Annotated in this window: 105 protein-coding genes, 4 tRNA genes, 1 pseudogene and 2 other annotated features (2 of these 112 only partly in view); of the genes and pseudogenes, 55 read left to right on the forward strand and 55 right to left on the reverse strand. The window is 39.8% G+C overall.

Translation table 11 applies throughout. From position 1 onward, the window contains the following. Window positions 1–815, reverse strand: the 5' portion of a protein-coding gene (locus PRK60_RS08810; protein WP_273645999.1) for an MFS transporter. It extends 361 nt beyond the left edge of the window; only the first 815 of its 1176 coding nucleotides appear in the window; the start codon lies at window positions 813–815; the stop codon falls past the left edge of the window. A 97-nt stretch (window positions 816–912) separates the two neighbouring features. Next, a complete protein-coding gene (locus PRK60_RS08815; protein WP_102167939.1) occupies window positions 913–1533 on the reverse strand; it encodes an LVIS_2131 family protein in 621 nt (206 codons plus the stop codon). Window positions 1534–1758: 225 nt separating this feature from the next. Between PRK60_RS08815 and PRK60_RS08820 the strand changes: the two genes are divergently transcribed. Continuing rightward, window positions 1759–1959: an LBP_cg2779 family protein gene (locus tag PRK60_RS08820; RefSeq protein ID WP_003716400.1), complete on the forward strand. Its 201-nt coding sequence runs from the start codon at window positions 1759–1761 to the stop codon at window positions 1957–1959. Between the two features lie 97 nt (window positions 1960–2056). Here the strand turns inward: PRK60_RS08820 and PRK60_RS08825 are convergent, their stop codons facing one another. Next, complete coding sequence (locus PRK60_RS08825; RefSeq protein ID WP_102167940.1) at window positions 2057–2992, reverse strand: LacI family DNA-binding transcriptional regulator; 936 nt, start codon at window positions 2990–2992, stop codon at window positions 2057–2059. Between the two features lie 337 nt (window positions 2993–3329). Between PRK60_RS08825 and PRK60_RS08830 the strand changes: the two genes are divergently transcribed. Continuing rightward, on the forward strand, window positions 3330–5294 hold the full coding sequence (locus tag PRK60_RS08830) for a LysM peptidoglycan-binding domain-containing protein (RefSeq protein ID WP_102167941.1): 1965 nt from the start codon (window positions 3330–3332) through the stop codon (window positions 5292–5294). A gap of 135 nt (window positions 5295–5429) precedes the next feature. After that, the gene (locus tag PRK60_RS08835) at window positions 5430–5741 is read left to right on the forward strand and encodes an ArsR/SmtB family transcription factor (RefSeq protein ID WP_040530638.1); all 312 of its coding nucleotides are present in this window, start codon (window positions 5430–5432) and stop codon (window positions 5739–5741) included. A gap of 104 nt (window positions 5742–5845) precedes the next feature. On the opposite strand, the gene PRK60_RS08840 is transcribed toward PRK60_RS08835, so the two are convergent. The 6 genes from PRK60_RS08840 to PRK60_RS08865 form a co-directional block, all read right to left on the reverse strand. After that, window positions 5846–6001, reverse strand: a complete 156-nt coding sequence (locus PRK60_RS08840) for a hypothetical protein (RefSeq protein ID WP_273646000.1) — start codon at window positions 5999–6001, stop codon at window positions 5846–5848. A 264-nt stretch (window positions 6002–6265) separates the two neighbouring features. Continuing rightward, window positions 6266–8245 (reverse strand): ABC transporter ATP-binding protein/permease, encoded by a 1980-nt coding sequence (locus PRK60_RS08845; RefSeq protein WP_273646001.1) that lies wholly within the window; start codon window positions 8243–8245, stop codon window positions 6266–6268. A 122-nt stretch (window positions 8246–8367) separates the two neighbouring features. Continuing rightward, complete coding sequence (locus PRK60_RS08850; protein ID WP_102167944.1) at window positions 8368–9054, reverse strand: ABC transporter ATP-binding protein; 687 nt, start codon at window positions 9052–9054, stop codon at window positions 8368–8370. A 13-nt stretch (window positions 9055–9067) separates the two neighbouring features. Next, window positions 9068–10132 (reverse strand): ABC transporter permease, encoded by a 1065-nt coding sequence (locus PRK60_RS08855; protein ID WP_102167945.1) that lies wholly within the window; start codon window positions 10130–10132, stop codon window positions 9068–9070. A 5-nt stretch (window positions 10133–10137) separates the two neighbouring features. Beyond that, window positions 10138–10656 (reverse strand): TetR/AcrR family transcriptional regulator, encoded by a 519-nt coding sequence (locus tag PRK60_RS08860; protein WP_102167946.1) that lies wholly within the window; start codon window positions 10654–10656, stop codon window positions 10138–10140. A gap of 134 nt (window positions 10657–10790) precedes the next feature. Continuing rightward, on the reverse strand, window positions 10791–11804 hold the full coding sequence (locus PRK60_RS08865; protein WP_003716391.1) for a zinc-dependent alcohol dehydrogenase family protein: 1014 nt from the start codon (window positions 11802–11804) through the stop codon (window positions 10791–10793). 360 nt (window positions 11805–12164) lie between these two features. On the opposite strand from PRK60_RS08865, the gene PRK60_RS08870 reads away from it, so the two are divergent. From PRK60_RS08870 to thrS, 3 genes are all read left to right on the forward strand, one after another. Beyond that, entirely contained in the window at window positions 12165–13769 is a 1605-nt protein-coding gene (locus PRK60_RS08870) for an Nramp family divalent metal transporter (protein WP_178695904.1), read from the forward strand. A gap of 261 nt (window positions 13770–14030) precedes the next feature. Next, window positions 14031–14612 (forward strand): hypothetical protein, encoded by a 582-nt coding sequence (locus tag PRK60_RS08875; RefSeq protein WP_102167949.1) that lies wholly within the window; start codon window positions 14031–14033, stop codon window positions 14610–14612. 337 nt (window positions 14613–14949) lie between these two features. Beyond that, on the forward strand, window positions 14950–16755 hold the full coding sequence (gene thrS, locus PRK60_RS08880; RefSeq protein WP_273646002.1) for a threonine--tRNA ligase: 1806 nt from the start codon (window positions 14950–14952) through the stop codon (window positions 16753–16755). Between the two features lie 84 nt (window positions 16756–16839). Here thrS and PRK60_RS08885 read toward each other — a convergent pair whose 3' ends face one another. From PRK60_RS08885 to PRK60_RS08900, 4 genes are all read right to left on the reverse strand, one after another. Beyond that, window positions 16840–17550 (reverse strand): MIP/aquaporin family protein, encoded by a 711-nt coding sequence (locus tag PRK60_RS08885; RefSeq protein WP_102167951.1) that lies wholly within the window; start codon window positions 17548–17550, stop codon window positions 16840–16842. 79 nt (window positions 17551–17629) lie between these two features. Continuing rightward, entirely contained in the window at window positions 17630–17938 is a 309-nt protein-coding gene (locus tag PRK60_RS08890; protein WP_273646003.1) for an MGMT family protein, read from the reverse strand. Beyond that, complete coding sequence (locus tag PRK60_RS08895; RefSeq protein WP_273646004.1) at window positions 17939–19192, reverse strand: MFS transporter; 1254 nt, start codon at window positions 19190–19192, stop codon at window positions 17939–17941. Next, on the reverse strand, window positions 19193–20494 hold the full coding sequence (locus PRK60_RS08900; RefSeq protein ID WP_148444422.1) for an alkaline phosphatase family protein: 1302 nt from the start codon (window positions 20492–20494) through the stop codon (window positions 19193–19195). A 207-nt stretch (window positions 20495–20701) separates the two neighbouring features. Between PRK60_RS08900 and PRK60_RS08905 the strand changes: the two genes are divergently transcribed. Continuing rightward, entirely contained in the window at window positions 20702–22060 is a 1359-nt protein-coding gene (locus PRK60_RS08905; RefSeq protein ID WP_273646006.1) for an APC family permease, read from the forward strand. 98 nt (window positions 22061–22158) lie between these two features. Here the strand turns inward: PRK60_RS08905 and phoU are convergent, their stop codons facing one another. The 5 genes from phoU to PRK60_RS08930 are packed head-to-tail and all read right to left on the reverse strand — an operon-like array spanning window position 22159 to window position 26294. Continuing rightward, window positions 22159–22857, reverse strand: a complete 699-nt coding sequence (gene phoU, locus PRK60_RS08910; protein WP_273646007.1) for a phosphate signaling complex protein PhoU — start codon at window positions 22855–22857, stop codon at window positions 22159–22161. Between the two features lie 14 nt (window positions 22858–22871). After that, on the reverse strand, window positions 22872–23627 hold the full coding sequence (pstB, locus tag PRK60_RS08915; protein ID WP_102167955.1) for a phosphate ABC transporter ATP-binding protein PstB: 756 nt from the start codon (window positions 23625–23627) through the stop codon (window positions 22872–22874). Window positions 23628–23637: 10 nt separating this feature from the next. After that, the gene (gene pstA, locus PRK60_RS08920; protein ID WP_273646008.1) at window positions 23638–24519 is read right to left on the reverse strand and encodes a phosphate ABC transporter permease PstA; all 882 of its coding nucleotides are present in this window, start codon (window positions 24517–24519) and stop codon (window positions 23638–23640) included. Then, entirely contained in the window at window positions 24519–25418 is a 900-nt protein-coding gene (gene pstC, locus PRK60_RS08925) for a phosphate ABC transporter permease subunit PstC (RefSeq protein WP_148444423.1), read from the reverse strand. Before pstC ends, pstA begins: the two co-directional genes overlap by 1 nt. 3 nt (window positions 25419–25421) lie before the next feature. Next, window positions 25422–26294 (reverse strand): phosphate ABC transporter substrate-binding protein, encoded by an 873-nt coding sequence (locus PRK60_RS08930; protein ID WP_102167959.1) that lies wholly within the window; start codon window positions 26292–26294, stop codon window positions 25422–25424. Window positions 26295–26407: 113 nt separating this feature from the next. On the opposite strand from PRK60_RS08930, the gene PRK60_RS08935 reads away from it, so the two are divergent. Both PRK60_RS08935 and PRK60_RS08940 read left to right on the forward strand, forming a co-directional pair. Beyond that, window positions 26408–27121 carry a winged helix-turn-helix transcriptional regulator gene (locus PRK60_RS08935; protein ID WP_102167961.1) on the forward strand — a complete coding sequence of 238 codons (714 nt, stop codon included), beginning with the start codon at window positions 26408–26410 and terminating at the stop codon, window positions 27119–27121. 82 nt (window positions 27122–27203) lie between these two features. Next, complete coding sequence (locus PRK60_RS08940) at window positions 27204–28634, forward strand: C69 family dipeptidase (RefSeq protein WP_148444424.1); 1431 nt, start codon at window positions 27204–27206, stop codon at window positions 28632–28634. 56 nt (window positions 28635–28690) lie between these two features. Here the strand turns inward: PRK60_RS08940 and PRK60_RS08945 are convergent, their stop codons facing one another. Next, the gene (locus tag PRK60_RS08945) at window positions 28691–29641 is read right to left on the reverse strand and encodes a ketopantoate reductase family protein (protein ID WP_102167962.1); all 951 of its coding nucleotides are present in this window, start codon (window positions 29639–29641) and stop codon (window positions 28691–28693) included. Between the two features lie 107 nt (window positions 29642–29748). Further along, window positions 29749–29986: a binding site (T-box leader), on the reverse strand. A 543-nt stretch (window positions 29987–30529) separates the two neighbouring features. Here PRK60_RS08945 and PRK60_RS08950 point away from each other — a divergent pair. Further along, a pseudogene (locus PRK60_RS08950) lies at window positions 30530–31666 on the forward strand (5-methyltetrahydropteroyltriglutamate--homocysteine S-methyltransferase). A gap of 262 nt (window positions 31667–31928) precedes the next feature. Here the strand turns inward: PRK60_RS08950 and PRK60_RS08955 are convergent. Next, window positions 31929–33257: an enolase C-terminal domain-like protein gene (locus PRK60_RS08955; protein ID WP_102167965.1), complete on the reverse strand. Its 1329-nt coding sequence runs from the start codon at window positions 33255–33257 to the stop codon at window positions 31929–31931. 185 nt (window positions 33258–33442) lie between these two features. Here PRK60_RS08955 and PRK60_RS08960 point away from each other — a divergent pair, with 185 nt between their 5' ends. Then, window positions 33443–34348 (forward strand): LysR family transcriptional regulator, encoded by a 906-nt coding sequence (locus tag PRK60_RS08960; protein WP_273646009.1) that lies wholly within the window; start codon window positions 33443–33445, stop codon window positions 34346–34348. 64 nt (window positions 34349–34412) lie between these two features. Here PRK60_RS08960 and PRK60_RS08965 read toward each other — a convergent pair whose 3' ends face one another. Both PRK60_RS08965 and PRK60_RS08970 read right to left on the reverse strand, forming a co-directional pair. Beyond that, the gene (locus PRK60_RS08965; RefSeq protein ID WP_273646010.1) at window positions 34413–35561 is read right to left on the reverse strand and encodes a lactonase family protein; all 1149 of its coding nucleotides are present in this window, start codon (window positions 35559–35561) and stop codon (window positions 34413–34415) included. Between the two features lie 20 nt (window positions 35562–35581). Beyond that, the gene (locus tag PRK60_RS08970) at window positions 35582–36805 is read right to left on the reverse strand and encodes a mandelate racemase/muconate lactonizing enzyme family protein (RefSeq protein ID WP_273646011.1); all 1224 of its coding nucleotides are present in this window, start codon (window positions 36803–36805) and stop codon (window positions 35582–35584) included. A gap of 228 nt (window positions 36806–37033) precedes the next feature. Here PRK60_RS08970 and PRK60_RS08975 point away from each other — a divergent pair, with 228 nt between their 5' ends. Further along, window positions 37034–38020 (forward strand): hydroxyacid dehydrogenase, encoded by a 987-nt coding sequence (locus PRK60_RS08975; RefSeq protein ID WP_102167970.1) that lies wholly within the window; start codon window positions 37034–37036, stop codon window positions 38018–38020. Window positions 38021–38025: 5 nt separating this feature from the next. Continuing rightward, window positions 38026–39423: an SLC13 family permease gene (locus PRK60_RS08980; RefSeq protein ID WP_102167971.1), complete on the forward strand. Its 1398-nt coding sequence runs from the start codon at window positions 38026–38028 to the stop codon at window positions 39421–39423. Between the two features lie 112 nt (window positions 39424–39535). Here the strand turns inward: PRK60_RS08980 and PRK60_RS08985 are convergent, their stop codons facing one another. Continuing rightward, window positions 39536–39772, reverse strand: coding sequence for a cytochrome b5 domain-containing protein (locus PRK60_RS08985; RefSeq protein ID WP_003716370.1), 237 nt, complete (start codon window positions 39770–39772; stop codon window positions 39536–39538). 171 nt (window positions 39773–39943) lie between these two features. Between PRK60_RS08985 and PRK60_RS08990 the strand changes: the two genes are divergently transcribed. Further along, complete coding sequence (locus PRK60_RS08990) at window positions 39944–40459, forward strand: hypothetical protein (RefSeq protein ID WP_102167972.1); 516 nt, start codon at window positions 39944–39946, stop codon at window positions 40457–40459. Window positions 40460–40549: 90 nt separating this feature from the next. Here the strand turns inward: PRK60_RS08990 and PRK60_RS08995 are convergent, their stop codons facing one another. Together PRK60_RS08995 and PRK60_RS09000 are read right to left on the reverse strand one after the other, a co-directional pair. Beyond that, on the reverse strand, window positions 40550–41206 hold the full coding sequence (locus PRK60_RS08995) for an SDR family oxidoreductase (protein WP_102167973.1): 657 nt from the start codon (window positions 41204–41206) through the stop codon (window positions 40550–40552). Window positions 41207–41357: 151 nt separating this feature from the next. Beyond that, window positions 41358–41666, reverse strand: a complete 309-nt coding sequence (locus PRK60_RS09000; RefSeq protein ID WP_102167974.1) for a winged helix-turn-helix transcriptional regulator — start codon at window positions 41664–41666, stop codon at window positions 41358–41360. 113 nt (window positions 41667–41779) lie between these two features. Here PRK60_RS09000 and PRK60_RS09005 point away from each other — a divergent pair, with 113 nt between their 5' ends. Both PRK60_RS09005 and PRK60_RS09010 read left to right on the forward strand, forming a co-directional pair. After that, complete coding sequence (locus tag PRK60_RS09005; RefSeq protein WP_102167975.1) at window positions 41780–42382, forward strand: nitroreductase family protein; 603 nt, start codon at window positions 41780–41782, stop codon at window positions 42380–42382. 64 nt (window positions 42383–42446) lie between these two features. After that, window positions 42447–42878 (forward strand): winged helix-turn-helix transcriptional regulator, encoded by a 432-nt coding sequence (locus PRK60_RS09010; protein WP_102167976.1) that lies wholly within the window; start codon window positions 42447–42449, stop codon window positions 42876–42878. 55 nt (window positions 42879–42933) lie between these two features. On the opposite strand, the gene PRK60_RS09015 is transcribed toward PRK60_RS09010, so the two are convergent. The 5 genes from PRK60_RS09015 to PRK60_RS09035 form a co-directional block, all read right to left on the reverse strand. Then, on the reverse strand, window positions 42934–43632 hold the full coding sequence (locus PRK60_RS09015; protein ID WP_273646012.1) for a dihydrofolate reductase family protein: 699 nt from the start codon (window positions 43630–43632) through the stop codon (window positions 42934–42936). A gap of 88 nt (window positions 43633–43720) precedes the next feature. Further along, window positions 43721–44245, reverse strand: coding sequence for a DUF3278 domain-containing protein (locus PRK60_RS09020; RefSeq protein ID WP_273646013.1), 525 nt, complete (start codon window positions 44243–44245; stop codon window positions 43721–43723). Then, a complete protein-coding gene (locus PRK60_RS09025) occupies window positions 44242–44436 on the reverse strand; it encodes a helix-turn-helix transcriptional regulator (RefSeq protein ID WP_102167979.1) in 195 nt (64 codons plus the stop codon). The genes PRK60_RS09020 and PRK60_RS09025 overlap by 4 nt, the downstream gene beginning before the upstream one ends. Before the next feature lie 173 nt (window positions 44437–44609). Further along, window positions 44610–45752, reverse strand: a complete 1143-nt coding sequence (locus PRK60_RS09030) for an MFS transporter (RefSeq protein WP_273646449.1) — start codon at window positions 45750–45752, stop codon at window positions 44610–44612. A 403-nt stretch (window positions 45753–46155) separates the two neighbouring features. Further along, on the reverse strand, window positions 46156–47478 hold the full coding sequence (locus PRK60_RS09035) for a C1 family peptidase (protein WP_273646014.1): 1323 nt from the start codon (window positions 47476–47478) through the stop codon (window positions 46156–46158). A 160-nt stretch (window positions 47479–47638) separates the two neighbouring features. Between PRK60_RS09035 and PRK60_RS09040 the strand changes: the two genes are divergently transcribed. The 11 genes from PRK60_RS09040 to asnS all read left to right on the forward strand — a co-directional run bounded on the left by PRK60_RS09040 (window position 47639) and on the right by asnS (window position 59302). After that, the gene (locus PRK60_RS09040) at window positions 47639–48319 is read left to right on the forward strand and encodes an NAD(P)H-binding protein (protein ID WP_273646015.1); all 681 of its coding nucleotides are present in this window, start codon (window positions 47639–47641) and stop codon (window positions 48317–48319) included. 248 nt (window positions 48320–48567) lie between these two features. Further along, entirely contained in the window at window positions 48568–50322 is a 1755-nt protein-coding gene (locus tag PRK60_RS09045; RefSeq protein ID WP_216972127.1) for a glycoside hydrolase family 2 protein, read from the forward strand. A 9-nt stretch (window positions 50323–50331) separates the two neighbouring features. After that, window positions 50332–51687 (forward strand): MFS transporter, encoded by a 1356-nt coding sequence (locus PRK60_RS09050; protein ID WP_273646016.1) that lies wholly within the window; start codon window positions 50332–50334, stop codon window positions 51685–51687. Window positions 51688–51716: 29 nt separating this feature from the next. Continuing rightward, window positions 51717–52337: a sugar O-acetyltransferase gene (locus PRK60_RS09055; RefSeq protein WP_102167984.1), complete on the forward strand. Its 621-nt coding sequence runs from the start codon at window positions 51717–51719 to the stop codon at window positions 52335–52337. Between the two features lie 97 nt (window positions 52338–52434). Then, window positions 52435–53616, forward strand: a complete 1182-nt coding sequence (locus PRK60_RS09060; RefSeq protein ID WP_102167985.1) for a thiolase family protein — start codon at window positions 52435–52437, stop codon at window positions 53614–53616. A 146-nt stretch (window positions 53617–53762) separates the two neighbouring features. Continuing rightward, window positions 53763–54263, forward strand: a complete 501-nt coding sequence (locus tag PRK60_RS09065; RefSeq protein ID WP_180959970.1) for a DUF2975 domain-containing protein — start codon at window positions 53763–53765, stop codon at window positions 54261–54263. Window positions 54264–54277: 14 nt separating this feature from the next. After that, window positions 54278–54481: a helix-turn-helix domain-containing protein gene (locus tag PRK60_RS09070; protein WP_102167987.1), complete on the forward strand. Its 204-nt coding sequence runs from the start codon at window positions 54278–54280 to the stop codon at window positions 54479–54481. A 206-nt stretch (window positions 54482–54687) separates the two neighbouring features. Further along, entirely contained in the window at window positions 54688–56061 is a 1374-nt protein-coding gene (locus PRK60_RS09075) for a PTS transporter subunit IIC (RefSeq protein ID WP_392391058.1), read from the forward strand. A 6-nt stretch (window positions 56062–56067) separates the two neighbouring features. Then, the gene (locus tag PRK60_RS09080; RefSeq protein ID WP_102167989.1) at window positions 56068–56574 is read left to right on the forward strand and encodes a DUF1440 domain-containing protein; all 507 of its coding nucleotides are present in this window, start codon (window positions 56068–56070) and stop codon (window positions 56572–56574) included. Window positions 56575–56643: 69 nt separating this feature from the next. Continuing rightward, window positions 56644–56899: a binding site (T-box leader), on the forward strand. A gap of 64 nt (window positions 56900–56963) precedes the next feature. After that, the gene (gene asnA, locus PRK60_RS09085) at window positions 56964–57974 is read left to right on the forward strand and encodes an aspartate--ammonia ligase (RefSeq protein ID WP_102167990.1); all 1011 of its coding nucleotides are present in this window, start codon (window positions 56964–56966) and stop codon (window positions 57972–57974) included. 29 nt (window positions 57975–58003) lie between these two features. Beyond that, a complete protein-coding gene (asnS, locus tag PRK60_RS09090; protein ID WP_273646018.1) occupies window positions 58004–59302 on the forward strand; it encodes an asparagine--tRNA ligase in 1299 nt (432 codons plus the stop codon). A gap of 401 nt (window positions 59303–59703) precedes the next feature. Here asnS and PRK60_RS09095 read toward each other — a convergent pair whose 3' ends face one another. Next, complete coding sequence (locus tag PRK60_RS09095; protein ID WP_244973962.1) at window positions 59704–60333, reverse strand: EAL domain-containing protein; 630 nt, start codon at window positions 60331–60333, stop codon at window positions 59704–59706. A gap of 99 nt (window positions 60334–60432) precedes the next feature. Further along, entirely contained in the window at window positions 60433–61575 is a 1143-nt protein-coding gene (locus PRK60_RS09100) for a GGDEF domain-containing protein (RefSeq protein ID WP_273646019.1), read from the reverse strand. A gap of 258 nt (window positions 61576–61833) precedes the next feature. On the opposite strand from PRK60_RS09100, the gene PRK60_RS09105 reads away from it, so the two are divergent. Genes PRK60_RS09105 through PRK60_RS09115 form a run of 3 tightly spaced genes read left to right on the forward strand, consistent with a single transcriptional unit; the run spans window position 61834 to window position 64518 of the window. Continuing rightward, on the forward strand, window positions 61834–62337 hold the full coding sequence (locus PRK60_RS09105) for an ABC transporter permease (RefSeq protein WP_102167993.1): 504 nt from the start codon (window positions 61834–61836) through the stop codon (window positions 62335–62337). Further along, complete coding sequence (locus PRK60_RS09110) at window positions 62337–63659, forward strand: glycosyltransferase family 2 protein (RefSeq protein ID WP_273646020.1); 1323 nt, start codon at window positions 62337–62339, stop codon at window positions 63657–63659. The genes PRK60_RS09105 and PRK60_RS09110 overlap by 1 nt, the downstream gene beginning before the upstream one ends. Continuing rightward, complete coding sequence (locus PRK60_RS09115; RefSeq protein ID WP_273646021.1) at window positions 63652–64518, forward strand: NmrA family NAD(P)-binding protein; 867 nt, start codon at window positions 63652–63654, stop codon at window positions 64516–64518. The genes PRK60_RS09110 and PRK60_RS09115 overlap by 8 nt, the downstream gene beginning before the upstream one ends. A 48-nt stretch (window positions 64519–64566) precedes the next feature. On the opposite strand, the gene rbsK is transcribed toward PRK60_RS09115, so the two are convergent. Further along, on the reverse strand, window positions 64567–65487 hold the full coding sequence (gene rbsK / locus PRK60_RS09120; RefSeq protein ID WP_102167995.1) for a ribokinase: 921 nt from the start codon (window positions 65485–65487) through the stop codon (window positions 64567–64569). A gap of 152 nt (window positions 65488–65639) precedes the next feature. On the opposite strand from rbsK, the gene PRK60_RS09125 reads away from it, so the two are divergent. Continuing rightward, window positions 65640–66845 (forward strand): chloride channel protein, encoded by a 1206-nt coding sequence (locus PRK60_RS09125; protein ID WP_273646022.1) that lies wholly within the window; start codon window positions 65640–65642, stop codon window positions 66843–66845. Window positions 66846–66947: 102 nt separating this feature from the next. Here PRK60_RS09125 and PRK60_RS09130 read toward each other — a convergent pair whose 3' ends face one another. Together PRK60_RS09130 and PRK60_RS09135 are read right to left on the reverse strand one after the other, a co-directional pair. Beyond that, a complete protein-coding gene (locus PRK60_RS09130) occupies window positions 66948–67868 on the reverse strand; it encodes an L-lactate dehydrogenase (RefSeq protein ID WP_273646023.1) in 921 nt (306 codons plus the stop codon). Window positions 67869–67980: 112 nt separating this feature from the next. Beyond that, window positions 67981–68829 (reverse strand): DUF3737 family protein, encoded by an 849-nt coding sequence (locus tag PRK60_RS09135; protein ID WP_273646024.1) that lies wholly within the window; start codon window positions 68827–68829, stop codon window positions 67981–67983. A gap of 266 nt (window positions 68830–69095) precedes the next feature. On the opposite strand from PRK60_RS09135, the gene PRK60_RS09140 reads away from it, so the two are divergent. Both PRK60_RS09140 and PRK60_RS09145 read left to right on the forward strand, forming a co-directional pair. Then, a complete protein-coding gene (locus tag PRK60_RS09140) occupies window positions 69096–70256 on the forward strand; it encodes a MalY/PatB family protein (protein ID WP_273646025.1) in 1161 nt (386 codons plus the stop codon). Window positions 70257–70311: 55 nt separating this feature from the next. Further along, the gene (locus tag PRK60_RS09145; protein ID WP_273646026.1) at window positions 70312–71334 is read left to right on the forward strand and encodes a cation diffusion facilitator family transporter; all 1023 of its coding nucleotides are present in this window, start codon (window positions 70312–70314) and stop codon (window positions 71332–71334) included. A gap of 69 nt (window positions 71335–71403) precedes the next feature. On the opposite strand, the gene PRK60_RS09150 is transcribed toward PRK60_RS09145, so the two are convergent. From PRK60_RS09150 to PRK60_RS09160, 3 genes are all read right to left on the reverse strand, one after another. After that, window positions 71404–73353: a mucin-binding protein gene (locus tag PRK60_RS09150; RefSeq protein WP_273646027.1), complete on the reverse strand. Its 1950-nt coding sequence runs from the start codon at window positions 73351–73353 to the stop codon at window positions 71404–71406. A 130-nt stretch (window positions 73354–73483) separates the two neighbouring features. Then, window positions 73484–73555 (reverse strand) — tRNA-Gln (locus PRK60_RS09155). A gap of 6 nt (window positions 73556–73561) precedes the next feature. Continuing rightward, a tRNA-Glu gene (locus tag PRK60_RS09160) sits at window positions 73562–73633 on the reverse strand. A gap of 178 nt (window positions 73634–73811) precedes the next feature. Between PRK60_RS09160 and PRK60_RS09165 the strand changes: the two genes are divergently transcribed. Then, complete coding sequence (locus PRK60_RS09165) at window positions 73812–74369, forward strand: PepSY domain-containing protein (protein WP_178696181.1); 558 nt, start codon at window positions 73812–73814, stop codon at window positions 74367–74369. Between the two features lie 76 nt (window positions 74370–74445). On the opposite strand, the gene tpx is transcribed toward PRK60_RS09165, so the two are convergent. The 13 genes from tpx to rpmH all read right to left on the reverse strand — a co-directional run bounded on the left by tpx (window position 74446) and on the right by rpmH (window position 89491). Further along, complete coding sequence (tpx, locus tag PRK60_RS09170; RefSeq protein ID WP_102168003.1) at window positions 74446–74940, reverse strand: thiol peroxidase; 495 nt, start codon at window positions 74938–74940, stop codon at window positions 74446–74448. A gap of 69 nt (window positions 74941–75009) precedes the next feature. Continuing rightward, window positions 75010–76371, reverse strand: coding sequence for a branched-chain amino acid transport system II carrier protein (gene brnQ / locus PRK60_RS09175; protein ID WP_273646028.1), 1362 nt, complete (start codon window positions 76369–76371; stop codon window positions 75010–75012). A 362-nt stretch (window positions 76372–76733) separates the two neighbouring features. Next, window positions 76734–77738 (reverse strand): DUF1002 domain-containing protein, encoded by a 1005-nt coding sequence (locus PRK60_RS09180; RefSeq protein ID WP_102168005.1) that lies wholly within the window; start codon window positions 77736–77738, stop codon window positions 76734–76736. A gap of 212 nt (window positions 77739–77950) precedes the next feature. After that, the gene (lepB, locus tag PRK60_RS09185) at window positions 77951–78556 is read right to left on the reverse strand and encodes a signal peptidase I (protein ID WP_102168006.1); all 606 of its coding nucleotides are present in this window, start codon (window positions 78554–78556) and stop codon (window positions 77951–77953) included. Window positions 78557–78631: 75 nt separating this feature from the next. Next, entirely contained in the window at window positions 78632–80170 is a 1539-nt protein-coding gene (gene murE / locus PRK60_RS09190; protein ID WP_273646029.1) for a UDP-N-acetylmuramyl-tripeptide synthetase, read from the reverse strand. Further along, complete coding sequence (asnB, locus tag PRK60_RS09195) at window positions 80171–82078, reverse strand: asparagine synthase (glutamine-hydrolyzing) (RefSeq protein WP_191912487.1); 1908 nt, start codon at window positions 82076–82078, stop codon at window positions 80171–80173. Between the two features lie 17 nt (window positions 82079–82095). Next, window positions 82096–83337 carry a carboxylate--amine ligase gene (locus PRK60_RS09200; protein WP_273646030.1) on the reverse strand — a complete coding sequence of 414 codons (1242 nt, stop codon included), beginning with the start codon at window positions 83335–83337 and terminating at the stop codon, window positions 82096–82098. A gap of 149 nt (window positions 83338–83486) precedes the next feature. Continuing rightward, window positions 83487–85385 (reverse strand): tRNA uridine-5-carboxymethylaminomethyl(34) synthesis enzyme MnmG, encoded by a 1899-nt coding sequence (mnmG, locus tag PRK60_RS09205; RefSeq protein WP_102168010.1) that lies wholly within the window; start codon window positions 85383–85385, stop codon window positions 83487–83489. Window positions 85386–85395: 10 nt separating this feature from the next. Next, on the reverse strand, window positions 85396–86784 hold the full coding sequence (gene mnmE, locus PRK60_RS09210) for a tRNA uridine-5-carboxymethylaminomethyl(34) synthesis GTPase MnmE (RefSeq protein ID WP_273646031.1): 1389 nt from the start codon (window positions 86782–86784) through the stop codon (window positions 85396–85398). A gap of 187 nt (window positions 86785–86971) precedes the next feature. Continuing rightward, entirely contained in the window at window positions 86972–87751 is a 780-nt protein-coding gene (jag, locus tag PRK60_RS09215; RefSeq protein ID WP_102168012.1) for an RNA-binding cell elongation regulator Jag/EloR, read from the reverse strand. Window positions 87752–88035: 284 nt separating this feature from the next. Next, complete coding sequence (locus PRK60_RS09220) at window positions 88036–88866, reverse strand: YidC/Oxa1 family membrane protein insertase (RefSeq protein ID WP_003716312.1); 831 nt, start codon at window positions 88864–88866, stop codon at window positions 88036–88038. 3 nt (window positions 88867–88869) lie between these two features. After that, window positions 88870–89226, reverse strand: coding sequence for a ribonuclease P protein component (gene rnpA, locus PRK60_RS09225; RefSeq protein ID WP_098044945.1), 357 nt, complete (start codon window positions 89224–89226; stop codon window positions 88870–88872). Between the two features lie 130 nt (window positions 89227–89356). Continuing rightward, the gene (rpmH, locus tag PRK60_RS09230) at window positions 89357–89491 is read right to left on the reverse strand and encodes a 50S ribosomal protein L34 (RefSeq protein WP_003665227.1); all 135 of its coding nucleotides are present in this window, start codon (window positions 89489–89491) and stop codon (window positions 89357–89359) included. A gap of 495 nt (window positions 89492–89986) precedes the next feature. Between rpmH and dnaA the strand changes: the two genes are divergently transcribed. From dnaA to PRK60_RS09300, 14 genes are all read left to right on the forward strand, one after another. Continuing rightward, window positions 89987–91306 (forward strand): chromosomal replication initiator protein DnaA, encoded by a 1320-nt coding sequence (dnaA, locus tag PRK60_RS09235; protein ID WP_102168014.1) that lies wholly within the window; start codon window positions 89987–89989, stop codon window positions 91304–91306. Between the two features lie 173 nt (window positions 91307–91479). Beyond that, window positions 91480–92619 carry a DNA polymerase III subunit beta gene (gene dnaN / locus PRK60_RS09240; protein ID WP_102168015.1) on the forward strand — a complete coding sequence of 380 codons (1140 nt, stop codon included), beginning with the start codon at window positions 91480–91482 and terminating at the stop codon, window positions 92617–92619. A gap of 211 nt (window positions 92620–92830) precedes the next feature. Then, window positions 92831–93052, forward strand: coding sequence for a S4 domain-containing protein YaaA (gene yaaA / locus PRK60_RS09245; protein ID WP_273646032.1), 222 nt, complete (start codon window positions 92831–92833; stop codon window positions 93050–93052). An 8-nt stretch (window positions 93053–93060) separates the two neighbouring features. Beyond that, a complete protein-coding gene (recF, locus tag PRK60_RS09250) occupies window positions 93061–94185 on the forward strand; it encodes a DNA replication/repair protein RecF (protein WP_102168017.1) in 1125 nt (374 codons plus the stop codon). Next, window positions 94182–96128 (forward strand): DNA topoisomerase (ATP-hydrolyzing) subunit B, encoded by a 1947-nt coding sequence (gene gyrB / locus PRK60_RS09255; protein WP_191912479.1) that lies wholly within the window; start codon window positions 94182–94184, stop codon window positions 96126–96128. The genes recF and gyrB overlap by 4 nt, the downstream gene beginning before the upstream one ends. Window positions 96129–96216: 88 nt before the next feature. Next, window positions 96217–98736, forward strand: a complete 2520-nt coding sequence (gene gyrA, locus PRK60_RS09260) for a DNA gyrase subunit A (protein ID WP_102168019.1) — start codon at window positions 96217–96219, stop codon at window positions 98734–98736. 198 nt (window positions 98737–98934) lie between these two features. Further along, window positions 98935–99231 carry a 30S ribosomal protein S6 gene (gene rpsF, locus PRK60_RS09265; protein ID WP_003716304.1) on the forward strand — a complete coding sequence of 99 codons (297 nt, stop codon included), beginning with the start codon at window positions 98935–98937 and terminating at the stop codon, window positions 99229–99231. 36 nt (window positions 99232–99267) lie between these two features. After that, complete coding sequence (gene ssb / locus PRK60_RS09270) at window positions 99268–99813, forward strand: single-stranded DNA-binding protein (protein WP_102168020.1); 546 nt, start codon at window positions 99268–99270, stop codon at window positions 99811–99813. Between the two features lie 32 nt (window positions 99814–99845). Next, window positions 99846–100082, forward strand: coding sequence for a 30S ribosomal protein S18 (gene rpsR, locus PRK60_RS09275; protein ID WP_003716302.1), 237 nt, complete (start codon window positions 99846–99848; stop codon window positions 100080–100082). 174 nt (window positions 100083–100256) lie between these two features. Then, complete coding sequence (locus PRK60_RS09280) at window positions 100257–102281, forward strand: DHH family phosphoesterase (RefSeq protein WP_102168021.1); 2025 nt, start codon at window positions 100257–100259, stop codon at window positions 102279–102281. A 5-nt stretch (window positions 102282–102286) separates the two neighbouring features. After that, window positions 102287–102739 (forward strand): 50S ribosomal protein L9, encoded by a 453-nt coding sequence (gene rplI / locus PRK60_RS09285; RefSeq protein WP_040530596.1) that lies wholly within the window; start codon window positions 102287–102289, stop codon window positions 102737–102739. Window positions 102740–102766: 27 nt separating this feature from the next. Next, a complete protein-coding gene (dnaB, locus tag PRK60_RS09290) occupies window positions 102767–104164 on the forward strand; it encodes a replicative DNA helicase (RefSeq protein WP_273646033.1) in 1398 nt (465 codons plus the stop codon). A 158-nt stretch (window positions 104165–104322) separates the two neighbouring features. Continuing rightward, window positions 104323–105525 carry an MDR family MFS transporter gene (locus PRK60_RS09295; protein WP_273646034.1) on the forward strand — a complete coding sequence of 401 codons (1203 nt, stop codon included), beginning with the start codon at window positions 104323–104325 and terminating at the stop codon, window positions 105523–105525. Between the two features lie 129 nt (window positions 105526–105654). After that, complete coding sequence (locus PRK60_RS09300; protein WP_102168025.1) at window positions 105655–106644, forward strand: asparaginase; 990 nt, start codon at window positions 105655–105657, stop codon at window positions 106642–106644. A gap of 237 nt (window positions 106645–106881) precedes the next feature. Here the strand turns inward: PRK60_RS09300 and PRK60_RS09305 are convergent, their stop codons facing one another. Further along, window positions 106882–107112: a hypothetical protein gene (locus PRK60_RS09305; RefSeq protein WP_102168026.1), complete on the reverse strand. Its 231-nt coding sequence runs from the start codon at window positions 107110–107112 to the stop codon at window positions 106882–106884. A gap of 81 nt (window positions 107113–107193) precedes the next feature. Then, window positions 107194–107266, reverse strand: a tRNA-Lys gene (locus tag PRK60_RS09310). A 167-nt stretch (window positions 107267–107433) separates the two neighbouring features. Between PRK60_RS09310 and PRK60_RS09315 the strand changes: the two genes are divergently transcribed. Then, window positions 107434–108078 carry an HAD hydrolase-like protein gene (locus tag PRK60_RS09315; RefSeq protein WP_216972132.1) on the forward strand — a complete coding sequence of 215 codons (645 nt, stop codon included), beginning with the start codon at window positions 107434–107436 and terminating at the stop codon, window positions 108076–108078. 45 nt (window positions 108079–108123) lie between these two features. Here PRK60_RS09315 and PRK60_RS09320 read toward each other — a convergent pair whose 3' ends face one another. After that, window positions 108124–108789 (reverse strand): MerR family transcriptional regulator, encoded by a 666-nt coding sequence (locus PRK60_RS09320; protein ID WP_148444489.1) that lies wholly within the window; start codon window positions 108787–108789, stop codon window positions 108124–108126. Window positions 108790–108946: 157 nt separating this feature from the next. Beyond that, window positions 108947–109019: transfer RNA gene (locus PRK60_RS09325), tRNA-Lys, on the reverse strand. Window positions 109020–109269: 250 nt separating this feature from the next. Here PRK60_RS09325 and yycF point away from each other — a divergent pair. The 6 genes from yycF to PRK60_RS09355 form a co-directional block, all read left to right on the forward strand. After that, the gene (gene yycF / locus PRK60_RS09330; protein ID WP_040530594.1) at window positions 109270–109977 is read left to right on the forward strand and encodes a response regulator YycF; all 708 of its coding nucleotides are present in this window, start codon (window positions 109270–109272) and stop codon (window positions 109975–109977) included. 13 nt (window positions 109978–109990) lie between these two features. Next, window positions 109991–111859, forward strand: a complete 1869-nt coding sequence (gene walK, locus PRK60_RS09335; protein ID WP_148444488.1) for a cell wall metabolism sensor histidine kinase WalK — start codon at window positions 109991–109993, stop codon at window positions 111857–111859. Then, window positions 111837–113129: a YycH family regulatory protein gene (locus PRK60_RS09340; protein ID WP_273646035.1), complete on the forward strand. Its 1293-nt coding sequence runs from the start codon at window positions 111837–111839 to the stop codon at window positions 113127–113129. The genes walK and PRK60_RS09340 overlap by 23 nt, the downstream gene beginning before the upstream one ends. 14 nt (window positions 113130–113143) lie before the next feature. Then, window positions 113144–113986, forward strand: coding sequence for a two-component system regulatory protein YycI (locus PRK60_RS09345; protein ID WP_102168504.1), 843 nt, complete (start codon window positions 113144–113146; stop codon window positions 113984–113986). A gap of 14 nt (window positions 113987–114000) precedes the next feature. Beyond that, a complete protein-coding gene (locus PRK60_RS09350; protein WP_102168505.1) occupies window positions 114001–114807 on the forward strand; it encodes an MBL fold metallo-hydrolase in 807 nt (268 codons plus the stop codon). A gap of 91 nt (window positions 114808–114898) precedes the next feature. Next, window positions 114899–115343: the 5' portion of a S1C family serine protease gene (locus PRK60_RS09355; protein ID WP_273646036.1), read on the forward strand. Its footprint extends 803 nt past the window's final position; 445 of the gene's 1248 nt are visible here — the first part of the coding sequence; its start codon is at window positions 114899–114901; the stop codon falls past the right edge of the window.

Raw genomic sequence — 115343 nt, forward strand, 5'->3', positions numbered from 1 at the left:
GAAAGCCGCATATAGGGACTTAACTTGTTAACTAATGGTTGACCGATAATAATAATGATTCCATTTAGTGTCCACAGTAAGCTATATGCATAAAACGGGATCCCCATATTAGTCATATGAACTGCCATAACACTTTCCCAAAGTGAATAACTAATATGGATTGTCATTACATTAACCAAAATTAAGAATACTAGGGCAATAAATTTTGAACGGCCCTTGCTCTGCCGACCTAACTTTGAACGTTGCTGTCCAATACTCTTAACCTCAATATTAAAGGTGAAGAGTACCATTAGAGTTAAGCCGAGGTAAAATGCTGAGGCAACGCTAAAAACCAGTACGACACTAATCGGTAATAAGACACCCACAAGAAGGGTTCCCAGCACTACTCCCACATTAAATGCCATGTAAATATAGTTAAATACAAAGCGTGCCGGATGATTAGCAACCGCTGTCCCGTAGGAATTAACGATTGTCATATTAATTCCATCGCCAAAACTATTAATAACCATTAGCACTGCATACCATGGCCAGCCATGAATGAGAATCAGGAGAATAATTGGAATGGTCGAACATGTCACGCCTAGCAAAGCCGTTCGATAAGAACTCCAATGGTCAAACAACCATCCCCCAATGTAATTACCAGCCATCATTGCAATTGATATCAGGAGCATCACCACTCCCGCAGTTGTTAACGTTTGTCCTAAATATTTGTTAACATACATCGTTGTTAACGGCCAGATAAAGGCAGCCCCAGTATTATTCAGCAAGCTTGCTAATGCCACCCACTTTAATTGAACCGTTTTTTCTTTCTTCATTCGTTCTTTTTCTAATCCCACAACTTTTTATTGAACTCCTCAAAAAGAAAGAGATCGAGATACAATCTCAATCCCAATATTAAATCTTCTTAATTAATTAGTGTTCAGCTACCATGTTTTCCTGTGGCACCCGAAGCAAAGTATAACTAGACGCAACATGATTTGCCCGTAAGCTAAGACCATTTAACGGTGTATTACGGTAATGGCCCGTCATCACCGCAGCAAATGCATGTCCTGATTCGTTATCAATTTTCTGCAGTTTTTCCTTATTCCATGGTAAGCTCGTTGCTTCAACAGGAATAAGCCGCGCTCCATCACTAATTGAACTAAATCGGGAACTAACCATGTACTTAGAATTATCAGCCCAGTAAGTGTATGACACGATCGGTCGCTTCCCTGATGTACTGTGCTTAGCAAGAACATAATAATAATCGTTCCCTTGATCATGTAATTGTAATGGTTGGTACTTTGTGGATAGCTGTACCTGTTGACGATCATTGTAGTTAATCGGTTGAATAAAGCGGAGATATACCAAACTCCCTAACCATAAAATAGCCACCAAACTCATTACCACATACTGAGTAAACAATTTACCATCAAACCGTTTCTTCGTTTTAGCAATTAACATTAGCTGCTTTACCCGAATATAATGGATTACAAAACCTAAAAAGCCAATTCCAAGAATCCACATTAACCAGCCTAGCCAGTTCCAACTCATAATTTTAATTCTCCATTTCTTCTCAATAGACTTAACTTATATTGATTATCACACAAAATCATACCATTGTCCGCCCACATCACCAAAACTTAAATATTTATTCCATTTCATTCTCGCAATCTATGATAAACTTAATTTTGGCATCGAATCAAAGAATGTTCTACAATAGGACTAGTTAATCTTATATTAGCTTTGCTAAATAGCACTAAGGGGGAAATTTATTTCATGGATAATTTGAACGAAATTGCCCAGGAATTGATCAAATTTGAACGTGAGCACGACATGAACGATAATCAGGTTGCTTTTGGTAGTCACTTATCTGTTGAACGGATTCACGATATCAAATCTGGTAACAGTAACGCAACTGATGAAGAAGCCGAATTAATTGAACGGTTCATGCAAAGCAACAACACCAGTAACGATTAATTTAGTATTACAAGGCCCCTAGCATTCAAGAAAAATGAATGTTAGGGGCCTTGTATGTATAAAAAGCTCTAATTTATTCATTAGAACAGTGAACTGATTATTCCCTAAATTTTACCGGTAATGTTACTGATTCAATCTTCTTTCTCGGGTTAGCTATCCGTTCAAATAATGTTGAAATTAAATTTTCAGCAAGGGCATGGATTGGCTGAACCACAGTCGGTAATTGTGGAGCAATTTGGCAAATCAGTTGCGAACCATCATATCCAGTAACAAAGAAGTCACGGTTAACCTGGTAACCGCTTTGCCGATACTGTGAAATGATCTTTAGCGCTTGAACATCATTTGATGCAATTACACCATCAAATTGTTCAGCAAAGTCCGTCTGATCAATTTCTTCTTTGGTTAAGGTTATAAAATTGTGTTCCTGATCATTCAGATAGTCAACTACTCCCTGCAACCGATTTAGTGTTGGCGAAACGGATGTATCTTCGTCAATAATTACCGCCAACCGATCCACCTGATGTTGAATCATAAACCGAGCAGCTAATTTGCCACCACGGTAACTATCAGCCGCAACAATTGGAATGTTGTCAGAAAGATAACGGTCGAAAGAAACGATTGGCGCAGTCAGTCGCTGATATTCTTCAATTCCTAAGTTATGGGAGCCCGAAATAATTCCATCTACTTGATTAGCAAAAAGCATGTTCAAGTACTCATGTTCAATTTCGCGATTCTCAGCTGAAGAAGCAATAATTGTCTTGTACCCTTTTAAGAAAAGCTGATGTTCCAACTCATTAACTAATTCAGCAAAGAACGGGTTCGTAAGATTAGGGAAAATCAAGCCAATAAACTTTGACGGCTTCCCTTGCATTGCCCGTGCAAGAGCATTTGGCTGATAGTTTAACTGGTTCATTGCTTGATGAACTTTCTTAATGGTCTTTTCGCTTAAGGAACCATAATTGTTAATTACTCGTGACACAGTTGTTACGGAAACACCAGCTAATTTAGCAACATCTTGTAGTTTAGCTACCATATTTCTTCCCCAATCCTTCTCAAACTGTTTTTCATTATATCCTAATATCAAGCTTTGGGATTAACCAAAATAATTTTAATTAAACAACTAGTGATATAGTGTTTATTAATGGCGGATATTTAGAAATATACCTTTCAATTGATAAGAATAAGTTAGCATTATTTTTATAATAACGATAAATGTTAAAATTACTTGCTCTTTCAACATATTAATGATATTTTTTACTTAGTTTGAAATCTTAATAACTTCTTAAAAACTTTTACTTTTTATTACCTTTTAATTATTGTTTGATTAGTTAATAAAGTTCCAAGAGATTTTTCTAGGGGGAGTCAGAAAAATGAATCGATCAGAACTAACAAATTCGACAACTCATTATAAAATGTATAAAAGTGGTCGAAAGTGGATGTTCGCTGGTTTAACTGCAGTTACCTTGCTAACAGCAACTGGTGCTGTAGCTCATGCCGATGAGACGCAGCAACAAACTAGCAACAACGCCACCGAAGTCACTTCTAACACCAATTCTAATAGTAATAATACTGACAGTAGCGCTGCCGATACTGTTGCTAGTCAAAGTGCCAACACCAGCAATAACAGTGAAGTCATTTCTGCAACTGTTGCGGCATCAAATGTTAAAGTAACTAGTGCTGCAGTTAGTGCTGCCAGTGCTGCTACTTCCACTGTTGCTTCGGCTTCTTCTGCAAGCTCTACTCCAGCATCTGCTACGAGTTCTGCAGTCGCACCACAATCAGCAACCGCTTCTGCTAACACAACAGCAGCTTATGCAGCTCAAGCTCCGGCATCTTCAGTTGATTTAAATTCTCTTCACTTTAGCAACAACTCTCGTTCGCAGCAGTTCATTCAAAGCGTTGCTCAAGGGGCAATTGATGGTTGGAACCAATACCGAGTTCTCCCATCCATTACTGTTGCTCAAGCGATCCTTGAAAGTGGCTGGGGACAATCAAGCCTGTCAACTAGCGCTCATAACCTTTTTGGAATTAAGGGTTCTTACAATGGTCACTCAGTAGTAATGCGGACTCGAGAAGTCTACGGTGGTCGTTCCGTTTACGTTAATGCTAACTTCCGGGCATATGCCAATAACTCTGAATCAGTAACCGATCATGGACGATTCTTAAATGTTAACAGTCGTTACCGGAACCTACTCGGTGATACTAATTATGTTTCAGTTGCTAACAAGCTTCGTCAAGATGGTTACGCAACCGACCCGAGCTATGCAAACTCATTGATTAACCTTGTTCGGACATATAACTTGACCCAACTTGATTCAGTTGCTTTCTCAGGTAAGGTTGTTACTAACAAGAACAATAATGGTGATAACAGTAGTTACAATAGCGGTAGTTCAAGTGTAAGCAATACTGGTTACTACACTGTTCAATCTGGCGATACTCTTTCCGGAATTGCCAACCGTTTCAGCACTACCGTTAACCACCTTGCTTCATTAAACGATATTAGTAATCCAAACCGGATTTATGTTGGTCAACGACTCCTTGTTCGGCAACAAACCAGCTCACAGACTAATACCAACAACACTAATACTTCAAGTAATACTACTAACACCAGTTCTAGTGCTACCGGTACATATACCGTTCAATCTGGTGATACCCTTTCCGGAATTGCCAACAAATTTGGTACCAATTATGAATCATTGGCAAATCTGAATAACATTTCTAACCCGAACCGGATTTATGTTGGTCAGGTATTAAAATTAAGTGCTAATTCAAATACAGCTAGTTCCGCTCATCAAGCAACCACTAATGCTACTCCAGCAGGCAGTTACAGTGTCAAGGCTGGTGACTCGCTTTCTGCAATTGCTGCCCGGTACGGAATGAGCTACGAAACTCTGGCTCGCTTGAATAACATTTCTAATCCAAACCGGATTTACGTTGGTCAAGTATTAAAATTAAGCTCTGGTTCTACTGTTTCAAATGTTGTTAACCACTCCACTGCTTCAGCTGCTGGATCCTACACTGTTAAGAGTGGTGATTCACTTTCCGCAATCGCTGCCCGGTATGGAATGAGCTACGAAACTTTGGCCCGCTTAAATAACATTTCTGATCCAAACCGAATTTATGTTGGTCAAACTCTTAACCTTGGTACTTCAGGCTACACAAGCCATCATTATGCAGCAAGCTCATCAAGCAACGGTGGTTCCTACACCATCCAAGCTGGTGACACCCTTTCCGCAATTGCTGCTCGATACGGAATGAGCTACGAAACTTTAGCTCGCTTAAACAACATTTCTGATCCAAACCGAATTGTTGCAGGACAACGAATCGTTCTCTAATCAAATAATTAAATCATTAAAATAATGCGCTTAAGCATGATAAAGCAATCATACTTAAGCGCATTTGTTATATAATAGAGTTATATGTTATTGATATGTTTTGGCCTGTGTTTAGATAGTGAGAAGGGTGATTACATGATTAGTCAAACGGGGAGAGCCTTTGCTGATATAGAGGAGATTAGCCAATTATTTAAGTTACTTGGTAATCCGAAACGACTACAATTACTATACCTCTTAATTCAAGATTCAATGAGCGTAACGGAAATTAGTCAACGAATGAAGTGGGAACAATCAGGGGTATCCCACCAACTACAGCTACTCCGTAAGTTTAATTTAGTTGAACAGAGACGCGACGGAAAAACAATTATCTACCGCCTTGAAGATCCACAAGTAATGACGCTAATCGCAGATGTGCTTTCACATGCAGAGCAAATAATTCACCGGTAATCATTAAAATGGGATAATAAACGGACACCAACGGTTCGATAGACTGAACTTTGGGTGTCCGTTTATTATCCTTGCAGGTTACCTAGTGGCTCATCCCATAGAGACTAAGTAAATTTTAAAGCAATCTGCTCTTTAGTCATAATGTCCCGAATCACAACTTCCTTCCCATCATGAAAGTCGCTATCGGTTAACCGAAAGCTTGGGTGACTATGTGCATAAAACTTAAAATAATATGTTGGTGTCGTTGTTAAATCCTCCACTTTGAGTACGCCAGTGGAACGTCAGAACAATTAAATTCTTGAGTTGCATTCTTTTTGCCTTGAATATAAACCGTCGTCATTCTCAACACCTCCATTATTTATTATACCGCTATTTTCGGATAACCTAAAAATATTTTTTGAGTTTTATCATAAAAATAGTCATTTTTGTTAAAATAGTATATTAAACACCAAAAAAGAGCATTCTAACCGTCAGCGATGACTAGTTAGTTATGCTCCTTATTCAATATTATTTGTTTCTGATTTTTAATCCGCCGCAAGCGCATCAATTGAGTTTAAGTTAGCTGCTCGCCGTGCTGGTAATAAGGCAGCTAAGAACGATATTACTAACGCTACCGCAAAGGCAAAAGCAACATTACCAAAAGTAATTTGAATAATATTATATTTAATCAAGTGGTACAAGCCGTGATTAATTGCTAATGTAACAACAAGAACAATAATCAATGCTAAGATTGCCGAGAAAAAGCCAATAAATAATGATTCAGACGTAAACAACCGTCGAATGTCTTTCTTTCGTTCACCCAGTGCTCTTAGGATCCCAATTTCCTTGGTTCGCTCTGAAACCGACATATACATCGTTACAATAATCATCAAGGCAGAAACAAGTAATGAAATTCCGGCAATCGCAGCTAATAATGTCGAGGCTAATTTAACATACGTATTAACAGTCTTTAAAATTGAACCAACTGTTACTGCACCTAAAATTCGTTTATTCTGACCGTCACGTAAATTATTAACCCGATCAGCAACGGTCTGTACCTGATTCAGATCCTTAACATTGACAGAAAGAAAGTTAGGCTGGACGCTACCATTAGCTTCCCGAATCATCTTGGTTAGAGTTGCGGAATTAATCGAAGTCCGCACGCTAGTACCGTTAGAAATTCCTGATACCTTGACATTCCCCTCTGCTTGCACAGGCTTCCCTGAATCATCAACCCAGTTAAAACTAAGCTTAACCGTTTTCCCAATTAATTGTCGATAATTCTTAGCACTACTTAATTGGATTGCCTGTTGCTTAGTAAGGACAATTTCGCCATTGCCTGGCTTATGGCCGTTAGTAATTCCTCTAGTAGTAGTTGAACTAGTCCAACTATCCATTGAAGTGCCACTTTGTTGAAGATCCTTGTATGATAATCGATAACTTGGTATCGTATATCCTTTTTCAACGGAAGAGATTCCGGCAATTTTCTTCACCCGATTAATCTCACTCTGTTTAATAAACATTGATTGGGGATCAGCCATCATATTCTGGGTCGACATCTGTAGCTGATCCTGCGTCATCTTTTTTCCAGTCGTGTTCTTTAAAATCGTCACACTTCGCGGATTAGCTAGTGAGTTAATTTGATCCTGAATATAACCGTTTACCCCATTTCCTAGACCGCTAAACAACAGAACCGCAAATATCCCAATTGCAGTACCTAGCATTATTAGCGAATTTCGCCAAAAATTATACATCAAATGCTTAAACGCGGTCCGGTAGCTTGCCATTGCCGGAAGAACCCGCGATTGGAGGTGTTCTGGATCATCCGGAATCGGGTATGCCGGTCTAAGCCTTTCGTCCCCATCAATTTTTCCGTCTGCAAGATGAACAATTCGGGTTCCGTGATTTGCTACTTCTTGTGAGTGAGTAACGGCAATTACTAGTTTCCCGTCTTTTGCAATATCATCCAGAAGGTTCAATACTTCTTTCGTATTCTCAGAATCTAGGGCTCCTGTCGGTTCATCGGCAATGATTAATTGCGGGTCACTAGCTAGTGCCCGCGCAATTGCGACCCGTTGATTTTGTCCACCAGATAAATGATTAGGATGTTTATTTACTTGGTCCGCTAGTCCAACTCGCTCAAGTAGTTCTAATGCCCGCTTTCGTCGAGCTGCTTTATCCAGAGTTGTCATATCAAGAGCAATCAAGACATTGTCAAGAACTGTTAGATGGGAAATCAAGTTATACGACTGATAAATATAACCAACAGTAGAGCGCCGATAGTTATCTAGCTGCTTCTCCTTACTGTGATCAATTATTTTCCCATCAACGATTACTTTCCCCTTAAAATTACGGTCTAAGCCCCCAATGATATTCATTAAAGTAGACTTTCCACCACCGGATTCCCCAAGAATTGAAACAAATTCACCACGTTCAAAAGAAAGGTCAATTCCTTTGAGTACAGGAAATTTCTGTTTATCCAGGTAATATGCTTTGCGGATATCCTTTAATTCCAGAAAGGCCATAGTTTCCTCCTTAACTGTTTTATCTAAACACTTATTAACATAAAGATTATATCAAGGTTACCACGCTTATAAAATTACCTTGGATAATTCTAAATTAAATCTTATTATCATTTCCCGGGAAATTATTGGTAAACTTTTTCGCGTTTTAGTTTACCATCCTCCAATTGATAAATCTTATCAGCAAATTGCCGTAACCGCAGATCGTGAGTTACTACAATTACCGCCTTGTTTCGCTCGGTAGCTAAATCTTTTAATAATTTTCCAACCATTTCCACCCGATCGCTATCAAGAGCAGATGTCGGTTCATCAGCTAAAATAATTTGTGGTTCAGTATAGAGCGCTCGTGCGATTGCGACCCGTTGATTTTGCCCACCAGAAAGTTCCGCTGGATACTGTTTTAATAATTTTTCAATCCCAAGTTCATCTAATAATTTATGGAATTCTTCTTGATCCATATTGCCATCTTCCTTCACCTGCTGGACTAGCTTAAATTGGTCAGCAATGTTTAGGTATGGTAATAAATTATATGATTGAAGGATAAAGCCAATTTTATTTAGCCGAAATTGATCGCGCTTCTTACTCGGGAGGCTTAAAAAATCTTGACCATCAACGATCACTTTCCCACTATCCGGTGTTTGAAGACCACCCGCAATTGTAAGAAATGTACTTTTACCAGAGCCAGAAGGACCAAGAACCAAACATAATTCACCGAGATCAGCTGTAAAATTAACATTCTTTAATACCTGGACTTTACCAATTCCCTTACCGAAGGACTTATTTACATTCTCTAACTTGATAGCTGTTTCCATAATTCTCCCCTCCTTAATTAAGTGCCTCAACCGGATCAATCTTTAAAATTAGTCGTACCGGCAGCAACGCTCCTAATATTCCTAAAATAATCATCACAGACGACAATCCTAAAATTAAGGGCCAGTTCATCAAGATTGGTACTGTGGTTGGTAACATCAGTGAAGTTAGTTCAGTTAAAATAATTCCTCCAATATCACCGACAAGAACCAAGATTACTGCTTGAGCTAACGTTGAACTGATCAAGTGCTTGGCAGGAACTCCTTGAGCCCTAAGGACAGCAAAATGAGCCATTTTCTGCATTGTTAAGATATAGAGGAAAACGGCAATGATAATCAATGAAATTACCATTAAAAATGAAATCATAAAGATGAACGTTGTATTCTGAGCTCGGTAACCTGGCAACTTATCAATAAATTCTTTTACTGGATAGTGAGCTAGTTTAGGTTCCTTACTAGCTGCTTGCTTTTGATGACTAAAAATACCACTAGCAACAATTGAATTATTTACTCCCTTTAATTTTCGCCATGTCCCTAAGTTGCCATATGCAATTGGTGCAATATTTAGTTTTGCGTTTTTCGCAAAGCCAACAACTTCATATTTTTGCGAAAGTGAATTTAAAGTAACTTTCTTTCCTAAGCGATAACCCTTGTCTTTCAGACTCTCATCCAAGACAATCTGATGATCATTCTTTGCCCGATGTCCACTGACTAGTTCTAACTGGTCTTGATAAATAAATTGATCACGCGCTAGCCCGACAAACTGGATGTTTTCCTTATGACGATTTGTTTTATCGGTTGTTTCAATGACTACCGGTGCCGCCCCGACAAGCGCATCATTTTTAGAGAGGCCTTTAATTTGATCCTTTGCAATTAATGATTGGCTAAGACTATCGTTACTATCCTTATTCAAGAATACTGTCTGAGTATCCCAGGACTTTATCGCTGCCGTATTCTCATTCGCTAGCCCCAGCATCAATCCCATTAAGATCAGCATTAAATAGCTAATCAGGATAAACATCGCCATTATTAGGCCATAACGAAATTTTTCATGTAAAATTTCCTTAATTGCTAAAAACATCTTAATCACGCTTTCTTTGTCAGAAGTCGAATTGCTTCATAACATCGTTCGATAATTTGTTTTTCTTTCTCTGGAGATTGGAGGCTCTCCTTGATTGCCTCATGGCTTAATACCATCACTCCCCACTCCCGACTATCTTTTGGTTGCGGCGCCATAGTGTGACTCGACTTAACTAGGTTCTCATTTACTTGAAAATGAAGCCTAATCAAATCTTGATACGGACTGCCATTAACCGCATCTAAAAATTCTTTAATCTGTTTCCGGTACTCTTCCGCACTAAGTATTTGATTACTATTCGTGATCTTTTCATGAATTTCAACCATTGCTTGTTGGTAAAGGTAAGTATATGCATCTTGCAAATCATTAAAGTACTTGTAAAAAGCCCCACGAGCAATCCCAGCTTCTTTAACAATCCGTGCAACTTGTGCTTCAGAAACACTATGATTACTAAACTCCAACAATAGTGACTGAACGATCTTTTGCTTTTTATCTTCATTTAGGTTTAGAAAAGTTGTGCTTGGCATTGTAATTCCTCCGTTGTTTAATTGACACCGTGTCACTTTTTGATTGAATTAATATTAACATTTGGGTGACATCGTGTCAACTTTGGAGCAAAAAAAGAGAATCAGAAAATTTTTCCTGATTCTCAGCTTTTGTTTTACGCTTCTTCCCCGGCTAACTTAACAACTGCCTTAGAAACACCATCAATTCGACCATTTACAAAGTCATCAACTTCCTTAAGGTCAAATTCGTGAGAAAGTAATGGCAAGACATCAACCTTCCCTGACCCCATCAAAGCAATGGCATCTTCAAAGCAGTAAGGGTTAATGAAGGCCCCTTGAATGGTTAATTGCTTTTGGAATACTTCATAACTATTAATGGAGAACTTATCATCTGGATTTCCAACACCAAACATCAATACTTGACCACCGCGAGCAGCTGCTTCAACCGCTTGTTCTTGAGTTTCTGGACGACCAACTGCTTCAATAACAATGTCGTAAGTATCGTTAGGGATCTTTTCACCCTTAGCGGTATTAATGGTCTTTGCACCAAACTTGTCATGGTTTAACTTCAGCTTGTCTTCAGAAAGACCACTCAAAGTAACTTCTTCTACCCCTTGAGCAAGTAAAGTCTGAACGAAAAGTTGTCCCATGAAGCCATCACCAATAACCAATACTTTTTGGTATGGGTGCAATTCAAGAAGGTCGACCCCGTGAACGGCACATGAAAGTGGTTCAGTAACCGCAGCAGCCTTTAATGAAAGACTGTCAGGAATTGGGTAAACAACCTTAGCTGGTGCAGTGAAGTAGTCTTCGAAGCCACCATCACGAGTAACACCAACGGCATCTAAGTGTTCACAAAGTTCTGGACGAGATGTCCGGCAGTACTTACATTCGCCACAGTAAATGTTAGGGTCAACAGAAACCCGGTCCCCAACCTTAACATTTTTAACTTCTGAACCTACCTTAGCAACTACACCGGAGTTTTCGTGTCCTAATACGATTGGTGGAACAGCATCTGCTGAACCTGGTAAACCAGCATAAAGTGCGTGATCAGTTCCACAAATACCCGCATAAGCAGTGTGAACAAGCACTTCATCAGGCTTAATTTCTGGCATATCAACGTCTTTAACTTCTAAGTTCTTAACAGCAGTTAATACAAGAGCTTTCATTACTAATACCTCGCTTGTGAAATATTTCTTTTAACTTATGCGTTTGATTATAATCGAATTAACGCTTTGATGTCAACCGGTTAACATAGATTTCTTCTACTATCTTAGTTATTTCATTTCTCGTTTCTTTTTTTAGAAATAATTAACTAATTTTATGAATTTTAAATTTTATTTTCGCTTTTTGAAAGCGGTTTGATCCTCATTAGGTCAACCAAAATTTGTCCTTTGCTTTTCCTCATTTCATTAACAAAGCCCGTCAAATAGGCGATCTTCCATTGTAGTATATTATTTTTTATGTTACCCTAAAAAAGTAATCAATTTAAGTTAACCGATCTGTTCAATTTGTGTTAACAAAAAAAGATGAAAGGTGGATTTGGCGTGGACAACACAAAAAATCAACACCGTAAGCATCATTTAATTGAATATGCTAACGGTAAGTCTCTGGAAGAGATTAACGGAACTGTTAAGGTTCCACATGGTAAAGGTTTCTGGCGAACATTATTCGCTTATTCTGGCCCTGGTGCATTAGTTGCCGTGGGTTATATGGATCCTGGTAACTGGGCTACTTCAATTACCGGTGGTCAGAGTTTCCAGTACACCTTAATGACTACTATCTTGATTTCAAGTTTGATTGCGATGTTGCTTCAATACATGGCAGCTAAACTCGGAATCGTGAGTCAAATGGACTTGGCCCAGGCAACACGGGCCCGTACCGGTAAAGCATTAGGTGTTATTCTATGGATCATGACTGAGTTAGCCATCATGGCAACTGATATTGCTGAAGTTATTGGTGCCGCAATTGCCCTTAACTTGTTATTCCACATTCCGTTGATTCCATCAGTATTTATTACCGTTCTTGATGTTTTGGTATTGCTATTATTAACCAAGATTGGTTTCCGGAAGATCGAAGCAATTGTTGCCTGCCTAATTTTAGTTATTCTATTCGTCTTTGCCTACCAGGTCGCATTGTCACACCCTAACTGGGGTGCTGCTTTTGCTGGCTTACTGCCTTCCACTAAGGCAATTGCTAAGTCACCAGAAATTGGTGGAATTACTCCATTAAGTGGTTCACTTGGTATCATTGGTGCGACTGTTATGCCTCACAACTTATACCTTCACTCAGCAATTTCTCAAACTCGGCAAATCGACCACAACGACTTGGATAGTATCCGGCAAACTGTTCGGTTCACCACTTGGGATTCTAACATTCAATTGTCATTAGCCTTTGTTGTTAATGCATTGCTGTTAATCATGGGGGTTGCCGTATTTAAGACTGGTGCCGTTCAAGATAGTTCATTCTTCGGCCTTTACGATGCATTGAACAACACTTCGATGCTTAGTAATCCAATTCTGATTGCTGTTGCTAAGTCCGGTGTTCTTTCAACGCTATTTGCCGTTGCGTTGCTAGCTTCTGGTCAAAACTCAACCATTACTGGTACCTTAACTGGTCAAGTAATCATGGAAGGGTTCGTTCACATGAAGATGCCACTTTGGGCTCGTCGGCTTGTTACACGGATCATCTCAGTTATCCCTGTTTTAATTTGTGTTGGGATGACCTCAGGTGAATCAACCATCCAACAACACACCGCATTGAACCTTTTAATGGAAAACTCACAGGTATTCTTAGCATTTGCCTTACCATTCTCAATGTTGCCATTATTAATGATGACCAATAGTGACGTTGAAATGGGTGAATTTAAGAACCGTGGCTGGGTTAAAGTTTGTGGCTGGATCTCAGTTGTCGCATTAACTTTCTTAAACCTTTACAACCTTCCTTCAACATATGAAGGATTTGATATTTGGTCAAAGAGTACTTCAGATGTTCTAGCCTACATCACCATTGTTATCATCCTTGTTCTCTTAGCTTGGACTTGCGTTGAACTATACCGTGGGGATAAGCGCTTTGCCGCTGAAGGAAAGGGATTCGGTCAAAAGGAAGAAAAGATGATTGATAGCAAGGACTAACAAATCTTACTGAAGATTTAAATTTCCTTTATTGTTCACTCACAAATTCTTCAAACTTTACCTGTATATTAGGAACCATAAGATAACTCCTATATCTTTTCCTCCCTAAATAACAGTAAAGATTTAAAATTAGGGGCTGGGGTAATTCCCAGTCCCTAATTTTTTGCTTCTAAGTAACACTAACCCAGTTGATAATCCGGTAAAATGTTATAATATATCTTTGAAAATATAAGTCTCATCCTTAACTTTGAGGTGAATTCATTGAATAATCAAAACAACAATGAGCGCCCTACTCGCGTTCAGCTATATGATTCAAATAACAATCGTCGTTCTCACCTTCATAAAGGCGGGAAAAAGCCAAAGATGCCCCATTTTAAGGGAAAAAATAGGCTTTTCAAAATCCTGCTAGCAATTCTGTTGGTAATCTTAGTGATCATGATCATTGTTTTCTTAATCAAGCAACAAAATCCTGTTAACACTGATAATAATGACACGACAGTCTCAACCAGCAGTAAATCATCGTCACACAAGAAGAAGCATCACAAAAAGCACCAGTCTTCTAGTACCAGTAATGATGACCAGGATACCTATTCATTCTCTTATTCCACCAATAACGGTGGTGGTTCGCGAGGAACCCAGCATTACTCAAATCAAGACCAGCATCCCACGAATAATAATGGCGGAAATACCTCCTCTTCTCAACCTAGCACCCCACAGCCAAGCCAAAACAATAATAACGGGAACGCTCACCAACCTAGCAATTCCGGTAATAGTCAAACTAATAGCGGAAATAATGGGGGCAGTACTAGTTCTACGCCAGCAACAAATCCTGCTAGTCATTAAAAAATTTAAAAAAGGGGTTGCGATCCATTTTCCCAGTGATATAATCATAGGCAATTAAAGGATATGCACGTTAATTACCCTCTACTAGGGAGTCGGTGCCTAGGCTGGAAGCATCGTTGAGGAGCTAATTATTGTTGTACCACCTTTACTTATTGCTTGCCGAAATAAGGCGAGTCGGGTCGTGTCCGTTAATACACCTTAGAGAGGACGGGATTAATACGTCCTGAAGATGGGTGGAACCACGCTAATTATAAAAATAATTGACGTCCCTAACGCTATTACTTTAGTAGCGTTAGGGACGTTTTTTGTTTAACTACAAAAAAGGGAGAGATTGTTTATGGCTCAAGTTGCTGTCATGTCACCAGATGGATCAGTTAAAAAGATTGATCGTGATTCAAAAGAAGGTTTACAAGCATTACGGAAGCTTTCTGCATTAATGTTGAAGGCTGCCTTAAAGCAAGAATTTAAAGGAATTCGTTTAGGGGAAGCAGTCGCTGACGAAGATGGTTTCCATGTTGATTCAGATAAGGATAACCAACAAGTTTCTGCTGACGAATTACCAGCACTTGAAGACGTTATCAAGGGAATGGCAAAGAATGACGCAAAAGTTGAATTTGTCGAAGTTTCTGTTGAAGATGCTTTAGCAGAAGTTGAAGCAGACCGCTTCTCAAGTGAATTGATCAAGGAAAATGCCAAGGATGGCAAGGTTGCAATGTATCAATTAGGTGACGTCAAAGCCGTTGCTGATGACGATATTCTCCTTTATGGCGATGTTGTCAAAAACCTTCGTCTTCTTTCCGTTGCTGGTGCTTACTGGAAAGGGATGTCCTCAAACCCAATGCTCCAACGAATTTATGGTACTGTCTTCTACAAGAAGGATGCCTTAGAAGAAGATCTTAAGAAGCGTCAAGAAGCTAAGGAACGTGATCACCGGGTTATCGGTAACCAACTCGATCTCTTCTTCGTTGATCCAAAGGTTGGTGCCGGATTACCATACTGGATGCCAAAGGGTGCCACTATTCGGCGGACAATCGAACGTTACATCATCGACCGTGAAGTAGCGGACGGTTACAAGCACGTTTACACTCCAGTATTAATGAACCTCGATGCTTACAAGACTTCTGGTCACTGGGAACACTATCGTGACGACATGTTCCCACCAATGGACATGGGTGACGGTGAAATGCTTGAATTGCGGCCAATGAACTGCCCAAGTCATATTCAAGTTTACAAGCACCATATCCGTTCATATCGTGATCTCCCATTACGGATTGCTGAACTTGGAATGATGCACCGTTACGAAAAGTCTGGTGCCCTTTCTGGTCTTCAACGTGTTCGTGAAATGACCTTAAATGATGGTCATACTTTCGTTACCCTTGACCAAATTCGTTCTGAATTCGCTAAGATTCTTCGCTTAATCATGGACGTTTACAAGGACTTTGACATTACTGATTACAGTTTCCGTCTTTCTCTTCGTGATCCAAAGAATGTTAAGAAGTACTACGCTAACGATGAGATGTGGGAAAAGTCTCAATCAATGTTAAAGAAAGCCATGGATGACCTTAACCTTGATTACTACGAAGCTGAAGGTGAAGCAGCCTTCTACGGTCCAAAGCTTGATATTCAAACTAAGACTGCTCTTGGCAATGATGAAACCATGTCAACAATCCAACTTGACTTTATGCTTCCAGAACGGTTCGGCCTTACTTATGTCGGCCAAGATGGTAAGGAACATCAACCAGTTATGATCCACCGTGGTGTTGTTGGTACTATGGAACGGTTCATCGCTTACTTAACTGAAATTTACAAGGGTGCTTTCCCAACCTGGTTAGCTCCAGAACAAGTTCACATTATTCCAGTTAATGAGGATGCTCATGGCGAATATGCTGATGAACTTGCTAAGAAGATGAAGGCTGCTAATATCCGGGTTGTTGTTGATCACCGGAACGAAAAGATGGGTTACAAGATTCGTGAATCTCAAACTCAAAAGGTTCCGTACACCCTTGTTGTTGGTGACGATGAAAAGGCCAATAATGGTGTTTCTGTACGGAAGTATGGTGAGAAAGAACAAAACGAAATGAGCCAAGATGCATTTATGAACGAAATTCTCGCTGATATTGCATCATACTCCCGTGAAAACTAAAAACCTACTATCCTAAAGTAAAAGAGATCGAAAATTCTGATTGGAATTTTCGATCTCTTTTACTTTATTCTATCAAGATGTTCTTTAAATTACTGCTAACTGTTCCACCCAACACGCAAAAAGGCTCCCGGCCAAAGGGCCAAGCATTGGTACCCAAGCATATGACCACTCACTTTTTCCCTTATTTGGGACAGGAAGAACAGTATAAGCTAACCGCGGCGACCAGTCTCGGGCAGGATTCAAGGCAAACCCAGTCGTTGAACCAAGGCAAGTTCCAATAACCGCAATCACAAGTCCAACCATAAGCGGCTTTAGCCCTGAAGTAAAATTACCTAAATTCAGCAAAACAAAAATAAAGGTAAAGGTCGCAATAAATTCTGAAAGGAAGTTAAATGGGGCACTCTTAATTGCCGGACGCGTAGCAAAGATTCCAACAGTATTCCCTTCCTTAGGTGTTTTAGTGACTTTGAATTGCGGGTAAAATTGAATGATTACAATGATTGCACCAACAAAAGCACCTAAAAATTGACCGCCCAAGTAAGGAAGTACCGAGTGCCAAGGAAACAATCCAAAAATTGCATATGGAATCGTTACTGCAGGATTAAGATGTCCTTGAGAACCAAGAAATCCAGCAACGTAAACGCCCATTGTTACTGCTAGTCCCCAAGAGATACTAATATACCACCAGTTACTTCCCCGACCATAACTTTGCTTTAAATTTACACTGGCACATGCACCGCAGCCAAGAATAATCAAGATCATTGTTCCAAAGAATTCGCCAATAAATCCATGCATTCAGGTTCCCGCCCTTCTTGTATTCGCTTACAAAGATGATTTAATTTTAGCATACTTAAGCTGCAATTACTGCTAACTATTAGATCCCATGCCATTGACATCGTTTGATATCAACATGGTTTTCGTCCTCAAATGGTACTTTTTCAGCCATCAGCATTGGTCGTTGATCAAACCATCCTGGAACAAGCCGACCAGTAGCAGTTACCACTCTGTGACATGGATGCTTACCATACCCGCCGGATTTACCAAGAGCCTTCCCCACTAATCTAGCATTTCGGGGACGACCAATTATTTTAGCGATTTGCCCATAGGTCGCCACCCGACCTAGCGGGATAATATCAACAATGTTTAATACAGATTGCATAAACTGCTCATCAATCTTTGTCATTTAATCACTCGTTTCCTGAGTCAACCGCGGTAACATTAGAAAAATGATTAGTCCAATTAAGAACAGAATACTAAGAGAAGCCGCGCCAACCGTTGATTTATTCGTCAACTGGGTTACAAAACCCACAATTACCGGACCCAAAATAGCTGAAAATTTACCAAGGATATTATAAAAGCCAAAGAACTCACTACTTGAATCTTTAGGAATTAACTGGCCAAAATAAGACCGACTAAGTGCTTGCAACCCACCCTGACTTGTCCCAACTAAAATAGCAAGAATCCAGAAATCAGCTAATGATTTTAAGCGTAACGCATCTAAACAAATAAAAAGGTAAATGATAATTCCTACCAGAATTGCTAAACGGTTAGATGTCTTCTGGGCTAACCAACCATAAAGAATTGAACACGGAAACGCAATTAATTGAACCATAAGTAAAACAAGCATTAGCATTGTTGTTTCGATCCCAAGGTCCTTCCCAATTGCGGTTGCCATCGTAAAAATAGTATCAACACCATCAATATAAAAGAAGTAAGCAACCAGAAACCAGAAAATTTTTCTGTGCTGTTTAACGTGATAAAGCGTTCTTCCTAACCGTTTGAAACTATCGACTACTGGATCAGTTACCGCTTGAACATTATGGTACTGATGACCATGCCTTAACAACGGCCAGGCAAAAATTAGCCACCAGGCCGCAGCAAGGATAAAGCTAAACTTGGCGATTCCATAGCTACTTAAAAGACCATTAAAACCACCAGTTAGTTGTGCACCAAGAAAAATAGTGAAAGCAAGAACACCACTAAGGTATCCCATTCCGTAACCAGTTGTTGAAACAGCATCCATCTGCTGATTATCAGCGACATCTGTAAGAAAACTATCATAGAAAAGATTTCCGCCAGAATAACCGATTACTGAAAGAACATAAATGATTAATAATGCAGCCCATTGATTTACCGGAATAACAGCTAACGCAAAGGTCATCACAATACCAACCCATGTAAACAGGTTCAGCCATCGCCGTTTTGAATTAGGATAATCCGCCAACGCACCAAGTAGCGGTGCCATTAACGATACAATTAAAGTCCCAAAGCTATTCGCATAACCCCAAAGCGCGGTTGAATTTGTTGCACTAATCCCGTTCTCACTTGCAATCGCTTTAAAGTAAACCGGTAAGACAGCAGTTACTACTAAGATTCCATAACCAGAGTTGGCCCAATCATAAAAAATCCATTGCCACTGTTGCTTATTAAACTTCACTTACTTAACCTCACTTTTAACTACTCCAGGGATTACCTGACCAGCTGTGGGTGCAGGATAATGAAGTCCCAATATCTTAGCAAATGTTGGTCCCTCATCAACCAAGTGGGCTGTTGCTACTTCTTTTCCTTGGTTAATACTTGGTCCAACAAAAATTGCTGTTGTGAAATAATTAGGCTGGTTAGGACCATAACCATGAACTGCGCGGTAGCGATCATGAGTACCAAGCGATTTGGGATCAACCTTTTCAACGATTGCTGGTCGATTAACTTCATCGGTAAAGTAATACCCTGGCTTAGCCTCAACCAAAAAACTACACTTCGGATCGGCACCAAGTTTTACTGCTTCCGCCCCACTATAAATTCGTTCAACGCCTTCAACTCCAGCAATTAATTGCTTCAACTTATTCAGATCAACATAGCCCTTGGTATAAATATACGTTTCCCCGTCGCATGTTTTAGCAGTCACTCGCCAATTATTCTTGTATGTTGATTTTCCCTTAATCGGGGTAAGCAGGCCTTGGTTTGCAAAGACCATGTTAAGGTGAATCATTTTATCAACATTGATTTGATAGTGATCGCCTAAAATTACAAAATCAGTATCGTCATATGTCCCCGCATCACGGCTTGCCTGAATAATCTTTGCTACCCGGCGATCTAGCCTTTGCAAAGCAGCCTTAGCTTGCGGAGAGCGGACTCCATTCCGGTGACGCATGCTATCCATGTCAACCAAATGAATTAACGTAAGATCCGGGCGCTTATTTATGATCGTATCTACAGCACATGCCGTCACAAAGTCATCAAGCCACGGTTGCTTTATTCCTCGCCGAAGCTTTCCGTAACGATGGTTCATTTGGTAAAGAAACAATGGTGAGCTTGCTTTAAGCGACACTAATACTTGGTTCGTCCAGATTCTATTAGGAAAAATCTCTGCTAAGTTATAATTTATTTTACTTCCCGCAGTAACCGGCCACAAAAATGCTGCCGTTGTTAAGCCGGCCTCACGTGCAACATCATAAAGCGGCATTGCCTTAATATCTTTACGGTACCAATACCAATCGGGTGACTCGCGTTGTGGCTGAATTTTTGTGTTATTTACAATGCCATGAATTGCCGGATATTGACCAGTGATGATTGAAGTATGCGATGGATAAGTTAAGGTCGGAAAGATCCCCTTAACTCGTTTGACCCACGTTCCCCGCTTAATTAATTGATCAAGATGGGGAACAAATTCACGAAGCTCATCAAGATCGCGAAAGCCCATCGAATCAAGAGAGATTACTACCAATTTATGTAATGCCATTATCCCATCTGCTTCCTTTTAAGTTTTGTTTCCATTTTAAAATAAAAATTAGTGAATTCGTAACCCCAAAGATAAAATGATAAAAGTAAATTTATTAACAGGAGAGCTAGAGCAAGCGGTTACAGGATTTGCAATTTGATTCACAGCGATTTTTAATGTAAAATTAAGGTTCAGTTTTCTGTATTTTTTTTGAAAGGAATCATCATTATGCAAAATCAGTTACCAAAGGGTAAAGAACACGAGAAAACTCTCGGTCTCTTTGACCTTTCCATTTTAGGTATCGGCGCAATTATTGGTACGGGAATTCTAGTATTAACTGGAATTGTCGCCGCGGAAGATTCAGGCCCAGCAATCGTCTTTTCCTTCCTAATTGCCGCGTTAGCTAGTGGATTAATTGGCCTCTGTTATTCTGAACTAACCACTAGTTTACCTAATTCAGGAAGTGCCTTCTTCTATGCTTGGGTATCCATTGGTAAGTTCGTCGCATTTTTGGCCGGCTGGACGCTAATTGGTGTTTACGTCACTACCACAGCAACAGTGGCGAATGGGTGGACAGGTTATGTTCAATCATTTTTAGAGGTTCTTGGCATTAACCTTCCTCATCGTTTCCTCGTTACTCCAGCTGCTGGGGGGTATGTTAACCTTCCTGCTGTTTTAATGATCTTCCTAATGACAATTATCCTAACTCGGGGAACAAGCGAAAGTAAGTTAATTAATAACTTTCTTGTTGGGGTAAAAATTTTTATTATTCTTTTATTTATTATCGTTAGCGTTCCACACGTTAATCCTAGTAACTGGCATCCCTTCCTTCCATATGGTTATAAGGGGATCTTCACTGGTGCTTCTGCTGTTTTCTTCTCGTTCCTTGGCTTTGATGCCCTGGCAACTTCCGCAGAAGACGCTAAAGACGTTGATAAAAATATTCCCCGGGCAATAATTTTGTGCCTGGTTATCTCTACTACCCTTTATGTATTAGTAAGTCTTGTTATGACAGGGGTTGTTTCCTACACTAAGTTAAACGTTTCTGAAGCCATGTCCTATGTTTTGATTGTTAAGGGACATAGTTTTGTTGCGGAAATTGTCTCACTTGGGGCCGTTTTAGGGATTATGGCAGTTGTATTTGCCTTCATTTACGCCGGCTCTAACATTCTCAAGTCAATGAGTCGAAGTGCATTCCTGCCTAAGGGCTTTGCTAAAGTAAATACTAAAACTCAAAGTCCTAATCGGGCAATTTGGTTAGTGGGGATTTTTTCAGCGATTTTAGCTGGTGAATTTGATCTTCACTACTTGGCATTAATTGCTAATATCGGTTCTTTAATGGTGTTCGCGTTAATCTCACTTATTGTTATTATTCTGCGTCTCCGTTATCCAGAACTTAAACGGCCTTTCAAGGTGCCATTCGGTAAGACAATTCCGGTACTTTCAATTATCATCTGTATTGTCCTCCTCGTTAGCATCTCATTGACCGCCTGGCTGACATACCTTATTTGGATCGCTCTTGGCTTAATTATTTACTTCTGCTATTCACTCCGTCATGCGGATGAATTTAATTTTACAAAGGAATAAGATTCATCTTTACTATATTAAAAAGCTTCAAGTATTCGGGCTTCCCTGAATATTTGAAGCTTTTTTAATGTGAATTATCAGTTAACGCTGCCATTTGCTTATTTTTGCAGTTTCCGTTTAACCATTGTTGGATCGGCCTTCCCGGGATTCAACTCTACCAGCTTACCTGAGCCACTATAAATAATCCATTCTGCAAGGTTCACAATATGATCGCCAGCACGTTCAAGGTAACGAATTACGGAAAGGTAATCACCATATGTTTTCACGTTTTGACCTGCTTTTACTAATGCATTCATAATTGCTCGTTGTTGTTGAACATAGATTAGATCAACTTTCAAATCCTCGTTAGCAACTTCATAGGCCTTTTGTTCATCAGTATAAACATATGCATCCAGAACTCGCTCTAACATCTCCCGAACAATCATCATCATCTTTTCAATCTGTTCTTCAATTTCTTTATTATGCTCTCGATCACTTAAATGGATAGCTGCCTGGGCAATATGGGATGCATAATCGCCTAATCTTTCAATATCACTACTTGCTTTCAAAATACTGATAATCTTGCGAAAATCGCTTGCTACAGGTTGTTGCAATGCCATTAACTTAAGTGCCTCTTTTTCAAGATTAATTTCCTCATCATTAATCTTAGGATCAACTTTTAGGACCTGTTCTGCCAGTGCTGTATCATTCTCCGTGAACGCCTTTGTTGCCTGGTATATCTGTTCACTAGCATCGATTCCCATCTCCATAAAATGACCACGAAGCCGCTTTAATTCATCGTTAAAAATTGCACCCATCTATCTACAACCTCCTAACCAAACTTACCGCTTAAATAATCAGCAGTCTTTTGTTCTCGTGGATTCATAAAAATATTTGCTGTCTTATCAAACTCAATTAGGTGTCCCTGATGCATAAACGCCGTCCAGTCTGCTGAACGCGATGCCTGCTGCATATTGTGGGTTACCATAATGATCGTTAATTGCTCTTTCAATTGTACTAAAGTATCTTCAATTTGCGAAGTTGAAACTGGATCAAGGGCACTGGTTGGTTCGTCCATTAGAATGATTTCTGGTCGAACTGCTAACGTCCGGGCAATACAAAGCCGCTGTTGCTGTCCTCCCGAAAGCGCGAGCGCACTAGATTTCAATTGATCCTTTACTTCATCCCACAATGCTGCCTGACGAAGACTTTCTTCAACTCGTTGGTCAAGTACCCGTCGATCCCTTTCACCGGCTAACCTAAGACCATAGATCACATTTTCATAAATTGACAGCGGAAATGGCGTTGGCTGCTGGAAAACCATTCCGATTCGCTGACGAACTCGATAAACGTTAACTTTCGGTTGATTGATATTTACCCCGTGAAAATTAATTTCTCCCTTTACCGTTGCAAAGTCATCGTTCATCCTATTCAAGCTCCGCAATACCGTAGATTTTCCTGAGCCAGAAGCGCCAATCAATGCCGTAATTTTATTTTGGGGAAATTTTAGATTAATATCATGAGCAACATGCTTTTCACCATAAAGGACCTGAAGATTTTTTGTTTCTAAAGCCGTACTTGTTTGCATTTGTTTCTCCTTACTTAGTTAAACGTTGCTTAATTCGGTGACCAATATAGCGGGCTGCAAGATTAAACAGCAGAATCGTAATAATTAATACAGCAGCGGAACCATTTGAAACCGCTCGGGCATCAGGAACTAGCCCCTCGCTATTCACTTTCCAGATGTGAACCGCCAATGTTTCTGCTGGTCGCATTGGGTTCAGGAAACTTGTTGGACTAAAAGGATTCCAATCAGCATAGTTAATTGCTGGAGAACTTTGCCCCGCCGTATATATTAATGCGGCTGCTTCACCGAAGATCCGTCCAGCGCTTAATATTGCGCCAGTAATAATTCCTGGCAGTGCTGCCGGAAGAACAATTTTAGTCGTGACGCGCCATTTTGACATCCCTAACCCTAATCCTGCTTGGCGTTGCAAATACGGGACCTGTTGTAGCGCATCCTCACAACTACGGGTTAAGATTGGTAAGTTTAAAATCGTTAATGCTAATGCCCCTGCTAATAATGAAAAGTCAAAGCCAAACTGCAAAACGAAGACTAAGTAGCCAAATAAGCCAACTACTACAGAAGGCAAAGAACTTAAAACCTCAATCGCCAGCCGAAGCATTTGTGTCCACCGATTTTCTGGAGCATATTCACTCAAATAAATTGCCGCACAAAGAGCTAGCGGAACTGAGACGATTAGGGTCAAAAGCACTAAGTAAAGGGAGTTAAAAAGCTGATCACGAATCCCACCACCCGCAGCAAATGATTCAGCATTAGCCGTTAAGAAGTGCCAGGAAATATTAGGAATTCCCATTGCTAAAATGTAAATTAACAAACTAAGGATCACCAAGCCAACCAATCCTGCCAGTCCTAGTATTATCCCAGTTGCTACTTTGTCAACTCGCTCTGGATTCATCATCTTGCTCCTTTCTTACTTACCAACCGCATTAATAAGTTGAATGCCAGGGACATCACAAGAAGGATTAATGCTAGCGACCACAAAGCATTATTCGATGCTGTTCCCATTACTGTATTCCCAATCCCCGTTGTTAAAACACTCGTGAGCGTGGCTGAGGACTCCATCAAACTCTTTGGTACAATGGTCGTATTTCCAATTACCATTTGAACTGCTAATGCCTCCCCAAATGCCCGTGCCATTCCAAATACCATCGCTGTTAATATTCCACTCTTCGCACTGGGAATTATTACCCGGGAAATAGTCTGCCACCGTGTCGCTCCTAGGCCGGACGATGCTTGCCGATACTTTTGCGGAACTGCTTGTAAACTATCGATGGTCATTGATGTCATTGTTGGGAGAATCATTAGGAAAAGAACACTCGTCGCTGCTAGAATTCCAAATCCGGTTCCTCCAAATACTTGACGAAGATAAGGAACAATCACAGTCAATCCGAGGTAACCGTACACTACTGAGGGGATCCCAACAAGCAATTCAATTAGCGGTTGAAGATACTGATAAGCTTTTTGTGGAAGCATTTCCGTAATTGCAATTGCAACAACTAACGCTAATGGTAAGGCAATAACTCCCGATAAGGCAGTCACGCTGAACGAGGTGATAATCATCGGCAACGCCCCATAGTGATGGTGGCTCGGTTGCCAGTCGGTACTTGTTAAGAAATGCCAGATTGATACCCCATTATCCTTAAAAAGAGCAATTCCTTTGAAGGTAAGAAAAATTAAGATTGTTCCTACCAATCCACCAATCAAAATAATTGCCAGGTAGCTGATCAATTTGCCGACCCACTCCTGCTTACTTTCAATTGACGATTGACTTAACTGTTTTTTTAAATCGTCCATCGTTTACTCCTTTATGCTTGTCTTCCCGTCCGCTGTTCGTTGGACTTTCATATCATGAATATTAATGTAGTTTGCATCTTCGACTAATGTTTGTTGAACTTTTTTCGTTTGCATGTAATTAATAAACTTCTCAGTCGCCCTAGTTGACTTTTTCTGAGTATACATGTGCTCATATGACCATAATGGCCATTTATTTGTCGTAACATTCTTTGCCACTGGTGCAATCCCATTAATCTTTACTGGCTGAACTTGATCGTTAAGGTAAGCAAACGAAATATAACTAATCGATCCTGGAGTATTCTTAACAATTTCCTTTACGGTGCCGTTCGAATCCTGTTCTTGAGCATTAATTGACCGTTCACCATCCTTAAGAACTACCTGTTCAAATGCTACCCGGGTTCCGCTTCCGGCAGCCCGATTAATCACCGTTATTGGTAAATCGGGGCCACCAACTTGGCGCCAGTTTGTGATCTTCCCCGTATAAATTTGTCGTAATTGTTCAAGAGAAAGATTATTAATTCCTAATTCATAGTTTACAACTGGAACAATTCCAGAAACCGCAACAATATGATCCGTAAGTTTCTTTTCATTAATCCCATCTTGCTGATCTGCAAAGATATCTGACGAACCAACATTAACCGCTCCTGCTTGAACCTGACTTAATCCAGTTCCAGATCCGCCTCCTTGGACAGTAATACTCGTCTGCGGTTTTACCTCCCGATAGTTCTCAACAACTGCTTCAGTTAGTGGTTGGAGGGCAGTAGAGCCAACAATTGTAATTTTTTCTTGCGGTGGTTGTTTCTTTGCTGCAACCCAACCGGCTCCTAACCCGGCAATTATTGCTGCACCGATAATCCCTATAATTATTCTCTTCATCTTGTCTCCCTAGTTGTTTTCGTTAACTTCATATGATACAAATAAAGAATATCAAGTCGATGTAAATATTTAATCTTCGCATTGTAAAAGTTGTGTAAATTTTGGAGAAGAATATGACTAACAAGTTTTTATTAATGAGTCAGAACACCGAATTAACTCAGCAACTAACCACCCTCTGTAAAAAAGCACGGTGGACTCTTAGCCAAATTACAACACCAACCGGATTAGTGGTTGAACTTGAAAAGCAACCAGTTGCGGGAATCTTCTGGGATCTTACTGACACAACCCTAGATACCACAATCGCGACCATGACCTTGATCCGTGAGCAAGTCCATGGTCCAATCATTGTTTTTGCAACCAAATTAACGGAACGAATTCAGCGAAAACTTTATAAATCACGGGTGGATGATCTGGTTTTGTTTCCATTTAATGAGCGCACCATTCAACCATTAATCGAACAACGGCTATGGCTTTATCAACAGTTAAAGTTTAAGGAGTCCGTGCCTACTAAAAAAATAACACCACCACAAATAGCTTCAATCGGTTCATGGCAAATCGATCAGGAAAATTACACTGTCACCAAAAATAATTTGCCTGTTGAGCTTACTCCTAAAGAATTTCAATTGCTCGCCTACTTAATTGAACACCACGATCAAGTACTCAGTCGCGAACAACTCGTAAATGGAGTGTGGGGATATGATATCCTTGATACTTCCCGAATTGTCGACATTCATATCAGCCACCTTCGGGATAAACTTGAAGATGATCCCCATAAACCAGATCACCTGTTAACGATTCGTGGCTTTGGTTATAAGCTAGTAAAATAACATTTTTTAGATCCCAGCTGCGAAAGTGTAAAATAAAAGAAGATAGAACTTTGGGATTATTACACAAAGGGGATCTGATTTAATGACTCGTTTTAAAAATTCTGCATGTACGTCCATTATGGTTGGCAAAAAAGCCTCAATGGATGGTTCAACTTTTATTGCCCGAAATGAAGACCGGGTGGTTGCAATCGAACCAAAACGGTTTATCGTTCAACCAGCAGTTTCTGGTCGAGACGAGACATATGTTTCACCATACAATAAGTTAACAGTCAAATTACCGGCAACTGGAATGCGCTACACTGCAACACCAAGCGGTGACCAAAGCATGGGACCAAATGAAGAAGATGGCTTTAACGAAGAAAATGTTGGTGAAAGTGCCACCGAAAGTGTTTACGCTAATGATCGCGTTCTTGCCTATGATCCATACGTTAAAAATGGTCTAGCTGAAGACTCAATGACTAACCTTGTCCTGCCATACATTCATAGTGCCCGTGAAGGAGTAGAATATCTGGGCAAGCTAGTAGCGAAGTATGGATCTGCTGAGGGTAATGGTGTCCAATTTAACGACCAAAACGAGGTCTGGTACATGGAAATTGCTACCGGACACCATTGGGTAGCAGTTCGGATTCCTGATGATTGTTATGCTGTCGCTGCTAACCAAATTGCCATTGAAAAAATTAACTTTGAAGATTCAGATAACTATCTGTGGTCCGACAGGATTGAAGAATTCGTTAATCTTCACGGTTTAAATCCGGACAATGACCAATGGAATTTCCGTCATATTTTTGGAACCAACACCCAATTTGATCATCATTACAACACTCCCCGAGTTTGGTTTGCCCAACGCTACTTCAATCCTGTTGCTGCCGCTAGCCAAACACCTGAGTCTTCAGAAATGCCCTTTATCCGGAAGCCAGAACGGAAAATTGCGGTTGAGGATATCCAATATATTCTGAAGTCTCACTACAATGAAACAAAGTACGACCCACTCGGTGACGGTAATGAGCATGATCGAAAAGTCTACCGGGCAATCTCCCTTTCGCGAACTGCCCAGTCGCATATTCTTCAAATGAGAAATAATGTCGATTCAAAACATGCCGCTGTTCAGTGGATCGAAATGGGAGTTCCCAGCTTTAATGCCTATGTTCCATTCTTTGCTAACGCGGACGATACTGATGTTTCCTACCGTGAGCTACCAAAAAAGATGGATTTAAAGAGCGCTTTTTGGCTTAATGAAGCTCTTGCAATGGTCGTTGAATCCCATTACAGCGAATTTAATCAAGCCGATCTCGACTTCCAAAAAGAACTTGGCGAATGGTGCCGACGAAAGATTCACGAGGTTGATGAACATGCCAAAAAGCTTGACGGTAAACAACTCACAACTTACCTTACTGGTCAAAACCATGAGATTGCGAGCCACTGTAACGCTAAAGCAAAAGAATTGTTATTCAATTTAATGACTCAGGGAACCGAGTTATCAAAGTTAACTTTCAAAATGGATCCAAATTTATAGGATGATCACAAAAGATGGCGACTTGGAAAAACGCTTTTCCAAGCCGCCATCTTTTATTACTTTCGATGTTCCCGCGTAGCTTCCGCAAGGTGAACCAGGTTAGTTACAAAGTTATGGGTTTTTGCCTCATAGTGATACTTCCGCCCAAGTTTAACAAAGTAGCCGTTGATATAGTCAACCTCAACTGGTCGATTATGACTCATATCTTGATACATCGATGGGTAATGATGAGGGTTACCAACCTTCGAAACATAGTTAACACTCTCCAGTTCTTCTGCCCGACTATTAACTAACTGGACCCCCGCCCGTTCACAAACGTCATAGGCTTCGTCAATTAGTTGCCGGGATAATTCATCCGCCTTCTCAAAGGAAGCATATTCCCCCATCGTGATTTCAAACATCGTACATAAAGTATTAACAACTGAATTAAAGACTACCTTGGCCATTAAGGTTCCCATGAAGTTATCCTTTAATGTTGGGTTGAAGTTTGCCTTTTCTAATTCTGCCATTAGCTCATCTGTTTTGGCATTTGGCTTTTCAGTATAGTTTGCCCAATTGGTAGTCCCCATCCCTGGCTTACCAACAAACTCGACTTCGCCCGGACTAGTTAAAATGGTTGCCACAAGTGCTGTTCCAGCAGTTAACTTTTCCTTAGGGAAATATTTAAGTAATTTCTCGACGTGCCCCATTCCGTTCATCGCGGTTAAACAATACTGATCTTTGAAGAAATGTTTACACCGTTCCAACATATCGTCTAATTGCATCTGCTTCAGTTCAAAGAACACAAAGTCAGCATCGGTTGCTGTATATTCTTCTGGAGTATAGACGTTAACCGGAACAAGATGTTTGTTTTGGTGCTCACGAGTAACATAAACCCCACCCTGTTCCTTCATCTTGTCATAATGTGGTTGCCAACCTTCCACAAAGTCAACTTCATTTCCTTGTTCTTGTAACAATACACCAAAGCGGAGACCCATTGCTCCAGCACCAACTACTGTAAACTTCATAATATCCAACTCCCTTTCTCTAGCTCACCAATAAGTCTCAGTAATAAAGCTTTCTTGCTGATCGGTAATTTATAAATAAAAAAGCGCCCAAAGATTGATTAATCAACCTTAAGGACGCTCCTGCGTGTTACCACCTTTTATTCGTTAATAGCTCACACCATTAACCTCAAATGTTCAGTCATAATAACTAAACACGGTAGCGATAATGGGCTACTCCCACCGCAGATTACTAACTTCATCCTGGCACTCAAAGTGATTTTCATTAACATCTAGTTATCCTTTTTTCATCAGCCAAGGACTCTCTGCAAACTTGATCCTAACTACTCTTCTTGTCAACGTGTTTTATAATTATAATTTAATCGTGTTTTAATTTAACTCGCTAATTATTAATTGTCAACATTCTTTTTAAATCTTTAATTTAATATGTGCATTCGGTGTAGTAGTTCAGTTAATAAATCGATTAAACTTAATTTTTTAAATAATAAAGATTAGTTATTGACATTAAAATGAGAATATTCTAATATAATGACAATCAAATTTACAAATTGCATTGAAAAGATGAGTAGTCTTAGAAATTCAGCACAGAGAGTTGCGTTAGATGAGAAGCAATCTGGAGGACTTTGACGAAGATGGTCTTGGAGCACTTACGAACGATGAGCTATATTTAGTTAGTTGTTCACGATTGACGACCGATAAAACGTCTAGGTTTACCTTCGGGTGTACCTACTGAGGATTAGGTTGTGAGACCTGATCAAAATAGGGTGGTAACACGTTATTTCTGACCGATTGAAATTGACGTCCCTAGGAAAAGTTAAACTGCTTTTCCTAGGGGCTTTTTATTTGCTCTTATTTCCTGAACTTATCTGAAAAAGAAAGGATGTATTCAATATGACCCAATTTACAACTCGCACTACTTCACCATTCCGTTATGATATTGTTGGTAGTTTTCTTCGTCCGCAAAAGCTAAAGGAAGCTCGTAATGATTTTGCTCAAGGAAAGATTAATCAAGAACAACTCACAGAAGTCGAAAATCAATATATTACCGAACTAGTCAATAAGGAAGAAGCAGTTGGCTTAAACGCTGTTACAGATGGTGAATTCCGGCGAAGCTATTGGCACCTTGATACTTTCTGGGGATTCGCGGGAATTAAGCATACAACTCAGGAACACGGTTACCTTTTCCACGATGAGGAAACCCGTAATGACTCTGCACAAGTTGCTGGAAAAATTTCCTTCAAACCAGGTCATCCTGATGTTGAAGCATTTAAATTTCTGAAGAGTCTTACGGATGGTAAAGACGTCACTCCTCGACAAAGTATTCCAGCACCGGCTCAATTCTATGCCGAATTAGTTCGTGGTGATGAAAACATTGCTGCTTTACGGAAGTACTACCCTACCGATGATGAACTCTTCCATGATATTGCAAAAGCCTACCACGATTTAATTCTGGCACTCTATGATGCAGGTTGTCGCGATGTTAAGATTGATGATTGTACTTAGGGAATGGTTGTCGATGATGAATTCTGGGCAACAATGGCTAAAGCTGGTTTTGACCGGGAAGCACTCGAAAATACCTACCTTAAGTTAAATAATGATGCGATCGCGGACCTTCCAGATGATCTAACCGTCACTACTCATATTTGTCGTGGAAATTACCACTCAACTTGGGCTGCTAAGGGTGGTTATGGGCCAGTAGCTGATCACCTTTTTGCAAAGGAAAACGTTCAAGCCTTCTACCTCGAATATGACTCTGACCGTGCTGGGAGCTTTGAACCATTAGCAAAGGTTCCTGATGACAAGTATGTCGTTCTTGGCTTGGTAACCTCTAAGAGTGGCGACCTCGAAGATCCCCAAACAATTATTGACCGAATCAAGGAAGCCGCTGAATTCCATCCCCTCGATCACCTCTGCCTAAGTACCCAATGTGGCTTTGCTTCAACCGAAGAGGGAAATATCTTAACCGAAGATCAAGAATGGGCAAAGATTAAGCTTGTTAAAGAAGTTGCAGAACAGGTATGGGGCTAGAGAGTGTGAAGCAGCAGAGAATTTGTGGAAAGTTAGCAATTTCTCCTAATGAAGGCGTCTTGCACCTAGGAAGGAGTTCGCTAACTCTAGCAACCTGGTAAGCATATTTCTTGACTATCTTGCATTAAAAAATCCCTAGAAAATAAAGTGAACCCCCATAGCTGGATGAAGAATTCCAGCTATGGGGGTCCACTTTAAAAGATTAAAAATCGTTCTTCTAGGGATTTTGTTTAATTAAATAGCATATTATGCTAACTCTAAATTAACGAACAAGTGCAGGACGCTTAGGATCAAACTTCCAACCTGGAATCAAATACTGCATTGCGGCAGCATCATCTCGTGCTCCAAGATTATTATCAACGTAAAGCTGGTGAGCTCGCTTAATCGCATCCATATCAATCTCAATTCCTAATCCTTCATTAGTCCGTGGAACTGTCAATTGACCATTTTCGATCTTGTACGGATTCTTCGTTAAGTTTTGACCGTCTTGCCAAATCCAATGGGTATCAACATCATAAAGGCGACCCGGAGCAGCAGCTGCCGCATTTGCTACCATTGCTAATGAAATATCAAAGTGGTTATTAGAGTGGACTCCCCAATTGAGATCAAATTCGTTACATAATTGAGCAACCCGAACAGCACCTTCCATTGTCCAAAAATGAGGATCTGCTAATGGAATAGAAATTGCATTTAATGCTATAGCAGCTGACATTTGACGCCAGTCTGTATCCACCATATTAGTAGCTACTGGCATGTGTGTTAACTTTTGGAATCGTGCTAATATTTCACGACCAGAAAAGCCATTTTCAGCACCGGCCGGATCTTCAATATAGTGAAGAACATCCTTTAGTTCGTCAGCATAATGAAGAGCCTGCTTAAGAGTCCAACCACCATTTGGATCGAGATCGAGTTTAGCATTAGGGAATGCCTTATGGAGGGCCTTCATTGCAGCTACTTCTTTTTCACCATCAAAGACTCCACCTTTAAGCTTAAAAGTCTTAAAACCATACTTATCATAAGCAGCTTGAGCAAGTTTTACGAGAGAGTCGATATCCATAGCTGGCTTTCTCCGCAAACGTCCCCACTCACTTGAATTATCATCGTCCTGAATATATGGTAAATCTGTCTTACTTGAGTCTCCAACCCAGAAAAGATAACCAAGGACCCCTACTTTTTCACGTTGTTGACCATCACCTAAAAGAGCAGCAACTGGAACGTGAAGGTGCTTACCAAGTAAATCTAAGAACGCTGTTTCAATTGCGGTTAATGCATGAACCATAATCCGTAAATCAAATGTTTGTTCACCACGACCTCCCTCATCAAGGTAGGCAAATTCCTTTTGAATCTTCTGTAATACAGCCTTATATTCACCAATTGATGAGCCAATAACAATATCTTTAGCCTTTTCTAAAGTATTAGTAATTTTTTCACCACCTGGTACCTCACCAACACCAACTTTACCTTCATCAGTTGTTAAAATAACAATATTTCGAGTAAAGAACGGTCCATGTGCACCACTTAAATTAAGTAACATACTATCGTATCCGGCAACTGGATAAACTTCCATCTTTGTAATTTTTGGAACTGACATTTTAACTATCTCCTATCAATCCATAATTTTGATTAAATAAATTTATCAACTTTCTAAATTTATTATAATTTAATGTTCACCATTGAACAGGTTCCGATGGTAGCAGAGGAGAACTAGTTGTTCTTCTAGAAAAAAATAGTTAAAATCTAAATTAATAAAGAATTTCGTGAAAGGATAGACAATTTATGGATATTGATAAGTTAGAAACCTTTCTGATAGTTGCTAAATACGGTAGCTTTCGTGCAGCCGCACAAAAAGAATTTCTCTCACCAAGAGCAGTATCAAAGCAAATGAATCAGATTGAAGCAGAACTTGGCGTAAAATTATTTGAACGCAAAAAGAATCGAACTAACTTAACACCTTATGGAAATGACTTTATTGTAACAGCTCAAGATATTGTTAATTCCTATAAGACAGCAATCACCAAGTTAAAAACTAAAGATTCGACACAAGAGAAAAAATTAAAATCAGGAATTTCATCCCCGAGTCAGGCTACAATTTGGCAAACCGCACTTAACTCTTTCCTAAGTAAGCATCCCGACATTAACATTGAAATTCAGCAGGAAAGTGGTAATCGACTTTTGAATCTTGTTTATAACGGAACTCTTGACTTTTGTATTTCTCCTTATTATCGGGTTCGTGAAATTGAAAAGGTATTTCCCAATCTCCAACGAATCGATCTGTACACTGGAACTTTTTATATTGGAATTAGCAAACTCAACCCGCTTAGTTCTCAGCAATCAGTTAGTTTTTCCCAGCTTAATAACTTAAAATTACTTTATTACACCCCATTTAGCTCGATCCACCTTAAAAAAACTTTTCTAAAGAAGTTTGCAGGATTATTAACTGAATCTCAGGTTGTTCCTGTTTCAACCCTTGAACAACGAAACTTAATGATCGCTATCAATAAGGGATTTGGCCTATTTCCAAGCATTCTAACGGACGAAGAAGAAATGAAAAATCCTTTAATTAACTTTCTTCCAATCAATGATGATTGTAACAATTCGTACTCTACCGCTTTCTGGTATAGCCGGCAAAACACAAACCCAACTTTAAAATCCCTAATCAATGAATTAACCCCGAGTAACTAGCAAAAACGGGCTTTAGCATTCAATAAACTTGAACGCTAAAGCCCGTTTTTTACAATTTATCTAACTATGCTAAAAAATCTGTTGCTTCAAGAACTCGAACACAAGCATCATGCTTAATATTTTCTTGAGCAATTGACAAATAACCAGTCTTTGGATCGCGCTTAAATAAAATCAATTCATGTGACATTTGATTAGCACACAACAAGAAGTCTCCGTTTTTACTTAAGTCAAAGTCACGTGGTGAAATACCATTTGTCTTTATTGTTTGGATCTTTTCCAAGTGCTTACCACCATCAATTACTTGATAAACTGCTATTGAATTATGTCCCCGGTTAGATGAGTAAACAAATTTACCATCAGCAGAAACTCTAATTCCGGCAGACTGATTGTGCCCAGCAAATCCCTCTGGAATATTTGAATAACTAGTAATCCGGCTAAGTTTTCCTGTTTCTGGCTCATACTTAACTACTGCTGTTCGACTACCGACTTCATTTAATACATAAATATAGTTATTCGTATTTTCATTAAATGCTAGTTGACGTGGTCCAAATCCAGGTTCTACTTCATATTCAAAAACCTTTGTTAAACTAGCATCATCATTAACATCATAGACAAAAAGACGGTCCGCTCCGAGCGCGCAAACAATTAATCGATCGTCTGGAAGTAATCTAGTGAAGTGAATATGAGCAGCATCTTGAACTGCCTTTGGTCCTCGGCCATCAATTGGGTATCGATGTGATTCAACAAATTGATAATTATCATCTAATTTCCAAGTATGAATTGCATTGGTATTATAATTAGCCGCAAAAACCATCTTTCGATTATCATCCAAGTAAACATAGGATGGCACAGTATACTTCAAATCGTTCCAGTAATACAAATGATCAAAGTAATTATAAGCTTCATAACTCCCCTTAACAGATTGATCAAGCATTGATTCAGAAATTAGTTTCCCTGTTCCTGCTTTTGGATCGACATCGATGATTCCAACACCACCAGTTTTATCATCCTTAGTCATAACAACTGCAATTTTGTGATCCTTGATAGAGTAGTTAAAGAAGGCAGGGTTTTCAAGCTTTGTTAATAGTTTAATCTCCGTTACTTCTCCCTTATTGGTATCAAGTACCGCTTTATAAATTCCTTCTGAACTATTGTGTTTGCCATCAGTGTAACTATCAGCTGTATAACCACCCAATAAAAATTGATCTTTCATTTTTAGAAACTCCTTTATTTTTAATCAATTGTTTCAATCAGACTCTGCTTAATAACTTCTGGCTTTAATTCCTGACCTATTCCTGGACGATCGGGTATTTCAACATACCCATTTTGTGGAATTAAATCGTCATACATCGCTGCATTCCGATCTTTTGTATACATTGCGCGTTGATAAACTTCGTGAATATAAAAATTAGGAATGACAGCCTCTACTTGAAGTGCTGCCGCAATTGCAATTGGGGAACCACATACATGTACTTGGGCATTAATGTCATAAGTATAGGCCATATCACAAATTTTCTTTGTTTCAGTAATTCCACCAGCTAATGTTAAATCAGGTTGCACAATATCAATAGATCTATCTTCTAACATTTGGCGAAAACCCCATCGTGTAAAGGTACGTTCTCCACCAGCAATTGCCATCTGTGCTGGCATTTTATCGCGAACAATCTTATAGAAGTCTGGGTTCATTGGGTCGACCGGTTCTTCATAATACAAAATATTTAATGGAGCAAAAGCGTGGGCATATTCAATTGCTGATGTCGTATCCGTATTTGCATGCATATCAATAATAATGTCAAAATCTGGTCCAACCGCCTTGCGAACTGCTGCAATCCGATTATATGCAACTTTAATTGTATGATGGTTTAACGGTCCCTTAGTATTCCATGATTGTTGTGCCCTATCACCCCACATAATTGGATCGAACTTTAACGCTGTAAATCCTTCTGCTTTTACTTTTCGTGCTACATCTGCATATTCCTCCGGTGCAGATAATTTCGGTAACTGAGGATCGGGAGATGTTCCCCAATTATATTGGAGTTGACTAGCATATGCCCTTAAATGATTATTAGTTTTACCACCAAGTAATTGATAAACCGGTGTTTGATAATACTTACCTTTGATGTCCCAAAGTGCAATATCAATTGCACTAATCGCAGCATTAGGAATAACTCCGCCAGCGATTCCCCAGTAGGTTGTCCGCTGAAGTTTATCCCATATCTTTTCGATATTCATTGGATCTTCACCAATTATTACGTGTGCAAAATCTTGAACCATTCCAAAGCCTGCTCGCCAACCTTTTCCGTAAGCAAGGCCCGCTTCACCAAAGCCTGTGATTCCTTCATCCGTATTAATTCGAACAATAATTGGTGACCAATCTTCAGTTGAACCCCCACCATTACCACTAAAACTGACATCTGGTGATGGAATTTTCATTACGTCAATACTGGTAATTTTCATAATCTGCCTCCAAATCCATGACACAAATAATTCTAAATCAACAAGATTCGAAAACGTTTTCTTAATCTTACGCCTATATCTTAGTGACTAAATTCACAGACTAACAGGAACCAAATATTCCCCTGAGATACCTTTTAGTCACTGTGAATAACTGAACAATATCTTCACAATAGGAGTGTAGCAATTATTTGTCGGAAGTTTTTTAAGACTTAGGAGGTATTAAAATTCATGAAAAAAGTATTACTAAGCGAAAAAATTGACGATGCTGGTATCAATCTTCTAAAAGATAACGGTTTTGAAGTAAAAATAGCTGCCAATACAGACGCATTAACAATGGCGAAAGAAATTGAAGATGCTTATGCAGTTATTATGCGTTCTTCTGAACTACCTGCTGAAGTTATTGATGCTGGTAAGCAACTAAAAATCATTTCACGAAACGGTACAGGAATTAACAACGTCAACGTTGACGAAGCTACTAAAAAGGGGATTCTTGTGGCAAAGGTCAATGGTGCAAATGCTTTCTCAGTTGCGGAATACGTAATTACAACTATGCTGATGCTTAGTCGTAAGTTAATGCATACAGATAAACTACTTCACGAAAAGCAAAATAAATTAACTGGTATGTCTCTTCCCGGCTTTTCAACAAAATACAACCTAAATGGAAATGAACTTGCTGGCAAAACATTAGCAATTCTTGGCTATGGTAAAATCGGTCAACAATTGGCTTTACTCGCTAAAGCATTCAATATGAATGTAATTGGTTATGATCCATATGCTAAGAATGCCGATATTAAACTCTATGATAACCTTAATAAAATTTGGCCAATTGCTGACTTTATTTCTATTAACATGCCATTGACTCCGGAAACTAAGGACACAATTACTGCCAAAGAACTCAAATCAATGAAAAATTCTGCTTTTGTTATTAATTCAGCACGAGGCGGAATCATTAACGAAAATGATTTAGCTACTGCTCTTAATAATGATGAAATCGCTGGTGCTGCAATTGACGCATTTAGTTCTGAGCCGCCGAAACCAAATAATCCACTTTTTAACAGTAAAAATACCATCATAACAAGTCATGTTGCTGGAACAACTAAAGAAGCTAACCGGCGTCTTGGACTTGGTGCAGCACAAGCAGTTATTGATTTTTCAAATGGTAAAATGCCAGAATTTCCAGTTAATCCGGAAGTAGGCGTCTCCAAGGAGGATTAGACACTATGAAACATACTAAATTAATTAGTGGTATTATCGGCATTATCTTAGGAGTGGTTATTGCTTTCTTTATTCCAACACCTGTCGGGCTTTCTCATTCTGGGATGGTTGTTCTAGCTTCTCTTGTTACAGCAAACATCTTCTGGATTTTTAATGTAATTCCTAGTTTTGTTACCGGATTACTAATGCTTTCTTCCTGGGTTATTCTTAGAGCAGTTGATTTCCCAACAGCCTTTAACCTCTTTTCTTCAACAACCATGTGGATTATCATTGGTGGTTTAGGACTTGGTGCTGCTGCTACAAAGTCAGGCTTAATTAACAGAATTGCCCTTAACATTATGAAATTATTTCCTGCTAATTTTGGTGGACAAACACTTGCCTTATTCACGGCCGGAACGATTATTTCACCAATGATTCCAAGTGCTCACCCCAAAACTGCAATGAGTACTCCACTAGCACTCGGAATTAGTGAATCATTAGGATATAAGAATAAGACTAAAGAAAGTTCTGGCATCTTCCTAGCTGCAATCTGGGGTTTCTTAGTAATGGAAGCCAGTTTTCTTAGTGCTACTGCTCAAAACTACGCTTTTAAGGGATTATTACCACAAAAAGCTCAAAGCACATTAAGCTGGGGCAACTGGTTTATGATGATGCTTCCATGGACCGTTGTTGCTCTTGTCTTCGGATTCTTTTTATTGAAATTTCTTTTTGCTCCCAAAGATGATAAACCCGCTTCTAAAGAATTTATTTCTAAACAATTACAAGAGCTTGGTCCAATGTCACGTAATGAAAAGATAACTGCAATCATTATTCTCATTGCCATTGTTTTCTGGATCTTAGAATCCACTTTAAAGATTCCTGCAGCCGTTACTGCTCTTTGTGGTGTAAGTATTTTGGTTGCTACTGGTGTTCTTACGCCTCAAGATATTAGTAAACGTCTAAGTTGGAACACGATTATCTTCATTGGAACTGTTATGGCCCTTGGAAACGTTATGCAAGTGGTTAAACTAACCACCTGGTTACGAGTTATTTTGAAACCAGTTATTAGTCCAATGTTAAGCAACGTCTATATTACAGTAATTGCTTTACCAATTATTATTTACCTTTGCAAATTCGTTGTCGTTTCCTTGATTTCAACCGGTACGTTAATTATTATTGCCCTCTTACCATTTTTCTCTACATTAAGCTTTAACCCAGCAATTATCGCACTGGTTGTTACTACTAGTGTTAATATTTGGATGCTTTCCTATATGGATGCTCCGTTCTTGACGGGAATGGCTGCTGTTAATGATAAGATGGCTACCCGGGTTGCATTAGCTAAATCTTCACTCGGCTATATGGTAATTAATATTATCGGTCTCCTTCTTTGTGTTCCTATATGGAAATTGATGGGGATCGCTTAGAAATGGTTCTACCCTCCCACATAATCATTTAACTTTAGAATCATTTCTATCATAGTAAAATCCCTGACAATCGTTACCTCTAATGATTGTCAGGGATTTTCATTTTCTATTTCTATACCAACTTACCAACAACAGGTAAATCTTTTAATACCTTATCTCCATGAGGCGACTCATTATACAAAACATCTGTTAGATCCTGACCGGCCTCATTACCGTGGTGTTTACCACCCTTCCAAGCAGCCTTATTCGAGACATCATAAACTGTTCCAGAAATGGCAACATATGCTGGTTGACCATTTTGTCCATTAAACTTTGCTAATTCTTCGCGAGTAAAAGTCTTTTCTGCCATTAGCTACTGCCTCCTTAGTCAACAAATCTAATTATTTCATTCTCTAATTTGACTATAACACTATCAGGTCTTAAGCACTAATGTTTCGCTTCTGAACTGCCACACCACCAAACACCTTTAAAAAAATTTAAGCTGTTATAATAAAGATAATGGTTTGAAAGGAGGTCGCCCATGAAGAAGTTCTTATTGCCGATTTTAGTTAGCATGATGACATTTCTCATTACTATAACTATTACAGATAAACCCGTCCAAGCAATGTCGCAAAAGTCATTAAATAACCGCGTCTACCTTGTTACTTTTATCAATTCAAATGGTTACACAACCGCGCATCAATATGTCTTCTTTACTACTAATGGTAAATCTGCTTACGTTAATGTAACCGATACTGATCAATCAGGTAAACCAGTAATTACCAAAGATTCCACGAAAGAAGAAAAGGCTGCCCCACGAACAATTAATCGCTATCTCGCTGACCGGACAATCCTTAACAAAGCCACTAGCAAGAAATATTACAAAATTAAGAACAATAAGGTCACAATCGATAATGGACTAATAACAAAGAAATCATCCGGAAAAATTGAAAAGGGTGGTAATCTTGAGAAATTCACTGTTAATTTCCCTGATGGCACTCAAAAATACGACCGTGTTTTATTCCAGATGGCCCAAAAAGATTATCAATATCGATAATTTTACCCAATTCTAAAGGCATCAATGATCTTTTTTACAGAAGTTCATTGATGCCTTATTTTATTTAACTATCAGCATTAGTTATTTTCATTAAAGCCAATTTGGCTTATCGCCGTCAGTATTAGGTTTATTAACACCGAAATCCTTACGAGCATATGGAGCTGGATCAGCAATAATTTTTGCTACAAAATTACCAATTGACTTTCGTGAAACCTCAGTCCCTTTAAACGCTTCTCCTCGTTCTGTTGTTTCGTAATCAACCTCATCCTTATTTGTTAACCATGCCGGACGAATAATTGTGTAATCAAGATCAGAAGCAGAAATAACATCAGCTGCACTGCGGTAAGTTCCAAGGTAACTATCCTTTTGACCACCACCTAATTCAGCATTGTTCCACTCACCGAACTTACCAGGAACTTCATCATAGATCCCAATTGAGGAAATCCAAACAAGCTGCTTTACTCCATATTTATCCATTGCCTTAACAATATTTTCAGCTTGCTGTTTAATCTCAGGGTTCCGCAAATTAGCGTAAACAACATCTGCTTGTGACACAGCAGCATTTAACTCGTCCGGCTTCAAGGTATCGCCCTTGATAACCTTTTCTCGACCTTCATCTATATTCTTTAAATGTTGCGGGTGACGAGTGAAAAGCAATAGTTCCGCATCACTATTCTTTAATAACGCGTTAATAGCGTGTTGAGCGATTTGGCCAGTTGCGCCTAAAATTAGTACTTGCTTTGTCATTTTATCTTCCTCCTAACCTTTGTTCACTTTTAAGTATAAGGAGATTTGAGCTTATTAAAAGTAAGCACTTTTGTGTAAGATAGTTACCCTCAAGTAACATTTACTTGGCAGTCAATCAAAGGCGGTATTTAAATTTTTTTACTAATCCAGACTAATTGATCCTTCCCCACTCTTGTAGCCCTTCAATTACTGGCTTAAGCTTTTTACCACGTTCCGTTAACGAATACTCTGTTTTAGGTGGAACTACCGGATAAAATGTTTTACTAATTAGGCCATCATGCTCCAGTTCTTTTAACTGTAACGCTAGCATCCGTCGTGAACACTCAGGGATTAGCTTCTGCAGTTCGTTAAATCGACATTGGGGATGTTCTAAGAGACGAAAAATAATTACACTTTTCCATTTCCCTGAAATTTGTTTTAAGGTGGTTTCGATCGGACAATCTTCAACTTGTTTAGTCATCACTTTATCCCTCCTTTAATAATTACTAGGTGAAATAAAATTCCCCTCTTGTGTCATCAATCAATTATACTTATTATTAGTAAGTAATCAAACAATGAACGGAGGAATTACTTATGGAATCAGCATTTAACCAATTAACTGCCCAACGGCGTTCAATCTACGCTCTCGGCGATCAGCTAACTAACTCCCCAGAGGAAATTTATGATCTAATTATAACGGCAATCAAAAATTCGCCAACCGCCTTTAACAGCCAAACTGTTCGGGCTGTCGTCCTATTTGGCAAGTCTTCAGATAAAGTTTGGGACATTGTCGAAGCAGCATTAAAGGAAGTTGTCAAGGATCCACAGGCATTCGCCAAAACCCAACAAAAGATTGCTAGTTTTCGGGCTGGCTTCGGGACCATTTTATTCTTAACCGAAACTGATACTGTTCATGAATTGGAGAAACAATTCCCAGCTTATGCAGACAACTTTGCCGACTGGGCAGAACAAGGAATCGGTGGCGCTCAGCAAGCCGTTTGGACTGCTCTTGCTGAACAACAGATCGGGGCTAGTCTTCAACACTACAACCCACTGATTGATGATGCAATTCACCAAGCATTCGACCTTCCTGATAGTTGGCAGCTTCGTGCTGAAATGCCATTCGGCTCAATCGAAGCATCCGCTGACAATAAGGATTTTCTCAATGATGGTGAGAAATTTAAATTAATCAAGTAATATAATTAATTCTCTCTTTAGCGGTTTCATAATATAATGAAATTACTGGAGGGAGGATTTTTTTATGGCTAAACAGGTAAAAATGTTTAATACGGGTGCTGATTATGCTCTTTCCCTAATTGGTGGCAAATGGAAGCCGGTTATCCTCTACCTACTTGCTGGTCATCCCCGACGCACTGGCGAATTAGTTAAGCAATTGGGAACATCACATAAAGTATTGAGTGACCAGCTTCGTGAACTTGGCGATGCCGGTATAGTCGCCCGAAAAAGCTATAATACCATCCCGCCCCACGTTGAATATCGACTAACTGATGAAGGGGAAAACCTTTATGCTGCTCTTCGATATTTAAATTACTGGGGTGAGCAACAAGTTAGTAATAAACAAGACGTTAAAATTATGTGTACAGACAAAATGAAGGAGCTTGGCGAAGATGGCCTGTGTGTAATTACCAAGCAACACCTCCATCACTGGAAGCAAGAAATTGTAAAAAAGTAATTAATAAAAGTAGCGGAAGTTCTGATAACTGAATCTTCCGCTATTTTACGTTCACCTAATCCCGGTCATAAATTAGGTGAATTCCACCATCACCTAGCTTTTTCGTTTGAGTAACATGGAAGCGCTGATTAACAAATTTTTCTAACGTGTCAAAGGTTCCCTTCTTCTTTGAATCACCTGAAATATACGGAGCGATTACTAATGAAATCTGATCCACTAATCCAGCTTTGAGAAAGGCCCCATTAATTAACGCACCGCCACCCAGAACCATTGTTTTAATATCAAAATATTTTTTCAGTTTAACCAATGATTCGGCAAAGTTGATCTCTCGTTCACCACAAACTAAGTACGGGATTTCCATTGATTGGAGAAAGGCAAGGTAGTTTTGGGAGGCTTGCTTAGTAATAACTTCAATCGCCCGGTTTTTCCTTCCGGCATACGGAAAGTAATTTTTCTCCCAGCCAGCTCTTCCACGACGATCGTAACTAACATCCCAAGTTGCTGATTTAATTTCGCTTGGTACCCAATCACGGTATTCTATCCGTTGACCATCATATTTACTTAGGTCCGGCTTCCCCTTAGCAGCATACATTACGATCGTATTGCTTCCATTGGCGTTCGCACTCCCTAACTTAAATAATTGATCATCATAGTAGTCACCGGAAATCTTATCGCCAGGAAGGCCATCCCAATCACCATCGATCTTTCCATCAATGGACATGTACATATGAATAATTACCTTTGCTCGTTCCATTTTCAGTCACTCCTTTAATGTTAGTTTACTCCTGTTGTAGATTGTTTAAAACGGCCAATGTTTCATATGAAACACTGACCGTTATTTATTATCCATTGAATTTTTTTAAGTTCTTCCAGGCAATTACCCCTGCCAGTACTCCAGCAAACAAACCAACAAGTATGGATACAATAATCACATTAACGATCAGTGCGTAACTCCATTTGACTGAATAATTCTGGTAAATAATTATTAAACCAATACATTCAATCAAGGAAAAAACAATTCCTGTAATAATACCACGTCTAATGGCTATTTTCCGCTTTTCCTTCAGTCCGCCCGAATCAACCTCATTTACTAACACTTTCTGCCGGATAGCAATAATGTAAAAGTACCAGGTAACAATAATAAATAAGGCGAATAAACTAATAATCGCGAACCAAAAGGCTATCCGGTAGGTAGTAACTAATGCCAAGAGAACCGCGATACATAGTAAAACTGGTGTAACTAAAGTTAAAATTAAATAAGCTGAATTACCAAGGTGATCTAGTTGCTTCTCTTGATATTCATCAATTGGGCCACTGATTCCGTATGAAAATTTAAGAAGACTATTACGTAGTTTTTCTTTTGTCATTTTGATTCCTCCCAAAAAAGTGAGTTTAGATCTGTTTTTAATGCAGTTGCTAACTTCCGACATAATTCCAGTGATGGGTTATACTTATCACTTTCAATTAAACTAATTGTTTGGCGCGCGACCCCGATCTCTTTTGCTAATTCAAATTGTGATAGTTGTTGCTGTTTCCTAAATTGACGAACTCGATTCAATAATTACTCACTCCTCCTAATTGTCACATATAAATGACATTTGTTGGTATTATCTTACTAAGGTCATTCCGCTTTGTCAACTATATATGACAAAAAATAGACTGGTGAGGAAATTATCTTTTTCTCACCAGTCATTACTAGCCTTTCAGCATTAAATAATTCAATTGTAGAAATTAATGATTACCGACCGCACTATTCAACTTTCGCCGATTGAAGAAGTAAATCAAAAGGATTAATGGTACGGTAATGAGCATTACTGGATAGAACCATTTTACCGGCATCGTACTATCAATAATCCCACCAAGAACTGGACCAAGCGTCATCCCAATATCTAGTCCTAAAAAGAAGGTCGAACTAGCTAATCCTCGTTCGTCATCTGGTGCGAGCATCATCGCGGTTGATTGACAAACCGAATAAATTAGACCGTAACCAAAGGCCATCCCCGCAGCTGCCAATGCCATTTCAATGTTAGTTTTCATGATCGTTAGCATAATTAAGTAGAAAACTGTTGCTACTGTACTAGTAACTAGCCAGGGACCAAAACGGACCGTATCAAATTGGTTTCTTAGAAAGAGCCGAATTGCTAGTAAAACCACTGCGTAAATCAAGAAGTACGAACCAACAGCAATCGGTAAATGACGTTGTTCAGTATAAGCAACAATGTCCGCTTGGGTTGCAAAGTACGGAATTGCAAATAATGCCGTTAATGCCGCAACTGGTAACGAATCACGTTGAATAATCTTAATATGAAATTTCTTTTTCTTTCCTGATTGTGGTTGAGGAACTGGTTTCGGTTTAGCCCGGTTACTAACAAACTGAACTGTAATTACCACCATTAGCGCTGATAAGGCCGAAATAACGATGGCATCCCGATACCCAATTATCCGGTAAAGGTTAATTGACACTGCTGGAGCAAAGGCCATTGCCAAAGCATTCATCAGGCCATAAAAACTCATTGCTTCACCAACATGGTTAAACGGAACCAGGTATGAAAGCCAGGTAGTCATACATACGGTACAAAGGACATACCCTAAACCATTAATCAATCGAAAGAACAACAGTAAACCACTATTAGTAGTAATTACATAGCCCATTACCCCAAGGAAACACAACGCGCCGCCAATGAATGATAGTGAATACTTCGAAAAGTGGTCGGTCAAGTTCCCCGCAATCGGTCTGAGGAACATTGCAGCAATACTCATCATCCCCACAATAATCCCGGCAAACGCACTTGAAGCCCCTAATTCTTGTGCGTAACCGTTAATTAATGGATTACAGTACATATTACTAAAAATGAAGAAAAACGATGCTGCCATTACCAGGACAACATCCTTTGTGAAGATCGATTCTTTTTTCTGCTTTACCACGATTTAACCAACTTCTTTCTCTCTAAACTCCTCTTATAGCAATAATCATACCGCAAACGACAGTTAATTTTTTAAAGAAAAATAAATCGCCAATGAGTTTCCTCATTAAGCGATTCATTCAGTAGCAAATTATCTTTTATTATTTTTAATGTACTAGAGCTAGTATTCTAAGGCAACAAAGCCTAAATCGGTTCGCCCTAATCTTCTTCGAGCTAAAGTTCCACTGCCACATAGTAGAAACGTGTTCGCCAGGGACCTGCTAGAGTTAGCAACCTCCTTCCTAGGCGCTAGTCGCCTTCGTCAGGAGAAATTGCTAATTTTCCGCAAGTCCTTTGCTGGCTCACACTCTACTTTACTGCAACGAATCCCAAGCAGTCAGGGTGACAGGTTTGCTGTCGGCGAGCTTCTTTAAGTCGTCGCTAAGGTATTTCTTGTTGATTACCGCTTCGTAAGTATACTCTTCAAACCAGTCTTGAGTCATTACAAAGTAGCCGTTATCACCGTTATCCTTGCCCCAACTGTTTTCGATCTTCCACCGGTTTGGTTCGCCATTTTGAAGGTTAAACCCAGTTAATGTCATGGCGTGAGATACCATTGCCTGCTTCGATTCAAGGCGATCCTCCTTATCCATTACGAAATCAACATCTAACAATTGAGCACGTTGGAACAACTTAGCGTCCATTAAACCACGCTTTCGGTCCATTTGTTGAAGGACATCGTTACCAACCCAAACGGTTTCACCTGCTTTTAATTGTTTCATTGCCGTTTCTTGAAGGTCCTTAAATGGAACATTCACGAATTTAATTGGGATTCCCCCAGCAACACTATCTTGAGTTGGCATTGCATAAACCTTGTTATATTCGTGATCAGGTGCGTTAGTGATTACAACATAATCATTTAGATTAGTGTCAAAGTATTCACGATAGAACTTCAGTGGCGTAAGACCAAGAACTTGGTGGAACTTCTTATCATCGTCACGGAATTCGAGATCGAACTTTGTCGGTGGTTCACCAAAGGAGTAGGCAGCAACCTTATAAACATCAGCCATCATCCGTTGTTGTGCTTCTGCTAATTCCTTTTCGTTTGCACCATCATTAACCATGTGCCGTAATTCTAATGCATCTTTCCGCATTAAGTAATTCATTACTTCAGCAACATCACTAGTATCACGAGTATTATGTGTATCAGGCATTACATATTCTGGAACAACCCCGTACTTCTCAATGATTGAGGCCGCATTAGCCCATTGACCACCATCATTCAAGGCAAAGCTCAAGTAAAAGTCAACAGTCCGGTCATGAAGGGGCTTCTTTGCGGTTTCAATAATCTTTTGGAAGTACATGTTTGCTCGTTCAATCCGGTCCCAGAAGAATAAGTAGTTTTGAGAAAGTTCAAAGTCCTTAAAATTGTACTTCTTAGCAAACTTATGCCGCATCGTATTCAGGGTCGCAAATGACCAGCATCGACCACTATGCCGTTGGTTACTTGGCTTCCCCGTTTTGATCTCATAAGAAAACGCTCTGTGAAGACGTTGGCTAGCAGTTGGGTCCTCACTAGCATTTTTGATCCCGTTCTTTTGAATCGCACGTGCAATTACTTCCGCATCTTTTCGCGTATGAAAAACTTTTTGATATTTTCTAACCATTTCTGTGGTTAAATGCTTTTCTTCTGTCACGATAATCCCTTCTTTTAATAATCTTTTCGGCGACTATTACTCTTTAATCATAACTCACTTTTTCGTTAACCGTCTATTAATTGCCCCAGAAGTGTTATCGCTTCCTTGAATTAAATCAAACCGTTAAAATTAAAATAGTAATACCAAAGGAGGAATTACCATGAGTAAAGTATTTATTGCTGGTGGTTCAGGGCGGGTCGCCACTGAACTAATTAAAGATCTTGTTAAAGATGGTAATAAAGTAGTTGCTGGTTCTCGTAACCCAGAAAAGATCATTAAGCTTGATGGTGTTTCCGCACTCAAGCTTGATCTCCACGCAGAAGTTGACGAGATTGCAAAGCTTATGGATGGGTGCGACGTAGTTTACTTCGTTGCTGGCTCCAGAGGAAAAGATCTTCTCCAGACAGACGCATTTGGTGCCGTCAAAACAATGATGGCTGCTGAACGAGACGGCATTGAACGTTACATCATGCTAAGTTCAATGTATGCTCTTCAACCGCGGATGTGGTCTAAGTACAAGGCCTTAGCTGCGATTACCGATTATAATATCGCCAAGTTCTTTGCGGACAACTACTTGATCCACAACACTAATTTAGCTTACACAATTGTCCAACCTGCTACCCTTACCGATGAGCCAGGAACAGGAATGGTCACACTGGGTGAAGGTGATGATACCACTAACCCAATCCCAGACGTCGCAAAGATTCTTGCTGATACGCTCAAATATAAGAATACGATCGGTCATATTATCATGATGCGCTCAGGAAAGACTCCAATTGAGGACGCCTTGAGTAACATCGGTGATCCTGTTGCTTACAATGATGCTGGCTTGGCTGACTAAGTTTCTAAAAAGTTGTTTTAAGATAACAAATTAAGGTCGGGGAAAAATTGTTTTCTCGGCCTTAATTTGTTATCAACCTTTTAGGGTTAACCATAATCTAATTGCGGCTAATAAATTCTCACCGTCCTCCAAAATTGGTATATCCACATTTGAACTAAAAATAACAAATTCTTTGACAGTAATAAATATAATTGGTATAGTTTTATCGTCAGCTGATATAAAATATTTAATAAATCGGAGTGATAGTTGTGTTAGATAAGATTAAGTACCCAAACCCTCAAATGATTAGGACTAGCTGGCTAGATCTTAACGGGGAATGGGCTTTTTTTATTGCTAAAAATGAAAGCGGTTACGATAAGTATCCCCATAATTTTCCATACCAGATTAAAGTTCCATATAGCTACACCTTCAAGAATGCTGAAGTTAATGAAGAGAAATATTACCCAGTAGTTTGGTATCAAAAAAAATTTGATTTAACAGTTAATAAAGGACGCCATTATCTTCTACACTTTGAGGCGGTAGATTACCAATGTCAAATTTGGCTAAATGGTCATTACATTGGTAGCCATACTGGAGGTCATACACCATTCGTCATTGATATTAGTAAGTGGTGCACTGCTTCAAACATACTAGAAGTTCGTGTTCAAGATTTCAACGCAACTGATCAACCAATTGGGAAGCAATCATGGAAGGACCACAATTTTCTTTGCTGGTACACCAGAACAATTGGAATCTGGCAAAGTGTTTGGCTTGAGGAAACGGGAGCTCAGTATTTAAACCAAGTTAAGATGATCCCTCACATTCACCTAGCACAATTAGAAATTGACGCACAGTTAAACATCCCCATAACTGCTACATTACAAGCAACTATTGAGTTTCAAGGACAACAAATTACATCAATTAACTGTTCAACAATTAATGGACGAGCTCACTTCGCTGTTAATATCAGTAACGATGATCCAAACTTCAGATTGCATTATTGGTCACCAAGCGAACCGCTGCTTTACGATATTACCTTTAAGGTTATCTATAACGGCTCTGTTACAGATAGTGTTTATTCTTATTTCGGGATGCGGCAAATTGAGACAAGAAATGGCTCTGTCTATCTAAACGATCAGCTTCTTTACCAGAAATTAGTTTTGAATCAAGGATATTACCCTGATTCTGGATTAACTGGTTCAATAGCGAATTACCAATCAGATCTCATTAAGCTCAAAGAAATGGGCTTTAATGGCAATCGAATTCATCAACACATTGAAAGTAATCGAATGCTCTACCTCTGCGATAAACTAGGTGTTTTGGCCTGGGCGGAATTCCCAAGTTCTTTTAATTTCTCACCAACCATGATGAACCACATTTTGGATGAACTACCTGATTTCATTTTTAAACATATTAATCATCCGAGCGTGATCACATACGTCCTCATGAATGAATCTTGGGGCGTCAATGAGATCGCTCATAACAATGAGGAGCAAGCCTTTACTAATAGTCTATATTATCTTACTAAGGGATTTGATAGTTCTCGGCTTGTGATCGCCAATGACGGGTGGGAACAGGTTAAAACAGACCTTTGCACAATCCACGACTATAACGGTGACCCCTCTTCCCTTGCAGCAAGTTACCAAGATCTTACTAAAGTATTTGCTGGCAGTCCGTCCCTCACCAGTGGGCGACAAACTTTCTGCGATTCTTATTCACGGCAAGACGTCCCATTTTTAATTAGTGAATACGGTGGGATTGCTTATGAAGAAAATATTCAACGACAATCATGGGGATATGGCAAACGAATCGAATCAAAGTCGGCAGTCATTGATAAGATCAAGCAACTCACTGAAGCGGTTATGAGTATTCCCAATTGTGCTGGTTTCTGCTATACCCAACTAACTGATGTTGAGCAGGAAGTCAATGGCCTCTTAGACCATAACCATCACTATAAGTTTGATCCGGAAGCTATCAGAAAAATAATGACTTCATCACATCATAATGGCTTTGAGTTTAATTAGGAGATTAAAATGGAAAAACAAATTAATCAGGAACACGTTTCTGTAGCAGAGTACCTCGCCTACTTTTCGTATGGCTTTGGTCAATGTTTTAGTTTTGGAATTATTGGTAGTTTTATTTTGATTTACTATACTGATATCGTTGGTATTTCGTCTGTAATTGCGAGTGTCATCTTCTTAATTGCACGACTTTGGGACGCGGTGTTCGATCCGATTGTTTCGGGGTGGATTGACGCCCATAAGTCTACTAAGGGAAAGTTTCGTAAATATATGCATTTTGCCCCCATCTTCGTAATTACTTCTACTATTCTTTGTTTCGTCAATCCGAACATTAGTCTAGGCGGCAAAATAATCTATGCCGCGGTAACATATATTCTTTGGGGAACCTGCTACGCTTTTTCCGACATCCCCTTCTGGTCGCTTTCAACCGTAATCTCTAAAAGCGGTCAGGCACGGACTAATCTGATTACTACCGCTAACCTAGGTGTTTTTGGCGGTATCGGAATGGTCAGTTTAGTATTGCCACTTATGCTCGCCTACTTCAAACAACATGGCTCGCCGCAGACTAGCTATCTTATTTCTGTCAGTATTTTAATGCTTTTTGGCTTTATCTTAATGGAACTTGGATATAGGTTCACGAAAGAACGTGTGGTTGCTAAAAAAGCTGAGAAACTATCAGCTCATGATATTTGGGACGCTGTAAAGGCAAATAAATACATGTTAATGATCTTAATTCTCTTTTTCCTCAAGGTTGCAATGGAAATGGTCAACAATATTATTATTTACTTCTTTACCTATAACCTGTTTAACGCTAAATTCATGAGTATTTACGGATTAATTGGAACCTTTAGTGCGTTAGGTTTCTTCTTCATTCCGTTACTAACTAAACATTTTAAAAAACTATACATTCTTCGGGTCCTGTTAATCACTGATGTAATTATTCGAATTATATTCTTTATGACTGGTTACAAACATGTCATCCTTGTATTTATTTTCCTTGCAATCACGCAAACTCTTTACTCAGCCACGGGTCCAATTATTTCTGCAATGCTAGCTGAAACAGTTGAATATAGCGAAGTCAAAACTGGTAAACGGTGTGAAGCAATCGTCTTTGGTGGCCAAACCTTTGCCAGCAAGGTAGCAATTGCCGTCGCTGGTGCTACAACGGGACTCGTTCTTTCGTTCATCGGTTACAATGCCAGTGCAGTTCAATCGCAAACTACTCTAACAGGCATTTTTGTCATCGTTTCAATCATCCCAGCGATCGCCTCACTGTTACGTCTTCTCGTTCTTGCTAAATACAACTATACCGAAACCGAGTTTCATAAGTGCCAAGTAATTCTTGAAAAGCGACAAGAAGAAGACTAGTTTGAATAATAAATACATTATCGGAGTTGATGAAAATGGATAACCGTAAATTAATGCATTCTGGGGATATCTATTCACCAGAAGATCCCACGATCCTTGCTGAACAAACCCAAGCGATGTTACCGATGTATGAATACAATCAAACCTTACCTACTGAAGGGAAGAAACGACAGGCATTGCTTAAAAAGATGTTTGCAGCCGTCGGCAAAGATTGTTATATTGAACCGCCCTTCCACGCAAATTGGGGTGGTCACCACATCAAACTTGGTAATCACGTCTATGCAAACTTTAATCTCACAATCGCTGATGATACTTATGTAACCATTGGCGACAATACGATGATTGGCCCAAACGTCACTATGTCGTCCGCTGCCCACCCGATCTTGCCTGAATTACGAAAGCATGGTTATCAATATAATCTCCCCATTAAAATTGGTAGTAATTGCTGGCTCGGTGCCGGAGTTATCATTCTTCCTGGAGTTACTATTGGTGATAATTCTGTTATCGGTGCCGGAGCAGTTGTTACTCGCAATATTCCGGCAAATGTTGTTGCAATGGGGATTCCAGCTAAGGTCTCTCGCCAAATCTCTGAACATGATCGTGAATTTTATTACCGTAATCGACGAATCAATTCTCAACTTTTAAAATAAGATTAATGATTCACAAAGTCAGCGCTAAAAGCTTGCGAGCGGGCTTTTTTCTCGCTAAACTAGTACAGCAATTTTATTTTGTGGGGAGAAATAATTGATGGAAAAAGTTTTTATTGTTGCCGCTCAACGGACACCAATTGGTAAATTCGGTGGTGCTCTTTCATCAAAGTCTGCAGTTGAATTAGGAGCAACTGTAATTAAGGATGCAGTGCACAAAGCCGGCATTTCTAGTAAGCAGGTCGATCAGGTATTAATGGGAAATGTTCTTCAGGCCGGTGCTGGTCAAAATCCCGCTCGTCAAGCTGCCATCGCTGCCGGACTAGATCAATCAACTCCTGCAATTACAATCAATGATGTTTGTGGTTCTGGATTATCTAGTATTATCCTCGGCGTTTCACTAATCCAATCCAAACAAGCTCAAGTGATTGTTGCTGGTGGAATGGAAAGCATGTCCCGAGCACCATATGTTCTTTTAAATGCCCGTCATGGTTATAAATTCGGGAATGGTGAATTAGTTGATACCATGCAAAATGATGCTCTCCAAGATGCTTGGGGTGGCTACGCAATGGGAATTACGGCCGAAAACGTTAATGAACGTTACCACATTGCCCGCTACCAACAAGATGAATTTGCTCTCCGGAGTCATCAAAAAGCTGTTCAGGCTCAACAAGATCACGCATTTGATGATGAAATCACACCGGTCAGCGTCACTGTTCACCATCAAGATACGGCAATCGATACTGATGAAGCACCACGGGCTAATACTTCTTTAGCCGCACTTCAGGGATTAAAGCCTGTTTTTAAAAAGGATGGTTCCGTTACAGCTGGAAACGCCTCTGGATTAAATGATGGGGCAGCTGCGATTATCCTCGCTAGTGAGTCAGCAGTAAAAAAATACCATCTCACTCCGCTTGCTGAATGGCAAGCTTCTACCACTGTTGGCCTTGATCCTGCAGTAATGGGACTTGGGCCATATTATGCTATCAGTAAGTTATTTGCCCAAAACGGCCTTGATAAAAATTCCATTGATCTTTTCGAACTAAATGAGGCGTTCGCTGGTCAGTCAATTGCTTGTGAACAATTATTAAAGCTAGATGATCATAAGGTTAATCCTCGTGGTGGCGCAATTGCTCTTGGTCATCCTGTTGGTTGTTCCGGAGCTCGAATTGTTGTCACTCTTATCCATGAAATGCAAGATTTGCAAAAGCAAACTGGAGTCGCTTCTCTCTGTGTTGGTGGCGGAATGGGAATCGCTGCTTTAGTAAGCCTACCTAATTAATATCTAAATACGGAGCCTGGAAAGGAATTTGCTTTTCCAGGCTTTTTTATGATCAATTTATTGTTATTCAACAATAAATTATTGCATTACAGTAATTTATTATCGTTTTATAATAAAACCACAGTTTAATGAAAGCGGTGTCAACAATGAAAAAGGTTAATAAGTTTCTTCTTGGAGCTATTCAAGCTTTGGTTGATTTGGGAATTATTTCAAACGGTCTATTAGGAATTGGTTTTCTAATTGTTGGTCTAATTTACATTTTCACTGACGCTATCTCTTTTAAACAGATTGGCAATAACTGGGGAATTGAATTTCTCCTCTACCTTGATATTTTGTTTTTTATGGCTATTTTTTTGTATGGCTGTCTTGCTTTACATAACATCCTCAACAACATTAATCTTCAGAAATACTTTGCCCCTGCAAATATGGTAGCTTTACGTAAATTAATGTTCTCGTTCCTTGCGCTTACTATCCTTGACGGAATTAACACAGTCATTAATCATTTTATTAACATAACAGCCCAGCTCGACTTTTTCCCTTGCGGTAATTATTACTCCTTCTTTACCTCACTAATTATTTGCTACCTCATCTACTTTATCTTTAAGCGTGGTTTGGCTTTGCAAAACGAAAATAATAGTATTATTTAGAGAGGTGGAAGTAGATGATTAAAGTTAATCTTGGGGTTGTTATGGAAAAACGAGGGATTTCCTCTAAGGAATTAGCAAAGGAGATTGGGATCACACCAGCTAATCTCTCAATCTTAAAAACAGGTAAGGCAAAGGGCATTCGCTTTGCAACCTTAAATAAACTCTGTCAAATTTTAAATTGTCAACCTGGAGATATTCTAAGCTATGATCAAAACTAATTAACAAGCGTCTAGGCAAACTCTTTTTCTCTTTCGTTGTACAATGAAAAAGGATGACCACTGGTAAACGTGTTTTGTAATTATCAAATTTACCCAGTAATCGTTCCTGCTATTATTTTTACGCTAAATAGAAAGAGGATGGCGTCTTGCTTTCATCTATAAATCATTTTTTTAATGCTTTCGGCGCTACTGTTGTTGTACCAATTATGATCTTTATCATTGCCCTTTTTCTTAAGGTTAAGTTAAAGACCGCATTAATGTCTGCGCTATATGCTGGGGTTGGTTTAACCGGGTTTTCTTGGATTATTAGTGAGTTCACCCCGGTTGTCACTAAAATTATTCATCAAATGGTCAATAATGTTGGGATCAAGCTTCCAGTGGTTGATATTGGCTGGCAAGCAGGTTCTTTGGCAAGTTTTAATTCTTCAGTCGGTTTGGCCTTTTTTGTATTCGGCCTGATTGCTGAATTTATTCTCTTTGCGTTCGGCATCACGAAGGTCTTTATGCCTTCTAACTTATGGAATAATTTTGGCTTTATGATTTGGGGAACACTTGCCTACTATACTACCCATAATTTTTGGTTATCAATGGGGCTATCGTTTTTTATGCTTCTTTACACTCTTGAACTAGCTGAAATTCAAGCTGATCGTTGGTCATCTTACTATCAAATTAAGAACACAACTGTTTGTGCTGCCCAAAATATCGTCCAAACAGTTCCGACAATCTTACTAGATCCATTATGGAATATGCTTGGTTTCAATAAAGTTCACTTGACTCCCAAAACATTTCAACGAAAATTCGGTGTCTTTGGTCAGCCAACCACTCTTGGGGCAATTCTTGGTCTGTTGATCGGGATTCTCGGTAACCTTAATCGGCTTACTAGCTATCATGCCTGGGGACAGATTTTCCAATTTGCCGTTCAGTTAGCGGCTGTAATGACTATCTTTCCGTTGGTTACAGATGTCTTTGCTAAAGCGTTTAAACCACTCGCTAATAGCATTGACCAGCAACGAAGAGCTGCTGATAAGCAATCAATTACTGATCCAATTAACGACCGAAAGCGCTGGTTCCTCGCTGTCGATGACGGAGTTGGTTATGGTGAATCAGCAACAATTATTTCAGGAATTATTTTAATCCCAATTATGGTCGTAATTGCCTTTATTTTACCTGGTAACCGTACTTTACCAGTGGTCGATCTAATCGCACTTCCCTTTATGGTGGAGTCAATTGTTGCCATCACAAACGGAAATATCCTTAAAGTGATCGCTAACGGAATTGTCTGGTTCAGCATTGGTTTATACTGCTCTAGTTGGTTAGCTCAGATCTATACTGGAGCTATTTCACATTATGGAGCTGCTATTCCTGCTGGGATTGTTCTTGTAACAAGTTTCAACCTAATGGCGCGACCGCTTAATGCATTAGTTTTTGCCGCTTTTATTTCACAAGATCCAATTTGGATTGGTTTATGTATTTTGGTTTACCTATTACTACTATACTGCCTTCGCCGCTACCGACCACAAATTTGGCATTATCTTAAACGAATGGCAGATAAGAATACCGTTAAGCCATCAAAGGAGTGATTTAGAATGTCAAAATTAAATTTAAAGAATACTCTGATCGCCGGAACAGCTGCGGGAGTAATCTCTGGCCTTGTTAAACTCGGTTGGGAAAATATCCTTCCACCAAGAACTCCAGAACGGGACAAGGTTAATCCACCGCAAACCCTGCTTCAACAACTCGGGGTTCCCGCTAAACTTACCCAAGCTACCTATACGTATTCTGGTCAGCAACTTCCTTGGGTATCATACCTAGTTCACTTTGGCTTCTCGATTTCATTCGCGACTGCTTATGCTGCTTTACTAGAAAAGAAAGTTAAATTCTTGACTCTCGGTGAAGGGATTCCGTTTGGGATCGCCGTTTGGGTTGCCTTTCACTTAGTAATTATGCCTGCAATGAAAACAGTCCCTAGTGCCAAGGACCAACCTTTTGAGGAACACCTTTCCGAGAGTCTTGGCCATGCAATCTGGATGTGGACTAACCATGAAATTGCTGACGAAGTATTGAGACAGTTAAAGAACCGCACAAAATTTTAACTACTAAGAAAAAATTTTTAAAAGTAGTTGCAATTTATAAAAATTCGGTTAAAATACAATTAAAGATTTACAAAAGCGATGAGAAAGACGAGTAAATAATTTCCAGTCTAACAGTGAGTCGGTGATAGTGGGAGACCGATAGCACCTGAATTATTGAAAAACCCTTTTTCCATGCTACTAACCCAAATAACCTCGTTTAAAGTAGGCTTAGTCGTCACCGGTACGTTATCTCGCCGGGAGAGTATTCTTGTACTCGATAAGATGGTCTAATAACATTTTAGACAATTTGGGTGGTACCGCGGAACAAAAGTCTTTCGTCCCTTAGATGTTGGGGATGAAGGGCTTTTTTATTTATCCTCGATTCTAAGCATATTAAGGAGTTGCTAATTATGAGTTTAATTATTCCAAAGGACTACGATCCAAAATTGTCTATTCGTGATACGGAAGCCGCCATCCGGTTCATTCGGGAAAACTTCCAGGATGAATTTGGTCAAGAGCTACACTTACAACGGATGTCGGCGCCAATGTTTGTTGATAAGAGTACCGGGTTGAACGATAACCTTAACGGAATTGAGAAGCCAGTTTCCTTCGATATGAAGGGGATGCCTGGAGAGACCATCGAAATCGTTCACTCCCTTGCTAAGTGGAAACGAATGGCACTTAAGAAGTATGGCTTTGGCCTTCACGAAGGTCTCTACACCAACATGAACGCCATTCGGAAGGATGAAGACTTAGATAACTTCCACTCCATTTACGTTGATCAATGGGACTGGGAAAAGATTATTACGAAAGAAGAACGGACTGAACAAACCTTGAAGGCAACTGTTCGCCAAATCTTCAAGGTTATTAAGCGGATTGAAAAAGAATTGTGGTATCTCTACCCAGATGCTGTTTACCAATTACCAGATGACATTCACTTTGTTACCACCCAAGAGCTTGAAGACCGGTGGCCAGATCTTACTCCAATGGAACGGGAAGATAAGATTGCTAAGGAAATGGGTGCTGTCTTCGTAATGAAGATTGGGGACAAGTTGAAGCGTTCTGGTAAGCCTCATGATGGCCGGGCACCCGACTATGATGACTGGAGCCTTAACGGTGACATTATTTTCTGGTACAAGCCTCTCCAAAAGAAGCTTGAAATTTCTAGCATGGGGATCCGGGTTAGTCCAGAATCAATGAAGTACCAACTCGAACAAGCTGGTGCTACCGATCGGGAAAAATTACCATTCCATAAGATGTTGCTCAATGGCGAATTACCATATACAATTGGTGGAGGAATTGGTCAATCTCGGCTCTGTATGCTCTTACTTGGTAAGGCTCATGTTGGTGAAGTTCAAGCCAGCATCTGGCCAGAAGACATGCTCAAGAAGTGTGAAGCTGCTCATATTCAAATTCTATAAAATACAATTGATTAAGGGAGAGTATTAAAGTGGAAACAATTACAATTAGTCAAGCCCCAGAACACGTTGGGGAAACTGTTAAGATTGGCGTTTGGTTAACTGATAAGCGGTCTAGTGGGAAGATCGCTTTCTTACAATTACGTGACGGAACCGGCTTTTTCCAAGGAATTATCCGGAAAAATGATGTTGATGAAGCCAAGTTTGATTCTGCCAAGCATGATCTTCACCAAGAAACCAGTTTTTGGGTAACTGGTAAAATCGCTGAAGACAAGCGTTCTAAGTTCGGTTACGAAATCCACATCAAGGACTTCGAAATCGTTAGTAAAAGCGAAGATTACCCAATCGGTAACAAGGAACACGGGATTGAATTCTTACTTGATCACCGTCATTTATGGCTCCGTTCACGTAAGCCTTGGGCATTAATGCGGATCCGGAGTCGGGTTAAGTTGGCAACGATGGAATTCTTCGATAAACATGGCTTTACCCAATTCGATGCCCCAATCCTTACCTCATCAGCCCCTGAAGGAACAACTGAATTATTCGATGTTAAGTACTTCGACACTGATGCCTACCTATCACAATCAGGTCAATTATATGGTGAAGCTGGAGCAATGGCTCTCGGCAAGATTTACACGATGGGCCCAACATTCCGGGCTGAAAAGTCAAAGACCCGTCGTCACATGACTGAATTCTGGATGATTGAACCAGAAATGGCTTGGATGCACCAAGATGAAAGTCTCAAGATTCAAGAACAATACATTGCTTACCTTGTTCAAGATTTGATTGATCACTGTGCACAAGAATTAGAAATGGTTGGTCGTTCAGTTGAAAGCCTGAAGCCATTTACTGAATTACCTTACCCACGAATCACTTACAAGAAGGCAATCGAAATGCTTCAAGAAGGTGGCTTCGATTCTAAGTACGGTGACGACTTTGGTTCACCTGAAGAAACATACTTAGCCGACCAATTTAACAAGCCGGTCTTCATCATGAATTACCCACGAGCAATTAAGGCTTTCTACATGCCAACTGATCCCGAAGATGACCGTCAAGTTATCTGTGCTGACTTACTTGCACCAGAAGGATACGGTGAAATTATTGGTGGTTCAGAACGTTCATACGACTACGAATACATTACTAATAAGCTTGAAGAAAACGGCTTAAGCAAAGAAGACTACGGTTGGTATGATGATTTACGGAAGTTCGGTTCAGTTCCTCACTCTGGATTCGGAATGGGCCTTGAACGCTTCCTCTCTTGGATTACTCTCCAAGAACATATCCGGGAAAACATTCCATTCCCACGGATGATCAACCGCTTGCGTCCATAATAATTAGAGTGCCTTCGTCCCAAAGAGTTTCCGGAAAGCTAGCAATTTCTCCTGACGAAGGCGACTTGCGCCTAGGAAGGAGGTTGCTAGCTCTAGGAAACTCGGGCGAAGCACGTTTCAATTAGAGTGTGAGCCGTGACGAATTAGCAACTGAGCACTAGAAAATCCCGGACGATGATTGTTTACAATCAAGGACGGGATAGCTAGGCGGAAGTTGCGGTCACGGCGAACACGTTTTGGCTCTGTTGCAGTAGAAATAGTTTCAGAGCATAAACCTTGCTATTAAGTTAAAAGTTCCGAGTTACGGTGATCAACCATAATTCGGGACTTTTCTTTATTAAATATCAAAAAGCATCAGAAACCGACTTGCTAGTCGAGCTCTGATGCTTTTTCGGACTACATTAAATTTCTGCTGAACCTTTACCCCAGTAAAAGCCTTGTTGGAGAACAGTCGGATTACCGGCGAAAGTTTCAGCAAGCTGGCGATCAGCAATCCCCTCAATTACAAAATCAAGGTGATGGCGGGTAGCGAAGGTTAACCAGGCATTAACAAAATCACGTGTTGTTTCATGATCTTCATTCTTGAAAACTAATAGTGATAATTTAATTCGTTGAATTGCTTTTAACTGACGAACGATAAATGCATAACTATTACTTCCTGCACAAACATCGTCAATTGCTAATTCAAACCCCATCTTCTTTAAACGAATAATCTTTTCATCAAGGTAATCAAGACTGTGAATTGTCTCTCGCCTTTCCGTAATCTCAATTGCTACTTGAGAGCCGTATTGCTCATGAACCTCTTCCAGAAATTGCCAAACACTATCGAATTCCATTTGGCATGGTTCTAAATTAATATAAATTTTGCATTCGGAATGTGAGGTCAAGGCCGTGGCGAGAGACTTCCTACTAATAGCGATCCACTGTTCGTTTCCTTCTGGGGTGGTAAGACTATTTAAAAAATCCATTCCCGGAAATGCTCCTGATGAGTCCCGCATTAACATTTCGTACGTATTAACTTTAGCGTTCATCTCGTGGTCAACTTGAAAAATCGGCTGAAAGATATTATGTAATTTCTCACTACTAGTTATAATTTTTATCACTCATTCACTTTACTTTTTGTTGTCTTATCAATTTATTGCGACGTTCTCTTCTGGCATACCATGGTGATCGGTCACGATCCAGCCACGCCCATTATTCTTTACACTATACAACATTTTATCAGCGCGCTTCAAGGTCAAATCGAGCAATTCACCATTCAAATGATTAGTTAAACTGCAAGAAAAGCTGATTGTAATTTTGACTCCTTCTTTAGTAACGATGGGTCGCTCACTGAATTGCTTTTCAATTGTTTGAAGGAGGGTATAAACTTCCTCAATCGAATGGTTAGAAACAACGATTGTAAATTCTTTGCCGCCAAAACGGTAGACATACCCATGTTCAGGAAAAGCTTCATGAATCTCTTTACGAAATATCGTTGAAAAGTAGTTAAGGACCTCATTCCCTACAAAGTGACCATAAGTATCGTTAATCCGCTTAAAATGGTCAATATCAAGTCCCCCAATTACAATACTGTGGATACCTTGATTCTCAGTCAATGCACTAATCTCTTGACTAAGAGCCCGATAATTAAGTAATCCGGTAAGGTCATCTCGTTCACTTTCCCTTTGTAGAAGTCTGATCTTTTCTTCATTTCTAATTTCGCTTTCATACCGACGACTTTCAAAAATTAAAATTATCAAGAGACCAAGCGTTGCCGCGGCAACATTAACAACGGTAAAATTATTATCAATTCCTAATGAGATGATTTCAACCAAGCTTAAACTTAAAATTGCTAAGGGATAGCGAATTCGGATTGAGATTCTTTTCCATTCTACTAACGCCCCACAAATTAACAGAAAGATTGCTGACTCACCAAGCCAAACCCACCAAGTATTTATTGATTCAATTCCCATAAGAACTTCACCCGTATTCGCGAATAGTGGCGTAATCGTTAATAGTCCCCACCAAAGCTTATTTTTATCATTACGGAAGACCATTGTGACTGAAACAACCTGCATAAAGGCAACTTCATTAATATTAATTAGGGATAGCTGTAATAAACAGAACTCCTGAATAAAATATGTAATCATAATCGCTGCAACTAACCCGCAATTTGCTAGTTTATTTCCTTGAAACGATTCCCAATACCGTTCAAAGTAAATTTGACTAATAATCATACAGATAACAATTATTGGCAAATAAATAACTGCGCTAAAAAGTTGGATCGCCAAATTAACTTCACCTTTTCATTGTAATTTTTGATAACTTTCAAATTTTACTGCTCCTGGCTAATTTAATCTAGGAAAATCTCGGGAATAAATTCATATTCTCCTTTAATCTTTGTGAAATAATCGACTATCTATCAACGTTTATCTTATTAGCCATTTTATGGTAATTTTGTGATATAATTTTTTGCGGAAAATTTCTATTCATTTAACTAGGGGAAACGGTAATGATTATCATGGGGATTTCATTACCAATTTAATTTTATGAATACTAGCACACGTAATAATTATCGGGACCATTTCTTTGAACATGGTCACTGGGGAATTAAAATTCGCCAAATACTGATCGCACTAGCTTGTTGGTTAATTCTATTCACACCAATTGTCATTACAAGCGCCACCTATTTAGCCTACCTGACTCACGGACGACACGGTCATTTCTTTTGGCATTACGCTGAAGGATTTCAAGAATTAAACTTCTTGATAATCTTTTTAACCTTTGCTTTAGGAATGATCGCCGTTTTTTGTCTAGCAATGGGATATATCCAGTTCCAACGATCGCGAGGGTTAGTCGATAAATGGCCATTATTTGACATCACTAAACATCAATGGGAACGACAAACGGCAGAAAAGTTTATGACCGCTCGTTTTGGTGCCGAAAAGCAACGTCAACATTTACGGAACTACACTGTAAAACCTGAACAAAACCTTGCCAAGAACCAGTTAAAGGAAGTTATCACCAATAAAAATATGGAGGCCGACAACTAATGGTTTCTAATATTTTTGACGCTGCTTTGAATCCAGCTACACCTTGGGAAAGCTTTCTCTTTGTTATCACCCTGATTCTTTGTCTCTACCCAATTTTGGGCGCAATGTTCTGGTTTTTCGGTGCGGTATCGTACATGCTTTTTCGTCATCATGAGGAACTTCTTCCTAATACGAAATTAGAAAACGAACCATTCATTACGATCATGATTCCGGCCCACAACGAAGAAGTTGTCATCCAAAGTACCCTTGAATATCTCTTAACTAAGCTGCATTACCATAACTATGAAATTTTAGTAATGGATGATGGAAGTACCGATCGCACTCCAGAGATATTACACCAAATGCAAAAGTCATTTCCCCAGCTCCGGGTAATTCGGATCGAAGAAAATCAAGGCAAAGCCCATGCCTTTAATATTGGCATCTTTTTTGCTAAAGGGGAATATATTCTTAGCAATGATGCTGATACGATTCCAGAACCAGATGCACTAATTAAGTATATGCAATACTTTACTAGTCCAAATGGCGTTAACTATGCTGCAATTACGGCTAATATGGATGTTTATAACCGATCAACGCTGTGGGGAAAGTCACAAACCGTTGAATTTTCTAGTATTGTTGGAATTATCAAACGTAGCCAAACTGCCGTAAATAACACAATGTATGCTTATAGCGGAGCGAATACAATGTATCGACGAAACTTTTTAATTAATGTCGGCGGTTTTCGCCAGGATCGGGCAACAGAAGATATCAGCATTGCCTGGGATCATACCTTCATGAATGTTGTTCCCAAGTTTGCGCCTGACATCGTCTTTCACATGAACGTTCCGGAATCATTCCATGATCTTTACCGTCAACGAACTCGGTGGGCCCAAGGTGGAACCGAGGTCTGGTTAACCAATTTTACCAAGATCATCACTCATCCTTGGCGCTTTCGCTTTGTTATTCCAATGTTAGTTGACACGACCCTTTCAATCGTCTGGTCATTTTTCTTTTGGATTACAAGCTTAATTTTTGTTAGTTTAATGACGTCATTTTTCCTTACAGGTAATTATGAGCGGGTCTGGCACGGAATTGTAATGAGCATGATCTTTGTTAGTTTCCAGTTAATCGCTGGCCTTTTCCAAGTTTTAGCCGCGTTAATTCTTGATTTTAACGGGACCAAACTACGCTACTTTACTTTCTCGCCCCTTTACCTCCTCTTTACATGGCTCGTCAATCCCTTAACAATCGTTACCACCTTTGTTAAAGCAGTTAAGACGGTATTGGGCCACGGAAGCGGTAAATGGGTTAGTCCAAAACGAAAGGTTAGTTCTGATGAATGATTTAATTACCGGTGCTACTGGTCATCTCGGTCGTCTTGTTGTCCAAGAACTTAGTAAGCAAGTCCCTATCAACAATATTCGCTTAGGTGTCCACACTCCCGCCAAAGCTACTGGTTTCAAAAAGGCTGGATATGAACTTGCAACAATCGACTATCAGAACACCGCAACAATGAACCAAGCATTTCAGAACATTGATGTTTTAATCTATATCCCTAGTCTTACATACAAGGTTCAAACACGAATTAATGAATTTGAAAACACCCTTACGGCGGTAAAAGAAGCTGGAGTATCAACGATTATAGACGTTAGTTTCATTGCCGACCAAGCGAATAACCCATTTCAGATGGCCGGTTACTATGCCTACCTTCCAGCCCGCTTAGCTAGTACCGGACTCCAGTATGCGGTTATCAAGAATTCTCTCTATGCTGATCCACTAATTCCCTATCTTCCTGAACTCATCAAACGTCAGAATATTATTTACCCAATTGGTGATCAAGCAATGAGCTTTATCAGTCGTCAAGATAGTGCTGAAGCAATTGCAAACGTTGCTGTAAAACCATATCTCTATAATCATGGACAAAATTACCTTTTAGCAATGAAACAAAATTACAATATGGTTGAACTAAGTCAGATTATGACTACCGTAACTGGTAACACAATTGGTTACAACCCAGTATCAATTAGCGAATTTGCCGATATTTACAGGTCTGAAGGCGATGGTGATGAACTAGCTTCCATGTATAAAGCAGCCGCAATGGGATTAATGAATGATGTTACTAATGATTTTCAACATATTACGGGACATGATCCCCAAAATATGAAAGACTTTTTAATAAGTAATTATCAACCGACTCATTAAAAAAAACAAAGTCTATGGGACTTCAACTTCCCTTAGACTTTGTTTTTGTTATCCTAATGCTTTCTCAACTTCCTCAGCAAGCGGAATCGATGGCATTGCGCCCATCCCCTGTACAGCTAAACTGGAAGCTCGTTGGGCGTATGTTATTGCCGACTCAAAGTTTCCCAGGTTAGGGCTTAACTGTGAGCTAAGTGCACCGATAAACGTATCACCCGCTGCTGTGGTATCAACTGGATTTACTTTAAATGCCGGAACTAATCCATGGTGACCATCTGCCGTTACGTAAAAAACGCCTTGCTCGCCTAAGGTAATAATTGTGTCTTTTACCCCATGCGCCTTAAAGAACTTTGCATTCTGAAGCATTGATGGTTCATCATTAACCGAAATTCCCGTTAATAAGGAACTTTCAGTTTCATTCGGGATAATAATGTCGGTATACTCCAGCAATTCCGGAAGCAATTCTGTTGCGGGAGCCGGATTAAGAATTGTTATTACATTTTGTTGCCTGGCAAGCTTGAAAGCAGCTAGCGTAACTTCCTGTGGCGTTTCTAGTTGGGCAACGATAAAGTCTGTACCAGCTAATTCCTGCTCTAAGTCGTCAAGCTGAACTACAGTCATTGCCTGATTGGCACCCCCATAAACCATAATATCGTTCTGGCCATTTTCATCGACCGTGATTACCGCACTGCCAGTTCCGTTATCCGGATCAACAGCAATCCTACTTGTGTCCACGTTATTTTCTGCTAATGTTTTGACCATTTCCTGTCCATCATTATCAGCACCAACCGCTCCAATAAATGAAACTTTCGCTCCAGAGCGTGCTGCTGCAACGGCCTGATTAGCGCCCTTACCACCCGGTGCATAGCTTTTCTGCTTGACCGCAATTGTTTCTCCTGGTTGAGGAAACCGCGTCACCTGATAGATCGAATCAACATTAATACTACCAAGGATCATTACCCGATTTACCATTTTCCCACTTCTTTCCTAGATCTAATTACTATTATTATACGAATTCCAGCAATTGCTCCACAACTGGTTGACTCTAACTTCCTTAAAATCAGCGATTAAGATATAGTAGAAGTTAAACTAATAGATTTTTCATTACTAATTAAGGAGCTACTATGAAATTCAAACTAGAATATTGGAAAATCAATATTGGAATATATGCCATTATTTGGAGTCTAATAATCGGCATCCTAACAGCGGGATACTTAAACTTGGTAAACTGGGTCATTAACATTATTTGGCATGAATTTTTGAATTCTCCAGCCGAATTCAAAACTTGGTACCCATTTATTATTTGTTTACCATTTGGCTTTCTAATCGGTTTCCTTAGCCATAAATTAGGTAATTATCCATTAACAATTGAGGAAGTTCTTACCAAGGTCCGAATGCAGGGCAAGTTAGACTATCACAATTGGTGGAAGTCATTCACTTTAGGATTACTTGTTCTTGGCGCTGGTGGAAGTATCGGTCCAGAAGCCTCCACCACTGTATTAACCAGCAGTATGATTAATTGGCTTGGTGACCGGTTAAGATGGTCGATCTTTTGCTACCACAATGGTCAAGAAAATAATATCTGGCAAGATCGGCTTAATCGCCACCAACTAGAATCAGCGCCACTTTTTAGTCAATTATTTCGAAGTAAGAAACAAAAAAATCTAATAGTATCTTTTCTTGTCATTATTGGCATTCTAGGAGCTGTCATTGTCTTCAAACTTTTTCCTGAAGAGGGTGTCTTCGGGATTCACCACCACACAATTAACTGGCAATGGGAAAATCTTCTTACCGCTATTCCGATAATGATTGTCGGGATTGCCTTTGGTTGGTTATTTATCCGGCTTGAAAATTGGTCAGCATTGATCATTAACGTTAAACTAAGCAAAGTTTGGCAAGGAGGTATCTTTGGCTTAATTCTAGCAATTTGCTCTTTACTAAGTAATGATATCCTTTTTTCAGGTGAATTTAGAATTATTCCTTTTAGTCATGAAGCATTAACTTTATCTGTTCCCCTTTTACTGTCGATTGCTTTTGTTAAAGCATTTGTTACTAACCTTGGTTTTGCGATGGGCTGGCGTGGCGGAACTATTTTCCCGGCAATTTTTTCGAGTTTAGCCATCGGTTGTGCATGTGCACTGGTACTTCCCGGCGACGTTCGCGTTAATGCCGTTATTGTCTTAGCCGCTAGTCTCACCGTCATCCTGGGGAAACCCCTGCTGACTAGTATCCTTTTGATTCTCTTAGTCCCCATTGAGCTAACTCCGGTAATAATTACTGTGTCAATCGCTACTAACTGGCTAGTTAAAAAATTCCTCCCAAACTCTTAAATATTAATAAATCCTCCCTATTCTTCTTTCAAACAAAGGTTAGGGAGGATTCTTAATTTTAGCTGCTAATTAAGGGTCCCCACTTTACAAGGGGCTGATCTCTTATAAGCTTTCATTGTATTTTTGCTTAATGAAATTAGCAGAGTTCTGTAATTTTTGTAATTCTTCTTCGGTCAAGTCTAATTGACTTTGCTCAACGATTCCTTGCCGACCGACAATTGCAGGGTAAGAAAGGTAGACATCGTATTCTTCACGGAAATTCGATACAGGAAGCTCAGTCCGTGCGTCACTTAAAATAACATTAACTAACCGTACTGCGGCCGTAGCAACCCCATAGCTAGTGTACTTCTTTCCCTTGAATACATACCAGCCACCAAGCTTAGACTCCTTATCCAGTTCCGGTAAATCAATGTTCCGTTCCGCTGCCAGTTTAGTAATTGGCTGATCAAGGACCCGAACGGTTGACCAAGCGGTAAATTGTGAATTCCCGTGCTCACCAAGGTTGTACCCACTAACAGAACGCGGATCGACATTAAATTTATCCGCAACAACCCGCTTCATCCGGGCAGAGTCAAGTAACGTTCCTGTTCCGATTACTTGATTCTTCGGCAGTCCCGTCAGCTTTTGGTATAAGGATGTAATCACATCAACTGGATTTGAGATTACAACGAGCTTTCCAGAAAAGCCGCTTGCCTTAATCTTCGGAGCAACATCTTTAACTGCGTCCCGCGTAAATGGCAATTCAACAAACCGGTCAGCTTGTGGCTGATCCTGAAGCTTGATATTCCCCACTGCTGAAACGACTACTTCAGCATCCTTTAGTGCCAAATAATCATTAACCACAATATTGGTATGGTATGGCAAATTAGGCATTGCATCCTTTAAATCAAGAGCATCGGCATTCACCTTATCCTCGTTGGAATCAATTAATACCAAGTCATCAGCAAATCCGTTAGCAACAATGTAGTGGGCAACTGTTGAGCCAACGTGTCCCATTCCAATAACGGTAACTTTTCGTGACATTCGGAAAACTCCCTTCGCACATTAAAATAAGATTAAAATTAACTTATATTAATGATACCACCTTTAATAATTCAAATCATTTAAAATCACTAGACCAAATTACACTAGGCGCCTAATCCTGATCGGTTTGGATAATTTTAATCTTACTTTGATCAATCTTTGGATCGTCCATAATAATTTCATCGGCATGATCGACCTTAATTTGACCACTGATTGGGTTCTTGATGCTCATGATTGATCCTTTAATTTCCGCATCAATATTGCTGCACAGTTCAAAGGCAAGATCTGTTCGGAGTGTCCGACAATTCTTCATTGTCAAATGGTCAACATAACATAATCCTTGATCACTCTCAATCGTACAGTTAATGAAGGTGATGTTCTTGGTATTCCAAGCGAGATACTCACCGCTAATCTTCGAATCATAAATGGTAACATTTTCGCAATTCCAAAAGGCATCCTTTGAAACTAGCCGTGAATTATGAACCTCAACGTTTTTTGCTCCATCAAAAACATAGTTACCCACTAGATCAAGGTGATCAACATAAATGTTCTCACTATTCATCCCCAGGTAGTCCCCGTTAGCATACACATCATGCATCTTAATGTTCTTACAGCTCCACATTGTCTCTTCCGCGTCAGAGAAGTGAACATTATCAAGGGTTATGCCGTCACACCGCCGGAATTCCTTTGGAGCTTGAATAGTGCTGTCAGTAATTTCAATGTCATTGGTATACCAAATCCCTGAACGCGACATCTCTTCAAAAATCGTGTCCGTTACCTTAATGTGATCAGAATACCAGAGTGGATACTTCCAAGTGAACAGAACTCCATCTAATACTAAATTAGCCGTCTCCTTTAGTGGTGATTCGCCCTTACCAAATGTAGTATTGATTAATTTGGTGTCGTGGATCCCGTAGAGTGGTCGTTCGCCATCATAATAGTCATCTTTAATTTCTTGCATGTTAGTTATTCCCCTTTGTGCTCCTCTTATTATCAAGATACCCACTAATTAAGAATAATCCTATAATATTAATTAGTACAATTAATATCCTTATTTTAAGGTAACACTAACTAATTAAAAGTAAAAATACTTATACCTAATTACGTTATATTCGATTCTTGAATGACTGATTGTCGAGAAGCATTATCTGGGGTGTCAATATAAATTGATGTACAATCAGGTATGAATAAATTTTAATTTAAGGATAAATAAAGGAATGATTAACTATGAAGTACGATTTTGACACGATTCTTGATCGCCAGCATACCAATTCAGAGAAGTGGGATGTTAAGCCAGGCGAATTGCCAATGACAACTGCTGATATGGACTTTAAAACGGCTCCTGAAATCATGCAAGCAATGAAAGATAAAATTAATGCCGGTGCTTTCGGCTATGAATACCCTAGTCAAGAATACTTTGATGCCGTCGCTCACTGGTATAAGTCCGAGCACAACGCGGAAGCACAAACTTCCTGGATGCGTTTCGCTACGGGAGTAATTCCTTCAATTACCGCTAGCGTTAACCACTTAAGTCATACTGGTGATAACGTTCTTCTGATGGAACCAGTCTATAATACCTTCTACAATTCAATCCTAAATAGCGGTCGCCACGCCCTAGCAAGCCAATTAAAGTACGATCGTTCTACCTACACCTACTCCGTTGACTGGGATGACCTCGAAGAAAAGATGAGCAACCCGTTAACGACTCTGATGATTCTCTGTAATCCACACAACCCAACCGGCTATGTTTGGTCTCGTGATGAACTAATGCGGATTATTAAACTAGCACAAAAGCATGGTGTAATTGTTATTAGCGATGAGATTCACGGTGACTTGGTTTTAAAGGGTCCTGACTATACACCAACTTTTTCTCTTCCCGAAGAATACCGTCAAAACCTAGTTACCCTAGTTTCAACCAGTAAAACATTTAACGTTGCTGCCCTTCATGCCGCAACGGGAATTGTTGCCAACCCGATCCTGCGTGAACGCTTTACTCGGGCAATTAACAAGTATGAAGTTGCTGAACCGAACCTTCTTGCCATTCCTGGTACTATTGCTGCCTATACTCAAGGCGCTGATTGGCTCCACCAGCTTAAGAAATACTTGTTGCATAATCGAGAATACTTAGAACAATTTATCAGCGATAATTTACCTCAGCTTCACGTTGTTCCTGGTACAGCTACCTACCTTGTCTGGATTGATGTTAGTGAAGTCACCAATGATAGCAATGCCCTTGCACAAAAGATCCGTCAAGAAACCGGGTTAATTATTAATCCAGGAACTTACTACCATGGTAACGGTAATGAGTTTATCCGGATCAACATTGCTTACCCGCTTGCCCAAATCAAGGACGGGTTAAGCCGGTTAGCTAAGGCAATTAAAAACTAATTTCTTAAATTAGCGTTATGATAGAAGTTAATTGTATTTTAGGGAGTATCTAAGTTTGAGTAAGCTAAAAAAGCATATTAATCGTGAAATGAATCTTTGGGAACGCAATCAAGCAAACGAGTTAGCAAAGATTCGTGCATCACAGCGTCACCTGATTTACAACTTAATTGCCTACGTTTCAATTTCAATTATTGAATATTGGTTAGCCGAAATTAGTAAGTCGCAAACTTTACGGGCCGATGCCTTTAACAACTTATCTGGAATAATCTCAACATTTCTCTTAATGATGGGACTTCATATTGCACAAGACATTGACGATGATGATATTGCTGGTGTGGAAATGCCAGACGAAAATGAAAGCATCCTTGGTGGCGATCAACGGATGCAGTTTATTCGTTGGCGATACGAAACCGTCTTTTCCTTAGTAACCGCTGTTATCATGGTTGTGATTGCATTTGATATTATTCTTGACGGAATTAAAGCTCTGCTAAATCCTGCTAGTCGAGTGGTTCCTCAACCGGTTGCGCTTATTGGGGCCGGGATTGCTTCGGTGATCATGCTTGTTGTCTGGTACATGAACCGTAAAGCGGGACAACGACTACAGAACGCTGCCCTCCTAGCTTCGGCTCAAGATAGTCTTGCCGATGCCTTTACTAGTATTGGAACAATGGTTGCGATTGCTGGGGCACTTCTCTTTGACCTAGCATGGCTTGATGGGGTTACCAGTATTATCGTTGGTTTCTTTATCCTCTATTCTGGATTAAAAATCTTCTTTCAAACAAGCTTAAACTTGGTCGATTATTTTGATCCAAAAGCCGAGCGAGAATATAAGCAAGCAATTTTGAAGGTCAAAAAAGTGAAAAACGTTGCTGAACTAAAGGCTCACTATAACGGGAATGTTGTTTCCCTCGTTGCCACTGTTTTGGTTGATGCTAAAATGACCATTTTGGAAAGTTATCAGCTTTCCGAAAAGATTGAACGGACTTTGCGAAAGAAGTTTGGAATCGTTGATACTGATATTTCCTTTATTCCCGCTCCCGGAACATTCTCTGATAAGGACGTTAAGGGGCACTTCTAATTTATGATGTTTCATATGAAACAAAAAATGAGGTTCAAAATTGAACCTCATTTTTTCTCACTATAATCTTTAGAAACTGTCTCGTTTTCCTTTGAATCCTAGCAAGCTGAACAATGCTCCAAGGACAGCAAGACCAATCAAACCTGCATGACGCTGATTACCAGTCTGTGGTAATTGACTTTGCGTTGTTGGATTGTTCGTTGACGGTACCTTGCCCTGATTTTGTACAGGCCAACTTGTTTTATTAACTAATGATTGACTATTATCTTGATTATCAGGAACAACCTGTTCATCAGGAGTTCCAGGAATTACCTTAACACTGTCCGTTGGTACCTCTGGGGTTTCGTTAGTTCCTGGCTTAGGAGCTGGCGTCTCTTCAGGAGTAGTCGGGGAAGTAGGCGTTTCTGGAACAACTGGTGTGGTTGGTTGCTGAGGAGTTGTTGGCTTCTCCGTTGGCGTACTTGGTTGTTCTGGTGTCGTTGGTGTTTCTGTTGGCGTTGTCGGCTGTGCTGGTATACTACTGTTCTTAGTATAGTAAACAGTGATCGTGGTATGCTTATTGGACTTAGCATCGACCAACATTTGATCGATTAGCTTTTGCTTGTCATCAACCAACCGGTATCCCGGAATAGTTGGTGAAACCACATCGAACAGCTTCGACTTTGCTTGTTGTTCGTCTAAATCTTGTGCCAAAATTTTACCGTGCTGAACAATTGCGTAGTAGGTCGTCGGCTGTTCAGCAACCACTTGTGATTTGGCCTTTGACGCAGCATATAAGGCAAATGTGGTTGGGAAGACAGGGGTTGCTGGATTTACTGGTTGTCCAGGGTTATCAGGAGCAACCGGTATACTAGCATGTTTAAGAATTACTTGGTAAGTTGTTGCCTTTTGTGGGAAATTAGCTACCTCAGGATAATTGTCACTAACATACTGGTATCCCATACCTAGATAATCTTTAATTCTATTGCTTTTCTCATAATCAATTGATGCTCCCGGCTTACCACTTACTGTATCCGTATAAAGAACCTTATTGTTATCATCCTGATCAATATATTCGATTGTGACTGTTACTTCTTCCGCAGCGTTCTTTTTGTAAACAACCCGAACACCCTTGTTAGGCTGCTCAGTAGTAATGGTAGCACCATCAACTTCTTCATTTACTGGTGTATAACCAGCAATTTCTGGTGCCTTAACCTTACCGAATTGGTGTGACTCAGTCTTCCACTTTCCGGGAGTAATCACTTTACCTGTCACGCTATCAACAGTTCTTCCTGTTTTTTCAAACGTGAATGACGTTACCGTATTATCTCTTAATTTTTTGCCGTCTTGATCAACATACTCTACCGTTTGTGAACCAGGAAGAGTCGTATTAACTGTTTTGATACCATGGGTAAAGTAAACGTTAAAACTAAAATCATGAGCAGCTTCAGTAAACTGTAACTGCCCCCCCTCATTGAATTCCGGGTTGAAGTTATCAGAAACGTACTGATAGCCTTTTTCACCAAGACTATTTACCTTGGTATTAATTAAGTTTTCTCCCTGAGATTGCTGAACATGCGTCCCAAAGTATCCCTTAAACCCGTCTTGTCCTAAGCTTTGGTTATTAGTCTGATCAATATAATTAATTGTGACATGACCAACTTTATAGTAAGGAACAATACTTACATCTTGATTAGCATCCGGGTGGAGTGTTTTATTTGTTCCTTCCTCTTGGTACTGAATTGTTCGGTCAATTGTAACCGCCTGGTCTGATTGAACTTCGCCATTGTTTCCCAGATAGTCTTGGACCGCTTTAACAGCATTTTGCGTTTGTTCTTGATTATTCTGTTCTTGATAATTTGAATCTTGCACAGGTTGATCAGTTTGACTGACTGTATCAGCCTTAACGTTATTAATAGCACCGCCCATAAAGAAGAATGTTGTTCCTAACATTACCGAAACGGTTCCAATCTTTAGTTTCCGCAAACTAAATCGCTGTTTAACCTTGACCGGATTCTGTTGCTCCTTTACAAACTTCATTATTATCCCTCCTAGTAATAACCAATGGATACATCTAGTTTAATTTTAATATAATTACTATCCAAATTCATCTTTAGAAATTAAAAAAGACACCTGCTAAATCATAACGACTTAGCAGGTGTCTGCTGTATTGGGCTAGCTGGATTCGAACCAGCGCATGACGGTACCAAAAACCGTTGCCTTACCGCTTGGCTATAGCCCAATAAAGTGACCCGTGCGGGATTTGAACCCACGATACCAGCGTGAAAGGCTGGTGTCTTAACCACTTGACTAACGGGTCATACTATAACACAGCACAAATAATAATATCAAGTCTTTCTCTAAATTACAAGCATCTTTTTAAATTTATTTGCTTTTCAACTAACTTAAGAAATAAGTAAGAGCTGTTACACAATAATCTTCATTTTTATGGGGTATTCTTAGGTTAATCGAAAACAACATTTAACTAGGAGGTTATTATGAAAAAACAATCATTCAAGAAGCAACTCACTCATTTGCTAGCAGTTACTGTCTTAACAGCCAGTTCTCTAGGTGGTATCGCTCTCGTCGCAAGCCCAACCGTCTCTGCCGCTACCGTCTCAACCAGTAAAATTAAACTTAACGAAAAGGATGCCGTGAAAAAGTTCCACAAACAGTTTAAAAATACCAAGGTTGACGAGATTCAATTAGAAACTAAGGGGAATAAGTTTGTCTACGAAATTTCAGGTACTGATAATCAAAAAGAATATTCTGCCGATATTGACGCAAAGTCTGGCAAAGTTACCAATACCAAGTCAGAGACGTTAGAAAACGGTGAGCAAAAGACTAACCTTGATTTAGATAAGGCTATTAGTCGGAAGCAAGCCAACAAGATCGCTGAAAAGGCCGCTAAAAAAGGCCAAGGGCAAGCCTGGACTCTTGAAAACGACAACGGCACCCCAGTATGGGACGTTGAAGTTGTGAACGGTCCAAAGTCAACTGATGTTAAGGTTAATGCTCAAAACAAGAAAGTAATTAGTATTGAAGCTGATGACTAAAAATTTGCTTAAAGAATAAAAAGGCAATCTCAGATTGGTTAACTACCAATTGAGAATTGCCTCTTTGTGTATTTTTTTATAATAACTTCTTCAGCTCTGCTAATGCCTGATCGTAATCAGGTTCATCAGTTAACTCTTTGACAATTTGACGGTATGCTACTTTCCCTTCCTTATCCAGGATCCAAACGGAACGAGCCAGGACCCCTTCATCCGGGATCAGCAACTTAGATTCGTAACCAAAGGATTCCTCCCTGTCAGATACCAGCTGCATATTTTGTACGCCCTCAGCCGCACACCACTTTTGCTGTTCTTCAATGGTATTGGTTGAGATCGTTAGGAAGTTAACATCCGGGAATTGATCCATTGTTGAGTTAAACTTCTTTGTTTGAATACTACATACTGGAGTATTGATGTTAGGAACAACACTTAATAACGTTACCTTCCCAAGTAATTGCCGAGTCTTGATCTTGTCATGATTCTTATCAAAAACCTTAAAGTGTGGAAACTCATCACCAACTTCTGGGGGATTACCAACTAGTTGTCGCGGTTCACCATTAATTGTGATTTCCATTGTTCATCTACTCCTTACTTCTTTTAGTTGAACCTAGTATAACTAAATTCGGCTAAAGATTCATTTATTTTAGCTCTCCAATTTTCCCTGTCGCTTTCGAACTAAACGAATTCCAATCCCAATAATAAATCCAGCAACAGCAAACGGAATCCACGAGAAGCCCAGCGAAAATAGCGGAAAATATTGGTGAGCAAATGAAATCATTGTTTGAGCGATTGGTATCTTTTGCAATCCCATTGGTAAATTATTTACCAAATCAAAAACAGCTGGAATAAAAGTTAACCCCGTCGTAACTCGATAAACAATTGGGTCAGTCTTAAATAGCGGTGACGTTATTCCCAAAATCGTTAACGTAATTGCCAAGGGATAAAGGAATACCAATACCGGAGCAGACCAGGCAATAATATTATCTAGCCCTAAGTTAGCTACTAGAAACGAAAAAAGACAATTAAACAGCAAGAACACCCTGTATGAAATCCGCGGAAATAATCGGTGAAGGTCCTCCGAAAAGGCAACTGCGAGTCCCATTGCCGTTGTTAGACACGTTACGGAGGTCAGGGTCGCCAAAAGTGCATCCCCGATAAAGCCCATATAGTAGTGGGCAACCTGCGCTAGTGTCGTTCCCCCGTTATCCGCAACTTTAAACTGATGAAGACTGGTTGCCCCAAGCCAAATTAGACAAATGTAGATTACGGCAATTCCCATAATCCCAATTGTCCCGCTCTTGGCCGTGATCCATGAAATTTTCTTCGTATCCGCAATCCCTAATTCCTTAATTGCACTAATTATTGCAACCCCAAATGCAAGGCATCCTAAAATATCCATTGTGTTATATCCTTGGAGAAAGCCGCTTGCGAATGCATGATTAGCATATTCTGCCGTAACCGGTGTCGTCTGGGTGTTTCCCATTGGGCTGATAAAAGCAAGGAAGAAGATAATAAACAAAAGAACTAAGAAAACTGGGTTAAGAATTTTCCCAATCAAATCCGTAATTTTAGCCTCAGTGACGGTCAAGCCAAAAACAATTGCAAAAAAGATTCCCGTATAAATCAATAATCCAACAACATTACCACTTGCAGAAATGTGGGAAGCAAAACCAATTGTATACGGAACGGTAGCAGTCCGGGGCATCGCAAATAGCGGCCCTAGAGTTGCCTGAACTAGGATAAGAAAGATTAGCGCATAGTAGTGCCCATTAGGTCGTGCCAGGTCATAGATACCGTTAGAGCGGGTGATGCTAATCGCTAATAACGCCATTAACGGTAACAAAACGCCAGAAATTAGGAAGCCACTACTCGCACCTAACCAGTGAGCCCCTGCTAATTGACCTAAATGGACCGGAAAGATTAAGTTTCCCGCACCGAATAAAACACCAAAAATTAAGGACGCAATGACGATTGTTTGCCGCCCCGTGATCTTCGTTTCTGTCATTTTTTATTTCCCCCAAAATAAATCACTCTTAATCATTAACGATTGAAAAAAGCGTCCTTTAAGCATTAATGCTTAAAGGACGCCAGAGCGTGTTACCACCTTTAATTTACAATTATTATCACTAATAATGTCTCATTCCGTACATAAATACGCTGACGCTGTAACGGGCGCTCCCGATCAAGACTTCACTTTGTCGCCCTGACCACTCATAGGTTACCTTCACCTAAAACCAGTCATCCCCGCTTGCACTCATTCAGGGTCGCTAATACTGACCAGTAAAAGGTTACTCTCCTACTCATTGTGTTTTTAACCGTTAACTACCGGTTATTAATATACAGAAGCCGTTCCTGTTCGTCAATCCTTTAGTTGAAAAATCCTTGAATCCAGTTTACAAAGCGTTCCCACCAAGACTGGGCCTGTTGCTGGGCAGCTTTACCATCCTTTGAATTTAAGAACTGCTTTGCTTTATTCATCATATCGCCCGTGGAATTCTTAACATTGTTGATCGTATCAGTAACGTGAGAACTATAATCCTTGCTTGAACTGATTGGTGCATTATTGAATTGGACCAACGCATTAATAATCGTGGTTGTGTGGTTCTTGGTTTCGTTGTAAATATTTTGCTTCTTTAGGTTTTGATTTAGGATATTTTCAATTTGAACCTGGGTTGGCTGCTCCCCTTGCCGCTTTTGCTTATTAATTTGTTTAGTTGTGTCACCAACCGCAGCCATTAACTTTCCCGGATAACTACTATCGTTCTTGTTGGCATCAATTGCATCATTAGTGGCACTTAACATCTGGTTGGCTGATTGGGTATTTTGATTGTTTAAGTTAATTCCATCCTCACTCAGCGCCTTGTATACTCCCGTAAGTGCTGATTCTCCAGATACCGGACGATTAGCCGAGACTGTAATTGTCACATCCGTTACTCCGGCCATTTGCGCTACCATCGCATATTGCTGAGCGGTCACCTTGGTAATATTACTCTGACCATTAAATTTCTTAACGTTCACTTTTACTCCAGATCCAGGATCGGTTGGCACAATTGATACTGAACTAACCATTGCTGCGTTAGTTGTCGAATCGTTAGCGTTAATATACTTTTGGTAATCGCTAGCGGTAGCTGTAAGCGTTGTGAAATCATTGTTAACACCCAGAATATTACTCAGCTCATCCTTATCCGCAGCCCCCGCACCATAAACAACATATGACTTATTCAATGTATGCGTTTGGGTAGAAGAAGTAGAACTGGTACTTGTTGCTACCTGGCCATCCGCATGAACAATAACCTGGGAAACAGGAGTCGCTGCTAAGGCCATTGTTAACGTCGATGTTAATAGAATTGTTGATAATTTTTTTGAACGCATTGTTATTCTCCTATTAGGCAAAGCTAGGAATTAACTCGCCCTCTTTAATATTTCAAAGATAGTAGGTAGAACTAAACAAGCTAGTTCGATCCCCTTTTCTTACTTCAATTAGGATAAAAAAACTGTCCTAAAAATACTAGTCTTTCACCAGAATCTTTAGAACAGTTTATGAATTTTTACTTTTTCTAATTCAACTAGGTTGGTACTGCGCTTTAATTTGCCCAGTAATGCTTCCACTCCTGGTTGACGTTATACCGAGTTGTGGCAGTTCCAGTCCAAGAAGGCACCTTAACAACACCATCGATCTTGCTCTTTGGTACGAATCCCCAATAACGACCATCATTAGAAACGCTCCGGTGATCACCAAGAACAAAATATTGACCTTTTGGCACCTTTGTTGCACCACTATCTCGTAGCCAGTTATTTTGAACTGAGATACTCTTTAGTGTCCAATTACCGGTCCCAGAAGTCCGTTGGGTATTGTTAATGTAATTTTGGTTAACTTTTCGTCCGTTAACATAAATATTACCATTTGCGGAACGAACAGTATCACCAGGAACACCAATTACCCGCTTAACATAGTCTGTCTTGGTAGCTACTTGCGGATCTACTCCGTTAGCATCAAAGACAATGACACTCCCACGATGGATCTTTGCGGTTTTTAAACAGAAAACCCGTTCATTATTTTGTAAGTTAGGCAACATTGACGGCCCATCAACCCGCACAATTTGGAATAAGAATTGTTTGATCAGCAAGGCGATTAACAACCCAATCACAATTGGGATTACCCAGCTCATCGTTTGACGAAATGCTTTCATTACCTATTATCCCTCGATTTCAAAATCATTATCAAGCTAAGAAAAGTTTACCATAAAAGTAATTATCATACTCAACTATTTATCATACTCTTTCATTAGCTTTTGTGACAATTGATAATCGCCAACATAAGGAATATCTCGTCCCTTTTCGTGCATGAATTGTTCTCGACCCTTAGCAGCCATAAACATTGCACCGCCAGGTTTGGCCATCTCAAATGCCTGCTTAATTGCTGCCACCCGATCAACATTAATAATTACCTTAACGTTTGGGTTAGTAATATGCTCCTTGATCGCTTCATCAATGTGATGCGGATCTTCAAAGAAGTTATCTTCGCTCGTTAAAATTGCAACATCAGCATATTCAGAAAGTGCCCGACCAATATCTTTTCGGCGTGATTCCGCTTTACCACCAGCAGCACCGATCACAACGATCAACCGGCCATTAGGATACTCATGCTTCATAAACTTAAAGCTTTCGGATAAACTCAAGTAATTATGAGCGTAATCAACACAGGCAACCATTCCGGCATCATTCTTCAAAAATTCCATTCGACCTGGGACCTTAGTTTCCTTCAATCCCTGAGCAAAATCACTAGTATCATCCTTAAGTTGCGCACTCACCGTAATTGCGGCTAACGCGTTACTGTAGTTAAAGTGTCCCGGAATCATGACGCGGAATTCACCAGTAACTTCAGGCAAGTTATCATTATGCGTTGATACGTCAAAGTAACCATGGTCCTTGCCATGATAACGATAGTCTGCATCGCTTTCGTCACTACCGAATGTAATCAACTTTTTCCCTAATTCATGGGCTTTTTGAGCTAGCAATTCGTAATAGTCCATATCCCGATTCAAAATCACGGTATCACTATTCACGATAATCTGACTCTTGCACCACAAATAATCGTCAAAGGTTGGGTGTTCCACAGGACTAATGTGATCTGGAGAAATATTCAAGAAAACCCCGATATTAAAGTGAAGGCCATAAACCCGGGACTTCTTATATGCTTGGCTAGAAACTTCCATTGCCAAGTACTTCATCCCGTTATCAACAGCTTCTTTTATCATTCGAAAAAGATCCAATGATTCTGGCGTGGTTAGGTGAGCTTCAATAAAGTTTTTACCATCTACACATTCATCAATCGATGAGAATTGTCCCACTACCGGACCAAACTCGTGAGCCAAAATATGACGAGTAAAGTAAACCGAAGTGGTCTTCCCCTTAGTCCCCGTGAAGCCGATTAATTCAAGTTTTTCATCAGGACAACCATAGAAATGACGAGCAACCACTGCCATCGCCTTCTGAACATCAGTAACAATAATTTGTGGCGTTGATTGCGCTTCTTGATCTAACTTGTCAGTATAAACAAGCTCTGAGATCGCTACAGTTGCCCCTTCCTTAATGGCACTTGCCAAATATTCAGGATTAAACTTTAACCCCTTACAGAAAAACAGGGTGCCATCACTGACTTTCCGCGAGTCATAGGATAGGTCGGTAACTTCAGCGCGAGCCGCTTTTTCTGGCACGGTATAATACCAGTCACCGTCAATAATGATTTCCTTATAAAGACCATTTTCTTTGAGTAAATCAGTGATTTCCTTTAGTGTGAGCATTTATTCAGCCACCTCGTCAAGTTTCTTAACTTCTTCAGGGATAAAGTCGTCGATAAAGTATTGCTTGTACCATACCAAGAAGGTGTAAATAGTCCAGATCTTCCGTCGACCATCAATCTTGTCGTTAAAGTTATCATCAAGCAACTTCAAAATCTTATCTTGATCAAAGAATTCCTTAACAAAGTCTTGTTCAAAGAGTTCACGAACTTCTTCGTAGTACTTCTTTTCTCGTAACCATGCCCGAACCGGAACTGGGAAGCCCATCTTTGGCCGCGTTGCCCATTCTTCTGGAAGGTGACGGTTAGCGGCCATCCGGAAGGCCCACTTGGTTCCGTGACGGTTGAAGAGGTACTTGGTTGGTGTATGACCAGCAACCCGCATTACTTCACGATCCAGTAACGGTACCCGAAGTTCGAGTGAGTTAGCCATACTCATCTTATCCGCCTTCAAACAAATGTCACCAGGCATAAACTTGTGAATATCAAGGTATTGTTTCTTGGCAACTTCATCAATATCCTTGTCTTCAACATTCTTTAGAATTGGATCGATGATGTCATCAATCGTTGGTCCGCAATTATACTTCTCTTGAAGAACATCAGCTGCTTCTTCTGGCGAGAAAATGTAGGCTTGACCGATAAACTTGGATTCACGAACTGGAGCTAATGCCCGGAACATGTGTAATTGACCGTGGAAGTGCTTGCCATCAAGCCACTTAGCAATCTTGTACCGCTTTTCTTGAGGCAATTCACGAAGCTTGTCAGTAAACCACCGAATCAGCATTGAATTAGAGTTAAATCCGTAATCGATGTAACCCGCGAATAATTCATCAGCCCCTTCACCAGAAAGCATCGCCTTGTAGCCATTTTCCTTGGCAAGGCGAGTTAAGAAGTACAACGGAATAACTGATGGATTTGAATCAGGTTCATCCAGGTAGTACTGAATTAATGGGAATGTATGGAAAGCTTCCTCGTTTGTCAGCTTAGCATCGGTATTCTTTAAGTTAAGCTTAGCAGCTAATTCCCGCGCTTGCTTAGTTTCATCGTAGGTACTATCAAACCCAATTGAGAATGTATTATCTGGCCGCATCATTGCAGTCACGTAACTAGAATCAACCCCTGCCGAAAGGAATGAACCAACCTTGATCCCCTTATCAGCAAATGAGTGGGCCTTAACCGAATCCGTTACGATATCTTCAATGTTATCGACTGCCTTATCGAAGCCTTCATCTTTAGGATCAAAATCAGCATCCCAGTATTCCTTCATATTGAATTGACCATCTTGATAGTGGAAACAGTGTCCTTCTGGCAACTTGTAAATTCCCTTGAAGAATGTTTCCTGAGTTGCTGAATACTGGAACGTCATGTAGGGCTTTAAGGCGTTCTTATTTAGCTCCTTGTCAAAATGCGGGTGATCAATAAATGCCTTAATTTCAGACCCAACAAAGAAAGTCCCGTTCATCTTCCCGTAGTAAAGTGGCTTAATCCCAAAATGATCCCGGGCACCAAACATATCCTTGTTTTTAAAGTCCCAAATTACGAAGGCAAACATTCCCCGAAGACGTTTCAGGACATCGTCACCCCATTGTTCATAACCATGCAAAATTACTTCGGTATCGGCATGGGTTTTAAAAGTGTGCCCTAAGTCGATTAATTCTTCCCGTAATTCCTTAAAGTTATAAATTTCACCGTTAAACTCAATAGCCATACTATTGTCTTCGTTAAAGATTGGTTGATTACCACTCTTAACGTCAATAAAACTTAACCGCCGAAATCCAAGGGCAACATTTTCATCCACATATTGGCCCTCTGAGTCGGGTCCCCGGTGAATAATCCTGTTCTTCATTTTACGAATTAGGCTATCTTTAACCTTTGGATCTTCGTTGTCAACGAATGCTACAATTCCACACATATTAAATACTCCTTTGCTTAGCGTTGGACAAAGTATTTTTGATAATTTTTATTAATTAGCCAGAAAGAATAATGCATTAACAAACGTTGTTTTAAACTATCATTCTTGTCAAAGGCAGTCGTTCCCCACTGTCCTGCCTCCAGTAACTTCTTGGCCTTTTCCTTATACTCGTTTTCTTTAGCATACTGATAGAAAACCTTCTTCGGTGCATTCAACCATAGCTTGTTTCCCTCAGCATAATCGGTACCAGTGAACGGCTTGTGATCAATCACATCATCAACCACATACTTAGCCAGGTTATAGCCATTTAAAGTACAGTAGTAACTACTCCGTCCTTGGCGAAGATTGATTTCAAAAATCTTAAACTGCTTATCCCGCCGATCATATTTCATATCAAAATCAGCAAAACCAACGTACTTTACTTCTTCCAAGAATTTTTGAATTGTCTTGTAAATTGCCATGTCTTTTTCTGGCAAAATCACCATGTAGTTACCAACCGCAACTGGCGATGGATCTTCTAATAACGGGTGTGCAAGACTAATCATCCGAACATTATGGTTAGAATCAACGTAGGCGTTGACAGTCCGCATGTTAGAGTCATCACCAGGGATAAAGTCCTGCGCAATCATCTTCCCGGTATAACCAGCCTTGTAAATCTTAGGCATCAGTTCATCAAACTGCTCACGACTATCTAAAACATAGGCTTTCTTCCGTCCTTCGAACTGAACGTCAAGCCATTCCACACTATCAGAAGGCTTTAGGGCAATTGGAAAATCAAATGGTAATTCAATCGCCTTACCAGATTCAACTTCTTCTTTAGTAATAATCTTCGTCTTGGGGTATGGTAAACCGTACTTTTCAGCCGCTTCATAGAACGTTTCCTTCGTCCCCAGCTTATTAAACAAGTCTGCATCAACATACGGACAAATAAAGTGTTCCTTTAATTCATCCAAGTGTTTAGCAATTAATTCAGTATAACCATCCCCACAAGAAAGAAGCAGGTACTTCTTCTTCGGATCAAGGTTAGCTGCAATTTTACGCATTGTTTCAATGAAGACCGGATCTTCATTGAACCCTTCAATAACATGAACATCCACTAACTTGGTATAGCGGGTTGGCGCCATATGCATTACCCCATAGGCAATACTCTTAATACCATATTGTTGATAGAATGACCGTGCCATTCCGTAACAATTAAAATCTGTCCCTAAAAGGATTGGTTGAAAATCCTTACGGGTCTGATTAACTTTTTCACTCATCTCTACTTGCCTCGTTTGCTTTTTAAATCAATCTTCAGTATAGCGATTCTCAGAATGTTTGTAAATGGAATAAAGTGAGGCGTAAGTCAAATTTAACTTTAACTCCGTCTCACTTCATTTTCTGTAATTTAATTTCCCGGGAAATAATCCTATTTCCGAATATAAACACTTAAAATCGCTAAGTCGGCAGGATTGACCCCACTAATCCGTGAAGCTTGAGCAAGCGTTTCTGGGCGAATTTTCTCAAGCTTTTGCCGTCCCTCAGTTGCCAAACCATCGATCTTTTCATAATCAATATTGGCAGGAATCCGCTTTGCTTCCATCCGCTTTAACCGGGCAACCTTTTCTTCTTCCTTCTTAATATAACCGGCATACTTTAATTGAATTTCTACTTGTTCAATTACATGACGATCGAGCTTTTCAGCTGGAGCCGGGATAAACTTCATTAACGTTTCATAATCAACATATGGACGTTTAATAAAGTCAGCCGCTGTAATCGCATCCTTCAACCGATTATCACCGTGTGCTTCAATAAATTGGTTAACTTCATCGTTATTTGGCTTAAGCTTTTCATTCTTTAACCGAGCAATTTCATTTTGAACCTGCTCTTCCTTCTTTTGCATCTTAGCGTAGCGTTCATCACTTACTAAGCCAATTTCGTGGCCTTTTCCCATCAACCGGAAGTCGGCATTATCATGACGAAGAATTAAGCGATATTCCGCCCGACTAGTTAATAGCCGATATGGTTCCTTAGTCCCCTTAGTTACTAGGTCATCAATCATTACCCCAATGTAAGCATCTGACCGCTTAAGGATAAATGGTTTTTTGCCAAGAGCTCGTAATCCAGCATTGATTCCGGCAATCAGCCCCTGACCAGCAGCTTCTTCATAACCTGAAGTTCCGTTAGTTTGTCCAGCTGTATAAAGGTTCTTAACCAGCTTTGTTTCTAGGGTTGGATGAAGTTGGTATGGGGCAACGACATCATATTCAATTGCGTATCCAGGACGCATTAATTGAGCATCTTCAAGTCCCTTCACAGAATGAACAATCTTCTGCTGAATTTCTTCTGGCATGGAAGTTGATAATCCGTCAACATACCATTCATCAGTATCCCGGCCTTCTGGTTCAAGAAAGATTTGGTGACGACTCTTATCCGCAAACCGAACAATCTTATCTTCAATTGATGGACAATACCGTGGACCAACACCTTTAATTACCCCAGAGAACATTGGGGCCCGATCAAGATTATCCCGAATTAATTTATGCGTGCCTGGATTAGTATATGTCAACCAGCAAGAAATTTGCTCACTTAATGGTAGGTAGTGATCATCTGGTGTATCAAAACTGAAGTGATGAACTGTCTTATCACCAGGTTGTTCCTCAGTTTCGTCATAGTGAATCGTATTTCCATTAATCCGTGGCGGTGTCCCGGTCTTAAATCGTTCAAGATCAAAACCTAATGATTCCAGGTTTTCAGAAAGTTTTACTGCTGACTTAGAATTATTTGGTCCTGATTCGTACTGGAGTTCACCGATGATAATCTTTCCTCGTGCTGCTGTTCCCACGGTTAGAACAACTGTCTTAGCGTGGTAACGAGCACCAGTGTTAGTAATTACTCCCTTACAAACGCCATCCTCAACAATTAATTGATCAACAGTTGCTTGACGAAGATCTAGGTTTGGTTGCTTCTCAATTGTTTCCTTCATTGAGCGGTGGTAAGCGTGCTTGTCAGCTTGTGCCCGTAATGCTCGCACGGCAGGTCCCTTCCCGGTGTTAAGCATTCGCATTTGAACATATGTCTTATCAATGTTATGTCCCATTTCGCCACCAAGAGCATCAATTTCTCGGACCACGATTCCCTTAGCTGGTCCCCCTACGGAAGGGTTACATGGCATAAATGCGACCATGTCAAGATTAATAGTGACTAAAAGGGTTTTATTCCCCATGCGCGCAGCAGCAAGGGCAGCCTCACTTCCCGCGTGACCAGCACCAACGACAATTACATCATAATTGTCGCTATCGTACTGAATTGCTTCGCTTGTTTGCATTTTCTTCCTCCTACTTTCCTAAACAGAATTGACTAAAGAGTTGATCTAGTAGTTCATCTTGGTAGCTATCGCCAGTAATCTCACCAAGCAAGTCCCAGCAACGCGTCATGTCAATCTGAACTAAATCAACGGGCATCCCCGCAGCAATCCCTTTCAGCACATCGCCAAGAGCATCATCTGCTTGGTGTAGTAGCCCAATGTGACGAGCGTTCGTTACCATTACACTGTTTTGATTATTTTCAATTCCCTCTTCAAAGAACATTTTGCTAATGGTTTCACCTAGCTGACTCATTCCCTCATTCTTAACGATTGATGTTTCAATCAGCTTATCGCTTCCAACTAACTTCTGCAATTCATTTCGATCAACCTTATTCGGCAAATCGGTTTTATTTAGAATTACAATCCGTTGCTTATCCTTAGTTGCTTCCAAAAGTTCCCGATCTTCAGCGGTTAACTCTGTCGAATTATCAATTAGCAGTAAGATTAAATCCGCAGCGTCCAGGGCTTTTCGGCTTCGTTCAACCCCGATCTTCTCAACCTGATCATTAGTATCCCGAATTCCGGCAGTATCAATTAACTTCAGCGGTACCCCATCAACGTTAACGTATTCTTCAATTACATCACGAGTAGTTCCAGCAACGTTAGTAACAATCGCCTTATCTTCGTGCAGCAAAGAATTCAATAAGCTAGATTTACCAACATTTGGTCGTCCAATAATCGCAGTGGCAAGCCCTTCACGAAGAACCTTGCCCTGCTTTGCCGTTTTCAGCAACCCTTCAATCCGTTGACGAATTTCCGTAGCCTTCTCTTTCAGCATTTTCGTTGTCATTTCTTCAACGGCATCATATTCAGGGTAATCAATATTAACTTCTACCTGAGCTAAAACATCCAGAATATCTTTCCGTAACTTTCGAATTAAGTGGGAAAGATTCCCATCAAGCTGATTCAAGGCAACCTTCATTGATTTATCTGTTTTGGCCCGAATTAAATCCATAACGGCTTCTGACTGCGATAGGTCAAGCCGTCCATTTAAGAATGCCCACTTAGTAAATTCACCTGGTTCGGCCATTCGTGCACCATAGCTCAATACCAACTGAAGGATCCGGTTCGTTGCAAGCAGCCCACCATGGCAATTAATTTCAACTACATCTTCACAAGTGTAGGTATGAGGGGCCCGCATTACCGAAACCATTACTTCATCAACTTCTTCATCACTATCGGGATCAATAACGTGTCCGTAGTTAATAGTATTAGTCTGTACCTTACTCAGATCCTTGCCCCGATAAATTTTCTGTGCAACAGGGATTGCATCATCACCGCTAATTCGAATAATCGAGATTCCCCCTTCACCAACTGGGGTCGAAATTGCCGCGATTGTATCATTATCAGTATTGGCCACCGTCCAGACTCCTTTCTAATAAAAAAAGTGCCCCCACGTCATCCACCAATAAGCTTGGTAATCACATGGTCAAAGCACTTTCACTACTTTAACAAGTATCTTAAATTGTATAACCGCAATTATTTTAATTTCATCACGTTAAAATGTCAAATAAGAAATTTCACCCTTTGATAAGACTGCAAGCAGCCTAGTTTTTCGGTGCAATTACAACGCTCCGGTATGGCTCGCGTCCATGAGAATAAGTCTTAACATGATCATTTTCCTGCAGTTCTTGATGGAGCTGTTTTCGCTCTCGAGCAGGCATTGGATCCAAAAAGACTGCCTGACCAGTTGAAACAACTTCCATTACAGAACGTTCTGCCAGCTGGCGCAACGATTCTTCACGTCGTTGTCGGTAATTCGCTGTATCTAAAATCACCATTGTCTTCTCCGCACCATGATAATTCATAAAGGCGTTACTTAACTGTTCCATTGCATTAATCCGCCGACCATGATGACCAATAATGCGCCCAGACTGCTCACTTTGCAAATCAATTTTTACCTCATGAGAACGAACGTCGCTCACAACTGGTTTAACTTCAATCCTCAAGTTTGCAAAGACGTTCTTTAAGTAATCCGCAAGCTCCTGACTAACTTTTTCCACCCGCTTAACGTTTTCTTCGTGGCGGCGTTTCATTTCAGCAGGATCAACTTCACGGTCTGATGTTGATTTATGATGAATTTTTGATTGCTGCTGAGCCTTAATTTGCTGCTTTGCTTTTTGGTGACCGTGATTTTCTTTATCGTTATCTTTCTTTTGGGCCTTTTTTATAGATACTTCAATGATCGCTTCTCGACGACCAATTCCTAAGAAACCATGACGCGATTGTTGGATAGTTTTTACTTCTAACTGATCTACTGCTACCCCAAGTTTCTTACTAGCAGAGGCAACTGCTTCCTCAACAGTTTCTCCTGTATAACGTCCCATTCAATTTCATCTCCCAAAAATAAATACTCGTTTTATTTTACAACAGAACTATAAGTCGCGACAAATCTACTCTAAAAAGAAAATGACTGAGACATAAGTACTTTTACCAAGTTCAAATACGAACAGCGCGGTACGCAAATGGGTTCCAGTGTCCGGTATAACCGAACTCTGGAACCCTATTTGCGCTCGCGGGGGCGTGAAAACGAAGTCATAAATGACTTCTGTCACGCTCCCTCTTTCGTTAATGTTTTCTAAACTTAAATTAAGTCTAATCGTGGAAAATACTACTTCCGACGACTGCTGTATGCACGGCGTTTTGCTTTTTCAAGTTTGCGCTTTTTTGCCTTTTCTTGTTTCTCCTTCGCTTCTCGTTCACGGCGAATCTTAAATGGATTTTGCAACAAGAGAGTTTGAACTACCTGGAAGGCGTTTGAAACTACCCAATACAAAGTAATCGCGGAAGAGAATCCTAATGCCATGAAGAATACCATAATTGGCATAAACCATGTCATTGCGGAAGTCATTGCATTTCGCTCAGGCATTGAGGCCATTGATAACCATGAACTTAAGAAAGTAAATAGGGCCGCCAGAATTGGCAAAATATAGTATGGATCTGTGTGTCCTAATTGAAGCCACAGAAATGTCCCATGCCGTAATTCTGGTGTCCGCCAAATAGCTTGATAAAGAGCCCACATGATTGGTAATTGGATAATCATTGGTAACATCGAAGCCCAAGGATTAACTCCCGCTTCCTTATAAAGCTTACTGGTTTCTTCCTGCATCTTCACCATGGATTCACGATCCCGTGATGAGTACTTCTTTTGGATTGCCTTCAGCTTAGGAGCTAACTCCTGAGTTTTCAGCATTGACTTCGTTTGGTAGAACATCAATGGCAAGAGGAGGACCCGAATAATGATAGTAAAAATAATGATCCCCATACCATAGCCACCACAATTATTTGATAGCCAAATGATAAACCGAGAGAAGTTATAAACTATGTAGTGATCCCACAAGCCAGTACTATGACTTGTAACTGGCTTATTTGAGCAAGCTGCAAGAAAAAGCGTCAAACTTCCAATTGCAGCAAGACTTAGGACACGCTTTACCTTTTTCATTGATTAACGATCCTCACTTTTCTCTTCTAATAGATGTGCCCTTTTAAGAGCATGGACAAGGTTTTTCTTTGTTTCCGCCATTTCCAGTCCATCTGCAGCTGGACGAGCAATTACTAAGAAATCCACGTCTTGCCGTAGATAAGGTTTTACTTCAAGAAGTGTTTGGCGAATCCGACGTTTAACCCAGTTTCGGTGAACTGCATTTCCAATCCTTTTCCCTACGGAAATACCAACTCGAAAATGCTTTTGACCTGGTTTTGCCATTTGATAGATGACAAATTTATGGTTGGCAACAGAATTATGAGTTTCAAATACCCGTTGAAACTCACTTTCCTTTTTTACCCGATATGATTTTCTCATAATAATGTAGATCTCCAGCCTTAACTAAATATAAAAAGGGCCGGACATTGCAGCTCCAACGAAACGATAGCTCGTCAAGCTGACTGCCCTGCCCTTGCAATAAAAAAAGCCACTATAAAAGTGGCCGTAATTATGCAGATAATACTTTTCTGCCCTTTTGACGCCGACGTGCTAATACCTTACGGCCGTTACTGGTGCTCATACGCTTACGGAAGCCATGGACACGTGCACGGTGACGCTTCTTTGGTTGAAACGTGCGCTTCATACGATGCACCTCCTATTCAATCTGAATGGTTTGGTTTTTATAGTCTAAAAAGACGATCTCTTCAAACATACTCTGGAAGTATAACATACTTTTCTCAAATATTAAACGTGAAATTTTTTTAGATTTTTTTGTTTATCCACAGAAGCGTAAAAATAATCCACAGCGTTGTGTATTTCTCATTCCTGTGGATAAGTTATTAACCGTGATTTCACAGCATTTTTCAACAATTCACATCCTGTTATTAAAGTTATCCACAGCCCTGTACAAAACTGTTTATAAGTCGTTTAAATCCCTTTGTTATAGTAATTAGTTATCCACAGGACACGTGGAAAACTATTATCTTTTTATTTTATCTCCAATCTCCACATTACTTTTTTGAATTTACACACAGTGTTGTGTAAATATTTTTTGATTATCCACTCACCTGTGGAAAACTTTTTTTCATAATGATAAAATGTCGTTTGTAATTTAATATCTATTAGGAGGGGAACTATTTTGACTGAGCTCGATTCTCTATGGGAAGCGATCCAAAATTCATTTCGTCAAAGCAAAAGTCAGGTTACCTTTGACACATTAATTGCTCCGGCAAAACCACTCTCTCTCTCTCAAAACCAATTAGAAGTTGAAGTACCCACAAAAGTTCATCGTGATTTTTGGGAAAAAAACTTAAAGGCTGAATTAAAGCAGTACGCCAAAACGGTTACTAATCAAGAGATTGAACCGCACTTTGTTCTTGAGGGAGAATTCGATCCTTATCAAAATGATCGACCAGCAGAATCAAATAATTTTGAAATGGATACGCCACTTAATCCTCACTACAACTTCAAAACTTTTGTTGTTGGTGAAGGAAACAAAATGGCTCATGCTGCTGCCTTCGCAGTTGCCGAAAGTCCCGGTGGTCTCTATAACCCGCTTTTCATTTATGGGGGTGTGGGACTAGGAAAGACCCACTTGATGGAAGCAATCGGTAACCATATGCTTCAACTCAATCCAACAGCAAAAGTAAAATACGTTACTAGCGAAGAATTTACTAATGATTTTATCCATTCTATCCAAAGTAACTCTACGGAGAAATTCCGTGAAGAGTACCGTAATCTGGACTTATTATTAATTGACGATATTCAGTTTCTTGCTAACAAGGAAGGAACTCAGCTTGAATTCTTTAATACATTCAATGCTCTTCACGATAATAAAAAGCAAATTGTCATGACTTCTGATCGAATTCCAAATGAAATTCCAGAACTGCAGGATCGTCTCGTTTCACGATTCCGTTGGGGGTTAACGGTTGAGATTACCCCGCCAGATCTGGAGACCCGAATTGCTATTTTGCGGAGTAAGGTTGAGGAAGATCACATTAATATTGGAAATGACACCTTGAACTATATTGCAGGACAGATCGATACCAATATTCGTGAACTTGAGGGAGCACTAACCAAGGTTCAGGCATTCTCTAACTTAAGCCAAGAACCAATTACGCCGCACCTCGCATCACAAGCTCTTCGGGGACTGCAAAGGACTACTAAAACAACAATTACGATCACGTCAATTCAAAAAAATGTTGCTGATTTTTACAATATTACCCAAAGTGACATTGTTGGAAAAAAGCGGGTCAAGCAAATTGTTGTTCCGCGTCAGATCGCGATGTACCTTTCTCGTGAACTAACTGATTACTCATTGCCAAAAATTGGTAAAGAATTTGGCGGGAAGGATCACACAACCGTTCTTCACGCAATTGATAAAATTGAAGAAGAGCTCCAAACTGATAACGAACTTCAAGAACAGCTAAATACATTAAAAGCGAAATTAAAAGCATAGTTGTGGAAAACTTGAAAGTTATTCCCAATTTTATCCACAACTTATCCACAAGCGAATACGTTGATTTTTCTTAGTCGAACTAAGTTATCCACAATATTAACAGGCTCTACTACTTCGACTATATTTTAAAGCATTAATATAAGTATATATAACCTACTAAAGGAGCATTGATAATGAAATTTACCATCAATCGTTCAGCATTTATTAGTCAATTAAATAATGTTCTTAGAGCAATCTCATCTAAAACTACTATTCCAATTCTAACTGGGTTAAAAATGGTAGTAGCTAACGATAGCATTACACTAACTGGTAGTAATTCAGATATTACAATTGAAAGCGTAATGTCAGCTAGCAATGAAGATTATGAATTAAAAATTGATGAACCAGGTTCAATTGTTTTACCAGCTCGATTCTTCAGTGAAATTGTTAAGAAGCTTCCAGACAAGCATGTAACTATTGAAATTACTAGTGGTTTTCAAGCTGATATTACTTCAGGTAATGCCAAATTCCAAATTAATGGACAAGATGCAGAAAACTTTCCTCATTTACCAGAAGTTGAAGCAAATAATACTGTGGTTCTTGCCAATGACATGCTTAAAGAAGTCATTCGGCAAACGGTCATTGCTGTTTCTAAACAAGAAAGTCGGCCAATCCTTGCTGGGATCCACGTAACGTTGCATGATGGATTGCTTACAGCAGTTGCTACTGATAGTCATCGACTAGCACAACGGAAAGTGCAATTAGATGGTGTTGGCGATGTTAATTACGATGTTATTATTCCTGGGAAGAGTTTAGATGAACTTTCTGGAATGATTAGTGACGTTGATGATGAAGTAAAGATGCAAGTTACCGATAACCAAGTATTATTTATTTTTGGTAATACGCACTTCTATTCCAGACTGTTAGAAGGAAATTATCCGGAAACGAGTCAGTTGATTCCAGACACATCAGATACGACAGTAGAATTAGATGCGGGAACGTTCCTATCCTCAATTGACCGGGCTTCGTTACTTTCGCATGAGAGTCGGAATGATGTTGTTAAATTAACCATTAAGCCTGGCGAAAAATTGGTTCGAATTAGCGGTGATTCACCAGATATCGGAATGGTGGAAGAAGATGTTGCCACATCAGCGGTTGAGGGAAATGACTTAGAAATCTCCTTCAATCCAAATTACATGAAAGATGCATTGCGATCCTTTGGTCAATCAACGGTTAAGATTTCATTTACTTCTCCATTACGGCCGTTTACGTTAGTCCCAACGGAAGATACAGAAAACTTTGTTCACTTAATTACGCCAGTTCGAACATTCTAATGACATGTAAGAGGATTATGATAACTAGTTTGTCATAACCCTTTTTTATTTTAAAAATTTGCTGAAATCGTGTTTTAAGCAAATTAAGCGTTTTTAACTCGATTTTGACAAAAAAGGCTAATAACTACTAAGAAGCCTAAAAAGGCTATCTGCGCGTTTTTAACCTCTTAAATGTGGTATAATAGTATTTGTGAAAAGTAGGTGATTAAGTGTGGAAATCAAGACCATAAAAATAGATCGGCCGTTCATCACCCTGGAACAATTACTCAAGGAAGAAGGAATTATCCCAACTGGTGGTGCAGCCAAGTGGTTTTTGAAGGAGCATGATGTTCGGATTAATGACGAACTTGAGAATCGTCGTGGTCGGAAATTATATCCAGAAGATGTTGTTATCATTCCTGAACATGAACCAATTATGATTAAGAGTAAGTAGGAAATTGCATGATTCTTTCAGAATTGCACTTACATAACTTTCGTAATTACGAAGATCTGACAGTTCATTTTGCTCCTGGAGTTAATGTCTTGATTGGTCACAATGCTCAGGGAAAAACGAATATGTTAGAGGCAATTTATGCATTGTCATTAACCCGGAGTCACCGGACCCATAACAACCGAGAACTCATTAATTGGCAGCATAAATCAGCAACCATTAGCGGAATTGTTCAAAAGACGAGTGGACGCGTTCCGTTAGAATTAGAATTTACTTCTAAGGGAAAACGAGCCAAGGTCAATCATCTTGAGCAGGCTCGATTATCTACATATGTTGGTCAACTAAATGCCATTCTATTTGCGCCGGAGGACTTGTCCCTAGTTAAGGGAGCACCAGCACTGCGGCGTCATTTTATGGATATGGAATTTAGTCAGATGAGTAGTAAGTATCTTTATAATGCTGGGCAGTATCGAACTTTACTGCGCCAAAGAAATAAGTATTTAAAGCAGTTAAAATACGGTCAACAGCACGATAAGGTTTTACTTGGGGTGCTTTCTGATCAGTTAGCTGCATACGGTGCAGAGGTTATTATTGCGCGTTATCAATTCTTACAGCATTTGGAAAAGTGGGCTTCGCAGCTTCATGAAAAAATATCGTTAAATGCTGAGCAGTTACGGTTAGACTATGTTACTCAGTTAAAGCTGAGTGAAGAAACCACCGTTGAACAAGCATATCAAGATTTGTTAGAGCTTTATCAGTCCCATGTAGATTGGGAAATTGAAAAGGGAACCACAATGTACGGACCGCAACGGGATGACATTCACTTTATGGTTAACGGGAAAAACGTTCAGTCGTTTGGCTCACAAGGCCAGCAGCGAACAACGGCATTATCTGTTAAGTTGGCGGAGATCGACTTGATGAAGGAGCAGACCGGGGAATACCCGTTACTGCTTTTAGATGATGTCCTATCTGAATTAGATACTATTCGTCAGACACACTTATTAACTGCCTTTCAAGATAAGGTACAAACCTTTCTGACAACAACAAGCTTAAATGATGTTGCACGGCAGTTAATTCATCAACCGAAAATCTTTGAAATTGAACATGGTACTTTGAGCAAGGGGGAAACACAGTGAGCGACGAGCAAAAAGAAACAAAAGCTGAGTTAGCGAGCGAGTATGATGCCAGTCAAATTCAGGTTCTTAAGGGGCTTGATGCAGTACGAAAACGGCCAGGGATGTATATTGGTTCGACCTCGGCTCAAGGACTACACCATTTAGTTTGGGAAATTGTCGATAACGGAATTGATGAGGCCCTAGCTGGATTCTGTGATGAAATTAACGTGGTTGTTGAACCAGATAATAGTATTTCTGTTACTGATAATGGACGGGGAATTCCTGTTGATACTCAAAAAGAGACCGGGAAACCAGCACTTGAAACAGTATTTACTGTTCTTCACGCCGGTGGTAAGTTCGGCGGTGGCGGATACAAGGTCTCTGGTGGATTACACGGTGTTGGTGCTTCAGTTGTAAACGCCCTTTCTACAGAACTTGATGTTAAGGTTTCACGTCAGGGTAAGCGTTACTACATGGACTTTGATCATGGTCACGTTAAGACCTCAATGAAGGTAATTGATGAAAATGTGCCGGAAGATGTTCATGGGACAACTGTTCATTTTAAGCCGGATCCGGAAATTTTCCGTGAAACAACTACATACAACATTAAGACCTTAACAAACCGTCTTCGTGAATTAGCATTCCTGAACAAGGGATTAAAAATCACAATTGAAGATAAGCGTGATAAGGAGTCAGAACGGCAAGAGTTCCATTACGAAGGTGGAATTCGGCACTATGTAGACTTCTTGAATGAAGGGAAAACCACTCTCTTTGAACCACCAATTTACGTTGAAGGAAAAGAAAATGGCATTACTGTGGAAGTTTCTCTTCAATATACTGATTCTTACAGAAGTGATTTACTGACGTTTACCAACAACATCCATACTTATGAAGGTGGAACGCACGAAACTGGGTTTAAGATGGCCTTAACTCGGGTAATAAATGATTATGGACATAAGTCAGGAGTCTTAAAGGGAAACGAGACGCTTTCCGGGGATGATGTACGTGAAGGATTGACCGCGGTTGTTTCTATCAAGCACCCAGATCCGCAATTTGAAGGACAGACTAAGACAAAACTTGGAAACTCTGATGCACGAACAGCAACTGATCATGTTTTTGCAGCGACATTTAACCGATTCTTACTTGAACACCCTGACGAAGCACGGCAAATTATCGAAAAGGGACAACTAGCTTCTAAAGCTCGGGTAGCGGCAAAACGAGCACGTGAAGTTACCCGAAAAAAGAGTGGCCTGGAAATTAGCAACTTACCAGGTAAGCTAGCTGATAACACCAGTAAGGATCCAAATATATCTGAACTATTTATTGTCGAGGGGGACTCAGCTGGAGGTTCTGCTAAACAGGGACGTTCTCGGTTGACTCAAGCAATTTTGCCAATTCGGGGAAAGATTTTAAACGTTGAAAAGGCGACCCTTGACAGAATCTTAGCAAACGATGAAATTCGGTCCCTGTTTACAGCATTGGGAACAGGCTTTGGTGAAGACTTTGATATTACCAAGGCTAATTACCATAAGCTGATTATTATGACCGATGCCGATGTTGATGGTGCCCATATTCGGACGTTGCTGTTGACTCTCTTCTATCGGTTCATGAAGCCAATGATCACACATGGTTATGTCTACATTGCCCAACCACCGCTATATCAAGTTCGTCAAGGGAAATTTGTAAAGTACATTGAATCAGATGAAGAGCTTGATCGGGTTGTTAACTCGCTTCAACCAAGTCCGAAACCTGTTATTCAACGTTATAAGGGGCTTGGTGAAATGGATGCTGAGCAGCTTTGGGAAACAACGATGGATCCTGAAAAGCGCCACCTGCTCCGGGTAAACCTTGATGATGCCAAGGCAGCAGAAGAAATCTTCCCGATGTTGATGGGGAATAAGGTTACACCGCGGCGTGACTTTATTGAGAAGAATGCTAAGTTTGTAGAAAATCTTGATTTATAAGATTGGTGTGTGAACCGGAATAAAAGCTTGGTAACTACTGGAGCTTTTTTCAGGCATCACACTCAAATTTAAAGGAGGAACAACGATAGTGGCTGAAAACGATCTATCAAATAACCGGATCACGGACGTTAACCTGACTAGTCAGATGAAAAATTCATTCTTAGACTACGCCATGAGTGTTATCGTTTCTCGGGCGCTCCCGGATGTGCGTGATGGGTTGAAACCAGTACAACGACGGATCCTATACGGGATGAATGAATTAGGGGTTACTCCGGATAAGCCATATAAGAAGTCTGCCCGGATTGTTGGGGATGTTATGGGGAAATTCCACCCTCATGGTGATTCTTCAATCTATGAAGGGTTAGTACGGATGGCACAGGACTTTAGTTACCGGTACATGTTGGTTGATGGTCACGGTAACTTTGGTTCAATTGATGGTGATAGTGCCGCTGCTATGCGGTATACCGAAGCCAAAATGAGTAAAATTGCCGTTGAAATGTTACGGGATATTAACAAGAATACTGTTGATTTTCAAGATAACTATGATGGAACCGAAAAGGAACCAACTGTGCTACCAGCGCGGTTCCCTAACTTACTTGTTAATGGTGCTTCAGGGATTGCTGTCGGAATGGCAACGAATATTCCAACCCATAATTTAGGAGAGGTTATTAGTGCGATCCACGTACTGATGGATAATCCAGACGCTACAACTGAAGATTTAATGAAAGTCTTGCCAGGACCAGATTTCCCAACTGGTGGCGTTGTCCTGGGCAAGTCTGGAATTCGGAAAGCCTATGAGACAGGTCGAGGGACAATTGTTGTTCGGGCTAAAGTCGATATTGAAGAACGAAAGAACGGTAGACAACAAATTGTTGTTCACGAAATTCCTTACATGGTTAATAAGGCAAAGCTGATTGAACGGATTGCTGATTTAGCCCGGAATAAGGAAATTGAAGGAATTACTGACGTTAATGATGAAACCGACCGTGAAGGAATGCGGATCGTAATTGATGTTCGTCGTGATGCTAGTGCTGAAGTGATCTTGAATAATTTATACAAGATGACCTTGATGCAGACGACTTTCAATTTCAATATGTTAGCAATTGTTAATGGCGCACCAAAGATTCTTAGCTTGAAGGAAATCCTTAAGTATTACTTAGAACACCAAGAAAATGTTGTTCGACGGCGGACAGAATTTGATCTAAAGAAAGCTGAAAATCGTGCTCATATTGTTGCTGGGTTACGAATTGCTTTAGATCATATTGATGAAATCATTAATATTATTCGGAACTCTCAGACAAGTGAAATTGCGAAAAACCAATTGATGGAAAACTATGGACTATCGGATCGTCAAGCTCAAGCAATTCTTGATATGCGGTTAGTTCGGTTAACTGGTTTGGAACGAGAAAAAATTGAGGCCGAATACAAGAAGCTAATGGCAGCAATTGCCGATTATAAAGACATTCTTGCTCACCAAGAACGGATCAACCAAATTATTTACGATGAATTGTTAGAAATTCAAAAGAAGTTTGGTGATAAGCGACGGACAGAACTTCAAGTCGGTGATATTACTAACATTGAAGATGAAGATTTGATTGAGGAAGAATCAATCATCGTCACCTTAACGCATAATGGTTACATTAAGCGGTTGCCAGTAGATGAATTTAAGTCTCAACACCGTGGTGGTCGTGGTGTTAAGGGAATGGGAGTTCACAAGGATGACTTCATTGAACAATTAATTTCTAGTGATACTCATGACTTGCTCCTTTTCTTTACTAATTCAGGAAAGGTTTACTCCATGAAGGGGTACGAAATTCCAGAGTACGGTCGGTCTGCTCAAGGAATTCCAATCATTAACTTACTTGGAATTGATAATAAAGAGAAGATTAGTGCTGTGATTAACGTTTCACATGAAACCAACGATGATGATAAGTTCCTCTTCTTTACCACTAAGCAGGGAACCGTAAAGCGAACACCAGTTACCGAATTTAAGAATATTCGAAGTAATGGGTTGAAGGCGATTAACCTTCACGATAATGATGAGCTGATCCATGTTGATATAGTTAAGGATCAACAAAACATGATTATCGGAACGCACCATGGTTACGCCCTAAGTTTTAACTCATCTGTTGTCCGGTCAATGGGCCGTTCAGCAGCAGGGGTTCGCGGAATTCGCTTGCGGGATGATGATTATGTCATCGGTACTGCACCGCTTGATGATGATAGCAATGTCCTAGTAATTAGTGAGTTGGGTTACGGTAAACAAACGCCTGCTAGCGAGTACCCGATTAAGGGTCGTGGCGGTTTAGGTGTTAAGACCGTTAATGTAACGAAGAAGAATGGTCCTTTGGTTGGCTTAACAACTGTTAAGGGAGACGAAGATATTATGCTGGTCACGGACCATGGTGTGATTATTCGTTTCGGTGTTGAAACAGTATCGCAAACTGGTCGTTCAGCATTAGGTGTTCACCTAATTAAGATGGATGATGGGACACATGTTGCAACGATTGCGAAGGTTGAAAAAGAAAGTGATGAAGATAGCGAAGACGATTCTTCATCAAATGAAAATCCAACTGAAGAAGTAACTACTGAAGAAAAAACTGAATAAATAAAATAGAAATCCTGATTTGTTACGTCTTTATTAATTAGACCGCAAATTCAGGATTTTCTTGTTACCTGTTCCTTGTTTTAAACCAATGTCTGTGGTATATTTTATTCTTGTGAGTATACGTAACAGACGTCTACTCTCCTTGTTCTTCTTAATCTTTACGGGAAGAGCCAGAGTCCATAAGGAGGTGTAACATTCATGGAAACACGTAAATATGAAATTACTTACATCATTCGTCCTGATATGGAAGAATCTGCAAAGAGCGACCTTGTAGCTCGCTTTGACAAGATTCTCGAAGACAATGGTGCAACCATCGCTGATTCCAAGGATTGGTCAACACGCCGGTTTGCTTACCCAATTGACAAGTACACTGAAGGTACTTACCACGTGGTAAACCTTACTACCGACACTGACGAAGCCTTAAACGAATTCGATCGTTTAGCTAAGTTCAACGATGATATCCTACGTCACATGATCATCAAGCGTGAAGCTTAATTTGATCTTCAATTAATAGAGAGGAGACGAGATCTAATGATTAATCGTGCAGTACTTACTGGACGCTTAACAAGAGATCCTGAGTTGCGGTACACAACCAGTGGAACAGCTGTTGTATCATTTACTTTAGCTGTTGATCGTCAATTCCGAAACCAAAATGGGGATCGGGATGCTGACTTTATCAATTGCGTCATTTGGCGTAAGTCTGCTGAAAACTTTAGTAACTTTACTCATAAGGGATCCTTAGTTGGTATCGAAGGACGGATTCAAACCCGGAATTACGAAAATCAACAAGGTAACCGAGTTTATGTTACCGAAATTGTTGTCGATAATTTTGCACTGCTTGAACCACGCCAAAATGGTGGTAGTCAACAATATGGCAACCAACAACCATTTGGTGGTCAAGGTCAACCACAGTACAATAATAATCAACCGCAACCTGGAAATAATGCTCCTCAATCTAATTCGTCTAATGGCTTTGGTGGTAATAGTAACCAACCAAGTCAACCAGATAATCAATTCCCTAATGATGGGGATGATGGTCAATCCATTGATTTATCTGATGACGAATTACCATTCTAAAGAATTCTTTAACCAGATAGGAGGGTAATTTCATGGCACAACAACGTCGTGGCGGCCGTCGTCGTCGTAAAGTCGACTTTATCGCCGCAAACCACATCGACTACATCGATTACAAAGACACTGATTTATTACGTCGGTTTATTTCTGAACGGGGTAAGATTTTACCACGTCGGGTTACTGGTACTAGCGCCAAGAACCAACGGAAGTTAACTATCGCTATTAAGCGTGCACGGATTATGGGTCTTTTGCCATTCGTTGCTGAAGATTAATTCCGTAAAATAAAGAATCGTAACAATTATTTGTTGCGATTCTTTATTTTTAAAAGATTTTTCATTCCGTAAGTGTTGAGATGCAGTCAAATAGACCAATGTGATATTATAGATACTGATTTGTTTAACAAAAATTAATAATTAACAAAAAATGTTAAAATCGGGAGGACCAGTATGAGAGATCTTATTAGTCGAGAATACTGGCGAGAGCTGTTTAAACAGCCAGCAGTTCGATGGAATTTTATTTACATTTTAATTTTAACGATTCTTAGTCTAGTACTGGGATTCTATATTAATTGGCTTCTTGGGATTGCGATTCTGGTGGTAGCTCTTTTTGGTAGTCAGCTTAGTATCAGTCGTTTACGAACGATTGTTGTTGATGCTCATGAGTACTTAGCAGATCTAACTTATCGGGTTGAACAGGGACAACAAGAAGCGCTGCTTGAAATGCCTTTAGGAATGATCTTGATGAATAAGCAGGGCGAAATTCAATGGATTAACCCCTATATGGCTAAGTACTTTGATCTAAAAATTGTTGTTGGGAAGAAACTTAAAGAAGTTGATAACGAGCTTGCCAAACTAGAAAATGAGCATCGGAATGATAAGCAGCCGACAATCGTTACTTGGCAGGATCGCCAATTTGAATTCTTGGTTCAGAAGGATAATCATGTTATCTACATGATGGACGTGACAAGCTATGAAGAAATCAATAAGCGTTATAAACAACAGCAAATCTTTCTGGGAAACATATATTTAGATAACTATGTTGAACTAACTCAGGGGATGAGCGATTCAGATGTTTCCAATTTACATAACTATGTAACGTCAGAAATTAGTAAGTGGGCGGCAGAGAATCACTTATTAATGAAGGTAATTGATGATGATAATTATTTGATTATTGGACATCAAATTTCATTGAAACGATTGGAAGAAAAGAAGTTTAAGATTCTCGATATTATTCGGGAAAACACTTCAAAACAGAACTCACCAGTAACGTTAAGCGTTGGGATTGCTTATGGTGAAAATGATCTGGTAAAATTAGCTGATACTGCTCAAAATAACCTTGATCTTGCGCTAGGACGAGGTGGCGATCAGGTTGTTGTTCGCGCTCAGGATTCTGAAGCACGGTTCTACGGTGGGAAAACTAATCCAATGGAAAAGCGGACACGAGTTCGAGCACGAATGATTAGTCAGGCCCTTCAGGAGCTAATGGCCCAGGCAGATCAAATCTTTGTAATGGGACATAAGAACCCTGATATGGATTCACTGGGTGCTTGTTTAGGAATTCGCCGAATTGCGGAAATGAATAACTGTGAATGTTGGATTGTTGTTGATGATGAGCAGGCGCACTCTGATGTTCAGCGTCTTTTGAAGCAAATGGATAACTTCCAGGAAATTAAAGAGCATATTATTACCCCTGAAGAGGCGCTTGAGAAGGCCACCCCTAATAGTCTTTTGGTAATGGTTGACCATGCTAAGAAGGGAATTACGATTGCTCCAGAGCTTTATGAACGCTTGCAGAACCGCCTTGTGATTATTGATCACCACCGACGCGGTGAAGAGTTCCCCGAAAATCCATTATTGGTTTACATCGAACCATACGCGTCATCAACCTGTGAGTTAATTACTGAAATGTTTGAATACCAGCCACGGGAAGGTAAAGGGTTGAATAAACTAGAAGCTACTGCAATGCTGACGGGAATTCAAATTGATACTAAATCCTTTACCAAAAGTGCGGGAACCCGGACATTTGATGCAGCAAGTTACTTACGATCTGCTGGAGCTGACGGGATGATGATCCAAATGTTCATGAAAGAAAATGCAGATAGTTTCATGAAACGTAATCACTTAATTTCATTAGCGGAGTTGAATGATTCAATTGCAATCTGTGCCGGAGAGGACGATCAGGTCTATGATCCTGTAACGGCTGCTCAAGCGGCAGATATGCTTCTTCAGGTTAACGGGATAGAGGCCTCGTTTGTTATTACTAAACGAGCTGATAGAATGGTTTGCATCTCTGCACGTTCAATGGGTGATGTGAATGTTCAATTAATCATGGAAAAAATGGGTGGCGGTGGTCACCTAGCTAATGCTGCAACCCAAATTAAGGGCAAAACAATTGCGGAAGTTAAGCAAACTCTGATTGACCAATTGGCTAAAACAGAGGATGATGGAAATAAAGAATCAACTGAGGAGTGACTAAGATGAAAGTTATTTTTATTCAAGACGTTCGTGGTCGCGGAAAGCGTGGACAAGTAAAAGATGTTCCTGATGGCTATGCCCAAAATTACCTCATTAAGCGGGGCTTAGCAAAGCAGGCAACCCATGCTGCAATGAGTCAGTTAGCGGGGCAACAACGTGCAGAAGAAAAGCACGCTGCTGAAGAACTAGCTGAGGCTAAAGAGTTGAAGAAGGTTCTTGAAAATGATAAGACCGTTGTTGAATTGAGTGGAAAGGCCGGAACTGATGGCCGGATGTTTGGTTCAATTTCAACAAAACAAATTGCAACTGCATTACAAAAGCAATTCAACGTCAAAATTGATAAGCGGAAGATTGAGCTTGCAGCACCAATTAAGGCGTTGGGTTATGTTAACGTGCCAATTAAATTGCACCCACAAGTAATGGCTGAAATTCGAGTTCACATTGCTGAAAAGTAAGCTCATTGATTAAAGGAGCGTATCGTCATGGATAATGCACCAGTGCAAGAAGAGCCACGTGACATCGATGCGGAAAAGGCAGTTCTTGGAGCTGTCTTTTTAAGTAAAGATGCCCTGGCTGATGCAATGGAATATTTAGAACCACGCGATTTTTACCGTAAAGCTCACCAAATCATCTTTCAGAAGATGGTTGATTTGAATGATGAAGACCAGCCAATTGATGTGGTGACGATCCGGAGTGCCCTGGACAAGGATAATCAGACCGAAAATATTGGTGGAGTTGCTTATATTGCTGAAATTGCTACGGCAGTGCCGACAGCAGCCAACGTCGCCTATTATGCCAAAATTGTTCATGATAAGGCAACGAGACGACGGTTAATTAATACAGCAACCAAGATTATTAATAATAGTTATGCTGATAATGATAGCGTGTCGGATCTGCTTGATAATGCTGAACAGCAAATTATGCAGGTTTCTCAAGATAATACCCAGAATGGTTTTCAAAACATTAAGGATGTCCTAGAAGCTTCTTTAAAACACGTTAATGACTTATCGAAAAACGATAGTGAAGTTACAGGATTATCAACTGGTTATCAGCAACTGGATGAAATGACAACGGGGCTGCATAAGGATGAGTTAGTAATTATTGCTGCGCGACCTGCTGTTGGGAAAACTGCATTCGCACTAAATATTGCCCAAAATGTTGCAACTAGTTCGGATACCGCTGTCGCAATCTTTAGTCTGGAAATGGGAGCAGAGTCTCTCGTTAACCGGATGATCTGTGCTGAAGGAAACATTAACGCTAACCACTTGCGGACGGGGCAGTTAACTCAAGATGAGTGGAATAGTCTTTTTATCGCAACTGGCTCCCTTTCTAAGGCTAATATTTATATTGATGATACTGCTGGAATTAAGGTTGCAGAAATTCGTGCACGGTGTCGTCGACTAGCAAAAGAAAAGGGAAATCTTGGACTAATTGTGATTGATTACCTTCAACTAATTGAAGGGACAAATCCCGATAACCGACAACAGGAAGTTTCTGAGATTTCGCGGCAATTAAAGAAGCTCGCCAAGGAATTAGAGGTGCCAGTTATTGCCCTCTCTCAGCTTTCTCGTGGAGTTGAACAACGACAAGATAAACGACCAGTACTTTCAGATATTCGGGAATCCGGGTCGATTGAACAGGATGCGGATATTGTTAGTTTCCTGTATCGTGATGATTACTATGATCACGATGAGGATGGTGACGGTGAAGATAATCAAAATAATTCTCAGCAGGATAATGATGATGGATCAAACGTGAGTGAAGTTGAAGTCATTATCGAAAAAAATCGTAGTGGTCCGCGGGGAACGGTAAAGCTGTTATTTGCGAAGTCATATAACAAATTTGCTTCTGTTTCGTATATTCCAGAAGATAATAATTAATCGAATAATAAGGGCATCTAAGAGAGATCATAGGGGCCCTTTTGTGCGTTTTTAAAAGAATGTAAGTTTCTATCAACCATTTGATAATAAAAAGAGTTATAGTCAAGATGATAGATTCGTTTTATTAAAAAGGTGATTAAGAAAAGAGGAGGCGTAAGATGAACCGTCAAGGAATTGAATTAAAATGGTTGCTATTGGGAATGTTTTTAGGGAGTATCGGTAATAGTTTTGTTTGGCCGTTAACTACCATTTACATGTATCAACAGCTTCATGAATCATTAACTGTTTCAGGGATTGTCCTGCTTTTGTATTCCGGTGCTAATGTTGTGGGGAGTTATATCGCCGGGACGTTATTTGATAAGAAAAATCCGCGGCAATTAATGCTTGGCGGGACAGTTACGGCAACTGTAATCATGGGATTATTGATTGCATTTAATGGTTGGCCGGTTTATGGAATCCTATTGACTGGCGTCGGCTTTATGAATGGTTGGATAATTACCATGGTGAACTCTTACGGAACTCAATCTGGACAAGATGGGCGATATGTTTTTAACATGTTGTACTTTGCCAATAATTTAGGAATGGTGATTGGAACAACAATTGTCGGTCCGCTTTACCAGTATGCTCATGGTAATATTTCACCAATGTTCTCGATTACGACAGTCCTTTATGTTCTTTTTAGTGCCGTTGTCTTTTTCTTTTTTAAGGATAATAAGAGCAGTCGAAGGAGTAATCGGGAAGTAGATGTGGAAGTTGAAAATAGTGAGAAGCAAGTGAAGATGCCGGTTAGTAACCTGGTCATTAGCTGGACCTTCTTTGCGGCACTTATGATTATCTGGACGATGTATGAACAATGGGCAAGTAACCTTTCCGTCTTTATGACAGATCAGGGAATTTCAATGACCAAGTATAGTCTGTTATGGACGCTTAACGGAGTCTTAATTGTGATTATTCAGTTAATTATTACTTGGATTAATCGGTACCGTTCAAACTTATATTTGCAGGTATTTCTTGGACTCTTCACAGTTGGTTTCTCCTTTGTTCTATTGTTATTTGCTAAGTCCTACATTTGGTTTGTCTTAGCGATGACAGTGCTAACGATCGGAGAAGCAACCGCATTTCCAACTATGCCGGCAATCGTTAATGAACTATCACCGGTTAACATTAAAGGCAAGTATCAGGGAATTCTGAATGCCTTTTCTTCATTGGGAAAAGCAATCGGACCGTTATTTGGTGGAATTTTAATTGAACTTTCCAGTTATCGGATCCTGTTCGTTGTTTGCGCGGTAGCTGTTTTCGTTACCTTGGCAATTGTCTTTATTGTAGTTAAGGCGAACCAATCACGAACAGTTCATTATTAAAAATATTACCCGGGAAATATAATGGAAGTATGAGGCAAGTTTCTTAGTAACTGCCAAATACTTCCTTTTTCTGTAGAATGAAATTATGTTGTATAATCAACGTTAAATAAGACGATGGAGCAAGAATAAATGAAAAAGATACTATTGCTTTCAACGGGAGGAACCATTGCATCAGTTGCTTCAGATTCAGGATTAGTTCCTCGAGAATCTGGTGAAGGGTTAATTCAGATGCTCGGTCAACTCCCGTATGAAATTGAAGTTCGCGATATTTTACAGCTAGACTCATCAAATATTCAGCCTGAAGAATGGGAATTTATTGCTAAGAAGATTTACGAATATCGAAATGATTATGACGGCATTGTTGTTTCACATGGGACTGATACAATGGCCTATACAGCATCAATGCTCTCATTTATGTTACAGGGAATTAACTTGCCAGTAGTCCTTACGGGAAGTCAGGTACCGATTAACGTGATCTTAAGTGATGCTCCGGATAATTTACGGTTGGCATTTGCGGCAGCTGCAACATGTCGGCCGGGCATTTATTTAGCCTTTAGCGAGAAGGTAATGTTGGGTTGTCGAAGCGTGAAGGTGCGGACAACGAACTTTAATGCTTTTGAAAGTGTTAATGTCCCACCAGTTGCGACAGTAACATCGGATGGCTTAGTTTTTAATCCGCAACAAGTTAACTTTCCCCATGCCGATCACTGTACATTAAACACGAAGATTGATCCTCATGTATCTCTAGTTAAGTTATTCCCTGGATTTGACCCACAACTTTTGTTTGCGATGGTTGAAAATGGTTGTAAGGGAATTGTGATTGAAGGCTATGGACTTGGTGGAATGAATTTCATTCGCCGAAACATGGTTGGTGCGATCGGTGAATTAATTAAAAATGGGATTCCCGTAATTGCGACAAGTCAGTGCTTATACGAACGGAGTGACTTAACTAAGTACGAAGTTGGTCGTGAAGCCTTGCTAAAGGGAGCAATCAGTGCTCATGATATGACTTCTGAAAGTACCATCACCAAGTTAATGTGGGCCTTAGGACAGGAAATGGATGTTCATCAGGTTGCCAAATTCTTTGATCGGAATGTTGTTGGTGAGGTTAGTCTTTGATAAGAAGGACCTAGTTATTTGAAAGATGCTTGAAATCAATTTTCAAGTACCTAGATAGAAACAACCTAAGATTAGTTCAAAATGAAAATAATCTTAGGTTGTTTTCTTCTTTGCCTTATATAAAGAAAAAATAGAACCCGTAATAAATACCACAAGTTCTACTTTAGTTTGGCTTAAATAAAGATGAGTGAAAACAAAAATTTATTGCAATGCTGGTAACTATGTTTTTAGGTTTTGCTAATGCTTAAATTGAAAAAAGGTAAGAATAATAACCGTAATTATTCCAATACCAATATATAGTAATCCTAATGCACGGTGGTGAAGCCTAATGTAATTATCTTTATCCTTTTTGCTAAGAAGCTGACCGTATAACAATTGAAAATAAGCGGAATTTCCTTTATAAATTTGAAAGCCGGCATAGATAATTCCTAATGCGATGAGGAGAAATACCAAGTAAGCGACTAGCATAGTAACCACCTTGTAAATACATATTATTAATAAGTATAACAAAAAAGGCCACCGAATAATCGGTGGCCTTTTTAATAATGATGGGCAGTCAGGGGATCGAACCCTGGACCCACGGATTAAGAGTCCGTTGCTCTGCCAGCTGAGCTAACTACCCATGTCATTGACAACAGGTATTATAATATCAATCTTTAATTGAATTTGCAAGACATTTTTTGAAGAAAGTAAAATTATCAGTTTCCAAGTTTAAGGGGAAATGATTGAATATCACTATCAGTATCTGTAAAGTAGGAGTTAAGAATATTAAGCAAGGGAATGACAATAATGAAGGGTGCAATTCTTAGTTTAAACAAAATTATTTTAGATACCGATAAACTTCAATTCCAAGCGTGGCGAGAACTAGCAATGTATGAGTTTGGAATGGGATTACCAGGAAAAATGGCTAGTCAAGTTGCTGGATTAGATCGTCATCAAGCATTAGCAATTATCTTGAAGCATTTTAGCCAAACTGATGCTAATGAGGATGAGTTACTTAACGAGCAGTATGAAATGTACAGTAAGGTAATTAATGGAATCGGTGAGGAGCAACTCTATCCGAATGCCAAACGTTTACTAAATAATTTCTATGATCATTATGTCGATATTGCTGTTAATGATGTTGATGGACATGCAAAAGAAATTCTCCAGAAATTAAAGGTCGATGACTTCTTTGATGCCTTTGTTTCACCATTAGACGACGAGAATCCATATTTAAAAGCAAGCCAAGAGTTAAACGTTCAGCCAGCTGCTTGTGTCGGGATTGGCTCTAACGCTAAGCAAATTGAACAAATGAATGCGACTAACGTTATTTCAATTGGCGTTGGTAACGCTGATGAACTTAAAGCAGCTAAGTACCAAGTAAGTCAAGTTGGTGATTTGAAATACCCAATGATTCGTAAGGTATGGGAAGATAATGAATTAGATGAATAAATAAGCAATCCCCGAATGTCAGTTTTAGGGCATTCGGGGATTGCTTTATCGGTACTCTTCAATACAGAAGTTCTTTTGTTGGCAATGGGGACAGGTTAGTTTCTTCATATTTGGGGTATGAACGGCCAAAATCCACTCTCTAAATGAAGGAACAAATTCAGAATGACAATGAGGACATAGATATAATGAGTGTTGGTAATAAGCATAGGTAAGCTCACCACTGATAGCAAGAGAGAAAATTAATCCTAAAACAAACCACCAAATTGAAGCGCCATGGTAAATAACGTATATCAAACTTCCCCACAACAGAAAATCAACAATAAGTCCCCATCCCAACATTTTTAACCGTAAATAATGGAGCTTTTTTGTCATATTCATACTAGATAACACCTCTTCTTGTACTTCAGTTGAAAAATTATCTATTGAATTAAGCTGTCTTTGTAAGTATTTCAATCCTTCAAGCTTTGACTCGGCTTGGTGAAGTTGTTCTTGTAGCAAATTTGTTTGCTTATCAATTAATGATGATAGAATTTGAGCTGATTGGTCATGATCCATTAGCTTTTGAATATCATTAAGCTTAAAGCCGAGCTTACGGTAGGTAAGGATCTGTTGAAGACGTAAAAGATCTTTTTTATCATACTCCTGCCGATTACTGTGGCTTCTTTTAGCATGGAGTAATCCCTTTTGATCATAGTATTGAACTGTTCTAATAGAAGTATGACATCGTTGAGCTAACTGTCCGCTAGTAAGCGCTAGCTATTCCTCCTTTCTAAATAGTTTTATCTTACCTAATGACGTTGGGTAACAATCAAGGAAAAAATTTAAAAAAAGAAAAGACCACCAAAATGGTGATCTTGTAAACCTCTGATGGGCAGTCAGGGGATCGAACCCTGGACCCACGGATTAAGAGTCCGTTGCTCTGCCAGCTGAGCTAACTGCCCATATATCTTGTTCAATCAGAACATATATAAATGTATCATCATTCTTTAACACTGTCAATAATTTATTGGAATTTAAATTGATCTTTTACTGATGTGGTATAATGTTAAAAGAGTAATTGGGCGATCTATTAGTGATTTTTCGCCCTTTTAGTGGATTAATTAAAATCATAAATAAAGCTGAAAATTACTAGATTTTCAGTCCTTAATAACGATAATAATCAACTGTACCTATGTGGAGGTAAGTATTGATATGGCAAAAAAAATCTTAGTTGTTGATGATGAAAAGCCAATTTCAGATATCATCAAATTTAATCTTGAAAAAGAAGGCTATGAAGTCGTTGTTGCCTTTGATGGGGAAGAAGCCCTAGAAAAAGTTGAAGGTGAAAAACCTGATCTAATTATTTTGGATTTAATGTTGCCTAAGATTGATGGTCTTGAAGTAGCTAAGCGAGTACGGGCAAAACACACTACCCCAATTATTATGGTTACTGCTAAGGACTCTGAATTAGATAAGGTCCTTGGCCTAGAACTTGGTGCTGATGATTATGTTACCAAGCCATTTTCTAATCGTGAATTAGTTGCTCGGGTAAAGGCAAATCTTCGTCGTCAAGCGGCAGTTAAGGCACCAGCTGAAGAGGATAATAACACTGACATTCAAGTTGGTGACTTAGTAATTCACCCAGAGGCATATACAGTTTCCAAGCGTGGTGAAAACATTAATTTAACTCACCGTGAATTTGAACTCCTCCACTACCTTGCAGAACATATTGGACAGGTAATTAACCGTGAGCACCTCTTGCAAACGGTTTGGGGCTATGACTACTTTGGTGATGTACGGACCGTCGATGTTACTGTTCGTCGGCTTCGGGAAAAAATTGAAGACAATCCAAGTCATCCTCAATGGTTAATTACTCGTCGTGGTGTTGGTTACTACTTAGCAAATCCTGATCAAAATTAGAGGCTAGCCAGTTGTGAACAGCAAATTAAAATTTTATCAGTCAATTAAATTTAAAATCGCCCTCGTTTTCGCGTTAATGTTAATGTTAACGTTGGAATGCGTTGGGGCGGTTTTTGTGCGTCAATTGGAACATCAGAATTTAAATACGTTTAAGCAAACAATTGAGCTTCCTTCTTACGTGGATAATTCGTTAAGTGAACAGTTAGTAAATACTAACCATAAGAAGGCTAATCAAAATATCCGGAAAATTTTGGCTGAGGTTAACAACAACAATATTTCAGAGATTCGGGTAATTGATAGTCAAGGCGTTGTTCGTGGAACCAGTAATTTCGATAATCGAAATATGATTGGTCAAAAAACTACCGAGCAAATGGTCAAGGCAACGTTGGTTAATAACCGTTCTCATACCGAAAACATCTATGATAATAGCAATCATACACGCTACTACGTTAATATTATTCCGTTAGTGGACAATAGTAATAATAACGTGGTGGGGGTTGTCTACCTTCGTGCCAGCTTAGAGAGTGTTTACTCTAACATTAACAGCATCACTTTAATTTACCTTTCTGCTGCCTTAATCACGATTGTAATTGGATTATTGCTAGCAATTATTATTTCCCAGGAAATAACTCGACCGATTGAAGAAATGCGGAAACAAACCCTTCGAATTGCCCGTGGTGATTTTTCCGGTCAAGTTCGAGTAATGGGAAATGATGAGTTAGGCCAATTAGCCGGGGCGGTTAACAACCTCTCAGTTCGGGTTGAGGAGGCGCAAGAGTCGAGTGATTCTGAGCGACGGCGGTTGGATAGTGTCTTATCACACATGTCTGATGGAGTCTTGGCAACGGACCGGCGCGGTAACGTAACAATCGTTAATAACATGGCACTCCAGTTGTTAGGGGTAGAACATGAAGATGAGCTAATTGGAAAATCAATCATTGATGTCCTTGATATTCGTCATGACTATACTGTTCGTCAACTTGTCAATAGTGAACAGAAAGAAATGATTCTCGATATGTCGAATTCGGGAAGTAATTTGATATTGAATGCTTACTTCTCACCAATTCAGCGAGAATCCGGATTTGTTAGTGGGTTAGTTTGTGTTCTTCATGACGTTACTAGTCAGCAAAAGGAGGAGCAGGAACGAAAAGAATTCGTTTCTAATGTTTCCCATGAATTGCGGACGCCATTGACCAGTGTTAAGAGCTATGTTGAAGCATTAAGTGATGGTGCATGGCAAGATAAAGAAATTGCACCCCAATTTCTAAAGGTTGTTCAGGATGAAACTGAACGAATGATCCGGATGATTAATGACCTACTGAGTCTTTCACGGATGGATGCTGGTACCACAAAATTAAACCTTGAGTACGTTAATATTAACGAGCTTTTTAACTATATTCTGAATCGGTTTGATATGATTATTAAGAAAGAAGAAGATCCGAAAAAGAAAAAGTACACGATCGAGCGCTTCTTTACCAAGAAGGATTTATGGGTTGAAATTGATACCGATAAGTTTACTCAAGTTATTGACAATATCATGAATAATGCGATTAAGTATTCGCCAGATGGTGGTGTAATTACTGCTCGGTTATTAGAAACGCACAATCATGTTATTATGAGTATCTCTGATCAGGGACTTGGAATTCCACGAAAGGATTTAAGCCATATTTTTGACCGCTTCTTCCGGGTTGATAAGGCGCGAAGTCGAAAACAGGGAGGTACAGGACTTGGTCTTGCCATCTCCAAAGAGGTTGTAAACATGCTTGGTGGTCAAATTTGGGTTGATAGTGTTGAAGGAAAGGGTTCAACTTTCTACATTTCCTTACCATACGTACCATATGAAGAGGGGGACGAGTGGGATGATCAAAAAGATCAAAACTAATTGGTTAGCCATTGCGTTAACCATTGTAGTGGTAATCAGTTTGTTCTTAACTGCTGCAATTTGGTCCAACCCTATACAATATGAACGAACGAGAGATAGTTCGAATTCACGAAACCTCAATACAACCCAGTCAATCGGTGATTTATATTTGCCGACCCAGGTGGTACATGTTGATGCTAATCAACAACAATTCTTACTGTATAGCTCACGGAAAAATTTGATTACGACTATTCGGCACCAATTACGCAGTTATCAGTTAGGACGCGCTAGTCTGGTAAAAAGTGATAATAGCGACGTTTACCTTAGCTATCTTCACCAGCCTAATTCGCTAATGGTAAGTTATCCGGACAGTATTACGGGAACAATCTTTAATGAGACTTTTTCGCAGTCGATTGATACTAGTCGGGTTAAGCAGATTGACCATATTTTAATTCCGTTAAATAATCCACGGAATATTTATTTATTAAATGATCGCGGCTATAAAGTCTACCGGACACGAATTAACCAGGCAAAGGGTAATAGTAGCTTAAATTCCTTGATTAAGGGGACAGCAAAAGTAGAAGTTGATCATAAAATTATTCACGGTCAAACGATGCTCCTTTACCCAAAGAGCTTTACATTACCGGTTTTTGGCTACCAGGTAACAGCACAAAATATTGATACCTTAAGCCAAAACCTTATTAGTACAAATAAGCAGTCTTCAATTACAACCGAACGTAAGGGAGACACGACGGTTTATCGTGATGGTGAAAATAAGCGGGTAATTTATAATCACCAAAACGGTACCGTCCATTATGAGAATTATGTAAGTCATGATGATGTGCCTAAATCTAGTCAGCTATATAGTTACTTCTTTAATCGAATCGCTAAAACTGGGATTCCAATGGATAATCTCCGCTATGATGGGATTAGTGATCATCAGCGGACCATTAATTACCGAAGCTATGTCGAAGGATTTCCAATTTTTAACTCTGTTGGGTATGGCGATATTCGGATGTCATCAAAGGTTAACGGAATGAATAAAACGTGGTTGAGCTTATATAGTATTCAAGTTCCATTGCCGATTAATCATAAGCCGGTTCGTCTTCCTTCAACGACCACGGTCTTTAAGCAGCTTCGGGCAAGTAACCGACTTAAGGATATTAAAGGGATCAGAGTTGGTTACCTTTGGAAAGAAAATACAAGTGATAACAGTACTGTTAAGTTAACGCCAACCTACTTTGTTGACTATCATGGACAGTGGGTTGATTACACCGAATTACAGAAGTAAGGGGGCATTGGAAAATGGACTTTAAACGAATTCAATGGATCTTTTTCTTTGCTTTCTTACTCTTTGATGTAATTATTGCGAGTTCATTATTGGTCGAAAACCGCTTTATCGTAACGAATAACCAAAGCAGTCGCTCATCCGTAATTTTGAAAGAAATGAAAGATGATTCGATTAGTTATGGAAAAATAAATGGTGGTCAGCAAAAAGGATACTATCTTTCAGGTTACCGTTCTACTGAAGATGGTGCGTTAGATAATGCATCAACCCGGCTTCATAATCAAGAAACACACTTTTCGAGCAATACCTTAACGAGTGAATTTAACGATCCGATTAACGTTAATATCGAAACGCCTAATGTGCGACTAAATGAACTAGTTCATAACAGCCATCAGATAGCATTAGGGAAGCATTACCAATACAACCCAAACCTTTCAACGAAACGTGTAATTGTTTATACACAAATGGTTGAAGGACGGCCGGTAATGAACAATGATGGGCAGATTCGTTTTCGGGTAAATTCTAACCATGAAGTAACGAGCTATACGCAGACCTTTTTAGAGGGCGTACGAATTCTTCGTCCAGAAACGGCCACGATTAGTCAAAAACGGGCTGTTGTTTGGCTGTACAAACATAACCAGATTCCAAACAATTCACGAATTCGGTGGGTTCAGTTAGGGTATTCAAGATTATTAAGTACAAATACTAACAACCGGAATGTCTATATTCCAACCTGGGTTGCGGAGATTAAAACTAAGAACTCAGGAGCGGTTGAACGAATCTCAATTAATGCTTTTAACAGTACCATAATGAAAAATACAACTACTAGTGTTAATACTGAAGCACTAAATCAGAAGTAAAGGAGTAATCTGAGGTGACAGAACAGGACCCATTACGTTACAGTATTTTGGCGAGTGGGAGTACAGGGAATGTAACTTACTTGGAAACCAATGAGCATCGAATCTTGATTGATGCTGGATTAAGTGGCAAACGGATCGAAAATTTAATGGCGAAGATTGACCGGTCACTAACAGATGTTGATGCAATTTTTGTAACGCACGAACATACTGATCACTGCCATGGAGTAGGCGTGCTCGCCCGACGCTATGGAATGGATATCTATGCAAATCAGGGAACTTGGGATGCAATGGCCAGTAAAATTGGTAAAGTTCCGTTAGAGCAAAAGCATATTATCGCACCAAACAGTGTTAAGGATTTGGGAGACATTGACGTTGAAAGTTTTGCCGTTTCCCATGATGCAGCGGAACCGCAATTCTATCAGGTTCACCATAATAACAAGACCTTTTGTATAATTACGGATACTGGTTATGTTTCTGACCGGGTTGAAGGGACAATTCGAAATGCAGACGCCTACCTAATGGAATGTAATCATGATACGGAGATGTTACGGATGGGGCCATATTCTTGGCCATTAAAGCAACGGATCTTAAGCGATACGGGACACCTTTCTAATGAAGAGGGAGCAGATGCATTGATGGACGTTCTTGGTTCGCGGACCAAGCGAATTTTCTTAGGTCACCGGAGTCAGCACAATAATATGCGTTCATTAGCTCACCTGACCGTGGCAACGATGATGGAGAGGCATGATTTTGGTGTTAACCATGATTTCCAACTTGTGGACGCGGAGCCAGATAAGCCAAGCAAACTTTTAACAGTGTAATAGTCATCAAAAGACAGATGAAATTTCAAGCTTTTTTCATAATTTAACGATATATTGAACTTGATAATTATGAGATTGGGGGAGTTATTTGATGAGTGACCAAAACCAAAAACAGCGAAAAACTAAAAATAAATTTTGGCTAAAAGTGGCTGGAGTGGGTCTTGTCGCTGGTCTAATCGGTGGCGGCCTTTCGCTAGGAATTGGTAATGTGATTGAAAATCATGTTCAAACCGCTAGCACGAACGTTCCTGCAGGCTCAAGCAAGTCTGGAGGAACTAAAGTAAATAAAAATAAGGCGAACTTAAGCAATCAAGCAACCAAGGCTTATGATTCTACAAAGGATGCTGTTGTTAGTGTTATTAATAAGCAGGAAGTTCAGTCATCCAATCAAGGAATTATGGGAATGTTTGGTGGTCAAACTAGCGGTGACTCTTCTAGTTCAGATGGTTCACAAAACTCTGGTAAACTTCAGACAGCCAGCGAAGGTTCTGGAGTAATTTATAAAAAGAGCAGTAATTCTGCCTATATCGTTACTA

It is taken from the genome of Limosilactobacillus portuensis, assembly GCF_028607025.1.
GTDB lineage: Bacteria > Bacillota > Bacilli > Lactobacillales > Lactobacillaceae > Limosilactobacillus > Limosilactobacillus portuensis.

What these genes read in the sequence shown, in the direction of transcription:
- PRK60_RS08835 (WP_040530638.1), top strand. Translation starts at nt 5,430, where the DNA reads ATGATTAGTCAAACGGGGAGAGCCTTTGCTGATATAGAGGAGATTAGC.
- rpmH (WP_003665227.1), bottom strand. Translation starts at nt 89,491, where the DNA reads ATGAAGCGCACGTTTCAACCAAAGAAGCGTCACCGTGCACGTGTCCAT.
- PRK60_RS09065 (WP_180959970.1), top strand. Translation starts at nt 53,763, where the DNA reads ATGAAAAAGGTTAATAAGTTTCTTCTTGGAGCTATTCAAGCTTTGGTT.
- PRK60_RS08815 (WP_102167939.1), bottom strand. Translation starts at nt 1,533, where the DNA reads ATGAGTTGGAACTGGCTAGGCTGGTTAATGTGGATTCTTGGAATTGGC.
- PRK60_RS09150 (WP_273646027.1), bottom strand. Translation starts at nt 73,353, where the DNA reads ATGAAGTTTGTAAAGGAGCAACAGAATCCGGTCAAGGTTAAACAGCGA.
- PRK60_RS09070 (WP_102167987.1), top strand. Translation starts at nt 54,278, where the DNA reads ATGATTAAAGTTAATCTTGGGGTTGTTATGGAAAAACGAGGGATTTCC.
- PRK60_RS09060 (WP_102167985.1), top strand. Translation starts at nt 52,435, where the DNA reads ATGGAAAAAGTTTTTATTGTTGCCGCTCAACGGACACCAATTGGTAAA.
- PRK60_RS08970 (WP_273646011.1), bottom strand. Translation starts at nt 36,805, where the DNA reads ATGAAAATTACCAGTATTGACGTAATGAAAATTCCATCACCAGATGTC.
- phoU (WP_273646007.1), bottom strand. Translation starts at nt 22,857, where the DNA reads ATGGGTGCAATTTTTAACGATGAATTAAAGCGGCTTCGTGGTCATTTT.
- rbsK (WP_102167995.1), bottom strand. Translation starts at nt 65,487, where the DNA reads ATGGTAAATCGGGTAATGATCCTTGGTAGTATTAATGTTGATTCGATC.
- pstC (WP_148444423.1), bottom strand. Translation starts at nt 25,418, where the DNA reads ATGGACGATTTAAAAAAACAGTTAAGTCAATCGTCAATTGAAAGTAAG.
- PRK60_RS09280 (WP_102168021.1), top strand. Translation starts at nt 100,257, where the DNA reads ATGAGAGATCTTATTAGTCGAGAATACTGGCGAGAGCTGTTTAAACAG.
- PRK60_RS08985 (WP_003716370.1), bottom strand. Translation starts at nt 39,772, where the DNA reads ATGGCAGAAAAGACTTTTACTCGCGAAGAATTAGCAAAGTTTAATGGA.
- PRK60_RS09295 (WP_273646034.1), top strand. Translation starts at nt 104,323, where the DNA reads ATGAACCGTCAAGGAATTGAATTAAAATGGTTGCTATTGGGAATGTTT.
- PRK60_RS09080 (WP_102167989.1), top strand. Translation starts at nt 56,068, where the DNA reads ATGTCAAAATTAAATTTAAAGAATACTCTGATCGCCGGAACAGCTGCG.
- PRK60_RS09315 (WP_216972132.1), top strand. Translation starts at nt 107,434, where the DNA reads ATGAAGGGTGCAATTCTTAGTTTAAACAAAATTATTTTAGATACCGAT.
- PRK60_RS08935 (WP_102167961.1), top strand. Translation starts at nt 26,408, where the DNA reads ATGACTAACAAGTTTTTATTAATGAGTCAGAACACCGAATTAACTCAG.
- PRK60_RS09040 (WP_273646015.1), top strand. Translation starts at nt 47,639, where the DNA reads ATGAGTAAAGTATTTATTGCTGGTGGTTCAGGGCGGGTCGCCACTGAA.
- PRK60_RS09005 (WP_102167975.1), top strand. Translation starts at nt 41,780, where the DNA reads ATGGAATCAGCATTTAACCAATTAACTGCCCAACGGCGTTCAATCTAC.
- PRK60_RS09125 (WP_273646022.1), top strand. Translation starts at nt 65,640, where the DNA reads ATGAAATTCAAACTAGAATATTGGAAAATCAATATTGGAATATATGCC.
- PRK60_RS09220 (WP_003716312.1), bottom strand. Translation starts at nt 88,866, where the DNA reads ATGAAAAAGGTAAAGCGTGTCCTAAGTCTTGCTGCAATTGGAAGTTTG.
- PRK60_RS09010 (WP_102167976.1), top strand. Translation starts at nt 42,447, where the DNA reads ATGGCTAAACAGGTAAAAATGTTTAATACGGGTGCTGATTATGCTCTT.
- PRK60_RS09020 (WP_273646013.1), bottom strand. Translation starts at nt 44,245, where the DNA reads ATGACAAAAGAAAAACTACGTAATAGTCTTCTTAAATTTTCATACGGA.
- PRK60_RS09130 (WP_273646023.1), bottom strand. Translation starts at nt 67,868, where the DNA reads ATGTCACGAAAAGTTACCGTTATTGGAATGGGACACGTTGGCTCAACA.
- PRK60_RS08850 (WP_102167944.1), bottom strand. Translation starts at nt 9,054, where the DNA reads ATGGAAACAGCTATCAAGTTAGAGAATGTAAATAAGTCCTTCGGTAAG.
- PRK60_RS09200 (WP_273646030.1), bottom strand. Translation starts at nt 83,337, where the DNA reads ATGAGTGAAAAAGTTAATCAGACCCGTAAGGATTTTCAACCAATCCTT.
- PRK60_RS09165 (WP_178696181.1), top strand. Translation starts at nt 73,812, where the DNA reads ATGAAAAAACAATCATTCAAGAAGCAACTCACTCATTTGCTAGCAGTT.
- brnQ (WP_273646028.1), bottom strand. Translation starts at nt 76,371, where the DNA reads ATGACAGAAACGAAGATCACGGGGCGGCAAACAATCGTCATTGCGTCC.
- PRK60_RS08890 (WP_273646003.1), bottom strand. Translation starts at nt 17,938, where the DNA reads ATGACAAAGATTGATGAGCAGTTTATGCAATCTGTATTAAACATTGTT.
- asnB (WP_191912487.1), bottom strand. Translation starts at nt 82,078, where the DNA reads ATGTGTGGAATTGTAGCATTCGTTGACAACGAAGATCCAAAGGTTAAA.
- PRK60_RS08830 (WP_102167941.1), top strand. Translation starts at nt 3,330, where the DNA reads ATGAATCGATCAGAACTAACAAATTCGACAACTCATTATAAAATGTAT.
- PRK60_RS09055 (WP_102167984.1), top strand. Translation starts at nt 51,717, where the DNA reads ATGAAAATGGATAACCGTAAATTAATGCATTCTGGGGATATCTATTCA.
- PRK60_RS08960 (WP_273646009.1), top strand. Translation starts at nt 33,443, where the DNA reads ATGGATATTGATAAGTTAGAAACCTTTCTGATAGTTGCTAAATACGGT.
- PRK60_RS08990 (WP_102167972.1), top strand. Translation starts at nt 39,944, where the DNA reads ATGAAGAAGTTCTTATTGCCGATTTTAGTTAGCATGATGACATTTCTC.
- lepB (WP_102168006.1), bottom strand. Translation starts at nt 78,556, where the DNA reads ATGAAAGCATTTCGTCAAACGATGAGCTGGGTAATCCCAATTGTGATT.
- PRK60_RS08865 (WP_003716391.1), bottom strand. Translation starts at nt 11,804, where the DNA reads ATGAAAGCTCTTGTATTAACTGCTGTTAAGAACTTAGAAGTTAAAGAC.
- ssb (WP_102168020.1), top strand. Translation starts at nt 99,268, where the DNA reads ATGATTAATCGTGCAGTACTTACTGGACGCTTAACAAGAGATCCTGAG.
- PRK60_RS08855 (WP_102167945.1), bottom strand. Translation starts at nt 10,132, where the DNA reads ATGTTTTTAGCAATTAAGGAAATTTTACATGAAAAATTTCGTTATGGC.
- PRK60_RS09030 (WP_273646449.1), bottom strand. Translation starts at nt 45,752, where the DNA reads ATGGCAGCATCGTTTTTCTTCATTTTTAGTAATATGTACTGTAATCCA.
- PRK60_RS08945 (WP_102167962.1), bottom strand. Translation starts at nt 29,641, where the DNA reads ATGAAGTTTACAGTAGTTGGTGCTGGAGCAATGGGTCTCCGCTTTGGT.
- PRK60_RS09345 (WP_102168504.1), top strand. Translation starts at nt 113,144, where the DNA reads ATGGACTTTAAACGAATTCAATGGATCTTTTTCTTTGCTTTCTTACTC.
- mnmG (WP_102168010.1), bottom strand. Translation starts at nt 85,385, where the DNA reads ATGCAAACAAGCGAAGCAATTCAGTACGATAGCGACAATTATGATGTA.
- PRK60_RS08825 (WP_102167940.1), bottom strand. Translation starts at nt 2,992, where the DNA reads ATGGTAGCTAAACTACAAGATGTTGCTAAATTAGCTGGTGTTTCCGTA.
- PRK60_RS08930 (WP_102167959.1), bottom strand. Translation starts at nt 26,294, where the DNA reads ATGAAGAGAATAATTATAGGGATTATCGGTGCAGCAATAATTGCCGGG.
- recF (WP_102168017.1), top strand. Translation starts at nt 93,061, where the DNA reads ATGATTCTTTCAGAATTGCACTTACATAACTTTCGTAATTACGAAGAT.
- rnpA (WP_098044945.1), bottom strand. Translation starts at nt 89,226, where the DNA reads ATGAGAAAATCATATCGGGTAAAAAAGGAAAGTGAGTTTCAACGGGTA.
- PRK60_RS09300 (WP_102168025.1), top strand. Translation starts at nt 105,655, where the DNA reads ATGAAAAAGATACTATTGCTTTCAACGGGAGGAACCATTGCATCAGTT.
- pstA (WP_273646008.1), bottom strand. Translation starts at nt 24,519, where the DNA reads ATGAATCCAGAGCGAGTTGACAAAGTAGCAACTGGGATAATACTAGGA.
- PRK60_RS08965 (WP_273646010.1), bottom strand. Translation starts at nt 35,561, where the DNA reads ATGAAAGATCAATTTTTATTGGGTGGTTATACAGCTGATAGTTACACT.
- rpsR (WP_003716302.1), top strand. Translation starts at nt 99,846, where the DNA reads ATGGCACAACAACGTCGTGGCGGCCGTCGTCGTCGTAAAGTCGACTTT.
- PRK60_RS09115 (WP_273646021.1), top strand. Translation starts at nt 63,652, where the DNA reads ATGAATGATTTAATTACCGGTGCTACTGGTCATCTCGGTCGTCTTGTT.
- PRK60_RS08975 (WP_102167970.1), top strand. Translation starts at nt 37,034, where the DNA reads ATGAAAAAAGTATTACTAAGCGAAAAAATTGACGATGCTGGTATCAAT.
- PRK60_RS08820 (WP_003716400.1), top strand. Translation starts at nt 1,759, where the DNA reads ATGGATAATTTGAACGAAATTGCCCAGGAATTGATCAAATTTGAACGT.
- PRK60_RS08845 (WP_273646001.1), bottom strand. Translation starts at nt 8,245, where the DNA reads ATGGCCTTTCTGGAATTAAAGGATATCCGCAAAGCATATTACCTGGAT.
- PRK60_RS09110 (WP_273646020.1), top strand. Translation starts at nt 62,337, where the DNA reads ATGGTTTCTAATATTTTTGACGCTGCTTTGAATCCAGCTACACCTTGG.
- PRK60_RS09135 (WP_273646024.1), bottom strand. Translation starts at nt 68,829, where the DNA reads ATGCAAGAAATTAAAGATGACTATTATGATGGCGAACGACCACTCTAC.
- murE (WP_273646029.1), bottom strand. Translation starts at nt 80,170, where the DNA reads ATGCTCACACTAAAGGAAATCACTGATTTACTCAAAGAAAATGGTCTT.
- PRK60_RS09305 (WP_102168026.1), bottom strand. Translation starts at nt 107,112, where the DNA reads ATGCTAGTCGCTTACTTGGTATTTCTCCTCATCGCATTAGGAATTATC.
- PRK60_RS08940 (WP_148444424.1), top strand. Translation starts at nt 27,204, where the DNA reads ATGACTCGTTTTAAAAATTCTGCATGTACGTCCATTATGGTTGGCAAA.
- PRK60_RS09340 (WP_273646035.1), top strand. Translation starts at nt 111,837, where the DNA reads ATGATCAAAAAGATCAAAACTAATTGGTTAGCCATTGCGTTAACCATT.
- pstB (WP_102167955.1), bottom strand. Translation starts at nt 23,627, where the DNA reads ATGCAAACAAGTACGGCTTTAGAAACAAAAAATCTTCAGGTCCTTTAT.
- rpsF (WP_003716304.1), top strand. Translation starts at nt 98,935, where the DNA reads ATGGAAACACGTAAATATGAAATTACTTACATCATTCGTCCTGATATG.
- PRK60_RS08900 (WP_148444422.1), bottom strand. Translation starts at nt 20,494, where the DNA reads ATGGCATTACATAAATTGGTAGTAATCTCTCTTGATTCGATGGGCTTT.
- rplI (WP_040530596.1), top strand. Translation starts at nt 102,287, where the DNA reads ATGAAAGTTATTTTTATTCAAGACGTTCGTGGTCGCGGAAAGCGTGGA.
- PRK60_RS08885 (WP_102167951.1), bottom strand. Translation starts at nt 17,550, where the DNA reads ATGCATGGATTTATTGGCGAATTCTTTGGAACAATGATCTTGATTATT.
- PRK60_RS08980 (WP_102167971.1), top strand. Translation starts at nt 38,026, where the DNA reads ATGAAACATACTAAATTAATTAGTGGTATTATCGGCATTATCTTAGGA.
- PRK60_RS09015 (WP_273646012.1), bottom strand. Translation starts at nt 43,632, where the DNA reads ATGGAACGAGCAAAGGTAATTATTCATATGTACATGTCCATTGATGGA.
- PRK60_RS09075 (WP_392391058.1), top strand. Translation starts at nt 54,688, where the DNA reads ATGATCTTTATCATTGCCCTTTTTCTTAAGGTTAAGTTAAAGACCGCA.
- jag (WP_102168012.1), bottom strand. Translation starts at nt 87,751, where the DNA reads ATGGGACGTTATACAGGAGAAACTGTTGAGGAAGCAGTTGCCTCTGCT.
- PRK60_RS09095 (WP_244973962.1), bottom strand. Translation starts at nt 60,333, where the DNA reads ATGAACGCTAAAGTTAATACGTACGAAATGTTAATGCGGGACTCATCA.
- asnA (WP_102167990.1), top strand. Translation starts at nt 56,964, where the DNA reads ATGAGTTTAATTATTCCAAAGGACTACGATCCAAAATTGTCTATTCGT.
- PRK60_RS09050 (WP_273646016.1), top strand. Translation starts at nt 50,332, where the DNA reads ATGGAAAAACAAATTAATCAGGAACACGTTTCTGTAGCAGAGTACCTC.
- PRK60_RS09140 (WP_273646025.1), top strand. Translation starts at nt 69,096, where the DNA reads ATGAAGTACGATTTTGACACGATTCTTGATCGCCAGCATACCAATTCA.
- PRK60_RS08870 (WP_178695904.1), top strand. Translation starts at nt 12,165, where the DNA reads ATGAAAGGTGGATTTGGCGTGGACAACACAAAAAATCAACACCGTAAG.
- thrS (WP_273646002.1), top strand. Translation starts at nt 14,950, where the DNA reads ATGGCTCAAGTTGCTGTCATGTCACCAGATGGATCAGTTAAAAAGATT.
- dnaN (WP_102168015.1), top strand. Translation starts at nt 91,480, where the DNA reads ATGAAATTTACCATCAATCGTTCAGCATTTATTAGTCAATTAAATAAT.
- PRK60_RS09000 (WP_102167974.1), bottom strand. Translation starts at nt 41,666, where the DNA reads ATGACTAAACAAGTTGAAGATTGTCCGATCGAAACCACCTTAAAACAA.
- PRK60_RS08955 (WP_102167965.1), bottom strand. Translation starts at nt 33,257, where the DNA reads ATGTCAGTTCCAAAAATTACAAAGATGGAAGTTTATCCAGTTGCCGGA.
- tpx (WP_102168003.1), bottom strand. Translation starts at nt 74,940, where the DNA reads ATGGAAATCACAATTAATGGTGAACCGCGACAACTAGTTGGTAATCCC.
- PRK60_RS08860 (WP_102167946.1), bottom strand. Translation starts at nt 10,656, where the DNA reads ATGCCAAGCACAACTTTTCTAAACCTAAATGAAGATAAAAAGCAAAAG.
- yycF (WP_040530594.1), top strand. Translation starts at nt 109,270, where the DNA reads ATGGCAAAAAAAATCTTAGTTGTTGATGATGAAAAGCCAATTTCAGAT.
- PRK60_RS08905 (WP_273646006.1), top strand. Translation starts at nt 20,702, where the DNA reads ATGCAAAATCAGTTACCAAAGGGTAAAGAACACGAGAAAACTCTCGGT.
- PRK60_RS08995 (WP_102167973.1), bottom strand. Translation starts at nt 41,206, where the DNA reads ATGACAAAGCAAGTACTAATTTTAGGCGCAACTGGCCAAATCGCTCAA.
- dnaB (WP_273646033.1), top strand. Translation starts at nt 102,767, where the DNA reads ATGGATAATGCACCAGTGCAAGAAGAGCCACGTGACATCGATGCGGAA.
- PRK60_RS09180 (WP_102168005.1), bottom strand. Translation starts at nt 77,738, where the DNA reads ATGCGTTCAAAAAAATTATCAACAATTCTATTAACATCGACGTTAACA.
- PRK60_RS09105 (WP_102167993.1), top strand. Translation starts at nt 61,834, where the DNA reads ATGAATACTAGCACACGTAATAATTATCGGGACCATTTCTTTGAACAT.